General features: G+C 72.1%; 91 protein-coding genes and 3 pseudogenes (1 of these 94 running past the window's edge). 59 read left to right on the plus strand and 35 right to left on the minus strand.

Translation table 11 applies throughout. From position 1 onward, the window contains the following. Positions 1-1247: 1247 nt before the first annotated feature. On the minus strand, positions 1248-3098 hold the full coding sequence (locus ACZ6B8_RS24390) for a M15 family metallopeptidase (RefSeq protein ID WP_471608612.1): 1851 nt from the start codon (positions 3096-3098) through the stop codon (positions 1248-1250). 89 nt (positions 3099-3187) lie between these two features. Here ACZ6B8_RS24390 and ACZ6B8_RS24395 point away from each other — a divergent pair. From ACZ6B8_RS24395 to ACZ6B8_RS24415, 5 genes and pseudogenes are all read left to right on the plus strand, one after another. Then, positions 3188-3433: pseudogene (locus tag ACZ6B8_RS24395) on the plus strand (aspartate 1-decarboxylase); the annotation flags it as partial. 73 nt (positions 3434-3506) lie between these two features. Beyond that, positions 3507-3851, plus strand: a complete 345-nt coding sequence (locus ACZ6B8_RS24400) for a GNAT family N-acetyltransferase (RefSeq protein ID WP_471608613.1) — start codon at positions 3507-3509, stop codon at positions 3849-3851. 107 nt (positions 3852-3958) lie between these two features. After that, a complete protein-coding gene (locus ACZ6B8_RS24405; protein WP_471608908.1) occupies positions 3959-4618 on the plus strand; it encodes an aspartate/glutamate racemase family protein in 660 nt (219 codons plus the stop codon). Between the two features lie 684 nt (positions 4619-5302). Continuing rightward, positions 5303-6283, plus strand: a complete 981-nt coding sequence (locus ACZ6B8_RS24410; protein ID WP_471608614.1) for an acetylxylan esterase — start codon at positions 5303-5305, stop codon at positions 6281-6283. 155 nt (positions 6284-6438) lie between these two features. Beyond that, on the plus strand, positions 6439-7695 hold the full coding sequence (locus ACZ6B8_RS24415) for a transglycosylase family protein (RefSeq protein ID WP_471608615.1): 1257 nt from the start codon (positions 6439-6441) through the stop codon (positions 7693-7695). 63 nt (positions 7696-7758) lie between these two features. On the opposite strand, the gene ACZ6B8_RS24420 is transcribed toward ACZ6B8_RS24415, so the two are convergent. Beyond that, positions 7759-8829: a DMT family transporter gene (locus ACZ6B8_RS24420; RefSeq protein WP_471608616.1), complete on the minus strand. Its 1071-nt coding sequence runs from the start codon at positions 8827-8829 to the stop codon at positions 7759-7761. A gap of 247 nt (positions 8830-9076) precedes the next feature. Here ACZ6B8_RS24420 and ACZ6B8_RS24425 point away from each other — a divergent pair, with 247 nt between their 5' ends. The 3 genes from ACZ6B8_RS24425 to glgC are packed head-to-tail and all read left to right on the plus strand — an operon-like array spanning position 9077 to position 12296. After that, positions 9077-9841: an IucA/IucC family C-terminal-domain containing protein gene (locus ACZ6B8_RS24425; RefSeq protein ID WP_471608617.1), complete on the plus strand. Its 765-nt coding sequence runs from the start codon at positions 9077-9079 to the stop codon at positions 9839-9841. A gap of 47 nt (positions 9842-9888) precedes the next feature. Further along, positions 9889-11055, plus strand: coding sequence for a glycogen synthase (gene glgA / locus ACZ6B8_RS24430; RefSeq protein WP_471071944.1), 1167 nt, complete (start codon positions 9889-9891; stop codon positions 11053-11055). A 20-nt stretch (positions 11056-11075) separates the two neighbouring features. Continuing rightward, the gene (gene glgC / locus ACZ6B8_RS24435) at positions 11076-12296 is read left to right on the plus strand and encodes a glucose-1-phosphate adenylyltransferase (RefSeq protein ID WP_471608618.1); all 1221 of its coding nucleotides are present in this window, start codon (positions 11076-11078) and stop codon (positions 12294-12296) included. 10 nt (positions 12297-12306) lie between these two features. On the opposite strand, the gene ACZ6B8_RS24440 is transcribed toward glgC, so the two are convergent. The 5 genes from ACZ6B8_RS24440 to ACZ6B8_RS24460 form a co-directional block, all read right to left on the minus strand. Beyond that, positions 12307-13272, minus strand: a complete 966-nt coding sequence (locus ACZ6B8_RS24440; RefSeq protein ID WP_471073479.1) for an ABC transporter permease — start codon at positions 13270-13272, stop codon at positions 12307-12309. A 59-nt stretch (positions 13273-13331) separates the two neighbouring features. Beyond that, positions 13332-14249: an ABC transporter permease gene (locus ACZ6B8_RS24445; RefSeq protein ID WP_471608909.1), complete on the minus strand. Its 918-nt coding sequence runs from the start codon at positions 14247-14249 to the stop codon at positions 13332-13334. A 76-nt stretch (positions 14250-14325) separates the two neighbouring features. Then, positions 14326-15849 (minus strand): sugar ABC transporter ATP-binding protein, encoded by a 1524-nt coding sequence (locus ACZ6B8_RS24450; RefSeq protein WP_471608619.1) that lies wholly within the window; start codon positions 15847-15849, stop codon positions 14326-14328. 1 nt (position 15850) lies between these two features. Then, positions 15851-16951 (minus strand): ABC transporter substrate-binding protein, encoded by a 1101-nt coding sequence (locus ACZ6B8_RS24455; protein ID WP_471608620.1) that lies wholly within the window; start codon positions 16949-16951, stop codon positions 15851-15853. Between the two features lie 168 nt (positions 16952-17119). Continuing rightward, complete coding sequence (locus tag ACZ6B8_RS24460; RefSeq protein WP_471608621.1) at positions 17120-18133, minus strand: LacI family DNA-binding transcriptional regulator; 1014 nt, start codon at positions 18131-18133, stop codon at positions 17120-17122. A gap of 171 nt (positions 18134-18304) precedes the next feature. Between ACZ6B8_RS24460 and ACZ6B8_RS24465 the strand changes: the two genes are divergently transcribed. The 8 genes from ACZ6B8_RS24465 to ACZ6B8_RS24500 all read left to right on the plus strand — a co-directional run bounded on the left by ACZ6B8_RS24465 (position 18305) and on the right by ACZ6B8_RS24500 (position 31932). After that, entirely contained in the window at positions 18305-20938 is a 2634-nt protein-coding gene (locus ACZ6B8_RS24465; RefSeq protein ID WP_471608622.1) for a PA14 domain-containing protein, read from the plus strand. A 177-nt stretch (positions 20939-21115) separates the two neighbouring features. Next, positions 21116-23467 carry a GH92 family glycosyl hydrolase gene (locus ACZ6B8_RS24470; RefSeq protein WP_471608623.1) on the plus strand — a complete coding sequence of 784 codons (2352 nt, stop codon included), beginning with the start codon at positions 21116-21118 and terminating at the stop codon, positions 23465-23467. Between the two features lie 203 nt (positions 23468-23670). Next, complete coding sequence (locus tag ACZ6B8_RS24475) at positions 23671-25041, plus strand: WS/DGAT/MGAT family O-acyltransferase (RefSeq protein WP_471608624.1); 1371 nt, start codon at positions 23671-23673, stop codon at positions 25039-25041. Between the two features lie 70 nt (positions 25042-25111). Next, positions 25112-26608 (plus strand): SDR family NAD(P)-dependent oxidoreductase, encoded by a 1497-nt coding sequence (locus tag ACZ6B8_RS24480; RefSeq protein ID WP_471608625.1) that lies wholly within the window; start codon positions 25112-25114, stop codon positions 26606-26608. Positions 26609-27190: 582 nt separating this feature from the next. Beyond that, on the plus strand, positions 27191-27364 hold the full coding sequence (locus ACZ6B8_RS24485) for a hypothetical protein (protein ID WP_167355632.1): 174 nt from the start codon (positions 27191-27193) through the stop codon (positions 27362-27364). Between the two features lie 337 nt (positions 27365-27701). Further along, complete coding sequence (locus ACZ6B8_RS24490; RefSeq protein WP_471608626.1) at positions 27702-29555, plus strand: family 20 glycosylhydrolase; 1854 nt, start codon at positions 27702-27704, stop codon at positions 29553-29555. 30 nt (positions 29556-29585) lie between these two features. Further along, positions 29586-31148 (plus strand): alpha-L-fucosidase, encoded by a 1563-nt coding sequence (locus ACZ6B8_RS24495; RefSeq protein ID WP_471608627.1) that lies wholly within the window; start codon positions 29586-29588, stop codon positions 31146-31148. Between the two features lie 142 nt (positions 31149-31290). Beyond that, positions 31291-31932, plus strand: a complete 642-nt coding sequence (locus tag ACZ6B8_RS24500; RefSeq protein WP_471608628.1) for a LysE family translocator — start codon at positions 31291-31293, stop codon at positions 31930-31932. On the opposite strand, the gene ACZ6B8_RS24505 is transcribed toward ACZ6B8_RS24500, so the two are convergent. Then, complete coding sequence (locus ACZ6B8_RS24505; protein WP_471608910.1) at positions 31855-32949, minus strand: LacI family DNA-binding transcriptional regulator; 1095 nt, start codon at positions 32947-32949, stop codon at positions 31855-31857. The genes ACZ6B8_RS24500 and ACZ6B8_RS24505 overlap by 78 nt on opposite strands. Before the next feature lie 305 nt (positions 32950-33254). On the opposite strand from ACZ6B8_RS24505, the gene ACZ6B8_RS24510 reads away from it, so the two are divergent. The 5 genes from ACZ6B8_RS24510 (at position 33255) to ACZ6B8_RS24530 (ending at position 40837) form a co-directional block, all read left to right on the plus strand. Next, on the plus strand, positions 33255-34550 hold the full coding sequence (locus ACZ6B8_RS24510; RefSeq protein WP_471071910.1) for an extracellular solute-binding protein: 1296 nt from the start codon (positions 33255-33257) through the stop codon (positions 34548-34550). 41 nt (positions 34551-34591) lie between these two features. After that, entirely contained in the window at positions 34592-35488 is an 897-nt protein-coding gene (locus ACZ6B8_RS24515; RefSeq protein WP_471071907.1) for a carbohydrate ABC transporter permease, read from the plus strand. Beyond that, positions 35485-36408: a carbohydrate ABC transporter permease gene (locus ACZ6B8_RS24520; RefSeq protein ID WP_471608629.1), complete on the plus strand. Its 924-nt coding sequence runs from the start codon at positions 35485-35487 to the stop codon at positions 36406-36408. Before ACZ6B8_RS24515 ends, ACZ6B8_RS24520 begins: the two co-directional genes overlap by 4 nt. A gap of 42 nt (positions 36409-36450) precedes the next feature. Beyond that, entirely contained in the window at positions 36451-37716 is a 1266-nt protein-coding gene (locus ACZ6B8_RS24525; protein WP_471608630.1) for a glycoside hydrolase 5 family protein, read from the plus strand. Positions 37717-37822: 106 nt separating this feature from the next. Beyond that, on the plus strand, positions 37823-40837 hold the full coding sequence (locus ACZ6B8_RS24530; RefSeq protein ID WP_471608631.1) for an alpha-mannosidase: 3015 nt from the start codon (positions 37823-37825) through the stop codon (positions 40835-40837). A gap of 12 nt (positions 40838-40849) precedes the next feature. On the opposite strand, the gene ACZ6B8_RS24535 is transcribed toward ACZ6B8_RS24530, so the two are convergent. Then, positions 40850-41593 carry a hypothetical protein gene (locus ACZ6B8_RS24535; RefSeq protein WP_471608632.1) on the minus strand — a complete coding sequence of 248 codons (744 nt, stop codon included), beginning with the start codon at positions 41591-41593 and terminating at the stop codon, positions 40850-40852. A gap of 145 nt (positions 41594-41738) precedes the next feature. On the opposite strand from ACZ6B8_RS24535, the gene ACZ6B8_RS24540 reads away from it, so the two are divergent. Beyond that, complete coding sequence (locus ACZ6B8_RS24540) at positions 41739-42818, plus strand: hypothetical protein (RefSeq protein WP_471608633.1); 1080 nt, start codon at positions 41739-41741, stop codon at positions 42816-42818. A 19-nt stretch (positions 42819-42837) separates the two neighbouring features. Here ACZ6B8_RS24540 and ACZ6B8_RS24545 read toward each other — a convergent pair whose 3' ends face one another. After that, entirely contained in the window at positions 42838-43548 is a 711-nt protein-coding gene (locus ACZ6B8_RS24545) for a FadR/GntR family transcriptional regulator (protein WP_471071886.1), read from the minus strand. A gap of 233 nt (positions 43549-43781) precedes the next feature. Between ACZ6B8_RS24545 and ACZ6B8_RS24550 the strand changes: the two genes are divergently transcribed. From ACZ6B8_RS24550 to ACZ6B8_RS24585, 8 genes are read left to right on the plus strand one after another with little or no spacing between them, the layout of a single operon-like run. Continuing rightward, positions 43782-44876, plus strand: coding sequence for a sugar ABC transporter substrate-binding protein (locus tag ACZ6B8_RS24550; RefSeq protein ID WP_471608634.1), 1095 nt, complete (start codon positions 43782-43784; stop codon positions 44874-44876). Next, positions 44873-46489 (plus strand): sugar ABC transporter ATP-binding protein, encoded by a 1617-nt coding sequence (locus ACZ6B8_RS24555; RefSeq protein ID WP_471608635.1) that lies wholly within the window; start codon positions 44873-44875, stop codon positions 46487-46489. The genes ACZ6B8_RS24550 and ACZ6B8_RS24555 overlap by 4 nt, the downstream gene beginning before the upstream one ends. Next, positions 46482-47528 (plus strand): ABC transporter permease, encoded by a 1047-nt coding sequence (locus tag ACZ6B8_RS24560; protein WP_471608636.1) that lies wholly within the window; start codon positions 46482-46484, stop codon positions 47526-47528. Before ACZ6B8_RS24555 ends, ACZ6B8_RS24560 begins: the two co-directional genes overlap by 8 nt. Before the next feature lie 47 nt (positions 47529-47575). Beyond that, a complete protein-coding gene (locus ACZ6B8_RS24565; RefSeq protein ID WP_471608637.1) occupies positions 47576-48916 on the plus strand; it encodes an L-fuconate dehydratase in 1341 nt (446 codons plus the stop codon). Then, entirely contained in the window at positions 48913-49668 is a 756-nt protein-coding gene (locus tag ACZ6B8_RS24570) for an SDR family NAD(P)-dependent oxidoreductase (protein ID WP_471071872.1), read from the plus strand. The genes ACZ6B8_RS24565 and ACZ6B8_RS24570 overlap by 4 nt, the downstream gene beginning before the upstream one ends. Continuing rightward, positions 49665-50732 (plus strand): aldo/keto reductase, encoded by a 1068-nt coding sequence (locus tag ACZ6B8_RS24575; RefSeq protein ID WP_471608638.1) that lies wholly within the window; start codon positions 49665-49667, stop codon positions 50730-50732. The genes ACZ6B8_RS24570 and ACZ6B8_RS24575 overlap by 4 nt, the downstream gene beginning before the upstream one ends. Beyond that, entirely contained in the window at positions 50729-51043 is a 315-nt protein-coding gene (locus tag ACZ6B8_RS24580) for an L-rhamnose mutarotase (RefSeq protein WP_471608639.1), read from the plus strand. The genes ACZ6B8_RS24575 and ACZ6B8_RS24580 overlap by 4 nt, the downstream gene beginning before the upstream one ends. Next, a complete protein-coding gene (locus ACZ6B8_RS24585) occupies positions 51040-51921 on the plus strand; it encodes an amidohydrolase family protein (protein WP_471608640.1) in 882 nt (293 codons plus the stop codon). Before ACZ6B8_RS24580 ends, ACZ6B8_RS24585 begins: the two co-directional genes overlap by 4 nt. Positions 51922-51949: 28 nt before the next feature. Here the strand turns inward: ACZ6B8_RS24585 and ACZ6B8_RS24590 are convergent, their stop codons facing one another. Continuing rightward, positions 51950-52408, minus strand: coding sequence for a carboxymuconolactone decarboxylase family protein (locus ACZ6B8_RS24590; RefSeq protein WP_471608911.1), 459 nt, complete (start codon positions 52406-52408; stop codon positions 51950-51952). Between the two features lie 107 nt (positions 52409-52515). Between ACZ6B8_RS24590 and ACZ6B8_RS24595 the strand changes: the two genes are divergently transcribed. Then, on the plus strand, positions 52516-53403 hold the full coding sequence (locus tag ACZ6B8_RS24595) for a sigma-70 family RNA polymerase sigma factor (protein ID WP_471608641.1): 888 nt from the start codon (positions 52516-52518) through the stop codon (positions 53401-53403). Positions 53404-53417: 14 nt separating this feature from the next. Here ACZ6B8_RS24595 and ACZ6B8_RS24600 read toward each other — a convergent pair whose 3' ends face one another. Beyond that, positions 53418-54845: a lipase maturation factor family protein gene (locus tag ACZ6B8_RS24600; RefSeq protein WP_471608642.1), complete on the minus strand. Its 1428-nt coding sequence runs from the start codon at positions 54843-54845 to the stop codon at positions 53418-53420. Between the two features lie 216 nt (positions 54846-55061). On the opposite strand from ACZ6B8_RS24600, the gene ACZ6B8_RS24605 reads away from it, so the two are divergent. The 3 genes from ACZ6B8_RS24605 to ACZ6B8_RS24615 are packed head-to-tail and all read left to right on the plus strand — an operon-like array spanning position 55062 to position 59295. After that, positions 55062-56264 carry a DUF6777 domain-containing protein gene (locus ACZ6B8_RS24605; protein ID WP_471608643.1) on the plus strand — a complete coding sequence of 401 codons (1203 nt, stop codon included), beginning with the start codon at positions 55062-55064 and terminating at the stop codon, positions 56262-56264. Positions 56265-56309: 45 nt separating this feature from the next. After that, positions 56310-58442, plus strand: coding sequence for a SpoIIE family protein phosphatase (locus ACZ6B8_RS24610; protein ID WP_471608644.1), 2133 nt, complete (start codon positions 56310-56312; stop codon positions 58440-58442). Next, positions 58435-59295, plus strand: a complete 861-nt coding sequence (locus ACZ6B8_RS24615) for an Fpg/Nei family DNA glycosylase (RefSeq protein ID WP_471608645.1) — start codon at positions 58435-58437, stop codon at positions 59293-59295. The genes ACZ6B8_RS24610 and ACZ6B8_RS24615 overlap by 8 nt, the downstream gene beginning before the upstream one ends. Positions 59296-59345: 50 nt before the next feature. On the opposite strand, the gene ACZ6B8_RS24620 is transcribed toward ACZ6B8_RS24615, so the two are convergent. Then, positions 59346-59990 (minus strand): zf-HC2 domain-containing protein, encoded by a 645-nt coding sequence (locus ACZ6B8_RS24620; RefSeq protein ID WP_471608646.1) that lies wholly within the window; start codon positions 59988-59990, stop codon positions 59346-59348. A gap of 89 nt (positions 59991-60079) precedes the next feature. After that, positions 60080-60592, minus strand: coding sequence for a hypothetical protein (locus ACZ6B8_RS24625; RefSeq protein WP_471608912.1), 513 nt, complete (start codon positions 60590-60592; stop codon positions 60080-60082). Positions 60593-60879: 287 nt separating this feature from the next. Here ACZ6B8_RS24625 and ACZ6B8_RS24630 point away from each other — a divergent pair, with 287 nt between their 5' ends. Next, on the plus strand, positions 60880-62112 hold the full coding sequence (locus tag ACZ6B8_RS24630) for a CapA family protein (protein WP_471608647.1): 1233 nt from the start codon (positions 60880-60882) through the stop codon (positions 62110-62112). On the opposite strand, the gene ACZ6B8_RS24635 is transcribed toward ACZ6B8_RS24630, so the two are convergent. Next, the gene (locus tag ACZ6B8_RS24635; protein ID WP_471608648.1) at positions 62099-65086 is read right to left on the minus strand and encodes a glycoside hydrolase domain-containing protein; all 2988 of its coding nucleotides are present in this window, start codon (positions 65084-65086) and stop codon (positions 62099-62101) included. The genes ACZ6B8_RS24630 and ACZ6B8_RS24635 overlap by 14 nt on opposite strands. Positions 65087-65181: 95 nt before the next feature. Between ACZ6B8_RS24635 and ACZ6B8_RS24640 the strand changes: the two genes are divergently transcribed. The 4 genes from ACZ6B8_RS24640 to ACZ6B8_RS24655 all read left to right on the plus strand — a co-directional run bounded on the left by ACZ6B8_RS24640 (position 65182) and on the right by ACZ6B8_RS24655 (position 70135). Then, positions 65182-66342 carry an ROK family protein gene (locus tag ACZ6B8_RS24640; protein ID WP_471608649.1) on the plus strand — a complete coding sequence of 387 codons (1161 nt, stop codon included), beginning with the start codon at positions 65182-65184 and terminating at the stop codon, positions 66340-66342. A gap of 152 nt (positions 66343-66494) precedes the next feature. Next, positions 66495-67511 carry an ABC transporter permease gene (locus ACZ6B8_RS24645; protein ID WP_471608650.1) on the plus strand — a complete coding sequence of 339 codons (1017 nt, stop codon included), beginning with the start codon at positions 66495-66497 and terminating at the stop codon, positions 67509-67511. Next, positions 67508-68437, plus strand: a complete 930-nt coding sequence (locus ACZ6B8_RS24650) for a carbohydrate ABC transporter permease (RefSeq protein ID WP_471071832.1) — start codon at positions 67508-67510, stop codon at positions 68435-68437. The genes ACZ6B8_RS24645 and ACZ6B8_RS24650 overlap by 4 nt, the downstream gene beginning before the upstream one ends. Before the next feature lie 66 nt (positions 68438-68503). Further along, positions 68504-70135, plus strand: a complete 1632-nt coding sequence (locus tag ACZ6B8_RS24655) for an extracellular solute-binding protein (protein WP_471608651.1) — start codon at positions 68504-68506, stop codon at positions 70133-70135. Between the two features lie 6 nt (positions 70136-70141). On the opposite strand, the gene ACZ6B8_RS24660 is transcribed toward ACZ6B8_RS24655, so the two are convergent. Further along, complete coding sequence (locus ACZ6B8_RS24660; protein ID WP_471071826.1) at positions 70142-71584, minus strand: amino acid permease; 1443 nt, start codon at positions 71582-71584, stop codon at positions 70142-70144. Between the two features lie 147 nt (positions 71585-71731). Further along, complete coding sequence (locus ACZ6B8_RS24665; protein ID WP_471071823.1) at positions 71732-72193, minus strand: universal stress protein; 462 nt, start codon at positions 72191-72193, stop codon at positions 71732-71734. Between the two features lie 156 nt (positions 72194-72349). On the opposite strand from ACZ6B8_RS24665, the gene lysX reads away from it, so the two are divergent. Both lysX and ACZ6B8_RS24675 read left to right on the plus strand, forming a co-directional pair. Further along, positions 72350-75649 (plus strand): bifunctional lysylphosphatidylglycerol synthetase/lysine--tRNA ligase LysX, encoded by a 3300-nt coding sequence (lysX, locus tag ACZ6B8_RS24670; RefSeq protein ID WP_471608652.1) that lies wholly within the window; start codon positions 72350-72352, stop codon positions 75647-75649. 70 nt (positions 75650-75719) lie between these two features. Further along, on the plus strand, positions 75720-76568 hold the full coding sequence (locus ACZ6B8_RS24675) for a polysaccharide deacetylase family protein (protein ID WP_471608653.1): 849 nt from the start codon (positions 75720-75722) through the stop codon (positions 76566-76568). Positions 76569-76619: 51 nt separating this feature from the next. Here the strand turns inward: ACZ6B8_RS24675 and ACZ6B8_RS24680 are convergent, their stop codons facing one another. Then, positions 76620-77300, minus strand: coding sequence for a class F sortase (locus ACZ6B8_RS24680; RefSeq protein ID WP_471071815.1), 681 nt, complete (start codon positions 77298-77300; stop codon positions 76620-76622). Positions 77301-77648: 348 nt separating this feature from the next. Between ACZ6B8_RS24680 and ACZ6B8_RS24685 the strand changes: the two genes are divergently transcribed. Further along, positions 77649-78140 (plus strand): hypothetical protein, encoded by a 492-nt coding sequence (locus tag ACZ6B8_RS24685; RefSeq protein ID WP_471073464.1) that lies wholly within the window; start codon positions 77649-77651, stop codon positions 78138-78140. A 123-nt stretch (positions 78141-78263) separates the two neighbouring features. On the opposite strand, the gene ACZ6B8_RS24690 is transcribed toward ACZ6B8_RS24685, so the two are convergent. The 4 genes from ACZ6B8_RS24690 to ACZ6B8_RS24705 form a co-directional block, all read right to left on the minus strand. Continuing rightward, positions 78264-78812 carry a hypothetical protein gene (locus ACZ6B8_RS24690; RefSeq protein WP_471071812.1) on the minus strand — a complete coding sequence of 183 codons (549 nt, stop codon included), beginning with the start codon at positions 78810-78812 and terminating at the stop codon, positions 78264-78266. A gap of 238 nt (positions 78813-79050) precedes the next feature. Next, entirely contained in the window at positions 79051-80355 is a 1305-nt protein-coding gene (locus tag ACZ6B8_RS24695; protein WP_471608654.1) for an alpha/beta hydrolase, read from the minus strand. Positions 80356-80597: 242 nt separating this feature from the next. Next, positions 80598-81362: a bestrophin-like domain gene (locus tag ACZ6B8_RS24700; protein WP_471071806.1), complete on the minus strand. Its 765-nt coding sequence runs from the start codon at positions 81360-81362 to the stop codon at positions 80598-80600. Between the two features lie 15 nt (positions 81363-81377). After that, entirely contained in the window at positions 81378-81506 is a 129-nt protein-coding gene (locus tag ACZ6B8_RS24705; RefSeq protein ID WP_355806658.1) for a hypothetical protein, read from the minus strand. A gap of 707 nt (positions 81507-82213) precedes the next feature. Between ACZ6B8_RS24705 and ACZ6B8_RS24710 the strand changes: the two genes are divergently transcribed. The 4 genes from ACZ6B8_RS24710 to ACZ6B8_RS24725 all read left to right on the plus strand — a co-directional run bounded on the left by ACZ6B8_RS24710 (position 82214) and on the right by ACZ6B8_RS24725 (position 86731). Then, positions 82214-83206: an SCO0930 family lipoprotein gene (locus ACZ6B8_RS24710; RefSeq protein ID WP_471608655.1), complete on the plus strand. Its 993-nt coding sequence runs from the start codon at positions 82214-82216 to the stop codon at positions 83204-83206. 213 nt (positions 83207-83419) lie between these two features. Further along, positions 83420-84232: an SAM-dependent methyltransferase gene (locus ACZ6B8_RS24715; protein WP_471608656.1), complete on the plus strand. Its 813-nt coding sequence runs from the start codon at positions 83420-83422 to the stop codon at positions 84230-84232. Then, positions 84229-86364, plus strand: a complete 2136-nt coding sequence (locus tag ACZ6B8_RS24720) for a putative bifunctional diguanylate cyclase/phosphodiesterase (RefSeq protein WP_471608657.1) — start codon at positions 84229-84231, stop codon at positions 86362-86364. Before ACZ6B8_RS24715 ends, ACZ6B8_RS24720 begins: the two co-directional genes overlap by 4 nt. An 82-nt stretch (positions 86365-86446) precedes the next feature. Next, complete coding sequence (locus ACZ6B8_RS24725) at positions 86447-86731, plus strand: DUF3303 family protein (protein ID WP_471071793.1); 285 nt, start codon at positions 86447-86449, stop codon at positions 86729-86731. A gap of 23 nt (positions 86732-86754) precedes the next feature. On the opposite strand, the gene ACZ6B8_RS24730 is transcribed toward ACZ6B8_RS24725, so the two are convergent. Beyond that, on the minus strand, positions 86755-87630 hold the full coding sequence (locus ACZ6B8_RS24730) for a LysR family transcriptional regulator (protein ID WP_471071790.1): 876 nt from the start codon (positions 87628-87630) through the stop codon (positions 86755-86757). A 95-nt stretch (positions 87631-87725) separates the two neighbouring features. Between ACZ6B8_RS24730 and ACZ6B8_RS24735 the strand changes: the two genes are divergently transcribed. The 4 genes and pseudogenes from ACZ6B8_RS24735 to ACZ6B8_RS24750 form a co-directional block, all read left to right on the plus strand. Continuing rightward, a complete protein-coding gene (locus ACZ6B8_RS24735) occupies positions 87726-88433 on the plus strand; it encodes a succinate dehydrogenase (RefSeq protein ID WP_471608658.1) in 708 nt (235 codons plus the stop codon). Positions 88434-88436: 3 nt separating this feature from the next. Beyond that, on the plus strand, positions 88437-90395 hold the full coding sequence (locus tag ACZ6B8_RS24740; protein ID WP_471608659.1) for a fumarate reductase/succinate dehydrogenase flavoprotein subunit: 1959 nt from the start codon (positions 88437-88439) through the stop codon (positions 90393-90395). Next, the gene (locus tag ACZ6B8_RS24745; RefSeq protein WP_471071781.1) at positions 90392-91138 is read left to right on the plus strand and encodes a succinate dehydrogenase/fumarate reductase iron-sulfur subunit; all 747 of its coding nucleotides are present in this window, start codon (positions 90392-90394) and stop codon (positions 91136-91138) included. The genes ACZ6B8_RS24740 and ACZ6B8_RS24745 overlap by 4 nt, the downstream gene beginning before the upstream one ends. A gap of 79 nt (positions 91139-91217) precedes the next feature. Next, positions 91218-91559 (plus strand): annotated as a pseudogene (locus ACZ6B8_RS24750) (AMP-binding protein); the annotation flags it as partial. A 269-nt stretch (positions 91560-91828) separates the two neighbouring features. Here ACZ6B8_RS24750 and ACZ6B8_RS24755 read toward each other — a convergent pair. After that, positions 91829-94186, minus strand: coding sequence for an ATP-binding cassette domain-containing protein (locus ACZ6B8_RS24755; protein WP_471608660.1), 2358 nt, complete (start codon positions 94184-94186; stop codon positions 91829-91831). A 265-nt stretch (positions 94187-94451) separates the two neighbouring features. Between ACZ6B8_RS24755 and ACZ6B8_RS24760 the strand changes: the two genes are divergently transcribed. Further along, complete coding sequence (locus ACZ6B8_RS24760) at positions 94452-94769, plus strand: hypothetical protein (RefSeq protein ID WP_471608934.1); 318 nt, start codon at positions 94452-94454, stop codon at positions 94767-94769. 26 nt (positions 94770-94795) lie between these two features. On the opposite strand, the pseudogene ACZ6B8_RS24765 reads toward ACZ6B8_RS24760, so the two are convergent. After that, a pseudogene (locus ACZ6B8_RS24765) lies at positions 94796-94982 on the minus strand (IMP dehydrogenase); the annotation flags it as partial. Between the two features lie 224 nt (positions 94983-95206). Continuing rightward, positions 95207-96292 (minus strand): LLM class flavin-dependent oxidoreductase, encoded by a 1086-nt coding sequence (locus tag ACZ6B8_RS24770; RefSeq protein ID WP_471608661.1) that lies wholly within the window; start codon positions 96290-96292, stop codon positions 95207-95209. A 42-nt stretch (positions 96293-96334) separates the two neighbouring features. Between ACZ6B8_RS24770 and ACZ6B8_RS24775 the strand changes: the two genes are divergently transcribed. Next, positions 96335-96823 carry a phosphatase domain-containing protein gene (locus ACZ6B8_RS24775; protein ID WP_471608662.1) on the plus strand — a complete coding sequence of 163 codons (489 nt, stop codon included), beginning with the start codon at positions 96335-96337 and terminating at the stop codon, positions 96821-96823. A 67-nt stretch (positions 96824-96890) separates the two neighbouring features. Here ACZ6B8_RS24775 and ACZ6B8_RS24780 read toward each other — a convergent pair whose 3' ends face one another. Then, entirely contained in the window at positions 96891-97109 is a 219-nt protein-coding gene (locus ACZ6B8_RS24780) for a dodecin (RefSeq protein WP_471071763.1), read from the minus strand. Between the two features lie 244 nt (positions 97110-97353). On the opposite strand from ACZ6B8_RS24780, the gene ACZ6B8_RS24785 reads away from it, so the two are divergent. Then, positions 97354-98634, plus strand: coding sequence for an extracellular solute-binding protein (locus tag ACZ6B8_RS24785; RefSeq protein WP_471071760.1), 1281 nt, complete (start codon positions 97354-97356; stop codon positions 98632-98634). 92 nt (positions 98635-98726) lie between these two features. Here the strand turns inward: ACZ6B8_RS24785 and egtD are convergent, their stop codons facing one another. From egtD to ACZ6B8_RS24810, 5 genes are all read right to left on the minus strand, one after another. Next, positions 98727-99689: an L-histidine N(alpha)-methyltransferase gene (egtD, locus tag ACZ6B8_RS24790; RefSeq protein ID WP_471071757.1), complete on the minus strand. Its 963-nt coding sequence runs from the start codon at positions 99687-99689 to the stop codon at positions 98727-98729. Beyond that, positions 99686-100441, minus strand: a complete 756-nt coding sequence (egtC, locus tag ACZ6B8_RS24795; RefSeq protein WP_471608663.1) for an ergothioneine biosynthesis protein EgtC — start codon at positions 100439-100441, stop codon at positions 99686-99688. Before egtC ends, egtD begins: the two co-directional genes overlap by 4 nt. After that, on the minus strand, positions 100441-101784 hold the full coding sequence (gene egtB, locus ACZ6B8_RS24800; RefSeq protein WP_471608664.1) for an ergothioneine biosynthesis protein EgtB: 1344 nt from the start codon (positions 101782-101784) through the stop codon (positions 100441-100443). The genes egtC and egtB overlap by 1 nt, the downstream gene beginning before the upstream one ends. Next, positions 101781-103157 (minus strand): ergothioneine biosynthesis glutamate--cysteine ligase EgtA, encoded by a 1377-nt coding sequence (gene egtA, locus ACZ6B8_RS24805; protein ID WP_471608665.1) that lies wholly within the window; start codon positions 103155-103157, stop codon positions 101781-101783. The genes egtB and egtA overlap by 4 nt, the downstream gene beginning before the upstream one ends. A 133-nt stretch (positions 103158-103290) precedes the next feature. After that, a complete protein-coding gene (locus ACZ6B8_RS24810; protein ID WP_471071745.1) occupies positions 103291-103749 on the minus strand; it encodes a type II toxin-antitoxin system PemK/MazF family toxin in 459 nt (152 codons plus the stop codon). 70 nt (positions 103750-103819) lie between these two features. Between ACZ6B8_RS24810 and ACZ6B8_RS24815 the strand changes: the two genes are divergently transcribed. Continuing rightward, positions 103820-104902 (plus strand): glycosyl hydrolase family 18 protein, encoded by a 1083-nt coding sequence (locus ACZ6B8_RS24815; protein ID WP_471608666.1) that lies wholly within the window; start codon positions 103820-103822, stop codon positions 104900-104902. A gap of 34 nt (positions 104903-104936) precedes the next feature. Here the strand turns inward: ACZ6B8_RS24815 and ACZ6B8_RS24820 are convergent, their stop codons facing one another. Then, the gene (locus ACZ6B8_RS24820) at positions 104937-106367 is read right to left on the minus strand and encodes an amidase (RefSeq protein ID WP_471608667.1); all 1431 of its coding nucleotides are present in this window, start codon (positions 106365-106367) and stop codon (positions 104937-104939) included. Between the two features lie 136 nt (positions 106368-106503). On the opposite strand from ACZ6B8_RS24820, the gene ACZ6B8_RS24825 reads away from it, so the two are divergent. Continuing rightward, positions 106504-107538 (plus strand): LacI family DNA-binding transcriptional regulator, encoded by a 1035-nt coding sequence (locus tag ACZ6B8_RS24825; protein ID WP_471071736.1) that lies wholly within the window; start codon positions 106504-106506, stop codon positions 107536-107538. A 22-nt stretch (positions 107539-107560) separates the two neighbouring features. On the opposite strand, the gene trxA is transcribed toward ACZ6B8_RS24825, so the two are convergent. Beyond that, a complete protein-coding gene (gene trxA, locus ACZ6B8_RS24830; RefSeq protein ID WP_471608668.1) occupies positions 107561-107950 on the minus strand; it encodes a thioredoxin in 390 nt (129 codons plus the stop codon). 167 nt (positions 107951-108117) lie between these two features. On the opposite strand from trxA, the gene ACZ6B8_RS24835 reads away from it, so the two are divergent. Continuing rightward, positions 108118-109542, plus strand: coding sequence for a dihydrolipoyl dehydrogenase family protein (locus tag ACZ6B8_RS24835; RefSeq protein ID WP_471608669.1), 1425 nt, complete (start codon positions 108118-108120; stop codon positions 109540-109542). Positions 109543-109560: 18 nt separating this feature from the next. On the opposite strand, the gene ACZ6B8_RS24840 is transcribed toward ACZ6B8_RS24835, so the two are convergent. Then, complete coding sequence (locus ACZ6B8_RS24840; protein ID WP_471608670.1) at positions 109561-112821, minus strand: bifunctional cytochrome P450/NADPH--P450 reductase; 3261 nt, start codon at positions 112819-112821, stop codon at positions 109561-109563. Positions 112822-113067: 246 nt separating this feature from the next. Here ACZ6B8_RS24840 and ACZ6B8_RS24845 point away from each other — a divergent pair, with 246 nt between their 5' ends. From ACZ6B8_RS24845 to crcB, 3 genes are all read left to right on the plus strand, one after another. Continuing rightward, the gene (locus ACZ6B8_RS24845) at positions 113068-113802 is read left to right on the plus strand and encodes a PAS domain-containing protein (RefSeq protein WP_471608671.1); all 735 of its coding nucleotides are present in this window, start codon (positions 113068-113070) and stop codon (positions 113800-113802) included. 135 nt (positions 113803-113937) lie between these two features. After that, positions 113938-115032 carry a M20 family metallopeptidase gene (locus ACZ6B8_RS24850; protein WP_471608913.1) on the plus strand — a complete coding sequence of 365 codons (1095 nt, stop codon included), beginning with the start codon at positions 113938-113940 and terminating at the stop codon, positions 115030-115032. Between the two features lie 9 nt (positions 115033-115041). Further along, a protein-coding gene (crcB, locus tag ACZ6B8_RS24855; protein WP_471608672.1) for a fluoride efflux transporter CrcB crosses the window boundary here: on the plus strand, positions 115042-115343 show its 5' portion. The gene runs 184 nt beyond the window's last position; only the first 302 of its 486 coding nucleotides appear in the window; its start codon is at positions 115042-115044; the stop codon falls past the right edge of the window.

Consider the following 115343-nt stretch of genomic DNA (forward strand, 5'->3'; position numbering starts at 1 on the left):
TCGCCACCCAGGCCCACCCCGAGCTGCGCTCCCGTCCGACCCGCCCGCACCCGCTCTTCGCCGGCCTGGTGAAGGCCGCCGTCGAGCGCCAGCAGACAGCGCAGGTGAAGAGCTGATCGCGCATCTGCACGCCCCGCCTGAGGTGCGTCGCTACCGGCCAGCATGAACATGGCCTCAGGTGCAGTCCTCTGGTGTCGGCCTGCGACAGTCTTGTACGCGCTGGTGAGCGGCGCGCAGAGTCCGGGACACTGAGGTCGAGTTGAAGCTCGAGGGGCAGGTCGACGGCGAACCTCCCCACTTGGACGTGGCTGGACAGAGCGAACCCCGAGGACGTCAAGGGCCGTGCTGCTCTGCCAGGCACCGGTCCGTATGCGGTGACCACAGCCAAGCCGGTCGCCACGCATCTTGATCCGTTGGCTGCGGATGGCTCCATTGGTGCCATGACCTGTCCCTGGGCGACGTCTCGGACGACGCTGCTCGTCCTCTGCTGCGTGACGGATCGCGTTTTAGGTGCCGTCGGAAGGGGTGCTGGGGGGCACGAGGCTGCTTCTTCGCCGTCAGTGGGCTGAGCGCCGGGTGGTCGGTGGTCTACTGGTTGCTCATTCCGCGGGCTACCAGGGTGAGGGTCTGTCGCTCGCGTGCGGAGAGGCTCGTCAGCTCGGGTGGGACCGGGCCTGGTCTCTGGACGCTGAGCACCTGGGATTTGAGCCGGCCGGTGGGCGCCTGGCGAAAGAAGGGCCTCACCGGCGGAGATGGTGTGCATCTCGGCGAGGAGGTCCACGGGCAGCACGTCTTTGACGACGAACCCGGAGGCTCCGTCCCGCAGTGCCGTGACGATGCTCTCGTGGGGGTCGGGCCAGGTCCACGGCTGTCTGGCCGGTCGATGCCTGGCCGACGACATCCATGTCGGAGGCGGCCTTGGTGAGCATGGCGCAGGCGCCTCGCACGAGGTGTTGGTCGTCGGCCAGCAGAATGCGGATCAGGCAGGGGGGGAGCGGACGGTGTGAGCGGGAGAAGAGCGGTTACGGTGAATCCGCCCTCGAGGTCCGGGCCCGGGGTGAGGGTGCCGCCGACGCTGCGGGCGCGTTCCGTCATCCCGATACGTCCGCACTGCGAGCCGCTGGTCCGTTGCTGGGGGTGCCGTGGTCGGTGACGGTGAGGTGCAGTGTGTCGGCGTGGGTTTCGCCCGGATCACCGCATGGGCTTGTGGGCCGGCGTGGCCTCCAACGGACGAAGGTGCCGGCGGGCTAAGGCAGTTCGACCGGTCCGTAGCGCGCGTACGGCTCCTGCCGCGTCAGCGCGTCGTAGCGGTCCGCGGCCGAGAAGTGCCAGAACTCGGTGCCGTAGTTCGTGAAGCCGGCGGCCTCCATGGCGTTGAGCAGCAGCGCGCGGTGGTGGTGTGCGCGGTCGCTGAGGTTCGGGGCGTGCGTGAAGCAGGCACCGTCGCTCTCCTCGGGGGAGGCATTGACGCGGGCGCCGAGGTCGAGTTCGTGGCCGTCCTGGTCGACGAGGGTGACGTCCACGGCCGCGCCCGCGGAATGGGGCGCGATCTCCGGCGGTGACACGTAACGGCTGGCGGCCCGGTGCAGCTCTTCAGCCGTCCAGCCGGGGTGAGCGGCAGCCAGCTCGTCCCGGTATTCGGTGAAGTAGCGCTGTTGGAGGGAGAGTGGTCGGTAGCCCTCGATGAACAGCAGGTCGGTGCCGGCGGGCAGGAGCGAGCGGGCATGTTTGAGCATGGCCAGGACGCCCTCGCGGAGGTGGGCGAACGCACCTCGCGGATCCTGCTCACGGGGATCGACGCGGAAGCCGTGGTCCCGCACGTCGACGAGCTCCTCCCCGCACTCGCGCACCGGGATCGCGGCGACCCGTGGATCGGACATCAACACCAGCGTGTTCATCCTGTCTCCCTGTGACGGCATGTACGGATGCGCCGGGCTGGGGGGAACAGCGGCCAGACCTGTCTCGCGCAGGATGCGCGCGACGGTGTCCTGCAGCGTGCTGTCGGCCGGGACCACGGTCTCCAGACCTTGCGGCAGCAGATCCAACTCGCGGTACCAGGTGGCGAGGTGGCCGTCGGTGACCTGCTTCAGGTAAGCGGCGTCAGCCTTCGACGCGTGCCGGGTGAACGTCGTCTCCAGCGGTACGTCCAGGTAGTAGCAGCTGGAGACGCCGCGGTGGTCCCGTACCAGAGACGTGATCATGTGGCCGTAGCGGTCGGCGTACAGAATCCCTTCGAGCACGACGTGGAAGCCGGCGTTCAGTGCTTCGCGCGCGATGCCGCCCAGCAGGGCGATGTTGGCGCCGCGCGCGGAGTCGTGTTCCCTCAGCACGTTGCGGCGGATCACGTCCTGGCCCACGATCGCGATACCGCGACCGTAGTGATCGCGAAGGCCCTGCGCCACGCTTGACTTGCCGGACGCCGAGTTGCCGCGGATCACCACGAGGCGGGTGTCCGCGCGGCCGGTCGCGGTTGCCGTGAACGCACGGCGGTCCGCACCGCTCGGTGAGCCGGTCCCCGGTTGGACCTGGAGCGGCAGGTTGAGGAGTTTCTCGCGCAGGGAAGGGGAAGCGGCGGCCTTCTCCACGGGCCGCCACTCGATGCCACCGACCTCCTCTTCCCGCTCTTCCCGCAGTACCACCGGCGTCTCGTTCGTGGCCCGCAGGCGGAAGAGGAAGCGGAGGTCCAAGTGCTGGTGGCCCGGTACGCCTTGGCCGGGGTGGGCGTCGCTCTCGTGGATGCCGATGTCGAACGGCACTTCCTCGTAGCCGGGCCACGGTGTGACCGCCCGGGGCGGGATCCCGGTCTTCCCGTGCAGTTCCCGCAGCGCCGCCTCCGCCAGGGACTCATCAGAGGGCTCGGCGCGCCCACCGGGGGTGAGGACCTTCCCGGTCGCGAGGTGCGGCACGTGCAGGACGCGGCCGAGCGGGTCGAGGACGATCGCCCCGCAGGTGACATGGCCGGTGAGGCTGGATCGGCCGGCGATGTCGGCGGAACGTTCGAGGGCATCCAAAAGGGCGCTGAGGGGCGCGCGCTCGTGAGGGCGGCGGGCGAGGTAGGTCTCGACAGTGGTGCGGATGTGGTCTGGCGTCAGCGGCATGGGATTACCTCAGCAGGACGTGGCGCCGGAGCGGAGCGATTTGGGGAGGGACGTCACGCGGGTCGGCCCAGCCGCGTCACCTCTGCCGGGAGCTCGAAGGCGGACCGGACCTCCCCGGGTTGGGCGCGGCCGCGCACCTCGTGCACCCGGGCGATAAGGTGATCATCATCAGCTACGCCCAGGTGGACGACGCCGAGGCGCGAGTGTTGCGGCCGCGGGTCGTGCACGTCGACGAGGGCAACCGCGTGGTGGCCCTCGGGGAGGACGCGGCGGAGCCGGAGCCGGGCGCCCCCGACATGGTGCGCAATCCGGCGAGCCGTCCGGTCTCCGTCTGACCGGGCGCCCGTCCGGCCGGACGCCCGTCGGCCCGCCTCCTCGCGCCGGGGCGACTCGCGCGTGAGGAGAGCAATGAGCGGTATCGACCTTCGTGACGACCGGGCGCGGGGCGTGCTCGAAGCCGTCGAGGGCGGCGAAGTCCTCGGGCACGTCGTGTACTTCGTCCTGGATGCCCCGGATCCCGCCCTCGTCCCGGTGCACACCGAAGTCGCGTCCGCCCACGAGGGCAAGGGCGTCGCCGGCGCGCTCGCGGGGGAGCTGTACGCCGTCGCGGCGCGCGAGGGCCTCGCCGTCGTGCCGCTCTGCCCGTACGTCGTGAAGTGGGCCGAGCGCCACCCCGAACAGGCCCCGCCCGCCTCCGACGAGCTGCGGCGCGCAGCGCGCGACAAGGCCCGGACGGACCCCTCGGCATGGTGACCGGCACCCCGGATCCCCGGCGCCCGGCGAGGCAGGAACGGGTGTCATCGAGACACTCAAGTCTCCGGCAGGACGCGTTCAACCATCAGGCGCAACCGTCGGCCACCCTGGCCCTTCTGCACACCTCACCCGTCCACGTCCCCGTCTTCGACGGCCTGCGCGATGCCGGGCACCCCGACCTGGAGCTCCGCCACCACGTGGCGGAGGAGCTGCTGACACGCGCGCGTCAGGAGGGTCCGGACGCGGTCGCCCTCGACGTGCGGGACGCCCTCGTGCGGGCGGCCGGGGACGGGGCCGGTGCCGTGCTGTGTACCTGTTCGACCATCGGCGCCGTCGCCGAGGCCGTGGGGGAGGACATGGCGGTCCCCGTGATCAGGGTCGACCGGCCGATGGCCGCCCGCGCCGTCGCGGCCGGCTCCCGCATCGTCGTCCTCGGGGCCGTCGCGTCCACGCTCGGGCCCACCTCGGCTCTGGTCGAGGAGGAGGCCCGGCGGGCCGGCCGCGCCGTATCGGTGCGTGCCGAGCTGGTCGACGGGGTGTGGGAGCTGTTCGAGTCGGGCGACTCCGACGGATATGCGCGGGGCGTCGCCCGGGCGGTACGTGCCGTGCGGGACGCCGACGTGATCGTGCTGGCGCAGGCCTCCATGGCGGGAGCGGAGCCGCTCGTCCCGGAGGTACGGGTCCCGGTTCTCTCCAGTCCCCGGCCGGGCCTCGCGGCGGCGGCCGCGCTGGTCGCCGGCAGCGCCTCCGAGGTCCGGACCTCGTAGGTCCCGGTGGCGTCTCGTCGGTCTGGGCGAGTGTCACGGGCGGGGTGCGCGCAACCGTGGAAGGCTTGGGCGCGGGGGTGTCGGGTACGCGGGGGAGAAGCCGCTGGCGTACCACTGGTTGGACCGGCGTACCAATGGCTGGAGGAGTGCAATGACCCATCCGTACCCTGATCCCGTGCCGACTCCGGGCCCGGCCCGGCCGTTCCCGGACCCCGACCCCGTACCGCCGGAGCCGGGTCGGCCCTTCCCCGCCCCGGATCCCGTGCCGAATCCCGAGCCCCGGCCCAGCCCGGACCCGCCGCCCGCGCCGATTCCCCAGCCGGGCCCCGACCCGGAGCCCGAGCCGCAGCCCGGGCCGTTGAGGTAGCCGGAAGCTGCCTCCGGAGGCCGCTGGAGGTGCATAGGCAGCTGGCAGTGCGAAGGCTGCCGGAGGTGTAGGTCGACCCTCGAAAGGCGGGGGCATGGCCCCGCGGGCCCATGCCCCCGCTTTCGCCTGTCCATGGCCGGCAGCGCCACCCTCACCCGCGCCGGCGCCTTCACGACAGGCACCTTCACCGGCACAGGGTCGAGCGCACCCGGCGCCCGGAAACGCCCCCTCGGGCTGTCCGGCGCGAACCCGCTGCCCTACCGTGAGCCACTCCCCGCCCGTCCGCCCGCCCGCCCGTCCGCGACGAGGAGCCGCCCATGCCCCACTTCGACCTGCCCCTCGACGACCTGCGCCGGTACCGGCCCGATCTCCCCGAGCCCGAGGACTTCGACGCCTTCTGGGAGAAGACGTTGCAGGAGGCGCGGGAGCACGCGCTGGGCGCGCGGTTCGAGCCGGTGGCGCTGCCGCTGACCGGCGTCCGCGTCTTCGACGTCACCTACGCCGGGTTCGGCGGGCACCCCGTCAGGGGGTGGCTCGTGCTGCCCGCCGGTGCCGGGGACGGGGAGCCGTTGCCGGCCGTGGTGGAGTACATCGGGTACGGCGGCGGGCGCGGGCTGCCGCACATGCATCTGCTGTGGGCCGCGGCCGGCTACGCGCACCTCGTGATGGACACCCGGGGGCAGGGCAGCGCCGGCTGGGCGCAGGGCGACACCCCGGATCCGGTGGGCAGCGGGCCCGCGTACCCGGGGTTCCTGACCCGCGGGATCGAGGACCCGCACGACTACTACTACCGACGGCTGTACGTCGACGCCGTCCGGGCCGTCGAGGCCGTCCGTGCCCATCCGCGCGTGGACCCCTCGCGGGTCGCCGTGCTCGGGACCAGCCAGGGCGGCGGTCTCACCCTCGCGGTCGGCGGGCTCGTCCCGGATCTGGCCGCCATCGCGCCCGATGTGCCGTTCCTCTGCGACTTCCCGCGGGCGACGACCCTGACGGGCCTTCCCCCGTACAGCGAGATCGGGCTCTATCTGAAGGCGCGCCGGGACGGTCGGGAGCGCGTCTTCCGGACCCTGTCCTACTTCGACGGCGTGCACTTCGCCGCCCGCGGCCGGGCACCCGCCCTCTTCTCCACGGCCCTGCAGGATCAGATCTGCCCGCCCTCGACGGTGTTCGCCGCCTTCAACGCCTATGCGGGCAGCGAATGTTCGATCGAGGTGTACGCCTTCAACGAGCACGAGGGAGGCGGCCCCTACCAGCAGGGGGTCCAACTCCGGTGGCTCGGGCAGTACTTGCGGGATTGAGGGCGGCTCGGTCAGCTGCGTGGTCGGTCGTCGGGCTTTCAACTCCCCCTCGGTGTCGGCCTCTTGTCATGGATCGGTGAGACCGGCTAGCTTTCGGGCTGGTCGTGTGTCCGCTGTGTGCAATCCGTGACGACGTGTGTCTGAGGGGGCCTCCCATGGCCGTACGGGGCCGGCACCGCCGGTATCAGCCGAACCGCATCAACCGCGCGTCACTGACCGTCACGGCGGGCGGCGCGGGCATGGCGCTCCCGCTCACCGTCGCCGGCACGGCGGGCGCGGCCGACGTCGACACCTGGAACAAGGTCGCGGCCTGCGAGTCCGGGAACAACTGGAGCGTCAACACCGGCAACGGCTTCTACGGCGGGCTCCAGTTCAGGCAGTCCACCTGGGAGGCGTACGGCGGCACGGCCTACGCCCCGCGCGCCGACCGTGCCACCAAGGGCCAGCAGATCTCCGTCGCCGAGAAGGTCCTGGGCGCCCAGGGCCCGGGTGCCTGGCCGGTGTGCTCCGCCAAGGCCGGGCTCACCCGCGGCGGCGGCGCCCCTGACGTCACCCCCGCCCGCGCGCCGAGCAAGCCGGAGCGCCCCGGACGTCACGTCAAGGACGTCAAGCCCGAGGTGACCCCGCAGTCCACCGCGGGCACCGCCGAGATGTACACCGTGGTCCACGGCGACACGCTCTCCGGGATCGCCGACGAGCGCCGGGTCCGCGGCGGCTGGCACCAGCTGTACGACGCCAACCGCCGGGTCATCGGCGACGACCCCGACTTGATCACGCCGGGGCAGCGGCTCTCGGTCCACGGCCGGGGGACCGGCAAGGGAACCAAGGAGCGTGCCGCCGAGCCCGGCGCCGACCGGTCCGAGGCGCACGCCCGACAGCAGGCCGCGGAGCGCAGGGCGGCGGAGAAGAAGGCGGCCGAGCGCAAGGCCGCCGAGAGGGCAGCGGCCGAGAAGCGGGAGAAGTCGCGGCCCTCGCCGGACTCCGCGTCCCGCGGGCACAAGCCCGCCGCCGGCGCCTTCGCCCCCGTCTCCGCCTCGCCCAGCACGCCCTACCGCGCGGCGGGCGGCTCCTGGTCGAAGGGGTACCACACGGGCGTCGACTTCCCCGTGCCCACCGGGACGTCCGTGAAGTCCGTCGCCGCGGGCCGGGTCGTCTCCGCGGGCTGGGGCGGCAGCTACGGCTACCAGGTGGTCATCCGGCACGCCGACGGGAAGTACAGCCAGTACGGTCACCTGTCGGCGCTCTCCGTGAAGGCCGGCCAGCAGGTCGGCGCCGGACAGCGCATCGCCCGGTCGGGATCCACCGGGAACAGCACGGGCCCGCATCTGCACTTCGAGGTGCGGACGGGGCCCGGCTTCGGCTCCGACGTCGACCCGCTGGCGTACCTGCGGGCGCGTGGCGTACGGATCTGAGCGGTCCTGAGCGGCGGCGTGAGCCGTGGACCCGGCAGGACCGGGTGGTCAGGAACCGGGTGGTCAGGACGGGATGTGCTCGCGTCGGCGCGGGTGCCGTGACCGGCTCCTGCGGTGGGCCGACGACGGCGGCTGCGACGGGACCCCGGGCAGCACGGACGTGGCGGCGGGCGGGGTGGAGGAGCCTTCTCCCGTCCCCGTCCCCGTCCCCGTCGTGGCGGAGTCGTGGGCCCGAAGCCGCTTCGTCGCGGGAGCGGGCGGCTTCGCCGGGCCGCCCTGCGCCACGGTCACCGTCGAGGTCTCCCGGGCGATCCGCTCGGTCGTCAGCAGGACCAGGCCGCCGGCCGCGACGACAGCGCAGGCCAGCGCCAGCACCGTCCCCGCGACACCATGACGGAAGGATTCTCCGAACAGGGTCAGACCGACCGCGGCCGCGACCACGGGGTTCACGACCGTCACCGTGGACAGCGGCGCCGCCAGGCCCGCGCCCCGGTACGAGGCCTGCGAGAGCAGCACGCCGGCCGCCGCGAGGACCGCGATGGCCCCGAGCGTCGGCACCTGCTCGAGCAGGGCGACGTCCCGGTCCCAGTCCACCGCCACCGTCTTCGTGAAGACCGAGGCGATGCCGAAGGCCGCACCGGCGGCGCAGGCGAGCAGCACGCTGCGCACCACCGGGTGCCGGTGCACGGCGTGCGCCGCCACCATCAGCGCGAGCACGCCGCCGCCCGTGGCGAGGCCGAGGAACACGCGCTCCGCGTCGGCCAGGCTCTGCGAGTCCGACGAGGACGTGAGGGAGAGCAGGCCGGCCAGGCCCACCGTCGCCATGAGGGCACCGCGCCACGCGGCCGCCCCGGCCCGCCGCCGCACGAACACGGCGGCCATCGGCAGGGCGAACACGATGGTCAGCGCCCCGAGCGGCTGGACCAGGCTGAGCGGGCCGTAGGCGAGCGCCACCACGTGGAGCAGCGCGCCCAGGCCGTTGAGGGCGATCGCCGTCCACCAGGCGCCCCGGCGCAGCGGTGCGTAGCCCTGCCCCGGTGTCGTGGCCGCCACGCGCTCCTGGAGGATCGCCCCGCCGGCGTACGCCACGGCGGAGACGAGGGAGAGCAGCACGGACAGCGCCAGAGCACTCATGAGGTGCTCCGCGGGGCGCGGTGCGTCCGGTGATCCCGGTCTGGCGAACGGTCTGCTTCCATACTTACAACGATGACTCCGGATCGCCCATAAGTCGTCGTACCTGAGCAGTCAATTGGTCCTACTGCCGATGGAGTACGACCTTCATCAACTCCTCCCCAAGAGGGGTTACCTCCTGGGCGCGGAGAGTGACCCGCATCGCCACCCCGCGCGCGCCCGGCGCGGCGGCGCTTGCTGTACTGCTGTCGTGACCACCCTCATCGACCTGGCAGAACTCGGCTCCGTCGGCGGATTCTTCGCCCTGCGCGAGGCTCCGGCGCACAACGGCTCCGACCTCGGACACGTACACCGGGCCCGACCGCTGGCGGAGGCGTACGCGGCCCCCTCCGTCCCGTACACCCCGGCCGATCCGCTCACGTTCCGTGTCGAGAAGGTCGCACGGCGGCTCGGTGCCCCCGAGGAGCGCGTCGCGGTGTCCGTGGCGCAGCTGGGCCTCGCCGCCCGGCTCTGGTCCGTGGCGCTCGGCTCCGCCGCGCTGTTCGGCCGGGTGCCCGACCTCGATCCGGCGCGGCTGGCCTGGGACGCCGACGCCTCCTCGCCCGACGACCTGTGGCTGACCGGCGTACGCCCGCTGCCGGGAGACGCCGCGAGCGTGCGGGACGTCGTGCAGTTCGGGCATCTGGCGCCGCTGGCCGAGGCGTTGCGGGCGCGGTACCGGGTCTCCGCCCGGCTGCTGTGGGGCAACGCGGGCTCCGCGCTCGCGGGCGCCGCACGCGAACTCTCCGGCTGGGCGGCGCGATCCGGGCGTCCCGATGTCGGCGAGCGCGCCGTTGCCCTGGCCACCGAACTCTTCACCCACCCGGACCTGCGCACGACCGGAACCCTGCGCGGCACCGCCTTCCGCCGGCGCAGCTGCTGCCTCTACTACCGGTGCCCGAGTGGCGGGTTGTGCGGTGACTGCTGTTTCGACCGGCCGCCGCAGCGGTCTTCCCCCGAGGCCCCGTCTGGGTGACCATGAGGTGGCGCGGCCGACATCGGGCGGACGACAGGGGCTCATGCGTGAAGGTGGGACTGCTCACCCGGGAGTATCCCCCGGACGTCTACGGCGGAGCGGGCGTCCATGTCGAGTTCCTGGCAAGGGAGTTGCGCTCCCTCACCGATCTCGCCGTGCACTGCTGGGGAGAGGGCGCCTCCGACGGCCTGCGGCGGCACGGCGCGTGGCCGGCGCTCCACGGCGCCAACGACGCGCTGCGCACCTTCTCCGTCGACCTCTCCATGGCGGCGGCCCTCGCGGACCGTGAGCTGATCCACTCGCACACCTGGTACGCGAGCCTCGCCGGGCACATCGGCAAACTGCTGCACGGCATCCCGCACGTGATGACAGCGCACTCGCTGGAACCGCTGCGCCCCTGGAAGGCCGAGCAACTGGGCGGCGGATACGCCCTGTCGAGCTGGGCCGAGCGCACCGCGGCCGAGGCCGCCGACGCGCTGATCGCGGTGTCCGGCGCGATGCGCGAGGACATCCTCACCTGCTACCCGACCGTCGACCCGGCCAAGGTGCACGTCGTCCACAACGGCATCGACACCGGTCTCTACCGGCCCGACCCCGCGACCGACGTCGTGGAGCGGTTCGGCATCGACCGCGACCGGCCGTACGTCCTCTTCGTCGGCCGCATCACCCGGCAGAAGGGTGTGCCGCATCTGCTGCGGGCCGTACGGGAGTTGGACCGGGACGTCCAGGTCGTGCTGTGTGCGGGAGCGCCCGACACCCCTGAGATCGACGCGGAGTTCCGCACGCTCTTCGAGCAGCTGAGCCGCGCCCGCGCCGGCGTGCAGTGGATCCCCGAGATGCTGCCGCGCCCCGAGGTCGTCCAACTGCTCACCCACGCGGCGGTGTTCGTCTGCCCGTCGGTGTACGAGCCGCTGGGCATCGTCAACCTGGAGGCGATGGCGTGCGGCACCGCCGTCGTCGCCTCGCGCGTGGGAGGTATCCCGGAAGTCGTGCAGGACGGCACGACGGGGGTACTCGTTCCGTACGAGGAGAAAGAACCGGATGTGTTCGAGCGCGACCTCGGGCGGCGGCTGAACGAACTGGCCACCGACCCCGGCCGGGCCGCAGCGATGGGCGCCGCCGGACGCCGCCGGGCGCTCGGCGAATTCGGCTGGGACGCCGTGGCCCGGCGCACGGTCGAGGTGTACGAGGAGATCCTGCACGCCGACAGATAGCCGACAAGTAGGAGGCCGGGATGCGCGGTGGACCTTCGGTGCTCGGAATCGTGCTCGCCGGCGGCGAGGGGAAGCGGCTGATGCCGCTCACCGCCGACCGCGCCAAACCGGCCGTCACGTTCGGCGGGACCTACCGTCTCGTCGACTTCGTCCTCTCCAACCTCGTCAACGCCGACATCCTGCGCATCTGCGTCCTGACGCAGTACAAGTCGCACTCCCTGGACCGGCACGTCTCGACCACCTGGCGCATGTCGTCGCTGCTCGGCAACTACGTCACCCCCGTCCCCGCGCAGCAGCGCCTCGGCCCGCGCTGGTACCTGGGCAGCGCCGACGCCATCCTGCAGTCCCTGAACCTCGTCCATGACGAACAGCCGGACTACATCGCGGTGTTCGGCGCCGACCACGTCTACCGCATGGACGCGCGCCACATGCTCAAGCAGCACGTCGAGAACGGGGCGGCGGTGACCGTCGCCGGGATCAAGGTGCCGCGCGCGCAGGCGTCCTCGTTCGGCATCATCACGCCCGCGCGCGACGGCGTGAAGGTCGACCGCTTCCTGGAGAAGCCGGCCGATCCGCCCGGCCTGCCCGGCGCCCCCGACCAGGTGTACGCCTCGATGGGCAACTACCTCTTCACCACCAAGACCCTGGTCGACGCGTTGCAGCAGGACGCGGAGGACGACGAGTCGGCGCACGACATGGGCGGCTCCATCCTGCCCCTGCTCACCGAGCGCGGCCTGGCCCAGGTGTACGACTTCGACTCCAACCACGTCCCCGGCGAGAGCCCCCGCGACCACGGCTACTGGCGCGACGTCGGTACCCTCGACTCGTACTACGAAGCCCACATGGATCTGATCTCCGACCAGCCCGTCTTCAACCTGGACAACCGGCGCTGGCCCATCTACACGCACTCCGACGGGCTGCCGCCCGCCAAGTTCTGTGCGGGCGGCATCGCGGGCGAGTCGATCGTCAGCCCCGGCTGCGTCATCCGCGGCCAGGTCACCCGGTCCGTCCTCTCGCCCGGAGTCACCGTCGAGGAGGGCGCGGTGGTGCAGGGCTCCGTCCTGCACGACAACGTGACGATCGGGCGGGGCGCGGTGGTGCGCTGTGCCGTCCTCGACAAGAACGTCGACGTGCCGCCCGGCGCCACGATCGGGGTCAACCCGGAGCGTGACGAGGAGCTGTACACCGTCTCGCAGGGCGGAGTGATAGCGCTCGGGAAGGGCCAGATCGTCCCGATGTGAGTCCCGAGGGTCACAGCACCCTGCGGCGGCGCCCCAGCCACGTCTGCGCGATCACCACCACCGCCAGGAAGGCGCCGCTGACCACCTGTTGGTAGGCCGAGTCGAGCGAGCCGATCTGGTTGATGACGTTCTGGATGACCTTCAGGAGCAGCACACCCACCAACGACCCGCTGATGAAGCCGAATCCGCCGGTGAGCAGGGTGCCGCCGATGACGACCGCGGAGATCGCCTCCAGCTCCATCCCGGAGCCGAGGATCGTCACCCCGGAGACCAGCCACGCCGCGTTGAGCGCCCCGGCGAGGCCGGCGCAGAGCCCCGACAGCGTGTAGACGGCGATCTTCGTACGGGCGACCGGGGCGCCCATCAGCGCCGCCGCGTCCTCGTTGCCGCCCACCGCGTACACGTACTGGCCGAACCGGGTGCGGCGCAGCACCACCGCGCCCGCCGCGAAGAGGCCGACCGTGATCCACACCGGGGCGCCGACCCCGAGCACCTTGCCCTGCCCGAGCGTCGCGAAGAACGAGTCCTTGTCGACGAGGTAGGTCCTGGAGCCCTCGTCGGTGACCGACAGGAGGATGCCGCGCGCGCCCAGCATCGCCGCGAGCGTCACGATGAACGGCGCGAGCCGGGAGCGGGCGATCAGCAGGCCGTTGACCAGTCCGATCAGCCCGCACACGGCGAGCGGCAGGAGCAGCGCGAGAGCCGTCCCGTGGCGCGAGCCCCAGGCGGCGAGCACCCCGCCGAGGGCGAACAGCGAGCCGACCGACAGATCGATGCCGCCGGTGACGATGACGAAGGTCATGCCGAGCGCGACCACCGCGAGGAACGCGGAGGACACCGCCATGTTCTCCAGGTTGTCGCCGGTCAGGAACGTGTCGAAGCCGATCGACGCGGCAAGCGCCGCGACGACCAGGGTGACCAACGCGCCGTGCTGCTGGGCCAGCGCGCTCAGCCGCTCGGAGCGGGAGGGCCCCATCGCCTGCTCTTCCTGGACGGGTCGGTTCACGGGATCCGCCGGGCTCTTCGTGTCGATGGTCATTGCTTGCCCCTCTCGCGTGCCGCGTAGACCGCGAGGACGATCACCACGGCCTGGGCGATCTGCGTCCATGACGGCGGCAGGTCGTGCTTGATGAGCGTGGCCGTGAGCAGCTGGATCAGGACGGCTCCCGCCACGGTGCCGCCGATGCGGACGCGACCGCCGCTCAGCGGAGTGCCGCCGACCACCACCGCGGTGATCGCGGAGAGTTCCATGAGATTGCCCAGCGAGGTCGGGTCGCTGGCGTTCAGCCGGGCGGTCGCGAGGACACCGGCGAGTGCGGCCAGGGCGCCGGAGGCCACGTACACGACGATGAGCACGCGGCGCACCGGCAGCCCCGCGAGGAGCGCCGCGGGGCGGCTGTCGCCGATGGCGAGCAGCTGCCGGCCGAAGGTGGTGCGGCGCACGACGAACGCGACGAGCACCGCGAGGGCAGCGGCGATCAGCACCACGTACGGGACGCCGGCCAGATCACCGGATCCGAGCGAGGCCATGGTCGGGTCGCGTACGTCCTTGAGCTGCGGGAGCAGCACCAGGGCGAGGCCGCGGCCCGCGACCATCAGGGCCAGCGTCGCCACGATGGGCTGGACGCCGACGAAAGCGACGAGCGAGCCGTTGGCGGCGCCGACCGCCATGCCGCCCAGCACCGCCACGACGAGGGCGATCCACATCCCGTACCCGAGGTAGAGCGAGATCAAGGAGGTGGAGAGCGCCATCACCGAGCCGACGGACAGGTCGACGCCCTCGGTGCCGATGGCCAGCGCCATGCCGAGCGCGACCACCAGGACGGGAGCGACCTGGACGGCTTGGGTGCGGAAGTTCTCGCCGGAGACGAAGTGCGGGGTGAAGAGGATGTTGACGAGGAGGAGGACGGCGACGCCCAGATAGACGCCGTAGTCCTGGAGGAGGCGCAGCACGCGTTCCTTGTCGCGGGGGAGCGCGGCGCCGCCCGGGCCGGATCCCGCCGGGGCGGCGAGCACGGTGGGGGAGGGGTCACTCACCGCGGCCTCCGGTGCTGGTCAGGGGGGTGGCGATGGCGCGGAGCAGGCGGTCCTCGGTGACGTCGGTGCCGGTGAGTTCCTCGACCACGGCGCCGTCCTTGAGGACGACGACGCGGTCCGAGCCCTCGATCAGCTCCTCCATGTCGGAGGAGATCAGGAGCACGCCGAGGCCGTCCGACGCCAACTCGTCGATGAGTCCCTGCACTTCGGCCTTGGCCCCGACGTCGATGCCGCGGGTCGGCTCGTCGAGCAGGAGCACCTTCGGGTGCATCGCGAGCCAGCGGGCGAGCAGCACCTTCTGCTGATTGCCGCCGGAGAGCTCGCCGACCTTCTGGTGCGGGCTCGACGCCTTGATGCGCAGCCGCTTCATGAAGGTGTCCACGATCGTGTCGATGCGGTCCTCGTGGACCAGGCCGAAGCGGGACAGGCGGGGGAGCGCGGCCAGGGCGATGTTCTCGCGGACGGAGAGGCCGGGGACGATGCCCTCCGCCTTGCGGTCCTCCGGGAGGAGGCTGATGCCGGCCCGGATGGCGGCCGGCGTGGAACCGGTGCGGATCCGCGCGCCCGCGATCACGACGCGTCCGGAGTCGGGCGGCAGTGCGCCCGCGATGGCCTTCGCGGTCTCGCTGCGGCCCGAACCGAGCAGCCCGCCGAGCCCGACCACCTCGCCGGGCCGGATGGTGACCGACACCGCGTCCAACCGGTGCCGCACGGTCAGCTCCTCGGCCCGCAACACCGGTTCGGACAAGGCCTCGTGGTCTCCGGTGAACCGGGTGAGCCCCTCGTCCTGCACCGTCTCGATCTCCCGGCCCAGCATGAGGGCGACCAGACGCAGCCGGTCGAGGTCGGCGAGCGGCCCGGTGTGCACCACCCTGCCGTCGCGCAGCACGGTGACGGCGTCGCACACCTCGTACAGCTCGTCGAGGCGGTGGCTGACGTAGATCACCGCGATGCCGCGTTCGCGAAGCATCCGGATCACGCCGAACAGGGTGCGCACCTCGCGCGGTTCGAGCGACGACGTCGGCTCGTCCATCACGACGACGCGCGCGTCGACCGCCACCGCGCGGGCCAGCGCCACCATCTGCTGCGCGCCGACGCCGAGTTCGCGCAGCGGACGGCGCACGTCGACGCGGACGCCGAGACCGCGCAGCGCCTCCTCGGCCTCCCGGTGCATCCGCCGGAAGTCGATCAGACCGAGCCGGCCGCGCGGTTCCCTGCCCAGGAAGAGGTTGCGGGCCACGCTCATCAGGGGGACGAGGTTGACCTCCTGGTAGATGGTGGAGATGCCCGCGTGCTGCGCTTCGAGCGGGGTGGCGAACTGCACCGGGGCGCCGTCGCAGGTGAGTTCACCGGCATCCGGCCGGTACACCCCGGTCAGAACCTTGATGAGCGTGGACTTGCCCGCGCCGTTCTCGCCGATCAGTGCGTGCACCTCGCCGGCGCGGGCGGTGAAGTCGACCGCGTCCAGGGCGCGCACGCCGGGGAACGTCTTGGTCAGGCCGGTCACCGACAGCATGTCAGTAGGCCTTGCCGAGGTCCGACGCGGCGTTCTTCTTGGTGTACGCGTTGTCCTTGATGACGATGTCCTGCGCGACCTTGCCGCCCTTGGTGAAGGTCTCCAGGGTCTGGAGGGCGAGCGGGCCGAAGCGCGGGTTGGACTCGACGACGCCGTCGATCCAGCCGTCGACGATGCCCCGCACGGCGCCCTTCGTGCCGTCGATGGTCACGATCTTCACGTCGCCGGCCTTCTTGCCCGCGCCCTTCAGGGCGTTGACCGCGCCGAGGCCCATCTCGTCGTTCTCGGCGTAGATCCCGGTGATGTCGGGCTTGGACTGGATGAGCTGCTCGGTGACCTGCTGGCCCTTCTCGCGGGCGAACTCGCCGGTCTGCTTGAAGACGACCTTCAGCTCCGGGGCCTTCTCCTTGATGCGCTCCTCGAAGCCCTTGGTGCGCTCGGTGGTGACGTTGTTGCCGGCCGCGCCGAGCAGGATCGCGATCTTGCCCTTGCCGCCGGTCGTCTCGATCATCCGGTCCGCGGCCCGCTTGCCCTGCTCGACGAAGTCGGAGCCGATGAAGCTCACGTAGTCCTTGCAGGCGGTCGCGTTGATCTTGCGGTCGATGGTGACGATCGGGATGTGCTTGGCGCCGGCGGCGCGCAGCACCGGCTCCCAGCCGTCGGAGTTGAGCGGCGCTATGACGAGGACGTCGGCGCCCTTGGCGATGAGGTCCTGCACGTCGCTGATCTGCTTGGAGAACTGCGACTGGGCGTTGGCGGTGAGGAGTTTCACGCCCCGCTTCTTCGCCTCGGCGCGGAGGGAGGCCGTCTCCGCGATGCGGAAGGGATTGGCCTCCTTCTCCGACTGGGAGAAGCCGACGGTGGCGTTCCTCAGGTCCAGCTTCTTCCCGCCGTACGCGTCGATCGCGCAGGTCTTGCCGCTGCCCTTGCCCGAGGACGAGACCTCCTGTCCGGCGTCCTGGTCCTGCGACGAGCCGCCGGAGCCGTCGGACCCGTCGTCCTCGGACTTGGCGCAGCCGGCGGCGAAGAACAGGCCCGCGGTGAGGCCGGCGGCGACAAGGGTCCTGGCAGAGGTACGGCTGAGGAGTGTGGTCGGCTTCATCGAAGTCCCCAAACGGCACGGCCCCGGCACTGAGAGCGCTCACGGGAAAGACGGCACTTGCGGTCAACTCGGCGGTACGGGGAGCTTTTTACATCGTTGAAAGAAGCCTGTAAACCCTCCGCGCACTCATCGTCGACCTGCGGCGCCCGGGCGGGAGACGGGGTGTGCTCAGCGTCGGCCCAGTGTGCTCTCCCGCTCCACCAGCCGGAAGTCCGCGGTGAGTTCGCGTCCGGCAGGCTCCTGCGGATGCGCCAGGCTGTGCAGCAGCGACTCGACCGCGAGCCGGGCGATGGCCTGCTTGTCCGGCGCCACCGTGGTGAGGGTGACGGCCCCGAACTGGCCCTCCGCGATGTCGTCGAAGCCCACCACCGCCACGTCCCACGGCACCCGCAGTCCCCGCTCGTGCAGCACCCGCATCGCGCCGATCGCCACCAGGTCGTTGTACGCGAACACCGCGTCGGGCCGCACCCCCGCGTCCAGCATCCGCGCCATGGCCTTGGCCCCGTCCCAGCGGTCCCAGCCGCCGACGGGGCCCACCAGGCTCTCGGACGCGGTGATCCCGGCCGCCGTCAACTCCGCGCGCCAGCCCGCGAGTCGCAGGTGGGCGGGGCGGTTGGCGGAGTCCGTGCGGGCGCCGAGGAACGCGATGGTGGTGCGGCCGCGCCCGATGAGGTGGCGCACCGCGGCACGGCTCGCGGCCACGTTGTCGATCGCGATGTGGTCGTACGGCAGGTCGTACTCGCGCTCGCCGAGCAGCACCAGCGGCACGTCGTCCTCGCGGCCGCGCAGGTCCTCCGACTCAAGCTCCAGCGGGCTGAGGATCAGGCCGTCGATCACCCGGGCCCGGAACCCCTGGCTGACCAGGACCTCCTGCTCACGCTCGCCGCGGGTGTGGTCCAGGAGCACGGTGAAATCGTGCTCGGCGGCCGCGTCGATGACGGCGCCGGCGAGCTCGGCGAAGTAGGGGTTGCCGAGCTCGGGGACGGCGAGCGCGATGATGCCGGTGCGGCCCTTCCTCAAGTGACGTGCCGTCAAGTTGGGTCGGTAGCCCAGCTCGTCGATGGCTTCCTGCACACGGGCCCGCATCGCCGGGGTGACGTGCTGGTACTTGTTCACCACGTTCGAGACGGTCTTGATCGAGACGCCCGCGTGCTCCGCGACGTCCTTGAGGCTTACCCGCACTGCGTCTCCTTGCGTCGGTGGGCGCCCCGGTCCTCGGGGCGATTGTCGGGACCCTGGACAGCGCGCCGGAGAGCGTGCTGTCATGCCAACTGCCGTTCCTTCCAACGTTGTACAGATTCGTTGTACAGACTGCAGCGACGAGCCGCCACCCTTCCTCACCAAGGAGGATCCGTGCGCATCAGACGACATCCCGGACGCCCCGCACGTCTCGGCCGACACCTCGCCCTGCTGCTCGCAGGGGCCCTCGGTGTCGCGGGACTCACCTCCGTTCCCGCCGCGAACGCCGACGACGACCCCGTCGAGATCCACGGCCTCAAGGGCGAGTACTTCACCCAGTCCGCCCCCGGCGCCTTCGACTTCGACGAACTCAAGGCCACCGGCCTCGACCCGAACATCGACTTCGGGAACCTGGAGTCCCGCCTCAAGGCCACCACCGGCCAGGCCGACGACGTCAACGTCCGCTGGACCGGCCGCCTCGTGCCGGAGAAGAGCGGCGCCACCACCTTCTCGATGATCGGCGACAACGGCTTCCGCCTCTGGATCGACGGCAAGCTCGCCATCGACCACTGGCAGGACGACTGGGACAGGGAACAGACCTCCCAGGGAATCGAGTTGCGGGCCGGCCAGGCCTACGACATCAAGGTCGAGTACTTCGAGCACTACGGCGGCTCCAACCTGCGCCTGAGGTGGACGCCGCCCGGCGGCGAGAAGAAGGCCGTCCCGCGCTCCGCCCTGCGCATCCCCGCCGACTTCGACTACGACGGCGCCATCGACGCCACGGTGCTGAAGGACGGCCGCAGCCTGAAGCTGGACTTCGCCCGGCCGCTCGCCGCCCCGCCCGCCGGCCTCACCGGCCACCTGAACGCCGTCATCGGCGGCGCCACTTGGCCGCTCGGCACCGCCACGACCGACCCCGCCGACCGGCGTAGCCTCCTCGTGAAACTCAAGGAGCCCGTCGTCGGCAAGAAGGGCGGCGACGCTCCGGGCCTCGCCGACATCCGCTACGACGGCAAGGGCGGCCTCACCGGCACGGACGGCAAGGCCGTCGGTCCGTTCTGGACCAGCGGCCAGAACCACTCCGAGTACGAGCTGCGCACCAAGTGGGCCGACGATGTCACGCCCGGCAACGCCCACCGTGAGTACCCCCGGCCGCAGTTGAAGCGCTCCGACTGGCAGAACCTCAACGGCTCCTGGCAGTTCGCCGCGGCCAAGGCGGGCGAGAAACCCCCCGTCGGCAAGAAGCTCGGCGAGAAGATCCTCGTCCCCTACCCCGTGGAGTCCCAGCTCTCCGGCCTCGAACGGCACGAGGACCGCATGTGGTACCGCCGCACCTTCACGGTCCCGAAGAACTGGCGGATCGGTGCGGGCAAGCGGCTCAACCTCAACTTCGGCGCCGTCGACTGGCAGTCCGAGGTGTACGTCAACGGCAAGAAGGTCACCGAACACCAGGGCGGCTACGACAAGTTCAGCGCCGACGTCACCGACGCGCTGAAGCCCGGCCGCACCCAGGAGCTCATCGTCGGCGTGTACGACCCGACCGACTCCGCGGACGGCGCCAACCCGCCCGTCGGCAAGCAGCGCCTCGACCCCAGCGGCATCTGGTACACCCCCTCCTCCGGCATCTGGCAGACCGTGTGGATGGAGCCGGTCGCGGTCGACCACGCGGACTCCCTGAAGATCACACCGGACGTGCCGGGCAAGCAGGTCTCGGTCGAGACACGGGGAGTCCGGGACGGAGTGCCGGTCACGGCCGCCGCGTACCAGGGACACAAGAAGGTCGCGGAGGTCAGCGGGCGCACCGGGCAGCCGCTGAAGCTCAGGATCGCCGATCCGCGGCTGTGGTCCCCCGACGACCCGTTCCTCTACGACCTGAAGGTGCGCATCGGCAAGGGCGACCGCGTCAGCAGCTACTTCGGGATGCGGTCGATCGCCGTCGAGAAGGTCAACGGCACCCCGCGCACCGTCCTCAACGGCAAGCCCGTCTTCCTGATGGCCACCCTCGACCAGGGATTCTGGCCGGACGGCCTGCACACCGCGCCGAGCGACGAGGCGCTCGCGTACGACCTGAAGATGCACAAGGAGATGGGCTTCAACTCGGTCCGCAAGCACATCAAGGTCGAGCCGGACCGCTGGTTCTACTGGGCGGACAGGCTGGGCCTGCTCGTCTGGCAGGACATGCCGGCCATGGAGGCGGGCCGCAGCCCCGACACGGCCGCCCGCGCGCAGTACGAGCGCGAGATGAAGCAGATGATCGACGAGCACGCGAGCAGCCCGTCGGTGGTCATGTGGGTCACCTTCAACGAGGGCTGGGGCCAGTACGACATCGGCCGCGTCGCGGAACAGGCGAAGTCCTGGGACCCGACGCGCCTGGTCAACAACATGTCGGGCCTCAACCTCGGCGCCGACGGCAACGCCGGCGACATCATGGACGAGCACGGCTACCCGAGCCCGGCGCTGCCGCCGCACCCCGACGGCAAGCGGGCCCTGGTGAGCGGCGAGTACGGCGGGCTCGGCCTCGCGGTGCCCGGCCACGCCTGGGCCGTGCAGCAGAGCTATGTCGACGTGGATCCGGCCACCTACACGGACGACTACCTCGCCAAGCTCGACGAGGTGCGGGCGCTCGCCTGCAAGGGCAGCAACGGCGCCGTCTACACCCAGATCACCGATGTGGAGGGCGAGTTGAACGGTCTGCTCACCTACGACCGCAAGGTCGTCAAGCCGGACGTGAAGCGGGTGAAGGCGGCGCACGAGGCGCTGATCCGCGACGCGTCGCAGGCCACGGTGGGTGGCTGCACGCGCTCCTGAACCCCCTCGGTCCCCGGTCCGCCGTTTCGGGCGGGCCGGGGACCGGGCCCGTGCGCCGCAGACCTCTTGACGGGTACACGCGGACGGCCGAAGAATGATCGCCCAGTAGGTGTTGACAACGTTGTCCGACACGCTCGCCGCAGGCCTTCGAGGAGGCGTTCCCCCATGAGTCCCACCATGAGACGGACCCAACGGCTGCGCGGCGCGGGGACGGTGGCGGCGCTGGCCGCCCTGCTCGGCGGCGCACTCGCCATGCCGTCGGCCGAGGCGGACGTGCCCCGCCCGCCGGCCGGGAGCCGGCTGACCGACCTGGTCAACCCGTTCATCGGCACCGAGAACGAGGGCAACACCTACCCGGGCGCCGCCGTCCCCTTCGGGATGGTCCAGCTCTCGCCCGACACCGGCCACAACACCGGCTACGACCACTCCGACACCCATATCCGCGGCTTCTCCGCGGTCCACCTCTCGGGTGTGGGATGCGGACTCGGCGGCGATCTGCCGACGCTGCCCACCACGGGCGACGTGACGGAGACCGACTACGCGAAGTACGCCGCCGAGTTCAGCCACGACGAGGAGAGCGCGCGTCCGGGCCGCTACCGTGTCGGCCTCAAGGGTGGCATCGAGGCGGAGCTGACCGCGACCGCCCGCACCGGCGTGCAGCGCTACACCTTCCCCGCCACGGCCAAGGCCAACGTGCTGCTGAACGCGGGGCAGTCGCTGCACAGGACGGTGCGCACCGAGGTCGAGATCCTCGACAGCCGCACCGTGCGCACCTCGATCACCGGCAGCGGCTTCTGCCAGGACACCCGGCCGTACACGCTGCACACCCTCACCCGCTTCGACCGCCCCTTCACGACGTCGGGCACCTGGAAGGGCGGCACGGTCACCGAGGGGGCGAAGGAGACGTCGGCGGGGGAGGAGCGCACCGGCGCCTTCCTCCGCTTCGACACCACCAAGGACCGCACGGTCGAGGCGACGACCGCGCTCTCGTACGTGGACGCGGCGGGCGCGGCCCGCAACCTCCGTGCCGAGGGCGGCCGTTCGTACGAACAGGTCGCGGGCGCGGCGCGCGCCGCGTGGGAGGAGCGGCTGGGCGACGTACGGGCGCGGGGCGGCAGCGAGACCCTGCGCCGCACCTTCTACTCGTCGCTGTACCGCTCGTTCCTCGCGCCGAACATCGGCAGCGACGTCGACGGACGCTACACGGGCTGGGACCAGCGGACCCACCGCGCCAAGGGGTTCACGTACTACCAGAACTGGTCCCTGTGGGACACCTACCGCACACAGGCCCAGCTCCTCGCGCTGCTCGCGCCGCGCGAGTCCCGTGACATGGCGCTCTCCGTACTGAAGATCGACGAGGAAAGCGGCTGGCTGCCCAAGTGGGGCTACGGCACGGTCGAGACGAACATCATGACCGGCGACCCGGTCACGCCGTTCCTCACCAACGCCTACCAGCAGGGCCTGCTGAAGGGGTACGAGGAGAAGGCGTACCGCGCGCTGAAGAAGAACGCCGACGGGGTGCCGCCCGCCGACTCCGCGCCGGTCGGGCGCGAGGCCAACAGGGAGTACCTGGCCGAGGGCTTCGCCCCGTACGTCAAGGGCCGCCCGCACGCCAAGCCCGGGGACTCCGACTACGACCACGGCGCCTCCGCCACGCTGGAGTACGCCCTCTCCGACGCGATGCTGGGCACGATGGCACGCGAGCTCGGCCACGACGCGGACGCCCGCCGCTATGCCGCGCGCGCCCAGAACTACCGGAAGATCTTCGACGCCTCGACCGGTTTCTTCCGCGCGCGGGACGCCTCGGGTGCCTTCACCGGGCCCGCGGACCCGGCCAAGAGCGAGGGGTTCCACGAGGGGACGTCCTGGCAGTACCAGTGGCTCGTCCCGCAGGACATCCCCGGCATGGTCGACCTGATCGGCGGCAAGCGGACCGCCACCGAACGCCTCGACTCCTTCTTCGCCTACGAACAGTTGCTGAAGGACCCGGCCAAGACCACGCGTGAGGTGTGGGTCAACGGCCCCTACGACTACTACAACGCCGACAAGTACAACCCCCAGAACGAGCCCGACCTCATCGCCCCGTACACCTACCTCTCGACCGGCCAGCCGTGGAAGACGACCGACGTGGTGCACGCCGCGCTCACCCTCTTCACGGACGCCCCGACCGGCATGACCGGCAACGACGACCTCGGCACCATGTCGGCGTGGAACGTGCTCTCCTCGATCGGCGTCTTCCCGGTCCAGCCGGGCATGGACACCTGGGGCCTGTCGACGCCCGTCTTCGACCGGGTGGACCTGCGCCTGGACCGCCGCTACTACCCGCGGGGCGCGCTGACGGTGAAGGCGCCGGGCACCTCGGAGAGCAGGCGGTACATCCGGTCGGCGCGGGTCGACGGGGCCGCTCACGAGGCGACGTACCTGACCACGGACGACATCCGGGACGCCAGGGAGCTCTCCTTCACGGTGGGGGAGAAGCCCTCGGAGTGGGGGACGGCGCAAGGGGACGCCCCGCCCGTCGTGAGGTGAGGCCATGCCGGGTCCCGGGAGCGTGCCGCCAAGACTGATCGCGGTCGGGCGCGGGCGCGGCCAAGGGCGCGGACAAGACGGCATCGACGGTTGTTAACTCAACGTATACAGGCCGTACTTGACCGTAGTCATGAGGGGCGGTTGACTGCACGTCCGCCCCTCCCCGCACCTGCCCGCATCGTCCTCGACGCGAGAGCGAGTCCGTGACTTCATCGCCTGCCCAGCGCTCCGACCTGCTCGTCCCGCTCGATCTGGCCTTCTGGAACATGGAGACCGCCGAGCACCCCATGCATGTGGGCGCCCTCGGCGTCTTCGAGGCCGACGGCCCCGGCGCGGCGGACCGGGCCGCCGGCCTCCTCGCGGACCGCGCGGCGGCCGTGCCGGGACTCCGCATGCGCATACGCCCCGTCTGGCTGCCCGTCGGCGGGGCGATACGCGTGCCGGCGCCCGCCTTCGACCCGCTGGAGCACATACGGACCGCGGCGCCGACGGCCGACTTCCACGCCGCGGCGGGTGACCTCATGCGGCGGCCGGTGGAGCGGGGCAGGCCGCCGTGGGAGGCGCACGTGCTGCCGGGCGCCGACGGCACCTCCTTCGCCGTGCTCTTCAAGTTCCATCACGCTCTCGCGGACGGGCTGCGTGCCCTGACGCTCGGCGCGGCCCTCCTCGACCCGGGCGGCCTGCCGGTGCCCCGTCCGCGGCCGTCGACCCCCGCGATCGCGCCGTGGGCCGCCCCGGACCTGCGCACCGTGGCGGGGCGCGTCCGGGGCACGGTCGCCGAGGTGGGCCGGGTGGTCGGCATCGGCGGCTCCGTCGCCCGCGCCACCCTGGGCGTACGCTCCTGCGCCGCGCTCACCTCGTCCCCCACCGGCACCCGCCGCACCGCGGGGGTCGTCCTCGACCTGGACGACGTGCACCAGGTGCGCAAGGCGGTGGGCGGCACCGTCAACGACGTACTGATCGCCCTGGTCGCCGGAGCCCTGCGACGCTGGCTCGACGAGCGCGGCGACTGCAGCGAGGGTGTCGAGCCGCGCGCCCTGATCCCCGTCTCGCGGCGCCGCCCGCGCACCGCGCAGCCGCCGGGCAACCGGCTCTCCGGCTATCTGGTCAAGCTCCCCGTCGGCCACGAGGACCCACTGGCCAGACTGCGCCGCGTACGCGCCGCCATGGACCGCAACAAAGAGGCGGGCCCCGAGCGGGGCGCGGGCGCCGTGGCGCTGCTCGCCGAACACGTGCCGCCCCTCGGGCACCGGGTGGGCGGACCCGCCGTGGCGCAGGCCGCCCGGCTGCTCTTCGACATCCTGGTCACCAGCGTTCCGCTGCCCGGCGCCGGGCTGCGGCTCGGGGGCTGCCTGCTCACCGAGGTCTACCCCCTCGCGCCGCTCGCGCGGGGCCAGTCGCTCGCCGTCGCCGTCTCCACCTACCGGGGCAGGGTGCACTACGGGCTGGTCGCGGACGCCGCCGCCGTGCCCGATCTGGACCTGCTCGCACAGGGCCTGCGGGACGAGCTGGACGGCCTGGTGACGGTGTGCGCACAGGGCGTGGGTTTGGAGAGCGGGGCCACCGCTACGTAAACTTCCGCCTTTGGAGCTTCCGCGGACGACCAGATGCGCCGTGGCACGGAATGACACGAGGACAGCGGCGATGACGGTGACAGACGAAGGCCAGGAGGGGACCGTCGGGGACGAGGCGTACGGCCCCGGCATCGACCCCGACCGTCTCGCCGTCTGTCTCGGCGTGCTCGACGAGCTGGACCGGCTCGACGTCGACCACCCCGACGCGATCGCCGTGCGCCGGGCCACCGCCGGGATCTACCGGACGGTGAAGCAGCGCCGCCGCCAGGAGCGCCGGGCCGCCAAGACCGCCCACGACAAGGCCGTCACCGAGGCCACCGCGACCGGCTCCGCCCAGCGCATCGACGACGAGACCGAGGGCCTGCTGCCCTCGTCGCGGACCGAGCAGGGGCGGATCGCGGGGATACTCCAGCGCCCGCGCTCCTGCTACACCTGCAAGACCCGGTACGTGGAAGTCGACTACTTCTACCACCAGCTCTGTCCGGACTGCGCGCTGCTGAACCGGAGCCGCCGCGAGGCCCGCGCCGACCTCACCGGCAAGCGCGCCCTGCTCACCGGCGGCCGTGCCAAGATCGGCATGTACATCGCGCTGCGGCTGCTGCGGGACGGCGCCCACACGACCGTCACCACGCGGTTCCCCAAGGACGCCATCCGGCGATTCAAGGCGATGGACGACTCCGCGGAGTGGCTGCACCGGCTGGAGGTCGTCGGCATCGACCTGCGCGACCCCGCGCAGTCCGTGGCCCTCGCCGAGCGGGTCGCCGAAGCGGGCCCGCTGGACATCCTGATCAACAACGCGACGCAGACCGTGCGCCGGCTGCCGTCCGCCTACGCCGCCCTGGTCGACGGCGAGAGCGCGCCGCTGCCCGCCGGTGAGCTGCCCGCGCACTCCGTGATCGGCGCCTTCAACTCCGGTGCGGTGGACGGCCTGGCCGCCCTGCCCGTCGGCACCAGCGGCCTGGACGCGCAGCAGGTCGCCGACCTCGCGCTCGTCGCGGGCAACGCCAGTGTCGCCCGGCACCTCGACGGCACCGCCATCGACGCGGGCGGACTGGTGCCGGACGTCGTCGACAGCAACACCTGGGTGCAGACCATCGAGCAGATCTCCCCGGTGGAGCTCCTCGAAACCCAACTGTGCAACTACACCTCGCCGTTCATCCTGATCAGCGCGCTGCGCCGAGCGATGGCCGACGCGGCGAAGAAGGCGGAGAGCGGCCGCGCGTACATCGTGAACGTCTCGGCGATGGAGGGCGTCTTCGGCCGCGGCTACAAGGGAGCGGGCCATCCGAACACCAACGCGGCGAAGGCCGCGATGAACATGGTGACGCGGACCAGCGCCCAGGAGATGTTCGAGACCGACGGCATCCTGATGACCTCGGTCGACACCGGCTGGATCACCGACGAGCGCCCGCACTACGACAAGCTGCGCCTCGCCGAGGAGGGCTTCCACGCCCCGCTCGACCTGATCGACGGCGCCGCCCGCGTGTACGACCCGGTCGTCCGCGGTGAGGCGGGCGAGGATCTGTACGGCGTCTTCCTGAAGGACTACGCGCCCGGGAAGTGGTAGGCCGTCCCGGAGACGGGGCCGGGCCTGGGCCTGGCCCGGAGCTGGGTGACTCGGTCTGGGGCCTGGGGTCTGGGGCCTGGGGTCGGTGTGTGGCGCAGGGTGCTCAGCGCGGCGCGTGGTGACGAGTGGTGCGCGGCGGCGAGTGTGGCGTCCGTCACTGCGGCCGGTCCGTGTGTGCCCCTTTCCCGCCAGTCGTACGGCCCGTGAGCGGCGGCGTGCCTGATCGTTCGGGTGTGACGCGCGGTGGCGATGAACCCGTCGGCCCGCTCCGGTGAGTTCGCCGCACTGGCGGAACCTTCCCCTCCGGTCGCCCTCGGTCACCGGTGTTACTTCTGACCTGCCGATTCCGTGCGCCGTCCGGTCCGACCTTGTCCGGAATTCACCCCCCTCTTTGGGGCCCCATCGAGCGCGGCTTCGCTCATTTGGTTAACCTAAGGCGAGCGGGCAGCCACCAGGGAGCCACAAGCCTCCCTCGGCCGCCCCGGGACAGGCTGGTACCACGGCCGCGGTCCCGCCAGAATCCGGCGCCACCGCGACCGAACTGCCTCTGTCCTTCCGTTACGCGACACAAAGGAGTGCGCGGTGACACCAGATCTGACGAAGCACGAAAAGCGACCGGCGGAACGCGGCGGTGAACGGGCCGGACGGCCCCAGAAGCTCCGCAATCTGGAGGCGTGGGCCAAGGCGGCCCCGATCCGTCTGGCCGGCTACGAGGACGACCTCGCCGAGCCGCACATCCTCCCCGGTATCGACTGATCCGGAGCTGCTCCGGGAAGCCCCCGGTGTCAGTCCGCTGCGCTTCGCCACGTGCCCCCGGCCCCCGAAGGCCGGGGGCACCGGCGTGTCCGGGCGCCGTCCGCCGCGTCCTCCGTCGGGCGGGACTTCGGCCTGACCGAGGCGGGACTTCGGTCGGACTACGGTGGGATTTGAGGGCGAATTCATCCGATGGATCGGTGGGTGCGCGGCGAGCCGTGACGTGCTGGACCGGAGCGGGGCGCGCCCGAGTCACCTGCCGAAGCCCGCGCAAATGTCCAACTCCTCGCAGTGAGCGATGCATTGACACTCTGGTGAGGCGCTTGAATCATCGGACCTCATGACCGCACTGCGCTCGCTCCTCGCCGCCGCACTGCTTGTCCTGGCGGCCCCGCTCCCGGCTGCCGGAGCCACGGCATCCGCCGCCCCGGACCCGCCGCGCACCGTGCCCGCCCTGACCGACTGGACCCCGGCCGAGGGGAGTTACCGCTACGGGCCCGGCACCCGCCTCGTGGCGCGTGACTCCGTCTCGCGCCGCGTGGCCGCCACGCTCGCCGACGATCTGAGCGCCGCGGGCGAGGGCCATCCAGCCCTGGCGAGCGGCAAGACCCGCCCCGGCGACATCGTGATCGACGTCGACCGGGCGCGGAAGCCGCTGGGCGCCGAGGGATACGAACTCCGGGCGGGCGGACGCCTGGAGATCACCGGCGCCACCGAGACCGGCGCCTTCTACGGCACCCGGACCCTGCTCCAGCTCCTGGCGAAGGACGACCGCGTCCCCGCGGGCCGCACGGTCGACGTGCCCCGCTACACGGAGCGCGGCGTCGGCGTCTGCGCCTGCTACCTCCACATCTCCACGCCCTGGCTGGAGAACCTCGTCCGCGAGATGGCGTACCGCAAGCAGAACCAACTGCTCCTCGAACTCAAGGTCAGGAGCGACACACACCCCGAGGCCAACTCCTGGGGCTACTACACCAAGAGCGAGCTGCGCCGCCTGGTGGCGCTCGGCGAGAAGTACCACGTGACGATAGTCCCGGAGATCAACTCCCCGGGCCATCTGGACCCGTGGCTGGAACACCGTCCCGACCTGCAGCTCACCGACGCCGACGGCGTCCGGCAGCCGGCCCGTCTGGACATCACCAAGGACGCGGCCTTCGCGTACTACAAGAGCCTCGTCGACGAGTACGCCGACGTCTTCCCCGCGACCTCCTGGCACATGGGCGCCGACGAGTACATGCTCGGCTCCGACTTCGCCAAGTACCCACAGATCCTGGAGTACGCGAGGAAGAAGTACGGTGCGCACGCCACCCCGCAGGACGCCTTCATCGACTTCGTGAACCGCGTGCACGCGTACGTGACGAGCAAGGGCAGGCACCTGCGGATCTGGAACGACGGCCTCACCGGAGAGAACACCGTCCCCGTCACGCCCGGCACCACCGTCGAGCACTGGCTCGACGTGAAGACGAAGCCCAGCCGACTCATCGGCCAGGGCTATGCGCTGATGAACGCCGCCTACTCCCTCTACCTCGTGCGCGGCGGATTCCACACCGACACCCGGGGGCTGTACGACCGGCAGTGGGACCCGCGCAGCTTCGAGGGCGAGAAGCTCGCCACCGGCGACGGCATCACCGGCGCGAAGATCAGCCTGTGGCCCGACAACGGCCGCGGCGAGACCGAGAACGAGGTCGCGGCCGCCATGGACCTGCCGCTCGCCCATATCGCGCAGGTCACCTGGGGGGCCGCGCACCCCGATCCGACGTACGCGGAGTTCACCGAGCGGGCCCGATCGGCGGGCCACGCGCCGGGCCTGCGTGACCTGACGAAGGTCCCGGTCGCCGACGGCACGTACGTCCTGCGCGACGCGAAGGGCCGCGCCGAACCCCGCGAGGTGGCGATCGAGCGCACCGCCGACGGCTATGCGACGGTGAGGTCCACGGCCAGCGGCAGGTGCCTGGAGACCCGCAGCGGCAAGCTCACCCTCAATGTGCCGCTGCAGCCCGGCACGGCCGTCACCGAGGAGTCCTGCGACGCGGCGAACACGCTCCAGCGGTGGCAGATCGCGCAGGTGCGGGGCGGATACCGCCTCACCAACGCGATCACCCGCATGGCCGCGCACGTCACGGCCGACGGCCGGGTCCTGCAGTATCCGATCGACCAACAGACCCCTGCGGTATGGACGTTGACCGAAGTCTGAACGCCTCCCCCGAAGGAGATCGGCACCCCCATGACCGTCAGCAGACGCCTCTTCATGGCCGCCGCCGTCACCACGGCCGTCGCCGCGTCCGGCACCCCGCTCGCCGTTGCCGCGACCGGCAGGGCCGAGGCAGCCGGGCCGCCCCACCGCATCCCGGTCGGACCCGGCGACACACCCGCCTCGTTGGTCGCCAAGGCCTCCCGGGTCCGCCCCACCGCACGCCAGATCGCCTGGCAGAAACTGGAGCAGACCGCCTTCCTGCACTTCGGCGTGAACACCTTCACGGGCCTCGAATGGGGCACCGGCGACGAGGACCCGGACGTCTTCCGGCCCGAGGAACTCGACACCGACCAATGGGCCCGCGCCCTGCGGGACGGCGGCTTCCGGCTCGCCATCCTCACCGTCAAGCACCACGACGGCTTCGTGCTCTACCCCTCCCGCTACACCGAGCACACGGTGGCGAGCAGCAGTTGGCGCGGCGGCGAGGGTGATGTGCTGCGTTCGTTCGCCGACTCGCTGCGCCGGTACGGCATCAAGGTCGGCGTCTACATCTCGCCCGCCGACGAGAACCAGTACCTCGACGGCGTCTACGCCAACGGCAGCGAACGGTCCGCGCGCACCATCCCCACCCTCGTCCCGGGCGACGACCGAGCGGGCGAGGAGACGCGCACTTTCACCCTGGACGCCACCGACTACGGCGCCCACATGCTCAACCAGCTCTACGAGGTGCTCACCGAGTACGGCCCCGTGGACGAGGTGTGGTTCGACGGGGCGCAGGGGCGCATCCCGCCGGACAAGGTGGAGACGTACGACTGGGACAGCTGGTACGCGCTGATCCGTGCCCTCGCCCCGGACGCCACCATGGCGGTGCGCGGCCCCGACGTCCGCTGGGTCGGCAACGAGGGCGGGCTCGCGCGGGAGAACGAGTGGAGCGTCCTGCCCGTCAAGGACTCCGGCAACGGCAGCATCGACTACGCCCTCCCGTACGACGCGCCCGACCAGGGCAGCCGCGCGGCGCTCGCCGAGGCGCGCTCCGTCGCCCAGTACCTGCAGTGGTGGCCGGCCGAGTGCGATGTCTCCATCCGGCCCGGCTGGTTCTACCACGACGACCAACAGCCCAAGAGCGTCGATGAGTTGACGGACATCTGGTTCCGGTCGGTGGGACGCAACTCCGTGCTGCTGCTCAACATCCCCCCGGACCGGCGCGGGCTGCTTCCCGACGCCGACGTGGCGCGGCTGCGCGAGTTCCGCCGACGGCTCCGACGCGAGCTGCCCGAGGACCTCGCCGGCGGCGTACGGCTGCGGCACGATCACAAGAGGGGGACCGTCACGGCGGACCTCGGTGCCGTGCGCGAGGTGGACCGCATCCGCGTCGCCGAGGACATCCGGCACGGGCAACAGCTGGAGCACGCGGTCATCGAGGCGTACGGGGACGACGGTTGGCGGGCCGTGACGGAGGTGGACACGGTGGGCGCCAGTCGTGTGCTGAGGCTGGATGCCCCGGTGACGGCGCGGCGGTGGCGGCTGCGGGTGACGCGGTCGAGGGCGGGGGTGCGGATCGCGGAGTTCGGTCTGTACCGGTCGGAGGTCTGACGGCGGCTTGAGCGCACCGGACTGTGCAACGGCGTGGCGCCGTCGTCGGGCCTGCGGCGGCCGCGTGCGGTATGGGCCGGGCCGTGGCCTAGGTCAAAAGTCGCTCTGGTGAGGTGAGCATGCGTGGAGGAAGATCCCGTGCATGATCGACCCTCACCGGCTCTTGGCTTTCTGCACCATGTCCGTTCTCTTGTCCGCCGTCCCGGGGCCGAGCGTCCTGTTCGTCATCGGCCGGGCCCTGGCGCATGGCCGCCGTGCGGCGCTCGCCTCGGTACTGGGCAATGCGCTCGGCGGATACGCGCTGGTCATCGCGGTCGCCCTGGGGATCGGCACCTTGGTCGAGACCTCGGTCATCGTCTTCAACGCGATCAAGCTGGCCGGCGCCGCCTACCTCATCCACCTCGGCGTGAAGGCCCTACGGGCCAGCTGGAAGAACTGGGCAGCAGCGGCCAGCATCCCGCCGGTGACCTCCAGCGGTCGGGGCTCGGTGCGGGCAGGTTTCGTGGTCGGTGTGACGAATCCGAAGAGCGTCGTGTTCCTCACCGCCGTACTGCCTCAGTTCGTCGACCGGGAAGCAGGGCACGTCAGCGTCCAGATGCTGGTCCTCGGCTTGGCCGGCGCCCTGCTGGCGCTGGTCTCCGATGGCCTGTGGGGTCTGACGGCCTCAGCGGCACGTACGTGGTTCGGTCGCTCCCCCCGGCGGATTTCACTGATCGGCGGCTCCGGCGGGCTGGCCATGATCGGACTGGGCGCGGCGGTGGCCGTCACGGGCCGCGCCGACTAGACGCCCGCCCCGTACCCTCCCCGTGCTCTCCCGCTCGATGAGCCGGGGCAGCGGGACCTGGACCGTGGCCGCCGGGCCGTCGTCGAGCAGGGCGAGGAGTTCGCGGGCCGCAGTGCGGCCGAAGGCCACCGTGTCCCGGGACAGGGCCGTCAGCCACGGGTGGACCATGCGGCAGAGTGCCGAGTCCTCCCAGGCGACCACCGAGAGGTCGTCCGGAACCGCGAAGCCCAGCGAGGTCGCGGCGGCCACGCCGGCGACGGCCATCACGTCGTTGTCGTACACCAGCGCCGTCGGCGGCTCGGCGGACTCCAGGACCCGCCGGGTCGCCGCGGCGCCCTCCGCGTCCGAGTAGTCCGTCGTCACCGAACGCACCCCCGACATGCCCCGGCCCGCCGCCTCGACGCGCAGCGTGCGGATGCGGCGCTCGGTGTGCGCGAGCCCCTCCATGCCCGCGATGTGCACGATGCGGCGGTGCCCCAGGGTGTGCAGGTGGCCGACGACCGACGCCATCGCGCCGGCGTCGTCCGCCCACACCGTGGACAGGCCCGGGTGTCCGGCGTCCGGGTCGGGCACCCCGCCCGTCACCACCGCGGGCAGCCCGAGCTCGTCGAGCAGGGCGGGCCGCGGGTCGTCCGTGCGCGGGTCGACCACCAGCACGCCGTCCACCCGGTGTTCGGCCCACCAGCGGCGGTAGACCGCGCACTCCGCGGCCACGTCCTCCACCACCTGGAAGAGCAGGCCCAGGTGCCGCTCCGCGAGGACCTCCTGGATCCCCGAGATCAGCTGCAGGAAGAACGAGTCGACGCCCAGGGTCGCCGCGGGCCGCGCCACCACCAGGCCCACCGTCGCCGACCCCTCGCCGGACAAAGCGCGCGCCGCCGTGCTGGGCCGCCAGCCCAGCTGCTCCGCGACCCTGCGCACCCGGTCGCGGGTGATGTCGGAGACACCGGGCCGGTCGTTGAGCGCGAAGGAGACGGCGCTCTCGGACACCCCGGCGCGGCGCGCGATGTCCTTCATGGTCGGCCGGCGCGCCGGTGACCGCTTGCCTTGCACCCGTTGCCCCTTTCCTGGCTCCCGGATACTAATGCGCTTGAGTGGCTGGACTCTAAAGCGCATTAGTCGCCAGCCGCAAGGTCTTCAACACACCTTTCTGACCTGTGGTGTTGCCCGGAAGATCGTGCCGTCATCGAATTCCGTGGCCCGAATCCATTGACTTTGCGCCGCCGCTGCGTGCAGGGTCTGCCTCGGCGCGGATTGCACGGTCGGGACGGTTGCAGTCACCGCCTCTCTCACGCTGGGCCGAGCAAAGGAGCCGTTTCACCGTGCGTATCTCCCGCATCCCTCGCAGAGCGGTCGCCGCAGGCGCCGTCCTCGCCGTCCTGCTGCCGCTGAGCGCCTGTGGCGGCGACGACGACGGCGGTTCCCAGGACGCCTCCGGGAAGATCGAAGGCAAGATCACCTTCCAGACCTGGAACCTGAAGGCCAACTTCAAGCCCTACTTCGAGGGCCTGGTCGCCGAGTTCGAGAAGAAGTACCCCGGCACCGACGTCCGCTGGGTCGACCAGCCCGGCGAGGGCTACGCCGACAAGATCAGCGCCGACGCCGCGGCGGACACCCTGCCCGACGTCGTCAACGTCTCGCCCGACCTCGTCGCCCCGCTCGCCAAGGCGGGCATCGCCCTGGACCTCGGCAAGGCGGCCGGCAAGTACGAGAAGGAGTACCTCCCCGGCGCCTGGAAGAGCCACCAGATACCGGGCATGGACGGCACGTACGCCTTCCCCTGGTACCTGAACACCGGCCCGCTCTTCTACAACAAGCGGCTCTTCAAGGACGCCGGTCTCGACGCGGACAAGCCCCCGAAGACCTACGACCAACTCTTCGACGACGCCCTGGAGCTGGCCAAGAAGAGCGACGGCAAGGTCGCCACGCTCGCCAACGTCCCCACCATCGAGGACTTCGGCCGCTACGGCGTCCCGCTGATGAACAAGGAAGGCACCGGCTTCACCTTCAACGACGCCAAGGGCGTCGAACTCCTCACCGAGTACAAGAAGTTGTACGACGCCAAGGCGCTCGACGGGCAGGCCCTGACCGCCACCCCGGAGTCGACCGGCAAGAAGTTCCTCACCGAGGCCGTCGCCATGAACCCCGGCAGCGCGCTCGACCTGGAGAAGTTCAAGAAGGACGCGCCGAAGCTCTACAAGAACATCGGCATCACCCCGCAGATCAGCAGCACCGGCAAGGACAACATGTACGTGATGGGCGTGATGGTGAACGCCCGCACCAAGCAGACCCCGGCCGCCGTCGCCTTCGCGCACTTCGTCACCGACGCCCGGCACCAGATGGAGTTCGCCAAGAAGGTCGCGATCTTCCCCAGCACCGAGGGCTCCCTGGACGACCCGTACTTCACGGAGCAGGACGGCAAGGAGGAGACCCGGGTCAGGGTCGCCGCCGCGAAGTCCATCAAGACCGCGGTGAACTACACGCCCGTGCTGTTCAGCGAGCAGATGAAGGTCGAGCTGCGCAACGCCGTCGCCAAGGCGCTGCAGGGCAAGGAGAGCCCGAAGGAAGCACTCGACAACGCTGTCAAGAACTGTGACCGGCTGCTGAGCCAGAGCTGACCGCTGCCGCTGTGCCGATCCATGACCAGGGAACGTCAGCCATGAAGACCCGCACCGCCCCCGCCAAGATCAGGCGTCAACTGCCCACCAGCCCCTGGCTGTTCGCCGCTCCCGGGCTCGTGATCGTCGCCGTGTTCATCCTCTATCCGTTCCTCAGCACGCTCAACAACTCCTTCACCGACAAACGGACGTTGCTGCCGGGCGAATACGTGGGGTTCGCCAATTTCCAGGAGCTGCTGCACGACGACATGTTCTGGATCGGGCTGCGCAACAGCACGATCTACGTCCTCGTCGTCGTCCCCGCGCTCGTGCTGCTGCCCCTGCTACTCGCGATGCTCGTGCAGAAGCACATCCCCGGCATCACCTTCTTCCGGTCCGCCTTCTACACCCCGGTGGTCGCCTCGATCGTCGTGGTGGGCCTGATCTGGGTGTGGATGCTCGACGAGCGCGGCCTGGTCAACGCCCTCCTGGAGGCGGTGGGCGTCGGGAAGGTCGGCTTCCTCAGCGACCAGTGGCTGCTGCTGTTCAGCGCCATGGCCGTCACGGTCTGGAAGGGCCTCGGCTACTACATGATCATCTATCTCGCGGCGCTCGCCAACGTGCCGCGCGAGCTCCATGAGGCGGCGGCGGTCGACGGGGCGGGGGCGGTGCGCCGCTTCCTCACTGTCACCGTGCCCGCCGTGCGCTCCACCATGGTCCTGGTGGGCGCCCTCTCCTCGGTCGCCGCCTTCAAGGTGTTCTCCGAGGTCTACCTGATGGCGGGCCCCACCGGCGGCCCGGCCGGCGAGGACACCACCCTGGTGATGCTGGTGCAGCGCGTCGGCACCGGCCTGACCGGACGCGTCGGCTACGCCTCGGCGATCTCGGTCGTCGTGTTCGTCGTCACCGTCGCACTGATGCTGCTCGTGCTGCGGGCGGACCGGAAGGAGGACGCGTGAGCACCGTCGAGAAGACACCGGCGACCGCCGCCCGGCGGCCCGCGCCCGACGCGCCCCGCACGCCCCGGCGCCGCGTCACCGACGAGAACGGCCGCCGGATGCCGGTGTGGGAGATCGTCCTGCGCTACGTACTCCTGGTCGCCGTACTGGCGTTGATGATCGGCCCGTTCCTCTGGCAGCTCTCCACGTCCCTGAAGGGGCCGCACGAGGACATCTTCAGCTCACCGCCGAAGTTCCTGCCCTCCGACCCGACCCTGCACAACTACGAGCGGGTCGCCGACACCATCCCCGTCTGGGACTACGCGCTCAACTCCCTGAAGGTGGCCGCCGCCAACGTGGTCACCAACTGCGTGGGCGCCACTCTCGCCGGCTACGCCCTGGCCCGGCTGCGCTACCGCGGACGCAAGGCGGCCACGGTCGTCTTCATCCTGGCCATGCTGGTGCCCGTCGAGGGCATCATCATCGCCCAGTTCACGACGATGCGTGAGCTCGGCCTGAACAACACGCTCGTCGGCGTCCTGCTGCCGGGCTGCGTCTCCGCGCTCAACGTGCTCCTGATGCGCAACGCCTTCCTCAACGTGCCCTACGAGATCGAGGAAGCCGCCTTCGTCGACGGCGCCAACGTCTGGCAGCGGTTCCTGCGGATCGCGCTGCCCGCCGTCAAGGGCACCCTCGCGGTCGTCGCGATCTTCGCGTTCATGGGCGCCTGGGACGACTTCCTCTGGCCGCTGATCGTGCTCAGCGACCCGGACCGGTTCACGCTCACCATCGGCCTCAACTACCTGCACGGCACCTTCGCCAACGACGAGCGCCTCGTCGCCGCGGGCACGGTCATCGCCGTGCTCCCGCTGATCGTCCTCTTCGCCTGTCTGCAGCGGTACTTCTTCCGCGGCGTGGGCGAGGGCGCGGTCAAGGGCTGAGCCGCCGCGCCACCCGAACCCCGTCAGAACCAGGATCCGCACTTGTCTTCCGCATCGCCTTCCGTGCCGCCCCCGGGCACCCCGCGCTTCGGCGCCAACTACACGCCCGGCCAAGGGTGGTTCCACCACTGGCTCGACTTCGACCTCGACGCCGTACGCGCCGACCTCGACGCGATCGCCGCGCTCGGCCTCGACCACATCCGGGTCTTCCCGATCTGGCCGTACTTCCAGCCCAACCGCACCCTGATCCGCCCGCGCGCCGTGGAGCAGCTGGTCCGGCTGGCCGACGCCGCCGCCGAACGCGGCCTCGACGTCAACGTCGACGGCCTCCAGGGACATCTGTCCAGCTTCGACTTCCTGCCCGCCTGGACGCAGACCTGGCACCGGCGGAACCTCTTCACCGATCCCGACGTGGTCTCCGGACAGGCCGCCTACCTGCGCACCCTCGCCGGAGCGCTCGCCGACCGGCCGAACTTCATCGGCATGACCATCGGCAACGAGATCAACCAGTTCTCGGCCGGCCCGCACCCCGACCCCGACCGTGTCACCGCGGAGCAGGCGGAGACCTGGCTGCGCACCGTCATCGCCGCCTGCGAGGAGGGCGCCCCCGGCAAGCTGCATCTGCACGCCGAGTACGACGCCGCCTGGTACCAGGACGACCAGCCGTTCACCCCGGCGCAGGCCGCCCGGCTCGGCGCGGTGACCGCCGTGCACTCCTGGGTGTTCAACGGCACCGCGCAGCGGCACGGGCGGACCGGCACGGCCACCCGTACCCACGCCGCGTACATGATCGAGCTCTCCAAGGCCTGGGCGGACGACCCGCACCGCCCCGTCTGGCTGCAGGAGGTCGGCGCGCCCGCGCCGCTGATCCCCGCCGAGCACGCGGCGGCCTTCACCGAGGACACCGTCGCGGCGGCGCTCGACTGCCAGGACGTGTGGGGCGTCACGTGGTGGTGCTCCCACGACGTCTCGCGCGACCTGGCGGACTTCCCCGAACTGGAGTACAGCCTTGGCCTGTTGACCAACGACGGCAAGGTGAAGCCGGCGGGCGCCGCGATCGCCCGGATCGCCGAGGAGTGGCGTGGGCGTACGTACGCGCCCGCGCCCCGGACCACCGCGGTGGTCGTCGACGACGCCGTGGACCGGCGCTCCGCGTGCGCCCCCGGCGGCGCGGTCTTCGAGGCGTTCGCCCGCCTCACCGAGGACGGCGCCCGCCCGACGGCCGTCCTCGCGAGCCGGGCCACCGACACGGTGCACCTCGCTGCCCGGGGCATCCGTGACGTACTGCTGCCGGAGGACGTCGGGTAGGCGGCCCGACGGCCGCCCGCCATGCGGCTCCCGCCCGGACCCCCGCTCCTCAAACGCCGGAGGGGCTGAACCCTCGGCCCACCACCCACCTCCCAGGAGACCCCTCATGCATGACGACCGCACCTTGGTCGAAGCCCGTCTCAAGCGCGTTCTCGACGAGCGCATCAGGCCCGCCGTGTATCCCGCGTCCGTGCCGCTCGACGTGGCGGTCTGGAACGCGCCCGGCGAGCCCGTTCCGGTGAGCGAAGGGCTCGCCGCCGAGCCGTCGCCCACCGCCGTCGGCGAGCGGTGGGGCGCGCCCTGGGGGACGAGCTGGTTCCGGGTGACCGGGACCGTGCCGAAGGAGTGGGCGGGGAGGACCGTCGAGGCGATCCTCGACCTCGGCTTCGACGAGAACATGCCGGGCTTCCAGTGCGAGGGCCTGGTCTACCGCCCCGACGGCACCCCGGTGAAGGGCCTCAACCCGCGCAACCAGTGGGTGCGCGTCGCCGCGCCCGCCGAGGGCGGCGAAGAGGTGCGGCTGCACATCGAGGCCGCCTCCAACCCGGTCATCCTCGACTACCACCCCTTCCTGCCCACCCAGCTGGGCGACAAGGAGACCGCGGGCAGCGAGCCCCAGTACAAGCTGGCGCGCATGGACCTCGCCGTCTTCGACGAGACGGTCTGGCAGCTCGTCATCGACCTCGAAGTCCTCGGCGAGCTGATGCAGGAACTGCCCGAGGACTCCGGGCGCCGCTACGCCGTCGTGCGGGCCGTGGGCCGTGCGCTGGACGCCGTCGACCTCCAGGACGTGGGCGGCTCCGCCGCCGCGGCCCGCGCCGAGCTGGCGGAGGTGCTCGCCACGCCCGCCGAGCCGTCCGCGCACCGCATCAGCGCCGTCGGCCACGCCCACATCGACTCCGCCTGGCTGTGGCCGCTGCGCGAGACGGTCCGCAAGGTCGCGCGCACCACGTCCAACATGACCGCGCTCATCGAGGACGAGCCGGACTTCGTCTTCGCCATGTCGCAGGCCCAGCAGTGGGCATGGATCAAGGAGCACCGCCCCGAGGTGTGGGCGAAGGTCAAGAAGGCGGTCGCCGACGGGCGGTTCGTGCCGGCGGGCGGCATGTGGGTCGAGTCGGACACGAACATGCCGGGATCGGAGGCGATGGCCCGTCAGTTCGTGCACGGCAAGCGGTTCTTCCTCGACGAGTTCGGGGTGGAGAACGACGAGGCGTGGCTCCCCGACACCTTCGGTTTCGCCGCGGGCCTGCCGCAGATCATCAAGGCGGCCGGCTCCAAGTGGCTGCTCACGCAGAAGATCTCCTGGTCCCAGACGAACCGCTTCCCGCACCACACCTTCGACTGGGAAGGCATCGACGGCACCCGCATCTTCACGCACTTCCCGCCGGTCGACACCTACAACTGCTCGATGAAGGGCAGCGAGATCGCCCACGCGGCGAAGAACTTCAAGGACAAGGGCGTAGCCCGGCACTCCCTCGCGCCCACCGGCTGGGGCGACGGCGGCGGGGGCACCACCCGCGAGATGATCGCCAAGGCGGCCCGCCTGCGTGACCTGGAGGGCTCGGCGACCGTCCGGTGGGAGACGCCGGAGCAGTTCTTCGAGAAGGCGGAGGCCGAGTACCCGAACCCGCCCGTCTGGGTCGGCGAGCTCTACCTCGAACTGCACCGCGCGACGCTCACCAGCCAGGCCGGCACCAAGCAGGGCAACCGGCGCAGCGAACACCTGCTGCGCGAGGCCGAGCTGTGGGCCGCGACGGCGGCGGTCCGGGGCGACTTCGCCTACCCCTACGAGCAGTTGGACCGCATCTGGAAGACGGTGCTGCTCCACCAGTTCCACGACATCCTGCCCGGCTCGTCCATCGCCTGGGTGCACCGCGAGGCCCGCGCGACCTACGCGGCGCTCGCGCAGGAGCTGAACGGCATCATCGACAAGGCACAGCGCTCGCTCGCCGGCGACGGCACCGGCGAGCTGGTCTTCAACTCCACGCCGCACACCCGCGAGGGCGTCCCCGCGGGCGGCGCCCGGCCCGCGGCGGTCGAGGGACAGTCGGCGATCGCCACGCGCGCGGACGGCGGTTTCGTCCTCGACAACGGTCTGCTGCGGGTCGAGATCGACGGGCGGGGCCTGGTCGTGTCCGCGTACGACATCGAGGCCGGCCGGGAGACCGTCGCGCCGGGCCGCGCGGCCAACCTGCCCCAACTGCACGCCGACTTCCCCAACATGTGGGACGCGTGGGACGTCGACGAGTTCTACCGCAACACCGTCACGGACCTGGCCGATGCCGACGTGGTCGAGCCCGGCGAGGGCGCGTCGGTCCGCGTCGTGCGCGGCTTCGGCGACTCGCGCCTCACCCAGGTGCTCTCGCTCGCCCCCGGCGTCCGGCGCCTGGACATCGACACCGAGGTCGACTGGCACGAGACGGAGAAGTTCCTCAAGCTCGCCTTCCCGCTGGACATCCACGCGGAGCGGTACGCCTCGGAGACCCAGTTCGGGCACTTCTACCGCGCCACGCACACCAACACGAGCTGGGAGGCCGCCAAGTTCGAGGCGTGCAACCACCGTTTCGTGCACATCGAGGAGCCGGGCTGGGGCGTCGCGCTGGTCAACGACTCGACGTACGGGCACGACGTGACCCGCACGGTCCGTGCCGAGGACTCCGGCACGACCACGACGGTCCGCGTCTCGCTGCTGCGCGCCCCGCGCTTCCCCGACCCGGAGACGGACCAGGGTGTGCACCGCTTCCGGCACGCCCTGGTGCCGGGCGCGGCGATCGGCGACGCGGTGCGCGAGGGCTACCGCGTCAACCTGCCCGAGCGCACGATCACCGGCGGCGCCGAGGTGGCGCCGCTGGTCACGGTCGACGACGACGCGGTGGTCGTCACCGCGGTCAAGCTCGCCGACGACGGCAGCGGTGACGTGGTCGTCCGCTTCCACGAGGCCCACGGCGGACGGGCGAAGGCCACGCTCACCACGGGGTTCACCGCCGGTTCGGTCACCGTGACCGACCTCCTCGAACGCCCCCTCGACGGGGTGCCGGCGCCGCGGCTCGCTGCGGACGCGGTGGCGGTGACGCTACGGCCGTTCGAGCTGGTGACGCTGCGGTTCACCCGGGGCTGACGCCCGGGCCCCTCACCCGTCGGTCCGCAGCCATACGCGCAGCGGGCCGACGGGTTCGAACCCGTGGCGGAGCGCGGCGGCGAGGTCGTCGCCGTGCTCGTACCCGACGACGGGCACGCCCGGCCACAGCCGGTCGGTGGCCGCCAGGCAGGAGCGCCAGGCACCGTCCAGGTCGTCGTCGGCGGCGAAGAGGTTGGAGATGCCCATGACGTCGGCGCCGGGGTAGGCGACGGCGCCCGCGGTGATCCGTCCGGCGGTTCGGCCGGCGAGGAAGACCGCGCCGTCGTCGAGCAGCGAGGGCCGGAAGAGCCCCTCGCTCTCCTCGTCGCCGCTCCACGCGCACTCCCAGGCGGCCAGCTGCCCGGGCCCCTCGACGGGCCGCCAGCCGTCCGTGTCGGCTGTGCCGGCCCGGTCCGTCGTGTCCGCCGCCGCGGCACGATGGATCCACCGCGCCGCGAACAGCACCTCGAACCCGGCCGCGGAGAGGTCCAGCGTGCCGAAGCTGTCCTTGACGGAGGCGCCGGGGGAGGAGAGGTCGATGCGGGGGAGTACGTCGTCGGCGGTCGCCGCGGGCGAGAGCGTCACGGCGTCGGGGTAGAGCGGGGGAGTACGCAGAGGGCTTGCCCACACGCCTCCCGCGCCGCCTTCGACGGTGCCCCGCACTCCATGGGACCGGCACACGGCGTCGCACCAGTCGGCGTTGTTGCGTACGGCCGCGGACAGTGGGGGCGGGGTGGCGCGCGAGTCGGTGATCACGCGGGGATGCTGTCAGAACCGTCCTGTGCCCGTCGCCCGTATTTCTTTCGGCTTTCTTTCGGCCGCCCTGCGGGGAGGGGGATGCCTCCGGTGGCCCGGTGCAACATGATGAGCTCCTGGGACGGTCGCGCGACGGGGGTGTGGCATGGAGTCGACGGAGCTCGCGATGCTGGCGGTGGGTGTCGTCAGCGCGGTGGCCACCGGGGCGGCGACCGGCGTGGGCGAGGGCGCGGGAGCCGCTGTCACCGAACTGGTCCGGTCGCGTCTGGCCCGTACGGAGCGGGGGCGGGCGGCGCTGGAGGGGATCGACGGGGACGGGGCGGGCGAGTCCGCGCAGACGGAGGCGCAGGCGCAGGCGCAGCACATCCTGCGCGAGGAGATCGAGGCGGATCCGGAGCTGGGGCGCCGACTGGCCTTACACCTCAACGCCCCCACGACGTACCACCGCGGCGCGCTGGTCATCGACCGCAGCACGATCTCGCGCAGCCACATCTCGCTCGGGCCGATCACGGTCAACAAGTCCCCGGGCGCGCTCGCCGGCCTGGCGCTGATCGGCGTACTGCTGCTGGCCCTGGTGGCACTCGGTGTGTACGGAGGCACCCGGCTCATCGCCGACGACGGCCCCCGGGACGCCTCGGCGCAGAGGAGCGGAGAAGGCGGCGCGCTTCGTGACGAGGCCGTGCCGGAAGAGGGGACGGCCGCCGGCGCCGGCAGCGACACCGGGGGACGCGCGGCAGACCGCACGCGCGCGCTGACCGTGGCGCAGGCGCGCGACGCGCTGCCCAGATCCGGGGACATGCCGCGCGGCTGGGCTCAGGAGAGTCCGGCCGGCGCCGTCGCGGCGGAGCAGTCGGGCGGCTGCCACATGGGCGGCACGCGGTACGCGAAGAGGGCATCGGGGTACGTCAGGGCCGAGTTCCGGATCCACGCCTGCACCACCCCCGCTCAGGCGGAGCGCGTGCACGAGGAGCTGGTCCGTGAGCAGTCCGGTTACGACAGGACCACACCGCTCTCGCTGCCGGCCCTCGGCGACAAGAGCTCGACCTTCACGTACTACAAGGAGGCGGAGGACAGCCTGAACGCCATGGCCGTCGTCCGGGTGGGCAGCACCGTGGCCTGGCTGCGCTTCGGCGAGGTGAGCGACCTGCCGGACCACGAGGCGCAGCTGGAGGGGCTGGCCCGCGCCTTCGTCGACCGGATCGAGCGGACCCTGGCCGACGGCTGACCGGGCCGGTGGGCGGGGTTCACCCCTCCACCTGCGCCCGCAGCCACTCCTCGACCTCGCCGACGTGCGCCGCCGCGGCGGCGCGGGCCGCCTCGGGGTCCCGTGCGACGAGGGCCCGGTGGATGCGGGCGTGCTCGCGGCGGGTGCGTTCGAAGGCGCCCTCCTCCTGGTAGCCGCGCCAGACCCGGGCGCGGAACGTGCGGGAGGAGAGGCCCTCCAGGATCGCGGCCATCGTGTCGTTGCCGGCCGCGAAGGCGATCGTGCGGTGGAACGCCAGGTCGTGGGAGAGGATCTCCTCCGGGTCGTCGGTGGCGTTCATCGCCTCCAAGTGCTTCTCGACGTCCGCCAGTTGGTCCGCCGATATCCGCGCGGCGGCCAGCGCGGTCGCGGTGGACTCCAGGACCCGGCGCACCTCCAGGAGCTCGACCAGGCGTGGCCCGCGGGAGAGGTCCGCGACCACCCCGAAGGTCTCGAGCAGATCCCCGGCCTCCAGCCGGGTCACGTAGATGCCCGACCCGTGCCGGGCCTCGAGCACTCCGAGCACCGTCATCGCACGGATCGCCTCGCGCATCGAGGAGCGCGAGATGCCGAGCTGAGCCGCCAAGTCCCGCTCGGTGGGCAGGCGTTGCCCCGGTTCGAGGCGGCCCTCGCCGATCATCGCCTTGATCTGTTCGATGGCCCGCTGCGTCACGGTGCCCTTCTGCGGGGCGGACTGGTCCGGCTGGTCCACGTAACGCTCCTCCACTGGACGGGTGCGCGGCAGTCTAGCCAGAGATGTGGTCCGACCACTACGGCCGGAAAGCGGGAAAAGTTGCCGACGAGGGGTGTTGTGGGCGCCAAGTGGTCTGATAAATATTCGCGTCATCGGGTCCCGGCGACCGCTCGAAGCGGGCCGGGGCGCGCTGGATCACGCTGGATCACGCTCGATCCCCTTTCGTTTCCCCCTCGATGAGGAGCCGTCAGATGGCCGGCAGGAAAGTGCGCGACAGGCCCAGCAACAGGCCCGGCGGGACGGGGACGTCGCGGGTGGTGCGCGCCGCCGCCGCGGCCGTCTGCGCCTCCCTGGCACTCACGGCGTGCGGCAGCACGAAGGACACCGCGGCGCCCGGCGACGGGGGCGGCGGCGAGGGCCGGGTCGGCGTGGTCCTGCCCCTGCTGACCTCCCCGTTCTGGCAGTCGTACAACGACTACGTGCCGAAGATGGCGAAATCCGAGGGCGTCGACGCGATGAAGACCGTCAACTCCAACAGTGACCCCTCGCAGCAGATCACGGACATCAACAACCAGCTCAACCAGGGCGTCAGGGGACTCGTCGTCGCGCCGCTCGACAGCGCCGCGATCTCCGCCGGCCTCGACCAGGCCGAGCGCAAGGGCGTGCCCGTGGTCGCCGTGGACGTCGCGCCCGAGAAGGGCAAGGTCGCCATGGTGGTGCGGGCCGACAACGTGGCGTACGGCGAGAAGGCCTGCGACTACCTCGGCAAGCAGGTCGAGACCGGCAAGGTCGTCCAGGTCATGGGCGACCTCGCGTCCGTCAACGGCCGTGAGCGCTCCAAGGCCTTCCGGGACTGCGTGAAGAGGAAATACCCGAAGCTCAAGGCGCTTGAGATCCCCGCCAAGTGGGAGTCCGACACCGCCGCCGCCAAGCTGGACACGCTGCTCAACTCCCACCCCGACATCAAGGGGATCTACCTGCAGGCCGGGGGCGTCTACCTCGCCCCCACCCTCCAGACGCTGAAGTCGAAGGGGATGCTGAAGAAGGCGGGCGAGAAGGGCCACATCGCCGTCGTGTCCAACGACGGCATCCCCCAGGAGTTCGACGCCATCCGCAAGGGCCAGATCGACGCCACCGTCTCGCAACCCGCCGACGCCTACGCCAAGTACGGCATGTACTACATCAAGGCCGCGATGAACGGGAAGAAGTTCGAGCCCGGGCCGACCGACCACGGCTCCGAGATCGTCGAGCTGCCCGGCGGCGTCCTGGAGGACCAGCTGCCCGCGCCGCTGGTCACCGAAGAGAACGTCGACGACGCCGAGCTGTGGGGCAACACGGTCACATGAGCATCCCGACGACCAAGCCCCCCACCGGCCGGGCCGACGTGCCCCCGCTCGTCGAGGCGTCCGGCATCGTCAAGCGGTACGGACCCACCGTCGCGCTGCGGGACGGCCGGCTGACCGTCCAGCCCGGCGAGTCGCACGCCCTCGTCGGCCGCAACGGCGCGGGCAAGTCCACCCTCGTCACCGTCCTCACCGGACTCCAGGCACCCGACGCGGGCACCGTCCGCTTCGACGGCGAGCCCGCGCCGCCCCTCGCCGACCGCGACGCCTGGCGCCGCAAGGTGGCCTGCGTCTACCAGAAGCCCACCGTCGTACCCGAGTTGACCGTCGCCGAGAACCTCTTCATCAACCGGCAGCCCGCAGGCCGCGGCGGACTCATCAGCTGGCGCGGACTGCGGACCGAGGCGGCGCGGCTCCTCGACACCTGGGACGTGCGCGTCGACCCCGAGGCACGCACCGCCGACCTCAAGGTCGAGGACCGCCAAATGGTGGAGATCGCCCGCGCGTTGAGCTTCGGAGCCCGCTTCATCGTGCTCGACGAGCCGACCGCGCAGCTCGACAACCGCGAGATCGAGCGCCTCTTCACCCGCATGCGCGTCCTGCAGGAATCCGGCGTCACCTTCCTGTTCATCTCGCACCACCTCCAAGAGGTGTACGAGGTGTGCCAGACCGTCACCGTGCTGCGCGACGCCCGCTGGATCACCAGCGCACCCGTCGCCGAACTGCCGCGCGCCGCCCTGGTCGAGGCCATGGCGGGCGAGGTCATCGCCGCACAGGCCGAGGCCGAGCGGGCCGTGGCCCGCACCGTGGTCCCCGCCGACGCCCCGGTCCTGCTCGACGTCGAGGGCCTGAGCGGCGCGTCGTACGCCGGCATCGACCTGACCGTCCGCAAGGGGGAGGTCGTCGGCCTCGCCGGCTCCAGCGGCAGCGGCAAGATCAACCTCGCGGAGAGCTTCGCCGGACTGCACACGCCGACCGCGGGCACCGCCAGGATCGACGGCCGCCCCCTGCCGTTCGGCGACGTGCGGGCCGCCCTGCGCGCCGGGGTGGGCTGCGTCCCGCGCGACCGCCACGGCCAGGGCCTCGTCTTCGGCATGACCATCGGCGACAACGCCACGATGAGCGTCCTCGACCGGCTCGGCCGTCACGGATTCGTCGGCACCGGCGCCCGGCGCCGCTTCGCCCGCGACCTCATCGACCGGCTGGACATCCACGCCGAGGGCCCCGACCAGCCCGTCTCCGACCTCTCCGGCGGCAACGCCCAGAAGGTCGTCATGGCCCGCGCCCTCGCCCGTGACCCCCGCCTGCTGATCCTCATCAACCCGACCGCGGGCGTCGACGTGAAGTCCAAGGAGTCGCTGCTCGCCCGCGTGGACAACGCCCGCGACGACGGCACCGCCGTCCTCGTCGTCTCCGACGAACTGGACGACCTGCGCCGCTGCGACCGCGTCCTCGTCCTCTTCCACGGCCGGATCGTCGCGGAGCACGCGGCGGGCTTCGCCGACCGGGACCTCATCGCGTCGATCGAGGGCGTGGGACCCGCAAGGGGCGCGGGGAACTGCGCGACAAGCCCCCACCGTCCCGCAGCGAAGGAACAAGGAGACCACCGTGGCTGACATCAAGGCCCCGTCGGCCCAGCCGGCGTCCGCAACCGCCGTGCCGAAGAGCCCTGTCCAAGCCCGCGCAGCGAAGAGCATCGCCCTGCGTCGGGCCCGCGAACTCGCCCTCGTACCCGCACTGTTGCTGCTGATGCTGTTCGGCGCGCTCGTCAACGACTCCTTCCTGACCGAGCGGAACCTCATCTCCATCCTCGGTGCGTCCGCCGCGCTCGCGATGGTCGTCCTCGCCGAGTCGCTCGTCCTCATCACCGGCAAGTTCGACCTCTCCCTGGAGTCGGTCGTCGGCATCGCGCCCGCCGTCGGCGCGCTCCTGGTGCTGCCCGCCGCACAGGCCGGGTTCGGCACCGACCTGCCGGCCGCCGTCGGCATCCTCGCCATCCTGCTCGTCGGCGCGGTCATCGGTGCCTTCAACGGCATCCTCGTCGTGAAGCTCAAGCTCAACGCGTTCATCGTGACGCTCGCCATGCTCATCGTGTTGCGCGGCCTGCTCGTCGGTGCCACCGAGGGCAAGACCCTCTTCGGCATGTCCGACGCCTTCTACACCCTCGCCACCACCACCTTCCTGAGCATCCCCCTGTCGGTGTGGCTGGCCGCGGCCGCCTTCGGCGCCGCGGGCTTCGTCCTCAAGTACCACCGGGTGGGCCGCGCCCTGTACGCCATCGGCGGCAACCCGGACGCGGCGCGCGCCGCAGGCATCCGCGTCGAGCGCGTCATGCTCGGCGTGTTCGTCGTCGCCGGCGTCCTCGCCTCGGCCGGCGGCCTCATGCAGACCGGCTACGTGGGCGCCATCAACGCCAACCAGGGCCAGAACATGATCTTCACCGTGTTCGCCGCCGCGGTCATCGGAGGCATCAGCCTCGACGGCGGCAAGGGCACCATGGTCGGCGCCCTCACCGGCGTCCTGCTGCTCGGCGTCGTACAGAACCTGCTCACCCTCGCCCAGGTGCCGTCCTTCTGGATCCAGGCCATCTACGGCGGAATCATCCTGGTCGCCCTGATGATCGCCCGCGTCACCACGGGCCGCGCACAGGACTGACCGACCACCGGTTCCGCGCGCCCCGCCCCTTTCCGGAAAGGCCTCCTGTGTCCCCGACCCCCGCCCGCATCACCGCGGTCGACACCTACGACATACGGTTCCCGACCTCACGGGAGCTGGACGGCTCCGACGCGATGAACCCGGACCCCGACTACTCCGCGGCCTATGTGGTGCTGCGCACCGACGCCGCCGACGGCCTGGAGGGGCACGGCTTCACCTTCACCATCGGACGCGGCAACGACGTCCAGGTCGCGGCGATCCAGTCCTTGCGCCACCACGTCGTCGGCCGGCCCGTCGACGAGCTCTGCGCCGACCCCGGCACCGTCAACCGCGCCCTGATCGGCGACAGCCAGCTGCGCTGGCTCGGCCCCGAGAAGGGCGTGATGCACATGGCGATCGGCGCGGTCGTCAACGCCGCCTGGGACCTCGCGGCCAAACACGCGGGCAAGCCGCTGTGGCAGCTGCTCGCCGACGCCACCCCCGAATGGCTCGTCTCCCAGGTCGACTTCCGCTACATCGCCGACGCGCTCACCCCGGAGGAGGCCCTCGGCCTGCTGCGCACCGGACGGGTGGGCGCCGCGGAGCGCACGGCGCTGCTCCGGGAGCGGGGCTTCCCCGGATACACCACCTCGCCCGGCTGGCTCGGCTACAGCGACGAGAAGCTCACCCGGCTCGCCCGGCAGGCCGTCGCCGACGGCTTCACCCAGATCAAGCTGAAGGTCGGCGCGGACCTCGACGACGACATCCGCCGCTGCCGCACCGCCCGCGAGGCCATCGGCCCGGACATCCGCATGGCCGTCGACGCCAACCAGCGCTGGGACGTCGACGAGGCGGTCCGCTGGACGCGCGCGCTCGCCGCGTTCGATCCCTACTGGGTCGAGGAACCCACCAGCCCCGACGACGTCCTCGGGCACGCCGCCATCCGCTCCGCCGTCGCCCCGGTCAAGGTCGCCACCGGTGAACACGTGCAGAACCGCATCGTGTTCAAGCAGCTCCTCCAGGCCGGTGCCATCGACATCCTGCAGATCGACGCGGCCCGGGTCGGCGGGGTCAACGAGAACCTCGCGATCCTGCTGCTGGCCGCCAAGTTCGGCGTGCCGGTCTGCCCGCACGCGGGCGGCGTCGGCCTGTGCGAACTCGTCCAACACCTGTCGATGTTCGACTACGTGGCGCTCGCCGGCACCACGCGGGACCGCGTCATCGAGTACGTCGACCACCTCCACGAACACTTCACCGACCCGGTCGTGCTGCGCGCGGGCCACTACACGGCCCCGACCGCGCCGGGCTTCTCGGCGACGATGCGGGCCGGCTCCGTCGCCGCGTACACCTACCCGGGCGGCACGTTCTGGGCCGCCGACCTCGCACCGGACAAGGGAGCAGCCGCATGAGCGACTTCCAGGGGCTCAACGCCCTCGTCACCGGCGGCGCCTCCGGCATCGGCCGGGCCACCGCCGAACTCCTCGCCGCACACGGCGCCCAGGTCGCCGTGGTCGACCGCGACCCGGCCGGCGTGGCCAAGCCCCTCCACCCGTACTCCGCCGACGTCACCGACGACGCGTCCGTACGGGAGGCCGTCGCGGCGGCCGCCGCCGACCTCGGCGGGCTCGACATCCTGGTCAACAACGCGGGCATCGGCGCGCAGGGCACCGTCGAGGACAACGACGACGCCCAGTGGCACGCCGTCCTGGACGTCAACGTCCTCGGGATCGTCCGCACCACCCGCGCCGCCCTGCCCCACCTGCGGGCATCCCCGCACGCGGCGATCGTGAACACCTGCTCCATCGCCGCCACCGCGGGCCTCCCGCAGCGCGCCCTGTACGCGGCGTCCAAGGGCGCGGTGCTCTCCCTCACCCTCGCGATGGCGGCCGATCACGTACGGGAAGGGATACGCGTCAACTGCGTCAACCCCGGCACCGTCGACACCCCGTGGATCGGCCGCCTCCTGGACGCCGCACCCGACCCGGCCGCCGAACGGGCCGCCCTGGCGGCCCGACAGCCCACCGGCCGGCTCGTCACCGCGGACGAAGTCGCGGGCGCCATCGCCTACTTGGCGGGCCCGCTCTCGGGCGCCACCACGGGCACCGCCCTCGCCGTCGACGGCGGCATGCAGGGACTGCGGCTCCGCCCCGCCGCCTCGTGAGCGCCGTCCTGGCCCGGCGCCCGCTCGGCCCCGGCGGCGTCGAGGTGACCGAGCTGTCCTTCGGCGGCGCCGGCATCGGCAACCTCTACGCACCGGTCACCGACGAGCGGGCCGCCACCGCACTCGACCGCGCCTGGGACGCGGGCATCCGCTACTTCGACACCGCGCCGCACTACGGCCTCGGCCTGTCCGAGCGCAGACTCGGCGCGGCGCTGCGCGGCCGGGACCGCTCCTCGTACGTCCTGTCCACGAAGGTCGGCAGACTCCTGGAGCCGGCCGACGAGGTGCGCGGTGACGACCTCGCCGACGGCGGTTTCGCGGTGCCGCGGACGCACCGCAGGGTCTGGGACTTCAGCGCGGACGGCGTGCGCCGCTCCATCGAGTCGAGCCTCGCCCGCCTCGGCGTCGACCGGATCGACGTCGTCCTCCTGCACGACCCCGACCACCACGCCGAGGAAGCCTTCCGCGAGGGCTACCCGGCCCTGGAGAGGCTGCGCTCCGAGGGCGTCGTCGGCGCCATAGGAGCGGGCATGAACCAGGCCGGGATGCTGGCCCGGTTCGTCCGCGACACGGACGTCGACGCCGTGCTCTGCGCCGGCCGGTACACCCTCCTGGACCACACCGCCCTCGCCGAGCTGCTCCCGGCGGCGAGCGAGCGGGGCGTGTCGGTCGTCATCGGCGGCGTCTTCAACTCGGGACTGCTCGCCGATCCCCGCCCGGGGGCGCGCTTCGACTACACCGAGGCACCGCCCGAACTCTTCGCACGCGCCCGCGCGTTGGGTGCCCTCGCCGAACGGCACGGCACCACCCTGCGGGCCGCCGCGCTGGCCTTCCCCTTCGGCCACCCCGCCGTCGCCAGCGTGCTGGTCGGCATCCACGCCCCGGACCAGGTGACGGACGCGGCGCGGCAGTTCGGGACGCCGGTGCCGGACGCGTTCTGGCAGGAGGCGCGCGTGACGGGGCTGCTGCCGTCGCAGGTGCCCGTGCCCGGTGACGTACGGGCGTCCACACCCGGTGACGTACGACGTGTGCCCGCTGACGTACGAGGAGAGGACCGCCCATGAGGGTCGCGCTGCACACCGAGGTCCGGGCCGACCGTGTCGAGGAGTACGACGACGCCCACCGCGCGGTCCCCGCCGAGCTCACGGCCGCGATCCGCGCCGCGGGCGTGTCCTCCTGGACCATCTGGCGCGGCGGCACCGACCTGTTCCACGTCCTGGAGTGCGAGGACTACGGCAGGATGCTCGCCGAGCTGGAGAAGCTGCCGGTCAACATCGCCTGGCAGGCCCGCATGGCGGAACTGCTCGACGTGGTGCACGACTACTCCGCCGAGGGCGCGGCGGCCGGCCTGCCCGTCGTGTGGGAGCTGCCGTGACCGGGGGCGCGGGAGCCGACGGCGCGGCGGCCGGGCCGTCCCTCGTCGACGCCCACCACCACGTGTGGGACCTGTCCGTGCGCGAGCAGGACTGGATCACCGGCGAGGCCCTCGCGCCGATCCGCCGGAACTTCTCCCTGGCCGATCTCGCGCCGGAGGCCCGGGCGGCGGGAGTCACCGCGACCGTCCTCGTGCAGACGGTCACGGCACCCGAGGAGACCCCGGAGATGCTGGCCCTGGCGGCCGGGAGCGAGCTGGTCGCGGGAGTCGTCGGCTGGGTCGACCTGACGCGCCCCGACGTGGCGGACACGCTGGCCGCCCTCCGCGAACTCCCCGGCGGACGCCACCTGGTGGGCATCCGCCACGAGGTGCAGGGCGAGCCGGACCCCGAGTGGCTGCTGCGCCCCGACGTCCACGCCGGGCTCGCCGCGGTGGCCGCCGCGGACCTCGCCTACGACCTCGTCGTCCTGCCCCACCACCTGCCCGCCTGCGCGAAGGCGGCGACGGAACACCCCGGACTCACCTTCGTCCTGGACCACTTGGGCAAGCCGCCCATCGCCTCCGGCGCCCTCGAACCCTGGGCATCGGCCGTCCGGTCACTCGCGGCCCGCCCCAACACGGTGTGCAAGCTCTCCGGGATGGTGACCGAGGCGGACCACCGGACGTGGACGGTGGACGACCTGCGGCCCTACGCGGACACCGTCCTCGCCGCCTTCGGTCCCGAACGGCTGATGTTCGGCTCCGACTGGCCCGTCAGCACGCTGGCGGCGCGGTACGTCGAAGTCCTGGACACGGCAAGGCTGTTGACCCAGCACCTCGACGCCGACGAGAGGGGAGCGGTGTTCGGCGGGACGGCCCGCAGCGTGTACGGCATCTGACTCCCGCACGTAGTCCCTGGGACAGCCCTCAGCCCCACGTCCGGCCCGCCGGTTCCTTGATGGTGCGGTTGACGCGGTTGAAGAAGTTGGTCAGCGCGATCTCCAGGTTGATGGCGCCGATCTGCTCCTCCGTGAAGTGGGCGTCGGCCTCGTCCCAGATCGCATCGGTGACGCCTTCCGCTCCGTCCTGCAGCCGGGTGGCGGCCTCGGCCAGCGCCAGCGCCGCACGCTCCGCGTCGGTGTAGAACGGCGTCTCGCGCCACGCTGCCACGGCGTGCAGCCGCTCGTCGGTCTCACCGGCCTTCTTGCCGGCGGCGACGCTCGCGTGGACGCACGCCGAGCAGCCGTTGATCTGGCTGGCGCGCAGGTGGACCAGCGCGAGCAGCCCGGGGTCGACGCCCCCGGCCGCGATCGCCTTGTGCAGGTGCTGGATCGCGGTCCGCAGGTCGGGGTTACCGGTGTCCTTGTTCTTGAGGCGGTTCTCCATCTTGAGGCGGTTCTCCATGGGAAGTGCTCTCCTTGATCGTCGGGGTTACGTTCCGGGGTCGGCGCCCGTCACCCCTCTGACGGAGCAGCTTCGAGGAAGGTAACCACATGCCCCACACCCCTCCCACGGACTCGGTCGCCGAGGCCTTCGAGAGTCACCGCGACCGGCTCAGGGCCGTCGCCCACCGCGTGCTCGGCTCGCACGCCGACGCGGAGGACGTGGTCCAGGAGGCGTGGCTGCGGCTCTCCCGCCAGGACGCCGGCACCATCGACAACCTCGGCGGCTGGCTGACCACCGTGGTCGGCAGGCTCAGCCTCGACGCGCTGCGGTCGGGCCGAACCCGGCCGCAGCTCACCCTCGACGACCGGCTCGACGAGTTCACCGTGACGCTCGACGACGCCCCGGCTCCGGACGAACTCGTGGCGCTCGGGGACTCCGTCGGCCTCGCGCTCCTCACCGTCCTCGACTCGCTGCGCCCGGACGAACGGCTGGCGTTCGTGCTGCACGACGTGTTCGCCGTGCCGCACGCCGAGATCGCCGCGATACTCGGCAAGTCCACCGACGCGACCAAGATGCTGACGAGCCGGGCCCGCAGGAAGGCCGGCACGGGGCGGACCACCCGGCCGGCGGCGGACGACGGGCCGCAGCAACGCGCGGTGGTCCGGGCCTTCCTGGCCGCGGCGGGCGACGGACGCTTCGAGGAACTGCTGAAGGTCCTCCACCCCGAAGTGGAGTTGACCGTCCACACCCCGGGCAACGGCACGTACGTCACGCTCGGGGCCACGGAGGTCGCAGCCCGGGCATGGGTCGCCGGCAGCGCGGCGCGGGGAGCCGCGGTGACCGTCAACGGCCGCCCCGGCGTGCTCTCCTGGAACGAGGACGGCACCCCACGCGCCCTGCTCGTCCTCACCGTCACGGACGGCCTCGTCACCGGGATCACCGCCATGACCGACCCGGAGAGGCTGGGCCTCATGAACCTCCCCGCCCCGGCGTGAGGGCGACGCCCGCCCTACTGCCCCCGGGCCGGTGCGGCGAGCCGGGTCGGGGACAGGAACTCACGCACGTACGTACGCTCCCAGCAGGCCCCTGTCTCGCGCCGCTCGCGCCACGTCGTGTACCGGTAGCGGTAGAGCCGGGCGCGGATGTACGTGGGCGGGGCGTCGGGCGGGAACGGTGAGCGGCGCAGCAGCCGCAGCGTGTCGCGGTCGCCGTCCAAGAGGCGCTCCACCAGCGGCCCGAACCACGACCCGGCGTACGCGGGGGAGAGCCCGGCGAACCACATCATCCAGTCGAGGCGCAGATGGTAGGGCGCGAACTGGCGCGGCCACCGCCGCACGTCACCCGGCTTCCCCCTGAACTCGTAGGCCCGCCAGTCGGAGTCCTCGCGCGCCACCGGATCCGCCGTGCCCTCGATGACGACTTCCTGGCGGACCCGGCTGACGCTGCCGAACGCGCCGTAGGAGTTGACCAGGTGCAGCGGGTCGAACGAGGTGTTCATGACCTGCCGCCGGGACAGCAGGTTGCGCACGGGGCGGTAACTCAGCGCCAGGAGGCCCGCGGCGACGACGGTGACCACCACCGCGTACCAGAGGGGCGGGTCCGCCACTGCGGGGGCCGTGTGCCAGGGGGACAGATCGAGGGCGGACGCCGCGAGGACGATCGTGAGCCAGTTCAGCCAGGCGAAGTTGCCCGAGAGGACCAGCCACAGCTGGGTCACGATCATCAGGCAGGCCGCGCCCGTCGCCACCGGCTGGGGGGTGAACAGCAGGAAGGGAACCGCGAGTTGGGTAACGTGGTTGGCCGCCACCTCCACCCGGTGCGCGGAGCGCGGCAGATGGTGGAAGTACCAGCTGAGCGGACCCGGCATCGGCTGTGTCTCGTGGTGGAAGTCCAGGCAGGTGAGCTCGCGCCAGCACGCGTCGCCGCGCATCTTGATGAGCCCGGCACCGAACTCCACGCGGAAGAGCACCCACCGCAGCAGGAACAGGACCAGGACGGGCGGTGCCACCCGGTCGTTGCCGAGGAGGACGGCGAGGAAGCCGACCTCGAGGAGCAGTGACTCCCAGCCGAAGCCGTACCAGGTCTGCCCCACGTTCACGATGGACAGGTACAGCGCCCACGGAACCAGCCACAGCGCCATCGCGCCCCACAGCGGCAGGTGCCCGTCGAGCCCGGCGAGCAGCGCCACCGCCACCGCAGAGCCCAGCCAGGCGCACGACGCGAAGAACCGGTCCGAATAGTGCAGCTGGAACAGGCTCGGCGCCCGGCGGAACGGCACCCGCTCCACATGGCGCGGCACCGGCAACATCCCGCGCTCCCCGATGAGGGCCCGGAACTGCAGGGCGGCGCCGAGAAAGGCCACGAGGTAGACCGCGGCCAGGGCCCGCTGGAAGACCAGCCGGCTCAGCCAGTACGTGTCAGCCGTGAACCACTCCACGGCTCCATTGTGCCGTCGGCCAGGCCCTTCGGCAGTGAGGGACCGGGGAGGGCACAGGGTCGCCGGGGGAGCCGTAGCCCTAGCCCTGGGCCGTGGCCCGGGGCCCGCGTGCGGGGCGACCCCGTTCGGCTTGCGGGTCCGTCCGGACCCCGGCAGACAATGACGCAAGGTCTCCCCGGACCAGGGGCGGACAGCACGGCAACGGCGGGAGAACCGGTGCGTACACCCCCCAGGACCCACGCGTTCGTCCTCGCGATATCCGCGGCCCTCGCGGTCGCGGGCTGCTCCGGCGGGAGCGACCGGAAGGCGGCCGGCGGCGATGGCGAGCTGTTCCTGCAGCCGGTCGCCGCGCAGGGCCCCGACCCGTTCACCGACTCCACTGCGAAGGACGCCGGGTCCCCGCCGCCCGTCACCCGTTCGCCGCAGCCCTCGCCGACGGGATCGGCCACACCGCAGGGCACCCGCACCGTGTCGGGCGCGACGCCGGGGCTCTACGGCGGCACGCACGCCGTCGGCAGCTGCGACGTCGACCGGCAGGTGCGCTTCCTCGACGCCGACCGCGCCAGGGCCCGCGCCTTCGCGCAGGCGTCAGGTATCGAACGGGCCGCCGTCCCGGAGTATCTGCGGGGTCTGACCCCCGTCGTCCTGCGGGCCGACACACGCGTCACCAACCACGGCTACCGCGACGGCTCCGCGCGAGCCTTCCAGGCCGTCCTGCAGTCCGGCACGGCCGTCCTGGTCGACGACCGTGGACTGCCGCGCGTGCGCTGCGCGTGCGGGAACCCGCTGAAGCCGCCCGCCGCCCGCCGGCACACGCCCCGCCCGAACGGCCGTGCGTGGAGCGGTTACGAGGCCTCGCGCGTCGTCGTCGTGACCCCCGCGCCCCGGCCGGTCACGAGCCTCGTCATCGTCAACATCGTCGACCACACCTGGATCGAGCGGAAGACAGGGGACGAGCACGCCGGCCACGACCGCGCGACCAAGCCGCCGACGGCCCCCACGCCCACCCCGACCTCGCCGGCCCCGACCACCCCACCGCCCTCGACCCCGCCCACGGACCCCGACCCGACGGACCCCGGCCCCACGGACCCGGACGCCACCGAACCCGGCGAGCAGGACCGCAGCGGCAGCCCGGAGGACCCCACCGAGCCCTTCCAGGACCCGGACCCCGGCGACTCCTCGACCGACTGCCCCACGCAGACCGGCATGCCGTCCGACACTCCCTTCGGCACGCCGTCCGACCCCTCCCCGTCGCTGCCGCCCGGCTGCCCCACGCCCGAGACGCCGTCGGACACGCCCCCGGCCCCGGAGGACCTCACCGAGCCGCCCACCCCGGAGGAGGACGGGCTCGTGCCCGACGACCCGTTCCTCTCCCCGAACCCCTTCTCCGACAGCGACCCCGGAACCTTCGACACCTGACCCTCCCCGCGTGCGGGCGCCCGGGCCTCCGCCTAGCGTGGGCCCATGGAGCACGACCCGGCGGGGCACTGCCGCTGCGGGCAGCCGGCCGGGGAGTCGGACGGCTGCTTCCTCTCGCTGTACGGGAAAGTGCTGCGCATGGGCCGCTTCGACTGGGACCTGGTCACGGGCCACATGACGATGGACGCCACCGCCCACGAGGTCTTCGACGTCCACCCCGACGAGTACGACGGCCGGCCCGAGACCCTCGCCTTCCGCGTCCCCACCGTCGAGGCGCACCGCCTGGACCAGACCGTCTCGCACGCCCTGAAGGACGGCAGCGACACCTACGGCGCGTACTTCCGGATCCGCTGTCGCTCCGGCTCGCTGCGCTGGACCCACACCCAGGGCTGCATCCAGCGCGACGAGACGGGCAGGCCCCACCGCATCCTGGGCATCGTCCGGGACGCCACCCGCGAACTCGGCGACAGCCCGGCCGCGCTGTCCGAGCGCGCCGACGAGGAGGCCGAGCGGCGCCGCACCACGACCCTCGTGCAGGGCACCACGGCGGCGCTGGCGCACGCCCGCACGGTACGGGACGTCATCGACGTGCTCCGGGACACCCACGGCCTCGCCCACCTCGGGGCGTCCAACCTCGTCATGGGCCTCGTCGAGGCCGGCCGCGTCCGGCTCGTGGCCGAGGGACCCGCCGGCAGCTATGTCCAGGGCACCCGCATCACCGGCGTCGACGAGGACTACCCCATGAGCGAGGTCGTCCGCACCCTCGCCCCGCGCTACATCGACACGGCCGACGACTTCGCCGAGTCGTACCCGCTGCTGTGGCCGCACATCGACGAACTCGGCATCACCGCGGCCGCGTATCTGCCGCTGATCGCGCAAGGCCGGGCCGTCGGCGTCCTCGGCCTGCTCTACCAGGACAAGACCGGCTTCACCACGGAGGAGCGCAACGTCCTGGTCGCGCTGAGCAGCAGCATCGCGCAGAGCCTGCAGCGCGCCATGTTCTACGAACAGGAGAAGGACCTCGCCCAAGGCCTCCAGCAGGCCATGCTGCCGCGCAGCATCCCGGGCGTCCCCGGCGCGGAGATCGCCGTACGCTACCGCTCGGCGGCGCTCGGCCGGGACATCGGCGGCGACTGGTACGACGTCATCCCGCTGCCCGGCGGCACCCCCGCCGGGGGCGGCAGGGTCGGCGCCGTCATCGGCGACGTCCAGGGCCACGACACGCACGCCGCCGCCGTCATGGGCCAGCTCCGCATCGTGCTGCGCGCCTACGCCGCCGAGGGCCACACGCCCGCCACCGTCATGGCCCGCGCCTCCACCTTCCTGCACGAACTGGACACCGACCGCTTCGCGACCTGTCTGTACGCCGAGGCGGACCTGTCCACCGGCGTGGTGCAGTTCGTCCGGGCCGGCCACCTCGATCCGCTGGTGCAGCTGGCCGACGGCTCCTGCCGCCGGGTGCAGGTGGCGGGCGGACTGCCGCTCGGCCTGTCCGCCGAGTTCGGGCGGCTCGACTACCCCGTCACCACCCTCGAACTCGACGCGGGACAGACACTGTTGCTCTGCACCGACGGACTCGTGGAGGAGCCGGGCGCCGACCTGGACGACGGCATGCAGGCCCTCGCGGAGCTCGCCGCCGTCGGCCCCCGCGATCTGCAGCGCCTCGCCGACCGGCTCTGCGGCATCGTCGACGGACGCGGGGGCGACGACGACGCCGCGTTGCTCCTGATGCGCCGGCACGCCGTCGACGCCCCGCGCTCCGGCGGCCGCCTCCAGCAGCACGTGGCGCCCAGCGACCCCGAGGCGCTCGCCGACGCCCGGCACATGATCAGGGCGGCCGTCCGGGCCTGGGGCGCGGGCGAGCGGGCCGACGAGATCGAACTGGTCGCCGACGAGGTGATCACCAACGCGCTGATGCACACCGACGGCGCCGCGGTGGTGACCCTGCGGGTGCTGAGCGGCAGCGAGCGGCGGCTGCGCGTCGACGTCGAGGACTCCTCCAGCGCCCTGCCGCGCCGACGCGACGCGGGCGACGACGGGGTCTCCGGCCGCGGCCTGCTCCTGGTGGACCGGCTCGCGGACGGGTGGGGCGTGGAGGCGCGGGGCGGCGGCAAGTGTGTGTGGTGCGAGTTCGTCGTGCCGGCCGATCAGCCGGAGTTGAGGGAGAACCATGCCTGAACTGCCAGAAGTCGAGGCCCTGAAGGAGTTTCTGCGGGACCATCTGGTCGGCCGGGAGATCGAGCGGGTGCTGCCCGCCGCGATCAGCGTCCTGAAGACGTACGACCCGCCGCTCTCCGCCCTGGAGGGCCGCACCGTCACCGCGGTGGAGCGGCACGGCAAGTTCCTCGACATCGCCACCGGCGGCCCGCACCTGGTCACCCACCTCGCCAGGGCCGGCTGGCTGCGGTGGTACGACCGGCTGCCCGACGGCGTACCGCGCCCCGGCAAGGGCCCGCTGGCGCTGCGCGTCGCCCTGGAGTCGTCTGAGGGCTTCGACCTCACGGAGGCGGGCACCCAGAAGCGGCTCGCGGTGTACGTCACCGAGGCGCCCGAGGAGATCCCGGGCATCGCACGGCTGGGGCCGGATCCGCTGGTCCCGGACTTCGACGAGAAGCGGTTCGCGGACCTCCTGTCGGGTGAACGGCGGCAGATCAAGGGGGCGTTGCGCGATCAGAGCCTGATCGCGGGCATCGGGAACGCCTACAGCGACGAGATCCTGCACGCGGCCCGCATGTCGCCGTTCCGGCTCACGTCGAGCCTCACGAAGGAGGAGATCCATGGGTTGCATGTGGCGTTGCTGGATACGCTGAACCAGGCCGTGGAGCGCTCGCACGGTGTCGCGGCGGGCCGGCTCAAGGCCGAGAAGAAGAGCGGCCTGCGAGTGCACGGCCGTACCGGGGAGCCGTGTCCGGTGTGCGGCGACACGATCCGCGAGGTCTCCTTCGCCGACTCCTCGCTGCAGTACTGCCCGACGTGCCAGACGGGCGGGAAGCTGCTCGCGGACCGGCGGATGTCGCGGCTGCTGAAGTAGTCAGCGGAACGCGGGACAGACCGTCCGCCAGGTCGGCGCGGGTGTACCGCTCAGGGGCGCCGCAGCGTCAGCAGCGCCTTGCCGTCGGCCGTGCGCACCTCGTACCGCACGGTCCGGCCGGTGCGCAGCGCCGAGGTGCCCCGGGTCCGCACCGCGCGCTCGGGCGTCCGCCACGTGGTGACGGTCTGCTCGGAGCCGTCGGCGGCGACGGCCACCAGCTCGCAGACCCGCCCGCGGGCCGCCGCGTCCCGCACCGTGAGCCCGATCTCCGACCCCCACACACGGTCCCGGGCGGTCAGGGTGGCCACGGCCCCGCCGTGCGGGTCCCGGGCAGTGATCCGCACCGGTTCCGGCGCCGTCGTCGTCAGCGCTGCCAGGGCCGGGGCGGCGGCCACCAGGACGGTACAGACGACGGCGGCGCCGAGGCGGCGTCCGCGGCGCGCGCCGCAGTGCCGCGCGGTCTCCCGCAGCGCACCGTCGAGAAGGCTCGCGGAGGGCGCGGCGGAGGGCGGCACGGCGGCCGGTGTCACCCGGCAGTAGAGCCGCAACTGGCGTGTCGTGGCGGAGAGTTCGTCGAGCGCGTGGAGGCAGGCGGGGCAGGCCGCGAGGTGGTCCTCGAAGCGGAAGGCGTCCGCGTCGTCGAGGAGGCCGAGCGCGTAGGCGCCCGCGTCACGATGCGGCTCCAGGGACCTCATGGTGTTCCTTGCCGTTCCGTGTCGGTGGGGTGCTGCTCGCCCTCCGGTACGCACGGGGCCGCGGAATCACTCAAGGGCCGCGCCGGGGCTCAGAACAGATGGATCGCCAGATGCCCGAGCGGCAGCCCGAGGCGCCAGGCCGGGGTCCACACCTTCGGTCCGTCCTCTTCGCCCGGCACGGCCCGGCCGGGCACCGCGTCCAGGTCCGGGGCGAGCAGCTCGGTCTCCTGCAGCCAGCGCCACGCCCGGTCGGCGAGCTCCAGATCGGGCCGGGGGCCGCCGGCGGCGACGGCGTCCACGGTGCGCTGCGCCAGCCGCTCCCGGACCCAGTCCTGCCACGGCTGGCCGTACGCGGTCAGAGTCAGCCAGGTCTCCAGCTGCGACACCACGCGGATGCCGGACAGCTCGCCCTTGCTGTCCGAGAGGAAGATCGTCAGCGCGAGGGCGTAGCGCCCCGCCCGGTACTCGAAGGAGGTGGGCGGCATCAGATCGCCGGTGCGCAGCAACTCGTCGGCGATGTACTCGGCGTACAACCACGCCATGGGGACGGCCAGTTCGCCGCCCTGGGGGTCGTCCGTGTTCCCTCTGCTCTCGTGCCGCATCCGCTCCGCCTTCCTCCGGTCCGTGCGCGTCACCGGCCTCTGGCCCCCCAATCCGGCACACGGTGAGGACAGCCGATTCCCTGCGAGGGGTGCGGAGCAAGGCGCTTTACCGACCCTTGACCCGGCCTGCCGTTTCACCGCAGGTGGGGCCCCTCGTGTTGTTCGCGTCACAGGGTCGGCCTTTTGACTCCGTTTCAGGGACTATGACGGCAATGGTTGTTGATTTGATGTGATTTCCGTATGTGGATTCATCTGGCCGGATAACGCCCCAGCCACGGAGTCCACCCATGACGCACCGCCCACGGATCTCACGGCCCACAAGAACCCCTCCGACATCGGCCATCACACGCCGCGTCCGGCGGCGGCGCCCCGCGACCGCCGCCGCGGCGGCCCTCCTGGCCGCGGGCGTGGCCGGGGCCGCCGCCTGCTCCGCCCAGCCGTGGACGACCACCTCGGCGCAGTCCCCGGTCGGCGGCTCCGCTGCCCAGCGGCGCGGCTTCACCCTGGTCGCCTCCGGGGACGTCCTGCCGCACGCCTCCATCATCCGCCAGGCCAACGCCGACGCGGACGGCGACGGCTACGACTTCGCGCCCATGCTGGCCGGCGCCAAGCCGGTGGTGTCCGAGGCCGACCTGGCGATCTGCCACATGGAGACGGTCTACGGGACCGACGGCGACTACTCCGGCTACCCGGCCTTCAAGTCCCCGCCCCAGGTCGCCCGCGGCCTCAAGGCGACCGGGTACGACTCGTGCTCGACCGCCTCCAACCACACCCTGGACGACGGCGCGGACGGCATCCGGCGCACGCTGGACGCGCTCGACAAGGCGGGCGTCAAGCACGCGGGATCGGCCCGCACGGCCGCGGAGGGCAAGAGCCCGGCCTGGCTGCGGGCCGGCGACGCCAAGATCGCCCAACTCGCGTACACCTACGGCACGAACGGCTATCCGCTGCCCAAGGGCAAGCCCTGGTCGGTCGACCTCATCGACCGCGCCAAGATCGTCGCGGACGCCCGGGCGGCACGCAAGGCGGGCGCCGACGTCGTGGTGGTCAGCCTGCACTGGGGCACGGAGTGGCAGGACGCGCCCGACCGGCAGCAGCTGAGCCTGGGCAGACGGCTGACGGCGTCCCGCACGGACGGGCGCCCCGACATCGATCTGCTGCTCGGCACGCACGCCCACGTGCCGCAGGCCTACGAGAAGGTCAACGGCACCTGGGTCATCTACGGCATGGGTGACCAGATCGCCGGCGCGATGATCAACCACGAGGACGAGCCCGACCCGCGCGGCAACCAGGGCACCATCGGCCGCTTCACCTTCGAGCCGCCGGCGAAGGACGGGGAGCGCTGGCAGGTGAAGAAGGCCGAGTTCCTGCCGATGCTGTTCGACACGGACTCCCATCGCGTCGTCAACCTCAACCGGGCGCTCGACCGTGGCGCCGAGGTGGGCGACGTACGCGACCGGATCCGCCGCGTCGTCCTGAGCCGGGGAGCGGGCAAGGACGGCCTGGTCATGGGGAAGTAGCCGGAGCGGTTCCCTCCGCGGGCGGCGCGATCCGCAGCAGCCAGCCGCGCCCCGGGGCCACCGGGACCGGCGCGCCCGCGGCGAACGACCGCTCGGGCTGGAACCCCTCGATGGCCGGGGCGTACGCGGCCACCGGACCGGAGTCCGTGGTCAGCACGGCCTCGGTGGGCCCCGCCGCCCAGGACGCGAGCGCCGTGACGGTCCCGCCGGGGCCCCGCCACGTCGTCGCGAGGACGTCGTCCCGGCCGGTCCGCACCGGCGGCTCGCCCGCCCACCAGCCGGTCATCTCCGCCTCCGGCAGCCGCAGCCGGTCGAAGGCCCGCCACAGCGGCCGCACATCGGTCATCGGGGCCCGCGCCGTCATGCCGAAGACGAGGCCGCGCCACGGATTGCCGCCGCCCTCCAGCATCTCGCCCATCAGTCCGAAGGGGATGCCCGAGATCTCGACCAGCCAGTAGGCGGGGTCGGCGCCGTCCCCGTCGTCGTAGTCGAAGAGCTCGCCGAGCCAGAGCCGGTCGACGTAGGGCAGCAGCTCCGCGTAGAGGTTGGCGCTGGAGGAGAACCCGTCCGGCTCCCGGAACTGGTTGCACGAGTGCAGGTCGACCAGGGGCGCGGAACCCCCGGACCGGGCGAGCGCCTTGCGGACCCGCTTCATGGTGGTCCGGTCGTACGCCACGTCGTCCAGATACAGCCCGTCCACGCCGACCACCCGGCGCAGCCGCTCGATGCCGCACACATAGGAGTTGTGCCAGCGCGAGTCTCCGGAGGTGACGACCGCGACGTCGCCGACGTCGGGGGCCACCCACCCCGGCACGTGACGCCGGCCCAGGTGCTCCTGCAGCCAGGCGTGTCCGCCGCCCGGACCGGGCGCGAAGATCTCGTCGCCGAACGCGGCGAGCACCGGCAACTCCGGCGTGTGCCGGGTGAGTTCGCGCACCGTGTCGTACACCTTCACGCGCACGCCGAGGCGGTGCGCCTCGTCGGTGTAGGCGCGCAGGGTCTCCGCGGCGAGCAGCGGGTCGTTGATGTACGGGTTGGGCGGTGTGGCGTGGTGCAGATTGACGACGTTCGCGCCGTACGCCGCGACCTCCTCGGGCGCGGCGTACGCGTGGTAGTAGCGCTCGCCGAGCTGGCGCGCCGGGTCGAGCGGTTTGAACGGGGTGAGCAGCAGCCGGAACTCGAAGCGGCGGCTCTCGCCCGCGCGCAGCCGCAGCGGCCCGCTGTACGCGGTGAGGCGGCGCACCCCGTCATCCGTCCGCAGCCGCACCCCGCCGTCCCCGTCACCCGCCCAGGAGCGGGGTGTGACCAGGGGCTTCTCCCGGTAGTAGTTGGTGTTCAGCGGGCGGGCGTAGTGCTCGTCGCGGAGCGAGAGCTGGAGCCCGGCGGAGGGGTCGCCGAGCCAGAGGGCGTCCTGATTGCGGGTGGGGGTCCGCCAGCTCCAGTCGTACGTCGCCGGGCAGGCGCGGCCCGTCAGGCCGAGCCCCATCGCGTACCGCGCGACGTCCTCCCGCAGCGGCACGTCCAGGCGCACGTCGAGCTCGGTGTCGGCGGTCGCCTCGACGGTGGCGCGCACCACGAGGAAGCCGTCGGCCTCCAACTCGCCCTCGGTGCGCAGGAGAACGTCGGAGCCGGTGGCTGTGGTCGTCCAGCGCACGCGCGCCGGGCCCGGCTGGTCGAGGGCGAGCGGCGCGTACTCCAGGGGCCGGCCGAGGTCGAGCGCGACCGGGGCGGCGAGCAGCGCGCGGCCGGGGCCGTCGGCGCGGGTCACGGAGGGGGTGAACGTGGAGGTGAGGCGCCGGGGGAGGCCCTCGGGGCCCAGTTCGACGGTGCGGCCGAGGAGCGCGAGCCGGTCGCCGTCGACCCGCACGGGGGTGAACGGCGGAACCACCTCGTCGTCCTGGGCCAGCGTCGAGTCGAGCCAGCGCAGCCGGGCGAGCCGGGCGGGTTCGCCCGCGCCGTGGTCGGCGACCACCGTCTCGCCGACGGTGAGCAGCAGGGGCAGGGTGCGTTCGGGTGCGCCGTGCGCGCGGACGGCGATCTCCCCCTCGTACCGGCCCGGCCTGGCCTGCTCGGGAACGTCGACGCCGAGCCACAGCGCGGTCACCCCGCCCGCGGGGACCGCGACCTCGCGCCGGAAGGCGGTGCCGCGCGCGTCGGTGCCGTCCGTGCTGAGGCACCGCACGGGAAAGGGCAGCCCCCGCACCTCGGCGCGTACGTCCGCGAGGTCGGTGAGCGCGAACACACCGGCCTGCAGCGTGTAGAACTCGCCGCGGTCGGCCGTGCCGGCGAGAGGGGCGCCCGGCGTGGCCCGCGCCCAGCGCGCCGGCAGGCTGCCGTACCGGCCGAGGGGATACGCCCGGTCCTCGCCGTAGAGGACGAACGCCTCACCCTCGTGGGCGCGTCGGACCGCCAGGCGTTCGGCCTCGGTCGCCGCGAAGCCCATCGGGGCGAAGGAGTCGACGGCGCTCGCCGCCTCGTAGCGGAAGGCCTCGGCGCGGGGGAGCAGCGCCCAGCCGGCGGCCGGTCCGCCGGGTCCGGTGCCGTCCAGGCCGCAGCGGTGCGCCCAGCCGGGGTCCGCGGTGCGGGTGGGCGGACGGTAGGCGGCCTGCGGGTAGTACGGCTTGCCGGTGTGCGCGTACGGCAGATAGTGCACCGCGTAGGCCCCGGGGCCCTCCACCGGTTCGAAGGCGATCCGGCCGCGCTCCTCGGTCACCTCCACGGCCACGGTGTTGTGCACCCGCAGCCCGGACGGGCCGAGCACGATCACGTCCACGTCGCCCAGCACGGAGCGTACGCTCATCTCCTGGCGGCGCCACGGGAGTTCGGCGGCGACGGCGGGGGCCGCGGCCGCCACGTCCACCAGCAGGCGATGGTTGCCGTGGACGTCCTGATCCCAGAGGCCGATGCCGCACTCCAGCTCGGGATGGCCGCGCTCCGGCTCGGGATGGCCGGGCCGCGGCTGTGTCTCACCCATCTGTGCTCCCCAGGGCGCGGTTTGTTAGGTAAGTTTCTCAATCGCTCCGGGTCACCCTGAGAGCAACCGATCTTGCTGTCAAGGGGGAGGGACCCATGAGCGGCGACCCGTTGAGTGGCGATCCGTCGTTGCTGCGGCGGCTGAACGCGGCGGCCGCGCTGCGTGTGCTGCGCGAGCGCGACGAGATCACCGTGCCGGAGCTGGCCGCCCTGATCGGCGTGTCGCGGCCGACGGCCCAGGACCTGACGGCCCAACTCCTGCGCCAGGGCAGGCTGGTGGAACTGAGCCCCGGAAGCGGCGGCGTCGGCCGCCCGGCCCGCAGGTTCCGCTTCCGCGCCGAGGCGGGGCACGTCCTCGGCGTGGACATCGGGGCGCACAAGATCCTGGTGATCGCCGCCGACCTGCTGGGCCGCACGGTCGCCGCCCAGCGCGTGGCCGTCACGCCCGAACTCCGCGCACGCGACCGGCTCGACGCCGTGCGCACCGCCATCGCCGGCTGTCTGGCCGGGCCGGGGGCGGCCGACGTCCGCCCGCTCGCCACCGGCGTCGGCACCAGCGGCATGGTCGACACCGAAGGCCGGGTCGCGGTGAGCGACTCACTGCCCGGGTGGACCGGCATGAACCTGGCCGCGGAGCTCGCCGGGACCGTCGGCGGTCCGGTGGTCGTCGGCAACGACATCCAGCTGGCCACCCTCGCCGAGTGCACCGGCGGGGTCAGCGTCGCGGTGCGCGACTGCGTCTACCTGTATGTCGGCAACCGCCTCGGCATCGGTCTGTGGCTGCGCGGTGAACTGCACCGCGGCCGGCACGGCGCGGCCGGCGAAATGGTCGCAGGCGACGGCTGGGAACGTTCCTACCAGCGGCTTCTCGACTGGTTCGCCGGACATCAGGGCGCGGAGAGGCCCACCAGGGAGAACGCCGCGCGCGCCGTCGTGACGGCCGCGGCGGCGGGCGACGGCGGCGCCCGCTACACCCTGCGCGCCTTCGCCGAGTGCCTGGCCGACAGCCTCACCCGGCACGTCGCGGTGCTCGATCCGCGCGCCGTCGTGCTCGGCGGCGGCATTTCCCGCGCGGGCACCCTGCTGAGCGAGCCGTTCGCGCGACGGCTCGCCGAGAACTGCCCGTACGCCCCCGAGGTGCTCACCTCCGTCCTCGGTGAGGAATCGACCGCAATCGGGGCAGCCCGCCTCGCTCTGGACCACCTGGAACACATGGAGCAGACCGAACGCGTCGTGCAGAAAAGTCCAACCTCTTAAATCCCGCGGGTGGTTGACGGGCGCGAGAAGCCCTTCCATGATGTGGCTCACTTTCGGCAAGTTGGCTTCTTAATTCAATCCGTCCGAGGGCGGACGAGAAGCCGTTGCCGCTGCCACCCCATGCCGTCACGCCGTCAGGCCAGGGAGAACGTGTGACATCCCCTGCAACGCAACGCAGGCCACAGGCCGCGTCACCACCCGCGTCCGCGTCGAGACCGTCCAAGTCGCCCGCCGGGAAACCGGATCCGAAGCTGCGGCTGCGCGCCCCGCTCCGGGTCAGACTGCGCGACAACTGGGTGATGCTCGCCCTGATGGCCCCGGGCGTGCTGTTCTTCATCGGGTTCTTCTACGTGCCGATGCTGGGCAACGTCATCGCCTTCCAGGACTACCAGCCCTTCATCGGCTTCAAGGACAGCCCGCTGGTCGGTCTTGCCAACTTCCAGGAGCTGTTCGCCGACCCGGCGTTCTGGGAGTCGGTCCGCAACACCCTGGCCTTCGCCGCGCTCCAGCTGATCTTCTTCTTCCCGGCGCCGCTCGCCCTGGCCCTGCTGATCAACAGCCTGGTCAGCCCGCGCGTCAAGAAGTTCGTGCAGTCCATCGTGTATCTGCCGCACTTCATCTCGTGGGTACTGGTCGTCGCGCTCTTCCAGCAAGTCCTCGGCGGCGCGGGACTGTTCAGCAACTACCTGCGCGACCACGGCATGTCGCCGCTGGACGTGATGAGCGACCCCAGCACCTTCCCGCTCCTCATCACCGGCCAGGTGATCTGGAAGGACATCGGCTGGGGAATGATCATTTATCTGGCGGCGCTCGCCAGTGTCGACCAGAGCCTGTACGAGTCGGCCGCCGTCGACGGCGCCGGACGCTGGCGCCGGATGTGGCACGTCACGCTGCCCGCCGTCCGCGGCGTGACGATCATGCTGCTGGTGCTCCGCCTCGGCGATGTGCTCTCCGTCGGCTTCGAGCAGTTCCTGCTCCAGCGCGACGCGGTCGGCGCCCGCGCCGCGGAGGTCCTCGACACATATGTCTACTACCACGGCGTCGTCTACGGCGACTGGGGCGTCGGCGCCGCGGCGGGCCTGGTCAAGGGCGTCATCGGGGCCCTGATGATCTGGGGCGCCAACAAGGTCGCCCACGCCTTCGGAGAGCACGGGGTGTACAGCAAATGAGCAGCTTCGGATTTCCCCTGCGCACCCAGGGCCGGCGGATACGCGAGGAGCGCCCGGCCTGGGAGGAGCCACCGACGAAGATCGGCTCGGCCGCCAAGGCCGTGGTCATCACGGTCATCTGCGCGGTGATGGTGCTGCCGTTCCTCACGGTCCTCTCCACCAGCCTCGCCTCCCGCAAGGAGATCACCGAGTCCGGCGGCTTCGTCCTCTTCCCCACCGAGCCCACCCTGGAGGCGTACCGCACGATCCTGTCCGGCGGCATCGTGAGCCGCGCCGTCGTCGTGAGCGTCCTGATCACCGTGGTCGGCACGGCGCTCTCGCTGCTGACGACGATCGGGCTCGCGTACGCCCTGAGCAAGCGCGGCGTCCCGGGCAGCAAGCCGATCCTGCTGATGGTCCTCTTCACGCTGCTCTTCGCGCCCGGCATGGTCCCGATGTATGTCGTCGTCAAGGAGCTCGGACTCCTCGACTCCTACTGGTCGTTGATCCTCCCCGTGCTGATCAACGCGTTCAACCTCGTCGTCCTGCGGGCGTTCTTCATGAACATCCCCGAGGAGCTCTACCAGGCGGCCCGCATCGACGGCGCGGGCGACTGGCGGATCCTCACCCGCATCGTGCTGCCGCTGTCCAAGGGTGTCGTCGCCGTCGTCGGCCTCTTCTACGCGGTGACGTACTGGAACGCCTTCTTCAACGCGATGCTGTACCTCAACGACTCCGGCAAGTGGCCCATCCAGCTGGTCCTGCGCACCTACGTCGTGCAGAACAAGTCGATGACGAGCGACCAGCTCGGCATCGCCCACATGCCGCCGCAGCAGTCGCTGTCCATGGCCGTCGTCATGCTCGCGCTGCTGCCGATCCTCGCGCTCTTCCCGTTCCTGCAGAAGTACTTCACCAAGGGCGTGCTCACCGGCGCCATCAAGGGCTGACGACCCGCCCGCGCCGCCGCCCCTTCCCCACACGAGACCTCATCCGCGGAGATTCCCATGCCAGGCATGTCCCGACGCACCTTCCTGAGCCTGTCCACCGCCGTCGCCGCGGGCGCGGCCGCCACCTCCCTGACCGGGTGCGGCTCGTCCGCGAAGAAGACGGGCGAGGCGGCGTCGTCCAAGGTGAAGCTGCCGACGCACGTCCCCTTCGGCAAGATCGAGCCGGACCTCGCCCCGAACGCGCGCGGCCTCTCCGCGGGTTTCCTCTCCTACCCCAAGGAGCTGGTCCGCAGCGTCGCCAAGACGCCCGGCGACGGCTCGAAGATCACCCTGCTCACGGAGATCTGGACCCAGCCGCCCACCCCCAAGGGCTCGAACGGGTACTGGAAGAGGCTCAACAAGGAACTCGGCGTCGACCTGACCGCCATCCTCGGCACCGACCCCGGCTACGAGGAGAAGTTCTCCGCGACCATCGCGGGCGGCGACCTGCCCGACCTGCTCTGGATACCGCCCAACCAGGGCATCCAGCACGTCGCCGAGCTCCTCGAGGCCAAGTGCGCGGACATCACCGAGTACGTCTCGGGCGACGCGGTGAAGACGTACCCGAACCTCGCCGCGATGACCCCGGCGCACTGGAAGACAGCCGTCGTCAACGGCAAGATCTGGGGCGCCCCCGTGCCCTACCCGGCGTTCGGCCAGGTCTACGCCGGAAACCCGAAGGTCTGGGCGAAGGCCGACGGGCTCCAGGCGAGCGGCCCCGAGGAGTTCCTCGCCAAGTGCAAGGAGGTCACCGGCGGCAAGACCTGGGCCCTCGAACCGATCTACGTCAACGCCGCGAGTGTGCTGAGCCAGTGTTTCGGCGCCCCGAACAAGTGGCGGCAGAACAAGGACGGCTCCCTGACCTGGTTCCAGGACACCGAGGAGTACGAGGCGACGCTCGACTTCGTCCTGAAGCTGAAGAAGGCGGGCGTCTTCTACCCGGGCAACCCCAAGATGGCCGACGCGTACATCAAGATGGCGCAGGGCACCATCGGCGCCACGGTGCACGCCAACCCGTACAACGCGCGGCAGGAGATCCGCGTCCAGGACCCGGGGCTCGCCACTGAGATCATGATCCCGTTCGCCGCGGGCGGCAACAAGCCCAACCACCACTACCACCTGGGCACCATCGGCTACACCGCCATCAGGAAGGGCGACGAGAAGCGGGTGCGGATGCTGCTCCGCGTCCTCGACTACCTGGCGGCGCCGTTCGGCAGCAAGGAGCGGGAGTTCCTGGAGTACGGCGCGCAGGGCGACGACTTCACGTACGACAAGCACGGCTTCCCCGACCGCACCAAGCGGGGCAAGCAGCAGGTCGAGGGGCTCTACAGCGGCCTCGCGACGGCGACGACCTCGCCGTTCGCCATCATCGCGTCCAGCTTCCCCGGCACCGAGCGGGCCCGGGACGTCAAGGACGTGTACGCGGCCGAGCAGAAGCTGGTGGAGACCGCCGTGCGCAATCCGACGGTCGGCCACTACTCGGACGCGTACACCCAGCACTACGGACGCATGTCGACCGAGGCGACCGACCTCGTCAACGACATCGTCAGCGGACGGAAGAAGCTCAGCGAGTGGAAGCCGTTCTGGGCCGAGTGGAAGAACAAGGGGCTGGAGCAGATGGCCCGGGAGTTCCAGAAGTCGATCGAGCAGAGCGCCTGAGGGGCGTCACCCGACGCTCTTCCCGTCCGTGGTCCGGTCCGCCTTCGCCAGCTCGGAGTTGCGGTAGGAGTAGCCGAAGTACACGACGAGGCCGATCACGAACCACACGGCGAACCGCACCCAGGTCTGCCACTCCAGGAAGGTGATCAGCCAGATGGAGAAGATGACCCCGAGCGCCGGCACCACGGGCATCCCGGGGCAGCGGAAGGTGCGCGGCAGCTCGGGCTGCTTGTAGCGCAGCACGATCACCGCGACGCACACCACGACGAACGCCAGCAGAATCCCGATGTTGGTCAGCTCGGCCGCCTCGCCGATCGGCAGGAACCCGGCGATGGCGGCCGACGCGAACCCGACGATCCACGTCACGCGCGTCGGCACGTGCCGCGTCGGGTGCGTCTTCGCGAACCACTTGGGCAGCAGCCCGTCGCGGCTCATGGAGAACCACACACGCGTGACGCCCAGCATGAAGGTGAACATCACGGTGAGGATGCCGATGATCGCCCCGACCGCGATGACGTCGGCGAGCCCGCCGAGCCCCACCGACTTGAAGGCGGTGGAGAACCCGCTCTCCGGGTCGATGTCCTTGTAGCCCTGCATGCCGGTGAGCACCAGACAGGCCAGGACGTAGAGCACCATCGAGATGGCGAGGGAGTAGAGGATCGCCTTCGGCATGTGGCGCTGGGCGTCCTTGGACTCCTCGGCGGCGGTGCTCATCGCGTCGTACCCGAAGACGGCGAAGAAGACGGTCGCCGCACCCGTGAACGCGCCGCTGACGCCGAACGGGAAGAACGGCTCGTAGTTGCCGGTGTTGACGTGGAAGAACCCGACGCCGATCACGACGATGACGACGAGGACCTTCAGGACCACGACGACCATCTCGAAGCGCGCCGCGTTCTTGATGCCCAGCGTGAGCAGGTAGGCGATGAGCAGGCAGAGCAGCGCGGCGAAGAGGTCGACCTTGTGGCCGTCGCCCGTGCCGGGCGCGCCCAGCATCCACTTCGGCAGCTCGGCGCCCATCTCGTTGAGCAGGAAGTTGAAGTAGCCGGAGATGCCGATCGCGACCACCGCCACGATCGCCGTGTACTCCAGGAGCAGGTCCCAGCCGATGAACCAGCCGGTGAGCTCGCCGAGCACCACATAGCCGTACGTGTACGCCGACCCGGCCTTCGGGATGAGCCCCGCGAACTCGGCATAGGAGAACGCCGCCGCCGCGCTGGCCACACCCGCGATGAGGAACGAGATCAGGACCGCGGGTCCCGCCTTCTCGTTGGCGACGGTGCCCGCGAGTGTGAAGATGCCGGCGCCGATGATGCCGCCGACCCCGATCGCGGTGAGCTGCCAGAGACCGAGGGACCGGGTGAGCCCGCCGCCCGCCCCGGCCTCGGTCTCGTCGATGTGTCCGATGGGCTTGCGGCGCAGTACGCCCTGTCCCATCCGGAGTCCCGGCATGAGCTCCACCTCTTCGCTGACGGCAGTCGGCTGATGGCGGATCATGATGGCCCAGCCCGGGCCGGGACGGAAGACGCCACACCTCGGGCGTCCGAGAGGTTCTCGCGGGCGGGGCCATTCAGCGCAGAGCGGCCGCGCACCGTCCCCCTACGGCACCACCGTCACCGGCCACCGCCCCGCCTTCACCAGGCGTACGGCGACGGAGCCGACGATGCGATGGCCCGCCTGCTCGGAGGCGCCGACGACGACGGCGTCCGCCTTCAGGTCGTCGGCGGCGGTGACCAGACCCGTGTAGGGATCGCCGCGCAGGGTGTGGAACTCCCACCGGACGTCGAATATGCCCTTCACCCGCTCGGTGGCGCTCCGGATCTCCGCGATCAGCCCCTCGGCGATCTCGTCCGTCGTCTCCGCGACCGGGGCGCCGAACGCGGCACCCGCCGCGAGCACCGGCTGGATGTACACGACGGCGAGCAGGGCCCGCTGCCGCCGGGCCAGGCCTCCGGCGTACGCCGCCGCCCGCAGAGACGTATCGGAGCCGTCGACTCCGACGACGATCACTTTGGGGCCGTCGGTACCGCGTTCGAACTGCTGGGACTCATCTGCGCTCACGCCGAGAGGTTAGCGGAGGCGGTCATACCGCCCGCTCGCCGGGCCACCCACCCGGCCCGCCCCCTGCACCCTCACCGGTCCCGCCCGGCTCGCCCTGCGCCCCGTACCGCCCCGCTCGACGCGCGCGGCGGCCCACCTCTTCCTAGAGTCGTGCCCATGACGGTCAGCACGGAGGAACCCGAGGCCACCGGGCGGATCCGGGCACGCAGCGGTCTCCTCGGCCGGGTCCCGGAGGGGTTCGCCACCTTCTTCGGTGTCCTCGGCATCTTCTGCGCGGTCCTCGCGGTGATCTCCCCGCTGCGCCGGCTGCTCCTCCCGGTCGTCCGCGTCCTCGACCTCGTCACGGTGCCGGTCAGCGCCAACCTCGCGTACGCCGTCTTCCTCTTCCTGCTCGCCGCCGCGACCGCCGCCCGCAAGAAGGTCGCCTGGTGGCTCGTCGTGATCTACCTGGCCCTGCTCCTCGCCTTCGACGTGCTCGGCGCCGCGCTCGGCTTCTGGGCCGAGTCGCTGCCGTCCTTCGTCGTCTGCTCCCTCGCCTTCGTGCTGCTGGTCCTGGCCCGCAAGGAGTTCTCCGCGGACTCCCGGCGGGGCGCGGTGCGGCGGGCCGTCGCGGTGCTCGCCGCCGGACTGGTTCTCGCGATCCTGCTGGGCTGGGGCCTCGTCGAGCTGTTCCCGGGCACGCTGGTGCGCGGGGAGCGGCTGCTCTGGGCGGCGAACCGCGTCTGCGGCGGGCTGATCCACGGCGGCGACTACTTCGACGGCGCGCCGCCGCGCGGCCTGTACTTCTGGCTCGGCCTGTTCGGCGCCCTCGCCCTGCTGAACGCCGCCGCCACGCTCTTCCGCTCCCAGCGCATGGAAGCGGCCCTGCACGGCGACGAGGAGCCGCGGATCCGGGCGCTCCTCGGGACGTACGGGGCGCAGGACTCGCTCGGCTACTTCGCCACCCGGCGCGACAAGGCCGTCGTCTTCTCGCCCAGCGGCAAGGCCGCCGTCACCTACCGGGTCGAGGCCGGCGTCTGCCTGGCCAGCGGCGACCCGGTGGGCGACCGCGAGGCCTGGCCGCACGCGATCGGCGCCTGGCTGGACGTGGCCCGGCGCTACGCCTGGCAGCCCGCCGTGATGGGCGCGTCCGAGGACGGCGCCACGGCGTACGCCCGCGCCGGGCTCGGCGCGCTGCAGCTCGGCGACGAGGCGATCCTGCACGTCGGCGCCTTCGACCTGGACGGCCGCGACATGCGCGTCACCCGCCAGGCCGTGAACCGGGTGCGCCGCTCCGGGGCGAGCGCCCGGGTCCGCCGCCACTCCACCCTCTCCGACGCGGAGATGGAGGAGATCATCGACAAGGCCGACGCCTGGCGGGACACCGAGACCGAGCGCGGCTTCTCCATGGCCCTGGACCGGCTCGGCGACCCCGAGGACGGCGGCTGCCTCCTCGTCGAGGCCCTCGGCGCCGACGGCAAGCTGCTCGCGCTGCTCTCCCTCGTCCCGTGGGGCAGGGACGGCGTCTCCCTGGACCTGATGCGCCGCGACCGCACCGCGCCGAACGGCGTCATGGAGTTCATGGTCGCCGAACTGTGCGCCGCCGCGCCCAAGTTCGGCGTGCGCCGCATCTCGCTGAACTTCGCGGTCTTCCGCTCGGTCTTCGAGGAGGGCGGGCGCATCGGCGCGGGTCCCATCCTGCGGCTGTGGCGCAAGCTGCTCCTGTTCTTCTCCAAGTGGTGGCAGTTGGAGGCGCTCTACCGCTCGAACGCCAAGTACCACCCCGAGTGGTACCCGCGGTTCATCTGCTACGGCGACAGCGGTGCCCTCGCCCGCATCAGCCTGGCCTCGGGCATCGCCGAGGGCTTCGTCTCCGTGCCCTCCCTGCGCAAGCTGTGGGGCAAGGGCCACAAGCCCCGGGGCGTCAACCGGCCCACGACCACCGAGGGCCTGCCGTCCATCGCCGCGCTCGGCCTGGCCGGCCAGGCCGAGGCCGGCGACGCCGACCCCGCCTCGAAGCTCCCCGAGCAGATCCGTATCCGCCACCGCAAACTCGACCGGCTGCGGACCGAAGGGGTCGACCCCTACCCGGTGGGCCTGCCCCCGCGCAGCCATGAACTGGCCCACATCACCCGGGAGCTGACGGGTCACCAGGTGACGGTGGCGGGGCGCGTCATGCTCGTACGGGACTTCGGCGGCATCGTCTTCGTGGTGCTGCGCGACTGGTCCGGCGACCTCCAGCTGGCCCTGGCCCGCGACGCCTCGGGCGCCGACGTCCTGGACCGCTTCACCGACGCCACCGACATCGGCGACCACATCACCGCGACCGGCACGGTCGGCACCAGCGACCGCGGCGAGCTGACCGTCTTCGTCACCGACTGGCGGCTCACCGGCAAGTGCCTGCGCCCGCTCCCCGACAAGCGCCGCGGTCTGACCGACCCCGAGGCCAAGGTCCGCCGCCGCTACCTCGACCTGGTCGCGAGCCCCGGCGCCCGGGACGTGGTGCGGGCCCGCTCCACCGCGGTCCAGGCCCTGCGCCAGGGGCTGCTGGACCGCGGCTACCTGGAGGTCGAGACGCCGATGCTCCAGCAGATCCACGGCGGCGCCAACGCGCGGCCCTTCACCACCCACATCAACGCCTACGACCTCGACCTGTATCTGCGCATCGCCCCCGAGCTCTATCTGAAGCGGCTCTGCGTCGGCGGCATGGAGAAGGTCTTCGAGATGGGCCGCACCTTCCGCAACGAGGGCGTCTCCTACAAGCACAACCCCGAGTTCACCATGTTGGAGGCCTACCAGGCCTTCGCCGACTACGACGTGATGCTCGACCTCACCCGCGAGCTCATCCAGGGCGCGGCGACCGCCGCGTTCGGCTCGCCCGTCGCCCGCAAGGCCGACGCCGCGGGGCGGCTCGTCGAACACGACATCTCCGGTCCCTGGCCGGTCAAGACCGTGTACGGCGCGATCTCCGAGGCGCTCGGCGACGAGATCGACGCGGACACCCCGCTGGAGGCCCTGCAGCGGCACTGCGACCGCGCCGCCGTCCCGTACACGCCCGACGACGGCCGCGGCGACGTCGTCCTGGAGATGTACGAGCGGCTCGTCGAGGAGAAGACGAAGCTGCCCACCTTCTACAAGGACTTCCCGACCGACGTCTCGCCGCTCACCCGCCAGCACCGCACCGACCCCCGGCTGGCCGAACGCTGGGACCTGGTCGCCTTCGGCACGGAACTGGGCACCGCCTACTCCGAGTTGACCGACCCCGTGGAGCAGCGCCGGCGCCTCACCGCGCAGTCGCTCCTGGCCGCCGGGGGAGACCCCGAGGCCATGGAGCTCGACGAGGACTTCCTGGACGCCCTGGAGTACGCGATGCCGCCCACCGGCGGACTCGGCATCGGCGTCGACCGGCTCGTCATGTTCCTCACCGGTCTGACCATCCGGGAGACCCTGCCCTTCCCCCTGGTCCGCCGCGTCTGAACGGGTGCTTTCGGGGGCCGCCCCGGTGTTGATGTGCGGTGCGGCCCGTCTGTCGTGCCACGGATTAGTCATGAAAGACGATCAGCTGACACCAGGGCGTCGGATTCTGCTCCGCGCCGCCGCGGTCCTCGGGCTCGGCGCGGCCGCCGCGGGATGCGCAGGCTCTGACCGGCCACCCGCCCCGGGCCCCTCCGCCTCCGAAGGCGGCCCGGCCGGAGGCCCGCAGGCCGCGCGCCCGCGCAAGCCCTCCACGTACCGTCTGCAGCCCATGGCGGGGTACGGCCCGGCGCGCTCCCGGCGGGCCCTGCCGCATGTGCGCAAGGCCCCCATCCTGCGGATGCCGGGACGGGACCGGTCGATGGTGCTGACCTTCGACGACGGACCTGACCCGCGCTACACCCCGCGCATCCTGCGGACGCTGCGCAAACACGACGTCCGCGCGGTCTTCTTCGTCTGCGGCGAGATGGCCGCCGACAACAAGGACCTGCTGCGCGAGATGGCCGACGACGGGCATCTGATCGGCAACCACACCTGGACCCACCCCCTGCTGACCCGGATGAGCCGGGCGGCGATGCGCCACGAGATCGAGCGCACCAGTGATGTCATCGAGGACGTGACCGGCGACAGCCCCACCTGGTTCCGGGCACCCTACGGGGCGTGGAACCGCAACGCCTTCCAGATCGGGGCCGCCCTCGGCATGGAGCCGCTGGCCTGGACCGTGGACACCCTCGACTGGACCGAGCCCGGCGCCAAGACCATCGTGCGGCGCGTGCACGCGGGCGCGGGACCGGGGGTCGTCGTCCTCTCGCACGACGCGGGCGGCGACCGCTCGGGCAGCGTGGAGGCCCTGCGCAGCTATCTCCCGGAGCTCCTCGACTCCGGCTACCGCATCACGCTCCCGCACCCCCACTTCACCTGACACGCCGCCCGGACACCGGGGGCGGGGCCGCTCGCCCTCCTGGTGCCCGTGTCAGCGCACGGCGACCAGACGGGCGAAGACCACGACGTTCCCGTCGTACCCGGCCTGCTTGGAGAAGCCGCCGCCGCAGGTGATGACGCGCAGTTCGGGGGTGCCGCTGTTGCCGTAGACGCGCTTGCCGGGGAAGTCGGCCTTGTCGAACACCTCGACGCCGTAGACCTTGAAGATGGCCGTCTTCTTGTCCTGCCGCCTGACCTCGACGTGGTTGCCCTTCTTCAGCGAACCCAGGCCGTAGAAGACGGCGGGGCCGCGCTGGTTGTCGACGTGGCCGACGACCACGGCCGTGCCCTTCTCGCCGGGGGAGACGGCGCCGGTGAACCAGCCCGCGAGGTTGGAGTCGTCCGGCGGCGGCGCGTCCACCCAGCCCTCGGAGTCGAGGCCCACCTGCATGACCGGCGCGTCCACCTGGATGCCCTTGATGCGCACGCGCTCGGCCGGCGAGTACGTCAGGGGCGCCGGAGCACCCGGGACCGCGTCGGGCGTATGGTCGGCGGCGGCCGCGGAGGCCGGCTGCGGCGGGCCCACGTCGAACTCCCCGGAGCCGTTGCGGATCAGCGCGAGGCCGGTCAGCAGGACGAGCGCCATGGCGCCCCACGGGGCGCGCTTCCTCGGCTTTTCGTCCTCCTGGGCATCCTGGAACTCGAAATCGTCGGCCGGATGGGACGAAGGCATTCTCTATCCCCTCTCAACGCGGCAGGCGTGCCGCGTCCGTTGCGCGTACCAGCACGCTAAGCGCGGGGCGCGCGGCGTGCGAAAGGGCGGGAGCGAACGGGTGGCGCGGGGACCGGGGTGCGCCATCCGAGTCGCGCCCGGCAGGAAATTTCTGACGGTCCGTGACCTGCGGTGATGTCGGGTTGCGCGGACGCGCCCCGGCGTGTCGTCTCACCAGGACGGCCGAGTGCCGACATGCGGCCCCGCGCACCGCGTCCGAGGGTCAGTCTGGGAGGCGCTCTCGCCGATCGACCGGGGACGGTATCCCCGGGGCGTCTTCCGCGGAGGATTGCCATGCGTACATCCCGTATGCGGACCACTCGTGCCCTCGCGGTCGCCGCCGCGGCCGTCGGGGTCGTCGGGCTCGCCGCCCCGACCGCGTCCGCCTGGGCCGACCCGACCAACATCGTGGCGATGCCCAGTGTGATCCCCAGAGGGGGGCACCTGACGGTCACCGTCGACGGGTCCTCCTGCCAGTCCGGCGGCAGGGTCACCTCACCCGCCTTCCCGGACGCCGAACTGCACTCCATCCCGGGCGGCACCTCGGCCAGCGCCACCGCGACCGTCCACTCGCACGCCCGCCCCGGCGCGTACGACATCACGGCCCACTGCGGCGGCAAGACCCTGGTGCGCCCGGCCGCCTTCACCGTCATCCACGGCGGGGTGCGCGGTGGCATCGGCGGCAGCACGCACACCGGAGCGACCGGCACCGACATGGTCATCGGCGGTGCGCTGGTCACCGCCGCGGTGGTCGGCGGTGGCGTCTTCTGGATGCGCCGCCGCTCCGAGAACAGGATCTGAGGTCCGGCCGGGCCGGCGCGTCCCCCTTCCGCTCCGATCCCGGCGTGCCCGCACCGCGGGCGAGAGTGCGGCGCCCCCGGGATCTGGAGACGTCCCGGGGGCGAAGCGCTGCCCGGTGACGGTTCAGGAGTGGTCCCCGCCGGTGCGCCGGCGCATCTTGTAGTACGCGGTGCCGAAGGTGCCCGCGATCAGGGCGCCACCGAGGGCGATCTCGTGCAGGTCGAAGCCGCCGAAGCTGCCGCCGGTGCCGGCCTTGACGCCCTTGTGGGCGTGGTGGTCGGGGCGGTCGGGGTGGTGGCTGTTGTGGTCGGGGCGGCCGGTGGCGATGGTGAGGTCGGTCTTGTCGCTGCCGGGGTTGCTGCCGTTGCAGGTGAACGTCACCTCGTACATGGCGCCCGGCTTGGCGTCCCAGAACACCTGGGCGGTGGCGGACTTCTGCCCCTTGTGGATCGTGGTGTCCTCGAAGACTCCGGAGGTCACCTTGGTCTCGCCGTCGCAGCCGTCGACGTTGAGGGTGACCTGGCCGCCCGCGGCGACCGTGCTGGGGGAGACGCTGAAGCCGAACGCGGTCACGTTCTCCTCGCCGAGGGCGGCCGCGGACGCGGTCGGGGCCGTCACGGCGAGTGCGGAAGCGGTGAGCAGAGCGGCCGAAGCGACGCGTATCGCGCGCATGGTGGATCCTCCGGGTCCCCGAGGAGCAGCTGCGGACTCTTCTTCCGCTGATGTCTTGAATGCACCTCGATGCCCGAAACGCTAAATTCGGTCCTCTGCCACCGCGATCCGTGTCGGGCAAACGGGGCATGCGTGTGGGCCGGTCGGGCGAACGCGGCGGCGCGGCTCCGCGGGCGGGGCCCCGGGTCGTGCGACAGCGCCGGGCCGTCGAGGGCGCGGAGTCGGGGAGCCGGGCATGTCAGGGCGTCAGGCCCAGCCGCGACGCCAGCCACGGGAGCTGCTTCTCCAGCCCCGGCCGCCACACCTGCCAGCTGTGCCCGCCCGGCAGCTGGACCAGCTCGACCTTCATGCCGGCCTTCTTCGCCGCGGCGTAGACCTTGAGCGCCTGCGGCCGGTACGTGGAGTCGTCGGTCCCCGCGACGATCGCCCCGGAGGTGTCGGGGAACGTCCGCCGCGCCATCACGTCCAGCGGGTTGACCTTCTCGAACGCCGCCTCGTCCCCGCCGAACGCCGCGTCGACGGTCTTCCTGCGGCTGCCGAGCGTCGGCTCGTCCTGGCCGGAGATGTCGAGGAAGGTGCCGTAGCGCCGGGGTGCGTTGACGGCGAGCTGCAGGGCGCAGGTGCCGCCGTTGGAGAGCCCGGCGACCGCCCGGTGGGAGCGGTCCGTGGCCGTCTGCAGATGGCCGGCCGCCCAGTCGGGCACGTCCTCGGCGAGATACGTCTGCACCTTGCCGAGCCGGGAGTCCATGCACAGCGGATTGTCGAAGGGGGAGCCCAGCGGGTCGACCACCAGGACGACGGGCGCGAGGCCGGCGTGCCGGGCGGCGAAGTCGTCCATCGTGTCCGGCAGTTGACCCGAGGTGATCCAGTCCCCGGGGGAGCCCGGCTGGCCGGCCATCAGCACCAGGACGGGCAGCAGCGGGCGGGGCGTGGTGTGGTACGCCGGGGGCAGATAGACGTACGCGTCGCGCGCCTCGAAGCCCGACTTCGTGCCCGGCACGGAGGCGGTGGACAGGGTGCCCTTGGTGGGCATCCGGGCCGGAGCGCGCCACACCTCGGACAGCGCCTTGCCCGGCGGCACGTCGACCGTCGGCCTCTTGCCGCCCGTGGCGTCCTTGAGGCTGACGGTGTCCTGCGGGCCGAGCACGGTCCGCGGCGTCGGGTAGTTGTCGTAGTGGATGTTCACCTCGGAGAGCCCGAGCACCACCACCAGAGCGCCCGCCACCAGGGCGCCCGCGCGGCCGCGCAGCCGCAGGGTCGGCAGCCGGAAGAGGGCCAGACACACCCCGAGGATCGCGACGCCGAGCCACACCACCACGTCCCCCGGGAGCTCGTCGGGGAAGGGCTGCCACCAGTCGTCCACGGTCAGTTTGACCAGAACGGTCAGGAGCGCCGCCGTGACGACGGCGAGCGGGAGCAGCCGGGTCCACCAGCGGCGCTCACGGGAGAGGAGGAGGACGGCGAGCGCCAAGGCGCCGAGGATCTGCACGACGAGCGGTACCGCCCCGTCGACCAGCGACCAGTCCAGCGGCCCGGCGGCCATCGGCACCCGCTCCACGCCCGTCCCCGTTCCGTTCGGTTCCGTGTGACACGGCCCCGGGGGCCGGCCAGCAGGCCGGCCCCCCGGGGGAGGTGTCGGGTGAGCGGGCCGCTCCGCCTTGAGCTACAGCCCCGCGCGGTGGAGCTGGGTGGCCTTGAACGCACCATCTGCCCGTTCACAGAAAAACCATAACAATCCGGTGGAATCCGGCAACAGCGCCGGACGGTGCCGGTCTCCCGGCGAGGTCAGCCACCCAGCCCCGGGAACAGTGCGTGGAAGGGCTGGGCCGTCGCGGCGATCCCGCGGCTGTAGGGCGCGTCGAAGTCCCAGATGAGGAAGAGCAGGAAGGCGAAGAGGGCGGAGAAGAGACCCGCGAGGATCAGTTCGCGGGTGGTGCGGCGGATCTGCAGGGCGAAGATCATGCCGATGGTGACGAGCCCGCCGATGATGAGGCCGAACCAGACCACCCCGGGCATGGTCGCCCCCGTACTGTCCGCGCGGGCGCTGCGCGCGTCGTCCGCGGCCGCCACCGCGTCGACGAGTGGCTGATACGCCTGCGCCTCGTAGTCCGACTTCGGCTTGTAGTCGGTCACGTCGTGGCGTACGCGGGTCAGCAGCTCCTGGCCGGCGGCGGTAAGTTCACCCTTGTTCCTCATGGTGTCCCACTCGGTGGTGACCACATGGCTGACATAGGTGCGTACGTCGGCGCGGATCCGGTCCCTGACGTCCTCCGGATAGACCCGTGCGCGCTCCGAGACCTCGTGCAGTGCCTGGGCCTCGAGCCGTACGTGTTCCTGGGCCGCGCCCCGCGCCTCCCACACGCCCGCGATGGCCAGGCCAAGGACGATGGCGTACACGACGCCGATCATCATCGTCATGTACTCGATGACGTCCGGGGTCTCCGACGCGTCGTAGTCCGCGCCGGTCCTGCGGTGCCGCAGCAGCGTCACGACGAGCACGACCACACAGGCGGCGGCCATCGCGAGGGTGAGAACAAGCCATTCCGACATGGGGACCTCCGGCGGTCAGCGCGGGCGCAGCGCGGCGACGGCGAGCACCGCGGGCGCCGTGATGAGCAGGGTGAGAGTGACGATGGACGGGCCGCTGCGCGGGGGGTGCCTGCGCGGCGGGGCGTGGTACGCCGGATATGACACGGACGAGGGAGACGGCGTGGGCCGGGGGGTGACGGAGGGCTTGGGTCGCGGCGTCGGCTTGACGGCCGGAGCGGGCGGCGGCGGAGGTGGCGGCGCGGCGGGCCGGACGGTCGGCTTCGCAGGCGCCGGGGCCGGTGGCGGAGGCGGCTGCGGAGGGCGCGGCTTCGGCGGCGGCGGAGGCGGGGGAGGTGGCGGCGGTGGGGGAGGCGGCGGTGGTGGCGGGGGCGCCGGAGGGGGTGGTGGGGGTGGCGGTTTCGGGTGATGGGTGTGTCCGGCGTGGCAATGGGCGCCGTCGCCCGAGACGGCCACCGTGCCGCCGGACGAGCCGCCGCCCTGGTTGATCGACGCGTAGGCGCAGTTGTCGGCGGAGGCGGTGCCGACGGCCGACGAGGCACCGAGCAGCAACGCCAGTGCGACGAGCGCCAACACGCGTGTGACGAGGGGCGACAGGGCCCGCTGAGTTCGGTGCACGACGGGGAGCATGGGCCGCGGATCGGTCCGCCACGCCGGAGAAGCCCCCGAATGACCCGAAGGAAGTATGCGCGAACGTAAGGGGTTTGACGCCGCGTGACCCGTCCTGGTGGCGGTCCTCCGGGCCAAAGAATCTTGTGACGCGGTTGAACGCGGCGACCGCCCGCTCCCGTACCTAGGGCCATGTGTGACGCATTCGGGCGCCACAACACCTCTGTGGACAGTGGGAGTCAACGATGCTGCATCCAAGTGGGGGTTCCCCCCGAGCCTGGCGGGGCGCCTCGCTCGTGGCGACAGCCGCGGCCCTGCTGGCGCTGACTACGGCGTGCGGCCAGGACAAGGGCGAGCAGTCCCCGAACGGGCAGAACGTGGGCAACCAGGCGCCCGCGAAGGACAACGGCTACGGTTCGGACGACGGGTACGGGTCGGGCGACGGGTACGGGTCGGACTCCGGAGCCGCCGACAAGGGGGCCAAGGCGAAGTCCGCGGGGCAACTCGCGGTGTGGGACAGCAAGAAGCTGGGCAAGGTCGTCACCGACAGCGCCGGATTCACCCTCTACCGCTTCGACAAGGACACCGCCCAGCCGCCCAAGTCCAACTGCGCGGCCGCCTGCCTCAAGGCGTGGCCCGCCGTCCCCGCCGACGGCGCCGAGGTCGCGCCCGGTGTCGACGCGTCCCTGCTCGGCGAGGTCACCACCGCCGACGGCACCAAGCAGCTGACCATCGACGGCTGGCCGATGTACCGGTACGCGCAGGACGCCAAGCCCGGCGACGCCAAGGGGCAGGGCGTGGGCGGTACTTGGTACGCCGCGGCCCCCGACGGCAAGAAGGCGGCGCCTTCGGCGGCCGGTGCGGCGCCCGTCGACCCGGCCGGGCTCTCCACCCGCAAGGACCCCGAGCTCGGTGAGATCGTCGTCGACAGGAACGGCATGACCGTCTACCGCTTCACCAAGGACTCCGCCTGGCCGATGAAGTCCGCGTGCACCGGCGCGTGCCTGAAGAAGTGGCCCGTCGTGGCGCCCGTGGCCAAGAACGACACTCGAGGAATCCTCGAGAAAGGCTTTATCGTCTTCAACCGGCCCGACGGAGGGAAGCAGCAGACGATCAACTGCTGGCCGCTGTACACCTTCGCGGGCGACAAGAAGCCCGGAGACGTCAACGGCCAGGGCGTGGGCGGCACTTGGTACGCCGCGAGCCCGCAGGGGAAGCCGGTGGGCGCGGCCAAGTAGTCCGCACGGCGTACGGACAGACCGGCCCGTCTCCTCCCATATCACAGGGAGGGGGCGGGCCGGTCCGTGGTGTGGCGCACGGCACTTGCCAAAGGCAGTGACCGAGAACGGACGGCGAATTTCCGTTTTGACTCGCCCCCTTGGCGGACGATCAGTAGCCTCACCCTCGAACATCGGAACGCCTGCGCCACCCCCCTACGCCTTGGAGTCTTGATGGAGCGTCCCGCCTGGGCACCGCTCGGCATCGACATCTCGATGCCCAGCGTGTCCCGCATCTACGACTATTACCTGGGCGGTTCGCACAACTTCGAGGTGGATCGGGAGGCGGCCCGCAAGGCGATGGAGTTCATGCCGGGGCTGCCGAAGGTCATGCAGGCCAACCGGGCCTTCATGCGGCGCGCGGTGCGGTACGCCGTCGGCCGGGGCGTCACCCAGTTCCTCGACATCGGTTCCGGCATCCCGACCTTCGGCAACGTGCACGAGGTGGCGCAGGAGGCGAGCCCCGAGGCCCGGGTCGTGTACGTGGACCACGACCCGGTCGCCGTGGCGCACGGCCAGGCGGTGCTCGAGGGCACCGAGCGGACCGCGGCCGTCGCCGGCGACCTGCGCAAGCCCCGGGACATTCTGGGCAGTTCGGAGGTGACGGACGTCCTCGACCTGGACCGCCCGGTGGCGGTGCTCCTCGTCGCCGTCCTGCACTTCCTGGAGGACGCGTACGATCCTCGTGCGGCGGTCGCCGAGCTCCGGGAGGCGACGGCGCCCGGCAGCCTCCTGGTCGTCAGCCACGCCTCGTACGAAGGGATCCCCGTCCCCCCCGAGCAGGCCGGCCGGACGGTCGGTGTATACAAGGACATCCGCAATCCACTGATCATGCGCTCGCGCGACGAGATCGCGCGGTTCTTCGAGGGATACGACATGGTGGAACCCGGCCTGGTGCCGATGCCGCACTGGCGGCCCGACACGGCGCCCGAGGAGGAGGATCCCTACTCCTTCTCGGGATTCGCGGGCGTGGGACGGAAGCGTTGAGCGGCGAACAGGACGGACCGGAGGGGAGAATCCGCAGGTTCGCCACCATCTGGAGCCGTGCGATCTTCCCCGTGACCGCCACCTCGCTCACCCGTCCCGAGTTCGAACAGCAACTCGTGCCGCTCGCCCGGCGGTTGTGCGACGCGCTGCGCGAGCGCGTCTTCGATGCGGCGGAGAGCCAGGCCGTCGGCGCCGCGCTCGTCGGCACGCACTGCACCGACCCCGATGCGCTCAGCCGCACGCTCGACTGCGTCGACGCCTACCTGGTCCTGTACTGCGGCGGCGACGGCCCGCGCGAGGAGCTGCGGGCCCGCTCCGCGCGGATCCAGCACGCCATGGCCGCCGGGTTCGCCCAGGCGCTGCGCGAGCGCACCCTCGTCGAGCAGGAGGCGATCTCGCGGGCCGCGCTGAGCGCGCGCAGCGCCGTCGCCGAGGCCCTGCACGCCAGCGAGGCGCGGTTCCGTGCCGTCTTCCACGGTGCCGCGATCGGCATCGGGATCGCCGACCTCGATGGCACGGTCCTGGAGGTCAACGACGCGCTGATCCGCATGTTCGGCGGCCTGGAGCACCAGCTGCGCGGGCGCAACGTGGGGGAGTGGACGCACCCCGACGACTCGCCCCACGTCTGGAAGCTCTACGAGGAACTGGTCCGCGGCGAGCGCGAGCACTACCGGGTGGAAAAGGCCTTCTACCGCCCCGACGGCACCGTCCTGTGGACCAACCTCACCGTCTCCCTGCTGCGCGACGCGGACGGCCTGCCGCAGTACCAGCTGGCGCTGATGGAGGACACCACCGAGCGCCGGCTGCTCAATCTCCGTCTGCGGTACGAGGCCACGCACGACGCGCTCACCGGGCTGCCCAACCGCACCCTGTTCTTCGAGCGCCTGGAGAAGGCCCTCTCGGCGGGCGGCAGCGCCCGGTTCGGGCTCTGCTACCTCGACCTCGACGGGTTCAAGACCGTCAACGACAGCCTCGGCCACGCGGCCGGCGACCGGCTGCTCGTCGAGGTCGCCGACCGGCTGCAGTCCTGCGCGACGGCCCCCGGAGAGATGGTGGCCCGGCTCGGCGGCGACGAGTTCGTGGCGCTCACCACGGGCCCCGACACCGAGACCGAGGTGGACGAGCTCGCGGGCCGCATCATGAACGCGCTCGCCACCCCGATCCGCGTCGACGGCCGCGAACTGACCGTGCGCGGCAGCATCGGCATCGTGGAGGGCCCGGCGGGCGAGCGCGGCGCCGCGGAGGTCCTGCGCAGCGCCGACATCACGATGTACCGCGCCAAGTCCGCGGGCGGCAACCGCTACGAACTCGCCGACCCCGAGGCCGACGCCCGCGCCATCACCCGGCACGGTCTGACCACCGCGCTGCCCGCAGCCCTGGAGCGCGGCGAGTTCTTCATCGAGTACCAGCCGCTCGTGCACCTGGGCGACGGCAGCGTGCGCGGCGCGGAGGCGCTGGTGCGCTGGCTGCACCCGCAGCACGGCATCATCGGCCCGGACCGCTTCATCCCGCTCGCCGAGCACACCGGCCTCATCGTGCCGCTCGGCCGCTGGGTCCTCGAGGAGTCCGTCCGTCAGGCGCGGCGCTGGGAGGCCCGGCACAGCGCCGCCGGGCCGCTGCGGGTCAACGTCAACCTCTCGCCCATGCAGCTCGCCCACCCGGGCCTGGTCTCCGACACGGTCGACATCCTGGAGCGCGAGGGGCTGGAGCCGGGCGCCCTCTGCCTGGAGGTCACCGAGTCCGCGCTGATAGGAGCCGACGACGACCTGCTCAAGCCGTTGCGCAGGCTCGCGGAGATGGGCGTGGACATCGCGCTCGACGACTTCGGCACCGGCTACTCCAACCTCGCCAACCTCCGGCGGCTGCCGGTGAGCGTGCTCAAACTGGACCGCTCGTTCACCCAGGGCATGCAGCACTTCCCCGCCGACCCGGTCGACCTGAAGATCGTCGAGGGGATCGTGGCGCTCGCCCACAGCCTCGACCTCGCGGTCACCGTCGAGGGCGTCGAGACGGGCGCCCAGGCGGACCAGCTGCGGGAGCTGGGCTGCGACACGGCGCAGGGCTGGTACTACGCGCGGCCGGGACCGCCGGACCAGCTGCACGAACTGGCCCTCGCGGACGCGATCAGCTGACCACGCCGTCCGCCCGGCCTGAGGTGCGGGGGCGGGCGGACGGCGGGACTCTGGAGGGGAGGAAGTGAGTCCCATGAGGGTCATGTTGAGAGCACGTCTGGACACCCAGGCCGCGAACGAGGCGATCAAGAGCGGAGCCCTGCCGAAGATGATGGGCGCGCTGACGGAGCGGCTGAAGCCGGAGGCGGCCTACTTCGGGCCGGGCGACGGCGGCCGCTGCTGCACCTTCGTCTTCGACATGCAGGACACGTCGGACATGCCGTCCATCACCGAGCCGCTCTTCGGCGAGGTCGGCGCGGAGATAGAGATCTACCCCGTGATGAACGCGGAGGACCTGCGCAAGGGCCTCGAAGCCCTGGGCCACTGACGCCGCGGCAGCGCGGGAGCGCGTCAGCGCGCCAGCAGCATCCGCTGGAGTTCACGAGCCGCCCGCGGCGGTGCCACGTCGCTGCGGTGGGCGAGCGCGATCGTGCGGTGCAGACTCGGCCTGGCCAGCGGCGTCATCCGCAGGTCGGGCCCCGCGCGCTCGGCGACCATGCGCGGCACGACCGCGACGCCGAGACCGGCCCGTACGAAACCGAGCACCGCGTCCATCTCGCCGCCCTCCACCGCGAACTCCGGCTCGAAACCCTCGGCGCGGCACGCGGTGACGGTGAGCTCCCGCAGGTCGTAGCCGTGCCGGAACATCACGAGCCGCTCGCCCTGCAGATCCGCGATCCGCACCGAGCGGCCGAGGCTCCGTGACTGCGGCGACGACACCACGACGAGGTCCTCGCGCAGCAGCTCGATCGTGGTGAGCGCCGGTGAGGGGGTGGGCAGGGGCAGGACCACCAGGGCCAGGTCGAGGGCGCCGCGCGCGAGTTCCCGTACGAGATCGTGCGAGCCGCTCTCCTCGATGAGGAGCTGGATGCCCGGGTGCCGGTCGTGGAAGGCGCGCAGCACGTCCGGGAGCAGGCCCGTGCACACGCTCGGGGTCGCGCCGAGACGGATGCGGCCGCGGCGCAGCTGCGCCAGCTCCTGTACCTCGATCCGCGCGGTGTCGGCGTCGGCGAGGATCCGGCGGGCCAGCGGAAGCAGCGCCTCGCCCGCGTCGGTCAGTGCGATGTTGCCGCGCGCCCGGCTGAAGAGCTCCGCGCCCAGCTCCTTCTCCAGGGCCCTGATCTGCTGGGAGAGCGAGGGCTGGGAGACGTGCACCTCCTCCGCGGCGCGGGTGAAGTGCCGGGTCTCGGCGACCGCCACGAAGTAGTGCAGCTGCTGGAATTGCATACGGCCACGATACGACGCTCGATAGGCGCGGGCTATCGAGATGAGCCGAACCATCTCTTGGACCGATCGGGACCTTCGGCCGTAGCGTCTCTGACATGGCTCTGGCAACGCGGACGGACAAACGGCCGTCCATGACCCGCACGCTGTGGGACTCCACCATCGGCAAGAAGACGGTGATGGCGGTGAGCGGCTTGATCATGCTGCTCTACCTCTTCGTGCACATGATCGGGAACCTGAAGATCTTCTTCGGCCCGGCGGAGATCAACCACTACGCGCACTGGCTCCGCACGGTCGGCGAGCCCTTCATGCACTACGAGTGGACGCTCTGGCTGGTCCGCGTGGTGCTCGTCGCCGCGGTCGTCGCCCACGCCGTCTCCGCGTACCAGCTGAGCCGCCGCGACATCCGGGCGCGCCCCACCCCGTACGTGCACAAGCGGCGCGAGGCGAGCTTCGCCACCCGCACCATGCGCTGGGGCGGCATCATCATCGCGCTGTTCATCGTCTGGCACGTCCTCGACCTGACGACCGGCACCGTGCACCCGGCCGGCTACGAGCACCTGAAGCCCTACCAGAACGTCATCGACACCTTCTCCACCTGGTACGGCAACGTCATCTACATCGTCGCCGTGACCGCCGTCGGCTTCCACGTCCGGCACGGCCTGTGGAGCGCCGCGCAGACCCTGGGCGTCGGCACCGCGACCCGCAACCGCGTCCTCAGGCCCCTCGCGAACGTCCTCGCCGTGGTGCTGACCCTCGGCTTCGTCTCCGTACCCGTCGCCGTCATGACCGGACTGGTGAGCTGACCCATGAACCACTCCAGTGAGTACTCCGCGTACACGACCGGCGAGCCGCTCGCCGACACCAAGGCGCCCTCCGGGCCGATCGCCGAGCGCTGGGACACCCGGCGCTTCCAGGCGAAGCTGGTCAACCCGGCCAACCGCCGCAAGCACACCGTGATCGTCGTCGGCACCGGACTGGCCGGCGGCTCCGCGGGCGCCACCCTCGCCGAACAGGGCTACCACGTCGTGCAGTTCTGCTACCAGGACTCGCCGCGCCGCGCTCACTCCATCGCCGCGCAGGGCGGCATCAACGCCGCGAAGAACTACCGCAACGACGGCGACTCGGTCCACCGGCTCTTCTACGACACCGTCAAGGGCGGCGACTTCCGCGCCCGCGAGTCCAACGTGCACCGGCTCGCGCAGATCTCCGTCGAGATCATCGACCAGTGCGTGGCGCAGGGCGTGCCGTTCGCCCGCGAGTACGGCGGCCTCCTCGACACCCGCTCCTTCGGCGGTGTCCAGGTGTCCCGCACCTTCTACGCGCGCGGGCAGACCGGACAGCAGCTGCTGCTCGGCGCCTACCAGGCGCTCAGCCGGCAGATCGCCGCGGGGAACGTGGAGATGCACCCCCGCACCGAGATGCTCGACGTGATCGTCGTCGACGGGCGGGCGCGCGGCATCGTCGCCCGCGACCTCATCACCGGCAAGATCGACACCTACTTCGCGGACGCCGTGGTCCTCGCCTCCGGCGGCTACGGCAACGTCTTCTATCTGTCGACCAACGCCATGAACTCCAACGCCACGGCCGTCTGGCGGGCCCACCGGCGCGGCGCCTACTTCGCCAATCCCTGCTTCACCCAGATCCACCCCACCTGCATCCCGCGCACCGGCGACCACCAGTCCAAGCTGACCCTGATGAGCGAGTCGCTGCGCAACGACGGCCGGATCTGGGTCCCGAAGGCCAAGGGCGACGACCGCCCGGCGCACCGGATCCCCGAGGACGAGCGCGACTACTACCTGGAGCGCATCTACCCGTCCTTCGGCAACCTCGTGCCCCGCGACATCGCCTCCCGCGCCGCCAAGAACGTGTGCGACGAGGGCAGGGGAGTGGGCCCCGGCGGCCAGGGCGTCTACCTGGACTTCGCCGACGCCATCCAGCGGATGGGCAGGAAGAAGGTCGAGGAGAAGTACGGCAACCTCTTCGACATGTACGAGCGGATCACCGCGGAGAACCCGCACGAGGTGCCGATGCGGATCTACCCTGCCGTGCACTACACGATGGGCGGGCTCTGGGTCGATTACGACCTGCAGACCACGGTGCCGGGCCTCTTCGCGGTCGGCGAGGCCAACTTCTCCGACCACGGCGCCAACCGGCTCGGCGCGAGCGCCCTCATGCAGGGCCTCGCCGACGGCTACTTCGTGCTGCCCTCCACCATCAACGACTACCTCGCCCGCCATCCGCACCAGGACGAAGTCGGCGCCGAACACCCCGTCGTACAGGAGGCGATGGCCGAGACCGAGGACCGGCTGAACCTGCTCCTGTCCGTCGACGGCGACCGCACCCCCGACTCCTTCCACCGCGAACTCGGCGAAGTCATGTGGGAGTTCTGCGGCATGGCCCGCACCGAGTCCGGACTGCGCAAGGCGCTGGAGCGCATCCCGCAGATCCGCGAGGAGTTCTGGCGCCGCATCAAGGTCCCCGGCACCGGCGAGGAGTTCAACCAGTCCCTGGAGAAGGCGAACCGCGTCGTCGACTACCTCGAACTCGCCGAGCTGATGTGCCTCGACGCCCTGCACCGCGCCGAGTCCTGCGGCGGGCACTTCCGCGAGGAGTCGCAGACGCCCGACGGCGAGGCCGCCCGCGACGACGAGGCGTTCTCCTACGCCGCCGCCTGGGAGTTCACCGAGACCGGCGCCGCCCCCGTCCTGCACAAGGAAGACCTCGTCTTCGAGTACGTCCACCCCACTCAGCGGAGCTACGCATGAAGCTCACCCTGCGCGTCTGGCGCCAGAAGAACGCCGACGCCGACGGCGCGATGTCCACGTACGAAGTGGACGGCATCTCCACCGACATGTCGTTCCTGGAGATGCTCGACACCCTCAACGAAGAGCTCATCGTCAAGGGCGAGGACCCCGTCGCCTTCGACCACGACTGCCGGGAGGGCATCTGCGGCGCCTGCTCGCTCGTCATCAACGGCGACGCGCACGGCCCCGAGCGCACCACCACCTGCCAGCTCCACATGCGGTCCTTCGAGGACGGCGACACGATCGACATCGAGCCGTGGCGCGCCGCGGCCTTCCCCGTCGTCAAGGACCTGGTGGTCGACCGCTCCGCCTTCGACCGGATCATCCAGTCCGGCGGCTACATCAGCGCGCCCACCGGCTCCGCGCCCGAGGCGCATGCCGCGCCCGTGCCCAAGCCGGACGCCGACTTCGCCTTCGAGCACGCCGAGTGCATCGGCTGCGGGGCGTGCGTGGCGGCCTGTCCCAACGGCTCGGCGATGCTCTTCACCTCCGCCAAGGTCAACCACCTCAACGTCCTGCCGCAAGGCGCCCCCGAACGGGAGACCCGCGTCCTGGACATGGTCGCGCAGATGGACGAGGAGGGGTTCGGCGGCTGCACGCTGGCCGGTGAGTGCGCGACCGCCTGCCCGAAGGGCATTCCGCTGCCGTCCATCGCGGCGATGAACAAGGAGTGGCTGAGGGCCACTCGGAAGGTGAGCCGGTAGTTCCCGATGCCGGGCGCGGGTCGTTTGTGGCTGGTCGCGCAGTTCCCCGCGCCCCTTGCGGGCGCGTACCTTCGCCCGCATGTATCCGGGAGCGTACGACCCCGCCAGGACGGCCGTCGTCACCGCCGACGGCACCCGGACCCTCAGCTACGGACAGCTCGAAGACCGCTCCCTGCGGCTCGCGGATCATCTGCGGGCCGCGGGGCTGCGCCGGGGCGGGCACGTCGCCCTGCTCTGCGACAACGACCCGCGCTCCCTGGAGGTCTACTGGGCGACCATGCGCTCGGGGCTGTACCTCACCGCCGTCAACCACCACTTGCGGGCCGACGACGTGGCCCACATCGTGCGGGACTGCGGGGCGGCCGTCCTGATCCACTCCGGCTCGCTCGCTGAACTCGCTTCGGAGGCACGGGAAGTCCGATACCCCCATCAGCGGCGGGCCGTTGGTGAGCACGCCGAGCAGGCAGGCGCCGAGCAGCGTGCCGATCATGGAGCCGTTGCCGCCGGAGAGCGAGGCGCCGCCGATCACGACGGCCGCGGGGACGCTCAGTTCGCAGTCCGGCCCAAACCGCCGTCCTCCGAGGCCCCTGCGTCCTGCCCCGCCGGAGCGAGCGGCACGCATCCCGGAGGTGAGGCCGGGACCCGCCCCCCCCCCACGTCGGCCGGGTCGCGCCCCGTGCGGGCAACCGGTCAGCCCCGGCCGTCGGCCTCGCCCCGCGCGCGGGCCAGATACGGTGCGGTGCGGCTGCCCTCGGCGCGCGCCACGTCGGCCGGGGTGCCGGCCGCCACGACCAGACCGCCGCGGTCGCCGCCGCCCGGGCCCAGGTCGACGACCCAGTCCGCGCCCGCCACGACCGCCATGTCGTGCTCGACGACGACCACGGAGTTGCCGCCGTCGACCAGTTCGTGCAGGCGCCGGGTGAGCACCTCGACGTCGGCCGGGTGCAGGCCGGCCGTCGGCTCGTCGAGCAGATAGAGCGTGTGCCCCCGCCCGACCCGCTGCAACTCACTTGCCAGCTTGATGCGTTGGGCCTCGCCGCCCGACAGCTCGGTGGCCGGCTGGCCGAGCCGCAGATAGCCGAGACCGACGTCGAGGAGCGTGCGCAGGCTGCGCACGGCCGACGGGGTGTCCGCGAAGAACTCCGCGGCCGCCTCGACGGTCAGGTCGAGCACCTCCGCGATGTTCCGGTCCCGGTACGTCACTTCGAGCGTCGCGGGGTTGTAGCGCGCGCCCGCGCAGTCCGGGCAGGGCGCGTAGGTGCTGGGCAGGAAGAGCAGCTCGACGCTGACGAATCCCTCGCCCTGGCAGGTCTCGCAGCGACCGCCCGCCACGTTGAAGGAGAAGCGGCCCACGCCGTAGCCGCGCTCCTTCGCCGTGTCCGTGGCGGCGAAGACCTTGCGCACGACGTCGAAGAGGCCGGTGTACGTGGCCAGGTTGGAGCGGGGAGTGCGGCCGATCGGCTTCTGGTCGACGCGGACCAGCCGGCCCACGCCCGGGAGCTCCTCGGTGATCTCGCCGACGAGCGTGGACTTCCCCGAGCCGGAGACGCCGGTGACGGCGGTGAAGGCGCCGAGCGGGATCTCCGCCGTCACCTCGCGCAGGTTGTGGCGGGTGACCGGCCCGACCTTCAACCACCCCTTGGGATGCCGCACTTCACGTACCGGAGAGGTGTTCCGGCCGAACAGGAAACGAGCCGTCTCCGATGCGCGGACGCCCTCGACCTCCGCCACCGGGCCGCTGTGCAGCACCCGTCCGCCGTGCTCGCCGGCCTGCGGGCCGACGTCGACGAGCCAGTCCGCGTGGCGCATGACGTCGAGGTGGTGCTCCACGACGAAGACGGAGTTGCCGGCCGCCTTGAGCCGGTCGAGGACCGTCAACAGGGCTTCGGTGTCGGCCGGGTGCAGGCCCGCGGACGGCTCGTCCAGGACGTACACCACTCCGAAGAGCCCCGAGCGCAGCTGGGTCGCCAGGCGCAGCCGCTGCAGTTCGCCCGCAGACAAGGTGGGCGTCGCGCGGTCCGGGCTGAGGTAGCCGAGGCCGAGCTCGGTGACGGTCGCGATGCGTGCGAGCAGATCCTCGGTCAGCACCCGGGCGGTCTCCGAAGTGTCCGCGCCGCTCGCGAGGACGTCGGCGAGGTCGGACAGCGGCAGCGCGGCGAGCTCGGCGATCGTCCGGCCGGCGAACGTGACCGCCATCGCCTCCGGGCGCAGCTTGCTCCCGCCGCACGCCGGACACGGCTCGCTCGCCAGGAACCGCTCGGCCTTGGCGCGCAGCGTCTGGCTCTTGGAGTCCGCGAAGGTCTTCAGCACATAGCGGCGGGCACTCATGTAGGTGCCCTGGTAGGGGCGGTGGATCCGGCCCGCCTCGCGGACCGGGTGCACGGTCACCACCGGCTGCTCGTCCGTGAACAGGATCCAGTCCCGGTCCTGCCGCGCCAGCTCGCGCCACGGCCGGTCCACGTCGTACCCGAGGGCGTCCAGGACGTCGCGCAGGTTCTTGCCCTGCCAGGCGCCGGGCCAGGCGGCGATGGCGCCCTCGCGGATGGAGAGCGACGGGTCGGGCACGAGGAGCTCCTCCGTCGTGCGGTGGACCCGGCCCAGGCCGTGGCACGCGGGGCAGGCGCCGGCCGCCGTGTTCGACGAGAACGCGTCCGAGTCGAGCCGCTCCGCACCCGCCGGGTAGCTGCCCGCGCGGGAGAAGAGCATCCGCAGGGAGTTGGAGAGCGTGGTGACGGTCCCGACGGAGGAGCGGGAGGTCGGCGCCGAGCGGCGCTGCTGGAGCGAGACGGCGGGCGGCAGCCCGGTGATCTCGCCGACCTTCGGCGCTCCCACCTGGTGGATCAGCCGCCGGGCGTACGGCGCGACGGACTCGAAGTAGCGGCGCTGCGCCTCGGCGTAGATGGTCCCGAATGCGAGCGAGGACTTCCCCGAGCCGGAGACGCCGGTGAAGACGGCGAGCACGTCGCGCGGGATGTCCACGTCGACGCCCCGGAGGTTGTGCTCCCGGGCGCCCCGGACACGTACGAACGGATCGTGGGGGCTGTGCATGGAGGGCTCCGTACGCGGCTCGGGGACACCCACGATACAACGCCCCCGCCGGGCGCCCACGGCTCTCACCTGCGCTTTCCCAGGGGCGGGCAGCCGGCCCGCGGGAGGCGGCCGACGGGCCCGGCGGTCGAGACCTCTGCCCGTGCGCAGGGGTCTTTTGCCCTCTACCCGCCGCTTCCCGGGGCTTTTACGTTGAAGGTACGAACGTGAGCGGCGTCACCTTCGGGCCCGCCGCACCGTCCCCTCCCGAAAGGCTCCTCTGCGCATGACCGTGCACCCGACCCACCCCAGCCCCGACCAGGCCGCTGCGCTGGAGACCGAGCTGAAGGAGCAGGGCGTGCTCTACACCGTGCAGCAGCGGCCCACGCTGGAGTACGCGGCGCAGGACCCCGAGGGCCGCGTCTGGATCATCCGTGCCGTCAAGGAGACGAACTCGATCATCGCGCCGCCCTCCCGGACCTGGCGTGCGGCCTGCGACGAGCTGCGCGTCAGCACGCCCGTGACGGGCCCGTCCGGGGTGGTCCGGGCCATAGCGTCGGCGATCGGCCGCCGCCCGTCGGCGGAGGTGTCGGCACCGGCGTGACCTGCCCGCGGCACCGCGGCGTCGTTGTCCAGGGCCGGGCGGATGCCGACGGCCTCGATGACCTTCACCACGCCACCGGTCAGCTCGTGGATCCGGGCGGCGCCCTCCGCGCCGCGCTCGGCGACGACGCCCGTGGCGCCGAAGTGCCGCCCCAGGTCGGTACGGGACGCGTGGCGGCCACGCGAGCACGATCCGCTCGGTCCCGAGCCGACGCCGGCGGTGACCGCACCTGACGAGGGTGCCGTCGGCGTACGGGCACCCCGGGCAGGCGCATCGGCACCGGCTCTCCTGAGACGAGGTGGCCGGGGCGACTCTTCAGGTTGCGGACCACGACAGGGTTGAGGAGCAAACTCGCGCCCATGCTCCGTGAGGAGCTGGTCTACGCTCACTGTCAACATCCTCGCGGCGATACGGAGTGGTGAGGGCAGGCGTCGCGGTCACCCGTGATCTTCGCGCTCTAGGTCGTGCGCGTCGGCGGCGCTCCCGCGCGTACGCGGGGTGCCGGGCCCGGCGTCTGCGCCCGGTGTCAGGTCCGCCAACCGTGCCAGGCGGCGGAAGGAGTCCAGGAGGGCCGTGCGGTCGTATGTGCTGGTCGTGACCAGGACCTCCTGCGCGCCGCTCTCCTTGAGCACCTCCTCCAGCTCATCCGCGACCCGCTCCTGCGTGCCGTAGAGCTGACCCCGCAGCCCCGCCTCGTAGAAGCCGCGCTCCTTCTCCGTCATGGTCAGCGACGCCACGCGTTCGGCCGGCGCGAGCGGAGGGAACGTGCCGTGCGTACGGGAGTACGCCATCGACCAGGCTTCCGGCAGGAGCAGCCGCCGGGCCGCCTCCTCCGTCTCGGCCACCGCCACGTTGCCCGAGATCACGACGTACGGCTCGGACAGCCAGGGGGAGGGGCGGAAGGCGGCGCGGTACCGGTCGATGCCGTGCAGCATCTTGTCGCGGGACCGGAGATCGCCGATGACCATCGGCAGGCCCGCCTCGGCGGCGATCGTCGCGCCCTCGCCCATGGCGAGCACGAACGGCGGCACGGTCAGGCCTTCGGAGGGGCGGGCCCGTACGCCCGTGCCGGACGTGCCGCGGAACCACGCGAGCAGTTCCGCGAGCCGGTCCGCGAAGTCCTCGGCGTCGTGCTTGCCGCGGCCCAGCGCCTTGCGCACCCCGTCCGTGAAGCCGACGGAACGGCCGAGACCCATGTCGATCCGGCCGGGGAACAGCGATTCGAGCACCCCGAACTGCTCCGCCACGACCAGCGACTGATGGTTCGGCAGCATCACGCCGCCGGTGCCGACCCGGATGGTGCGGGTCGCCGCCGCGACGGCCGCCGCCAGGACCGTGGGCGCCGACCCCGCGACCCCGGGGACGCCGTGATGCTCCGAGACCCAGAAGCGGTGGTAGCCGAGCGCCTCGACGTCCTGCGCCAGCCGCACGGTGTCGCGCAGCGCCTCGGGGTCGTCGTGCCCTTCACGGGTGCGGGACCGGTCGAGGACGGAGAACCGGGTTTCTGCGATCACTGAGCTCACTTGCACTTCAACACCGCGGCGCCGTCATGATTCCCTGTCGGTGTGACCGACGACAGCAGACCTCTGGCCGTGTTCGACCTGGACGGCACCCTCGCGGACACCGCGCACCGGCAGCGGTACCTGGAGGGCGAGCGGCGCGACTGGAACGCGTTCTTCGCGGCGGCGCCCCAGGACCCGCCGCTGGCGCGCGGCGTCGAGCTGGCCCTCGCCGCCACCGAGGAGTGCGAGGTCGTGTACCTCACGGGCCGCCCGGAGCGGTGCCGGGCGGACCCGGTGGAGTGGCTGTCCCGCCAGGGCCTCCCGGACGGCCGCGTCTGGATGCGGCCCGACCGTGACCGTCGCCCGGCCCGTCTCACCAAGCTGGAGATCCTCCGCTCCATGGCCCGCACGCGCGAGATCCGCATGCTGGTGGACGACGACGAACTGGTCTGCGCGGAGGCGCGGCGCGCCGGCTTCAAGGTGATCCACGCCCATTGGGCGAACACGTCCCCCGAGCTGAAGAAGGCGCAGGAACAAGAGGGCAGAACCTGACCCCCGCCCGAAACCCACAGCCCAAGGGGCGCGGGGAACCGCGCAGAGACCGCGCCCCGCGCAGCGCCTACACGTCGCCGTCCTCCAGCCGGAACCCGACCTTGAGGCCCACCTGGTAGTGCTTGATCTGGCCGTCCTCGATGTGGCCGCGCACCTGCGTGACCTCGAACCAGTCCAGTGAACGGAGCGTCTGCGAGGCCCGCTCGACGCCGTTGCGGATCGCCTGGTCGATTCCCTCGTGGGACGTGCCGACGATCTCGGTGACGCGGTACGTGTGGTTCGACATGAAGATATTCCTCCGGACCCGTCGGGGTGGTGCCGTCACTCCACGGTGCACCAGCGCGCCCCCGCGCGCGAGACGGCGTACCCCTTGACGGAATCAAAGTCCAACCCCTTGACGGGATCACCGGCCTACCCCTTGACCGGATCATTGGTACATACCAAAATCCAGCCAGTAACCCGTTCGAGCCGAGAGCTCATCCCCCCGCGTCGGGCTGACCTTCCCTGTCCACAGGTAGAAAGTGACCCACGTGAACCCGCACCGCCGCGCCGCCGTGTCCCTGGCCCTCGCGCTCTCCTCCACCGTTCTGCTCGCCGGCTGCGGGGTGCTCCCAGGCGGCGACGACACCAAGACCGTCACGGTCTGGCTGATGCGGGGCAGCGCGTCGCCCGAGTTCGTCGAGCGGTTCACCGCGGACTTCGAGAAAGAGCACGGCGACATCGACCTGGACATCCGCGTTCAGGAGTGGACCGGCATCGGCAGCAAGGTGAAGAAGGCGCTCAAGGACGAGGGCGGGGACGGCCCCGACGTCATCGAGGTGGGCAACACCCAGGTCGCCCAGTACGTCGACGAGGGCGGCCTGTACGACCTCACCCTGGAGTCCGCCCGCGACCTCGGCATGGACGACTGGCTGCCGGGCCTCGCCGAGCCGGGGCGCTACCGCGGCGCCCAGTACGGGATCCCCTGGTACGCCGCCAACCGCGTCGTCATCTACAACAAGGACCTGTTCGCCCGGGCGGGCGTCACGCGTCCGCCGCGCACCCGCGAGGAGTGGATCACGGCCACCGAGAAGCTCAACTCCGGCGGAAAGCAGGGCATTTACCTCGCGGGCCAGGACTGGTACACGCTCGCCGGATTCATCTGGGACGAGGGCGGTGACCTCGCCAAGGAGACGAAGGAGTCGTCCGGCGACTGGCGCGGCACCCTGCACACGCCGGCGGCCCTGCGCGGCATGGAGTTCTACCAGCGGCTGCAGGCGCTCGGCGACGGCCCGCGCGACTCCGACGAGGAGCATCCGTCGCAGGCGAAGGTGTTCGCGAAGGGCGACGTCGCCCAGCTCGTCGCGGTGCCCGGCGTGGCCCGCGCCATCGAGGAGCAGAACCCCGAACTGAAGGGCAAGCTCGGCTACTTCCCCGTGCCGGGCAAGAAGGCGGGCAAGCCGGGCGCGGTCTTCACCGGTGGCTCCGACCTCGTCGTGCCGGAGCGCAGCGACGACCACAAGGGCGCGGTCGAGGTGATCGAGGCGCTGGCGGGCAAGAAGTGGCAGACCGACCTCGCGCGGACCATGAACTACGTCCCGAACAAGGCGAAGCTGGCCTCCGCGGTCGCCGACGAGGACGGCGTCGCCGCGATGGCCGTCGGCGCGGCGAACGGCCGGGCGACCCCCAACTCGCCCCGCTGGGCGGCCGTCGAGGCGGACAACCCGATCAAGGGGTACATGACGAAGGTCCTCACCGGCGGTGACCCGGCGGCCGAGGCGCGCGAGGCGTCGGACCGCATCACGGGGGCGTTGAACCTCGGAGGGCTGTGACGAGCGGCCCGCCGCGAGGTCCGGCCCCGCACATCGGTGCGCGAGGCCGGACCGGGGGAGCGCATGGAAGGGTCCCCGAGCCGGAGATGTCGCTACGCCACCGTGCTCAGCGACAGCGCGAAGCGGCCCCGCTCGTCCGTCCACCAGTGCGTCAACTTCAGGCCACTTGCGGACAGTTCGGCGCGCACACTGTCCTCTCGGAACTTCGCGGAGATCTCCGTGCGGAGCTCCTCGCCGGCGGCGAAGTCGACCGCCAGATCCAGTGCGTGGATCTTGACGGTCTGCGCGGTGGTGGAGCGCAGCCGCATCTCCATCCACTCGTGCTCGCGGTCCCAGACGGCGACGTGCTCGAACGCGGCGGGGTCGAAGTCCCCGCCCAGCTCGCGATTGATCACCGAGAGGACGTTCTTGTTGAACGCGGCCGTCACGCCCGACGCGTCGTCGTACGCGGAGACGAGCACCGACTCGTCCTTGACCAGGTCCGTGCCGAGCAACAGCGCGTCGCCCGGCTCCAGGAGGTCGCGGACCGAGGAGAGGAACGCGGCACGTTCGGCGGGATGCAGATTGCCGATCGTGCCGCCGAGGAACGCCACGAGGCGCGGGCCCGGCGTCCCCGGCAGCGCGAGGCCGCGGGTGAAGTCGGCGATCAGGGCGTGCACGTCGAGCGCCGGCCGCTGGGCGACCAGGGCGTTCGCCGCGCCGGTCAGCGCGGTCTCGCTCACGTCCACCGGCACGTAGGTGTGCAGGGCCGGCAGGGCGTCGATCAGGTGGCGGGTCTTCTCCGAGGAGCCCGAACCCAGCTCGATGAGCGTGCGCGCACCCGTGATCTCGGCGATGCGGGCGGAGCGGGCCACCAGGATCTCCCGCTCGGCGCGGGTGGGGTAGTACTCGGGCAGGGTGGTGATTTCCTCGAAGAGTGCGCTGCCGCGCGCGTCGTAGAACCACTTGGGCGGCAGCGTCTTCGGGGAGCGGGTCAGGCCGTGCAGGACGTCCTCGCGCAGCGCGGACTCGGTGGCGTCCTCGGGCAGGGTTCGGGTCAGCAGGAACGGGCTCACGCAGCAGGCTCCTTGAGCGGGGTCAGAATCACGTCGGTGCGGTCGGCGGCGAGCAGGGTGCGGTCGGGCACCTCGCGCCAGCGCGGGTCGTCGTCGTAGGGCTCGGAGGCCACGACGGTGCGGTGGGAGGGCTCCGCGAGATACCAGAGGGTGTCGCCCCAGGTGGTCGCGGTGATCGTGGTGCCGTCGGTGAGCAGCAGATTGAGGCGCGAATCGGGCGCCGCCCGGGCGACGTCGAGGACGGTGTCCGCGAGGGCCTGTCCCGCCTCGTCGCCGCGCCGCAGCCGGTGCAGCAGAAGCGCCCACAAGAGCGCCGAGTCGCAGCGCGCCGCCATGGCGAGCAGTTCTTCGGGCGGCAGGTCACGGACGAGCGGGGCGAGCGATCCAGGCCAGCCGGTGACCGCGCCGTTGTGGCTGAACAGCCACGGCCCGGAGGCGAACGGCGCCGCGGCGGCCTCCCCGTCCGCCCCTGCCTCGGTCGCGTCGCGCACGGCCGCGAGCACGGCCCCGGAGCGTACGACCCGGGCGAGGTCGGCGAACGACTGGTCGCCCCAGATCGGCACGGAGCGCCGGTAGCGGGCGGGCACCGGGTCCCCGTCCGCGTACCAGCCCACCCCGAACCCGTCGGCGTTGACGGTGCCGTGCCGCTGCATCCGGGGCGCCCACGACTGGTGGAACAGGCTGTGCTCGGGCACCACGAGAAGACGTCCCAGCGGCTCCGGCGAGCCGAGGAAGGCGAGATGGCGGCACATCAGGCGGTCTCCGGGGCCGCGGCCTCGGCCGGGCCCGCGTCGCGTGCCGTGCGGAAGCCGGAGAAGATCTGCCGCCGCACCGGGTGGTCCCAGTTGCGGAATGTGCCCCGACAGGCCACCGCGTCCACGGAGAAGGCGCCGCCGCGCAGCACCTTGTAGTCGCCGCCGAAGAAGACGTCCGAGTACTCCCGGTAGGGGAAGGCGGAGAAGCCCGGATAGGGCAGGAACCCGCTGGACGTCCACTCCCACACGTCACCGATCAACTGCCGGACGCCGAGCGGCGACTCGCCCGCCGGGTAGCTCCCCGCGGGGGCGGGCCGCAGATGGCGCTGCCCCAGGTTGGCCCGCTCCGGTGTGGGGTCCGCGTCGCCCCACGGGTAGCGCGTGGAGCGGTCGGTCACCGGATCGTGCCGGGCGGCCTTCTCCCACTCCTCCTCGCTGGGCAGGCGCCGGCCCGCCCAGCGCGCGTAGGCATCGGCCTCGTACCAACTGACGTGCAGGACCGGCTCGTCGGCCGGCACCGGCTCGACCGTGCCGAACCGTCGCCGCAGCCAGCGGCCGCCTTCCTCGTGCCAGAACAGCGGCGCCCGCAGCCCGTGTTCGCGGACCATCGCCCAGCCGGCCGGGTCCCACCAGCGCATCCGGGCGTAGCCGCCGTCCTCGATGAACTCCTGGTACGCGCCGTTCGTCACCGGAGTCGTGTCGATGAAGAACGGCGGGACGAGGCACCGGTGCGCCGGGCGCTCGTTGTCCAGGGCCCATGGCTCGGTGGACGTGCCCATCGTGAACGGGCCGCCGGGGACGAGGACTTCGGCGGGTCCGGTGATCGGTTCGCACGACGGCGGATCGGGCGCGGTCAGGGCCGTCGGCCCGGTCCGCAGCTGATGCGTGATCAGCATCGTCTCGTCGTGCTGCTGCTCGTGCTGGGCGATCATGCCGAACGCGAAGCCGGCGTCGGTGAGCGGCGTGCCGTGGAAGGGTGTCTTCTCCAGTACGTCGAGCGCGCGCCCCCGCACCTCGGCCGCGTAGCCGCGCGCCTCCTTCGGTGCGAGCAGCGGAAGGCTCGGCCGCTCGGCGCGGGGATGCTCGAAGGCGTCGTACAGCGGGTCGATCTCGGGCCGCATGGCGTCGCGGCCCGCGACCGCGCGCAGCAGCCACTGCTCCTCCTGGTTGCCGATGTGCGCGAGGTCCCAGACCAGCGGCGACATCAACGGGGAGTGCTGAGCGGTGAGTTCGGTCTCCTCCACACAGGAGGTGAGGAGGGTGGTGCGGTCCCGGGCGGCCAGGAGCGCGGCGAGCGCGCGCTCCCGCAGGGCTTCCGGGTCGGTGGTGGAGCCTGTCATCGGCGGGAGTCCTTCCCAGGTGTCTCGGGGCGTCCGGACCTCGTGTGGAGCCCGGGTGCGCCAGAGGGGTGGCGGCCGTCGCGCACGGCGTCGAGCAGATCGTCCGCCGGGCAGCGGCCCCGCGCGACGTACCGCTCGGCGAAGGCCGCGACGGCACCCTGCACGGACAGGGGCGCGCCCAGGCGGGGCAGCGCGTCCACGGCGGCGGCGAAGCAGCTCACAGCGGCCTCGCGCAGTTCGGCGTCGGCCATGCCGTGCCGCGCCGCGTCCAGCCAGAGCGGGTTGTGCGGCGCGGCGGGGGAGCCCGGCGGCCCTTGCCGCTCGGCCAGCGGCTTGACGGCGCGGTAGGCGGTCTCGGCCGCCTCCGCGTCGTCGAACAGCGCGCTCGTCACGGCCAGTGGCACGATCCAGCCGTCGTCGCCGGGCTGGGCGTCCACCATCCGCAGCTCCAGATGACCGCGCGGCCGGACCGGCGGGAACAGCGTGGTCAGGTGGTACGCGAGATCCTCGCGGGTGGGTCTGCGCGGCGCGTTCTTACGGGCCCACGCCCGGAAGCTCAGCCCGTCCGGCACACTCCAGGGGCCCTCGCCGGGCTCTCTCTTGACGCACATGACCGGTGCGTCGAGCGCGTGCCGGGTCCACACCTCGCGCGGCTCCCCGTCGAGCGGCGGGGCGCCCGATCTGCCGGGCTCGATGCCCGCCCACACGGCCTGCCGGGTCGAGCGCCAGCCGGTGGGACGGCCGTCCTGCAGCGGCGAGTTGGCGAACGCCGCGACGAGGACGGGGCCGAGCAGATGCGCGAGACGCCAGCGCCGCGCGTAGCCGAGCGGGCCCGGCTCCTCGTACCCGGCGTCGAGGCAGATCTGCACGGACGCCGTCGAGCACATCATCCGGCGCCCGGCCGGGCCGCCCCGGTCCAGGCACGACTCCAGCGCGTCGTAGCGCGGCTCGCGCAGGATCCGTGCCGGCGGGCGCCATGGGTCGGCGCCGAAGCCGCTGAGGGTGAGGCGATGGGGACGTAAGGCGTCGCGCACGACGCCGAGATCGGCCTGCATGGCCGAGATGCACTCCGCCAACGAGGTGGCGGGAAGCGAGCTGAGCTCCAGCTGGCCGCCGGGTTCGACGGTGACGGTGGAGTGCAGGGGCAGGGCCCGCAGTGCGGCGTAGGCCGCTTCGAGGCGGGCGGCGGACACGGGCAGGTGGGGCAGGTCCGGCTCGTGGACGAGCCATTCCAGTTCGACGCCGGTGACGCGGGGCGGGCCGGTCTTGAAGCAGATGCCGTGGACCAGCGCCTCCACCTCTGCCTCCGACACCGTGTCCCGCGCCCTTGTGGGGCGCGTGGTGCGGTGTTTCCTACAGTCTCCCTCAGGCATGCGGGGATCCTTCCATCCGGTGCAGCTCGTCACACCCAAAACCCTTGAGGGCCTTCGCACAAGAGTGCCCCTCAGGCCGATCTCACACCGGGATTTTCTGCCGCGCCGCCCGCCGCGGACGTCTCACCCGGACTCAACGCCAGCCGTAGCGCTCCTTCAGACGGAGTACGACGAGGTCGAACCGCATGCGGTCGAGCGCACACGCCTCCCGCCGCATCCCGCGCTCGTGCACCCGCAGCACCCGGTCGACGTCCACCCACGACTCCCGGCCCTCCCGGTCCCACGGCCCGCTGCCGATCGGCACCCAGTCCCGGTCACCGGCGTGCCGCTTGCTCGACAACTGCACGGCGAGCAGCGTCCCGGACGCCTCGCGGGCGACCACGAGCACCGGCCGGTCCTTGCCGCGTCCGTCGTTCTCCTCGTACGGCACCCACGTCCAGACGACCTCGCCCGGGTCGGGGTCGCCGTCGCGGTCCGGCGCGTACTCCGTGCGCACCCGGCCCACCTCGCGCGGATCGGCCTCGGTGGTCGCGGTGGGGCCGGAGCGGCCGGGCGGGTCGGACAGGTGCGGGTCATCGATGAAAGCAGTCACAGGGTCACGGTAGAACCTGTCCGGCCCAGTCCGCAGCGCGGGACCGGCGGACGGGCCGCAGGCTCACCCCATGGTGTTCCGCCCCCTCCGCAGCGCCCGGTTCCTCGCCGCCCTCGCCGTTGCGGGCTCCGTCCTCGCGCCGCTGCCGGCCGCGTCCGACCCCGCGAGCCCCGCCCCGGGCCCCGTGCCCGGCGCGGCCGCACCGCCGCGCACCGTCTCCGCCTGGCTGCCGTACTGGGGTCGGGCGGCCGCGTACCGGAGCGCCCTGGACCACGCCGCCCAGCTGCACACCGTCAGCCCCTTCTGGTACCAGGCCAAGGCGGCCGGCGAGGTCGGACCGCACTCCGGCGCGGCGGACGCGAAGGTCATCGACGGACTGCACCGGGCCGGCATCAAGGTGGTGCCGACCGTCATGGAGACCCTGCCGCGCGGCGCGCTGGCCGCCGTGGTCACCGACCCCGGCCGCCGCGCCACCCACATCGAGACCCTCCTGGGCATCGTGCGCGGGCACGCCTACGACGGTCTCGACCTCGACTACGAGTCCATCGCGACCACCGGCGACGCGGAGTACGCGAAGGTCAGGGACGGTTACGCCACGCTGGTCACCGACCTGTGCCGCCGCCTGCACGACCTGCGCAAGAGCTGCGTCGTCACCGTCTCACCGAAGACCGCGGGCACCGGCCGCGTCTGGGACTACCGGCGGCTCGGCGCCGCCGCCGACCGGCTCCGCGTCATGGCGTACAACCTGCACTCGGCCGAAGGCACCCCAGGGCCCCTGTCCACCCCGGCCTGGTACGAAGAGATTCTGCGCAACGCCACCGCCGAAGTGCCGCGCGACAAGCTGGAGATGGCGCTGCCCGCCTACGGCTGGGACTGGGCCGTCGGCTCGCGCGAGCGCGCCCGGCACGTGACCTCCCGGGAGGCGGAGGCCCTGCGCGCCGCGGTGGCTGCCCCCTACCGCATCGACCCCGCCTCCAGCACCCCGCACTTCACGTACCGGGACGGCGGGAGCGAGCGCACGGTCTGGTACCAGGACGCGCGCGGCACCGCGGCCCACCTGCCCGTGCTGCGCCGGCACGGCGTGCGCAACACCGCGCTGTGGGCCCTCGGCTTCGAGGACCCGGCCCTGTGGGCGGAGTTGGCGAAGCCGTGAGGTGGGCCGGCGCGACGGCGCTCCGTGACGGCGGTTACGGGGCCTGCGCCGCGTCCGGCAGCGGCGCGGGCCACCGCTCGTACCACCGCTGGTCCGCCTCCAACTGCGCGGCCAGGGAGACCAGCAGCGGCTCGCTGCCCGCCGGACCCAGCAGCTGGGCGCCGAGCGGGAGGCCGCCCGGGGTGCGCCCCGCGGGCACGTTGACGCCCGGCCAGCCCAGCACGTTCCACGGCCACGCGTAGGGGCACGCGGCGATCATCGCCTGGTCGGTCCGCCAGCCGTTCATCGCGGCGAACGTGCCGACCCGCGGCGGGGGAGCGGCCGTCGTCGGCGCGAGCACCACGTCGTACGTCGAGAAGACGGCGCCGACCTGCCGGTGCAGGGCGGCCTCCGAGCGGCGCGCCAGCCGCAGCGGGGCGCCGCCCAACAGCCGTCCCATCCGGGCCGCTTCCCGGGTGCGCCGGTCCAGGCGGGAGACGTCCGGCACGTGCCGGCACCACTCCGCGATGCCCGCCGTGGCCCGCGGCACGAACGCCAGGCCGATCTGGCCGTAGCGCGGGTCGGCCTCCGTCACGTCGTGCCCGAGCGCCGCGAGCCGGTCCGCGAGCGAAACCACCCGGTCCCGCACCACCGGGTGCAGCCGCTTCGCCGTCGCCGTGAACGGCATCCGCAGCGACAGGGCGATGCGCAGCCGCCCCGGATCGCGGGTCGCGGCCTCGGCGGCCCGCACGGCGGGCGGCCGGTGCAGATCGCCCGGGTGGCTGCCGCTCGCCGCGTCCAGGAGCAGCGCGGCGTCCGCGACGGTCCTGGCGAGCGGGCCGTTGACGGTGATGCCCTGGAACGCCTCGGGCCACGGCCATGTCGATATCCGGCCGCGCTGCGGTTTGATCCCGACCAGATGCGTCCAGGCCGCCGGGATCCGCACCGAGCCCGCGCCGTCCGAGCCCAGCGCCGCGGGGACCAGGCCGGCGGCGACCGCCGCGGCCGAGCCGCCCGACGAGCCGCCGGGAGTATGACCGGTGTGCCACGGGTTGCGGGTGTCGCCGAAGCCCGGCCCCTCCGTGAACGGCCACTGCCCCAGCTCGCACGTGTTGGTCTTGCCGACGATCACCGCTCCGGCCGCCCGGAGCCTGCGCACCGCCTCCGCGTCCGCCGTCTTCGGCGGGAAGTCGCCCCCGCAGCCGAACGCGGTCGGCTCGCCCGCCACGTCCATGTCGTCCTTCACGGCCAGCGGAACGCCCAGCAGCGGCTGCCCCGGCCCGGCGCCCCCGGCCGCCAACTCCCGGTCGGCGGCGTCCGCCTCGGCGAGCGCGGCCTCGGCCCGCACCAGCTTGAAGGCGTTGAGCACGGGCTGCGACGCCTCGATCCTGGCCAGCGTCCGCTCGGTCAGCGCACGCGCGGACACCTCTCCCTCGGCCAGCGCGCGGGCGGTGCGCGCCAGGCCTTCGGCACGGTCGGCAGTCATGTGGGGGACACCTTCGCTCGACGACGGGTGCCCGAACGTTAACCGGCGAGTAGCACAACGCGGAACGCGCGCAGGGAAGTTCGCGCTGCCGCCCGGCCGTGGACACGACGCCTGCGTCTGCGAGGATGACGGGGCCATGGTGCAGATACCGAAGCAGCAGTCCACGCAGCGCTCCGTGCCGACGAGCGCCGACGTCGCCCGCCTGGCGGGGGTCTCCCGCGCCACCGTCTCGTACGTGCTGAACAACACCAGCGCCGTCCGCATCAGCGAACCCACGCGGCGCCGCGTGCACGAGGCGGCCAGGGAACTCGGCTACGTCCCGCACGCCGCGGCCCGCAGCCTGCGCGCCGGACACAGCCGCATGGTCCTGATGCCCACCGCGGAGATCCCGGTCGGCCCGCTCTTCAGCGCCTTCTTCAACGAACTGCAGTGGGCGCTCGGCCGGCTCGACTACACCGTCGTGCAGTACGCGAGCCTCGGCCTGACCGGTGAGGACGCGGCCCGCGCCTGGGCCGAGCTGCGGCCCGTGGCCGTCCTGGCCCCCGACGTCTCCGCGGTCGGCCCGCGCGGCGTGACCGTCCTGAAGCGGTCCGGCGCCCGCGCCGTCTTCACCCTCGGGCCGCACCGCGTGGAGGGCGCGCACGCGCTGCTCATGGACGGACGCAGGGTCGGCGAGGCTGCCGCCCTGCACTTCCTGGCCCGCGGGCGCCGCCGGATAGGCGTCGTCGTCCCCGAGGAACCGGGCCTGGAACACTTCTCGGGCCCCCGCCTCGAAGGGGTGCGCCAGGCGGTGGGCAGGACGCGGACCACCGGCGCCTCGGTCACCGAGCTGCCGCTCGCCTACGACGAGGAGTCCGCGGCCCGGCTCGCCGCGCGCTGGCCCGCTCTCGGCGTCGACGCCGTCTTCGCGTACAACGACGAGTACGCGATGCTCCTGATGCGCGCCCTTCAGGACGAGGGCGTCGCCATACCGGAGGAGACGGCCGTGATCGGCTCGGACGACCTGATGCTGGGACGGCTCCTCAGACCCCGGCTCAGCACCGTCCGGATCGAGCTGCCGTCCGGCCGCGGCCTGGCCGAGCTCGTCGACCGCGTGGTGCGCGACCCGGGCGCCGAACCCGAGGTGCACGACGTGCTCGGAGCGGACGTCGTGCACCGCGAGTCCAGCTGACCGCTACGGCCCGTGCGGCGGCCTACTGCTCCGGCTGGCCCTGCTGGGCCTGCTCCTCGGCGACCTGACGGCGCACCTCGTCCATGTCCAGGTTCCTGGCCTGGCCGATGACGTCCGTGAGCGCGGCCTCGGGCAGCGCGCCCGGCTGGGCGAACACCGCCACCTGGTCGCGGACGATCATCAGCGTCGGGATCGACTGGATGTTGAAGGCCTGGGCGAGCTCGGGCTGCGCCTCGGTGTCGACCTTGGCGAAGACCAGGTCGGGGTTGGCCTCGGCGGCCTTCTCGTACACGGGAGCGAACTGCTTGCACGGCCCGCACCAGTCGGCCCAGAAATCGATCAGGACGAAGCCGTTGTCCGTGACCGTCTGGTCGAAGTTCTCCTTGGTGAGCTCCACGGTCGTGCTGGTCATGGTGTTTCCCTACTTTCCTGCTGTCGGGCGTAGCCGTTGTGCACAACGGCCGATGATGCGGACGTATTCCGCCTTGTCGTGCGCGCGGAAGGTGCCGCATGTGCACCGGCGCATTTCGCGCGCGTACCCGTGTGGCCACGGCGCACACCTGCCGACACACTGTCCTCATGACGGATGCCATCACATACGACGTAGTAGTCATCGGAGCAGGTCCCGTGGGCGAGAACGTGGCGGACCGGGCCCGCGCCGCCGGGCTCAGCGCCGCCATCGTGGAGAGCGAACTGGTCGGCGGCGAGTGCTCCTACTGGGCCTGCATGCCCAGCAAGGCCCTGCTGCGCCCCGTCATCGCCCGCGCGGACGCCCGTCGCGTACCGGGCCTGCGCCAGTCCGTGCAGGGCCCCCTCGACACCGCCGCGGTCCTCGCGCACCGTGACGAGTACACCTCGCACTGGAAGGACGACGGGCAGGTCGGCTGGCTGGAGGGCGTCGGCGTCGACCTGCATCGGGGCCACGGCCGCCTCGCGGGCCCCCGCACGGTCACGGTCACCGGCAAGGACGACACGGAGCGCACCCTGCGGGCCCGGCACGCGGTGGCCGTGTGCACCGGCACCCGTGCCGCCCTGCCCGACCTGCCGGGGCTCGCCGACGTCAAGCCGTGGACCAGCCGCGAGGCCACCAGCGCCGACCGGGTCCCCGGCCGCCTCCTGGTGGTCGGCGGCGGCGTCGTCGCGGTGGAGATGGCCACCGCGTGGCAGGCCCTCGGCTCGCGGGTGACCGTGCTGGTGCGCGGCGGCGGCCTGCTGCCCCGCATGGAGCCCTTCGCGGGCGAGCTGGTGCAGGAGGCACTCACCGAGGCGGGCGCCGAGGTCCGCTCCGGCGTCTCCGTCACCGCGGTCACCCGCGAGAACGGCACCGTCACCGCCACCCTGGACGACAGCTCGACGCTCCAGGCCGACGAGATCCTCTTCGCCACCGGACGCGCCCCCCGCACCGACGACATCGGCCTGGAGACCGTCGGCCTGGAGCCGGGCTCCTGGCTGCCCGTCGACGAGAGCCTGCGCGTCGAGGGCAGCGACTGGCTGTACGCGGTGGGCGACGCGAACCACCGCGCGCTCCTCACCCACCAGGGCAAGTACCAGGCCCGTATCGCGGGCGCCGCCATCGCCGCCCGCGCCCAGGGCGTCCCGCTCCTGGAGACCGACCGCTGGGGCGCCCACTCCGCGACGGCCGACCACGCGGCCGTCCCGCAGGTCGTCTTCACCGATCCCGAGGCGGCCTCCGCGGGCCTCACCCTCGCCGAGGCGGAGGACGCCGGTCACCGCGTCCGGGCCGTGGACTACGACATGTCCGGCGTCGCGGGCGCCGGCCTGTTCGCCGACGGCTACCGGGGCCGCGCCCGCATGATCGTCGACCTGGACCGCGAGGTCCTGCTCGGCGTCACGTTCGTCGGCCCCGGCGTCGGCGAACTCATCCACTCGGCGACCATGGCCGTCGCCGGCGAGATCCCGCTGGACCGCCTGTGGCACGCGGTCCCCGCCTACCCCACGATCAGCGAGGTGTGGCTGCGGCTCCTGGAGACCTACCGGGGCTGACGGCGCCGGCGGGAGCGGTCAGCCGCCGGCGTACACGTCCTCGACGTAGCGCCCCTCGGCGACCAGCTCCCGCCACCACGCCTCGGCCGCGCCCGCGCCACCGCCGGTGAACTTCGCGTGCAGCCCCTTGAACGCCTCGCGGACTCCGGGCGCCATCCGCGCGCCGTCACCGCACACGTACACCCGGCCGCCCGACTCAAGGAGCTCCCAGACCTCCTCGGCCTCGGCCGCGATCCGGTCCTGTACGAAGAGCAGGTCGTCTTCGGGAGCGCGGGAGAACACGGGGCGCATCGACACCGCGCCCCCGCGGTCCGCCTCCGCCAGCTCCGCGCGGTGCAGATAGTCCACGTCGGGATGGTCGCAGCCGAAGTAGCAGAGCGCGGTGGCGAGTTGCCCGCCTCGACGCAGGAGTTCCACCCGGTCGGCGATGGCCCCGCGGAACGGCGCGAGGCCCGTGCCCGCACCGACCATGATGAGCGGAGTCGGTGCGTCGGCCGCGATCCGGAAGTCGTCCCGGCAGGGCTGCACGCGCGCGTGCAGGACGTCGCCGGGCCGCAGACCGTGCAGGTACGAGGAGCCGGTGCCGCGGAACGTGCCGCGCCCGGAGCGGTCCGGCGCCGAGAGGAGCGAGACCATCAGCTCGGCGTGGCCCGGCGCGACGGCGGGCGACGACGAGATCGAGTAGTGCCGCGGCCGGACCGGCGGCAGCAGGTCGAGCAGCACCGGCCACCCCAACTGGCCGCGCAGCGCCGGATGGTCCTCGATCAGATCGAGGAGGTTGCCCTGCCGCGCCGCCAACGCCTCTGGGGCTCCGGCCAGTTGTCGCAGCGCGTCCTGTTCGGGCGGGCACGGGTTGTGGTCGGCGAGGAGCGCGGCCTGCGCGGCGCTCGGGGCGTCCCGCAACTCCACGTACCGGCCGAGGAGTTCACGGACGGCGACCGGGCGGTCGAGGGGCAGGGTGGTGCGGCTGGGTCGGTGTGCCCGGATGTTGAGGACCGCGTCCAGGCCGACCCCGAAGGCGGCCGCCGCGCGCTCGACCGTCGCGGGGTCGTTGACGGGCAGGACGGCGAGGTGGTCGGCGGTGCGGTAGGCGGTGCCGTCGGGCAGCGCCACCCGCAGGAACCGCTTCGCGCGGCCGAGCGGATGGCTCATGTCGACGAGGTCGGCGCTCTCCGTGACCGTCATGGGCAGGGTGCCGTGCCGGGCGTCCAGCGCGTCCAGCGGACCGCCGCACACCTCCACGACGTCGTACGTCCTGGCCGGGGGAGCGGTGGCGGTCGCCCCGACGCTGTCCGGGTCCCCGTACCGCCGCAGCAGCGTGTCACGGAGCGCCGCGGTGAAGCGGTCCACCGACCCGGCGAGGTCCCCGGAGGCGTCGGCCTCGGCGCGCTCCAGGAGGCGGCTCGCGCCCGCGGCCGCGAGCTTGTCGTCGATGAGGGTCGGCACCCGCTGATAGGTCGCGGACCAGTTGCGGTCCCCGACGCCGAGGACCGCGTACGGCACACCGGCGGCGGCGTCCGGCGCGGCCCCCTCCAGCCAGGACACGAACGCGCCCGCGTCGTCGGTGGGCCTGCCGTTGTAGGAGGCGGCGACGATCACGACGGGGGAGTCGGCAGGCAAGGCGCCCGCGGCCTCGTCGAGCGGCGTGACGCGCACGTCGAAGCCCAGGTCGGCGGCGAGCTCACCGAGTTGCTCGGCGTAGCCGCGGCACGTCCCGAAGTTCGAGCCGTGCAGCAGCGTCAGGCCGGTGCCGGGCAGGGCCCGCGTCGGCAGACCTTCCTCCGGCGCCGCGGTCTTCGGCTCCGCGCCGGCGCCACCGGAGAGCGCGGCGGTCCGGCCGGCGGCGGCGAGGCTCCGCGCGCGGTCCTCCGGAGTGCGCGCCGCGAGGGTCATGGTGAAGCCCTCGGGCTTGAGGGTGAGGGTCTCCTTGACCTTCAGGCGGTAGTCGGCGCGGTCGAGGAACCGGTAACGGTGGATCAGCATGCCGAGCAGCATGGTGGCCTCGTGCAGGGCGAACTGCCGCCCGATGCAGGCGCGTTCACCGGTGCCGAACGGCTTGTACGCGTGCGGGGAGCGGGCCGCCTCGGCCTCCGGCGCGAAGCGGTCGGGGTCGAACTCCTCCACGTTGTCGCCCCAGACCGGGTCGCGGTGCAGCATCGGCGTGAGCACCACGACGCTCTGGCCCGCCCTGACCGGGTGGCGTCCGCCGAGGGTCGTGTCGGCGCGGGCCCGGCGCTGGAACGCGGGGGCGGTGGGCCACAGCCGCAGCGCCTCGTTGAGCACCTGGCGGACGTAGCGCAGCCGGCCCACGTCCTCGTAGGTCGGCTCGGGGTCCGGGTCGTCGCCCCACACCGCGTCCACCTCGGCCTGCGCGAGGTGCAGCACGGCGGGGTTCTTCACCAGGTGGTGCAGGGCGAAGGAGAGGGCGCCCGAGGTCGTCTCGTGGCCGGCGATGAGGAACGTGATGACCTGGTTGCGGATGTTCGCCTCGTCCAGGGCCTCGCCGCTCCCGGGGTGCGGCGAGTTGAGCATCAGGCCGAGCAGGTCGTCGGTGGCGGCGTCGCCGGACGCCTTGCGGGTCCCGATCACCTCGTCGACGACCTGGGCGAGGAACGCCGCGTCGGCCTCGAACGCCGCGTCCTCTTCCGCGTACTCCCCGGCGGGGTCCCGCGCCAGCTTCGCCTGACTGTGCGCCAGACCTCGTACGAGCGCCTGCACGAAGGGGTGCGGGTCGGCGCGCCGGAACGACTCGAAGTCGTAGCCGAAGCCGGCGAGGCCGATGGTGTCCAGCGTCATCCTGGTCATGTCCTCCGAGACCTCCACCGGCCCCGACTCGGCGGCGCCGGGCGCGAACCGGCCGTCCCAGGAGGCGATGAGGCGCCGGGCCACGCGCAGCATGTGCGGGTGGTACGTCCGCATCGAGTTCATGGCGAAGGCGGGGAGCAGGATGTCGTGCGCCTTGGCCCAGTTGGGCTCGTCGTCGTACGCCGTGAACAGTCCATCGCCCGCGATGCCGCGCACGTTCTCCAGGGCGGGACCGATGCCCTTCGCGAACCGGGTCTCGTCGGCGAGCTCCTCGACCAGCTCCAGCGAGCTGACCCAGACGGTCTCGCGCCCGTGGTACCGGCGGACGTAGAAGGGCCCGTGCCGCCGCGCGAGTTCCACGGACTGCTGGATGGGGGTGGCGGTGGGCCCGGACGTCGTCACGTCGACGGTGGGCAGTACGAGGTCGGGGTGGTCCCGCAGACCGCGGATCTCGACGGGGTGTTCTTCGCTCATCGGCCAGTGCCTCTTCCCGTGGACGCAAGGGAGTTGAGCGCCCGGAAGCGGGGCGCCGCTCCTACCGTGGCCCGCCCCGGCGCGCGATCCGGCCCGAGAACTACATAATCTTGTAGGGCTCTTTTCCGGCCCGGCGCTTGCGCGCGTGACACCGGAGTGTGCGGCGGTGACGGTGGGGGTCGGCCGTGGTGTGAGAGATGTGCGAGGTGTGTGAGTTGTGCGTGATGTGTACGGGAAGGGGTGTGCGTGAGTGACGCGGGCGAGCCGGGCGAGTGCCGCGGCGACGGGGCGGAGAAGGCCGCCGACGCCGCTGTCTGGCGGGGCCGCTTCCTCAGTCTGCTCGACCGTTCCCCTACCCCGACCGCCATCGCCGGCGCGGACGGACTCGTCTCCGTCGCCAACCCGGCGTTCGCCGCCGCTCTGGGCCTCCAGCCGGGCCGCGTCGCGAACCGGCTGCTGCTCGAACTGCTCACGCCCACCAACAGTCGGCAGCTGCGCAAGCTCGACGAGGCGATGCGCTCCGGCCGCAGATCCCGTTACCCCGTCGAGGCCACGTGGCGGGTGCGGGGCGCGGCCCGGCACGGCCAGGTGACCGTCGAACCGGTCACCGACCCGCTGGAGGAGACCCCGCCCCTGCTGGTGACGCTGCGTCTGGCCGAGGAGCGGCCGGAGCCGACGGGGGAGAGCGCCGCGGACGGCGCGGGAGGTGAGCTCGCCCACCCCGCCCTGAGCGCGCAGGAGGCCCGCATCCTGCGCCTGGTGGCCGGCGGCGCCACGACGTCGGTCGTGGCGCGCACGGTCGGGATCGGCGTCGACGGCGTCAACTACCACCTCACGCGGCTCTGCCGACGGCTCCAGGCACCGAACCGTACGGCGCTGGTGGCGCGGGCCTACGTACTCGGGCTGCTCGACCCCGCGGCCTGGCCGCCGAAGGTGGCGGCTCCGGTCGCGCGGCGCGGGGGCGCGGAGGGCGGTTCCTGAGGCCGGCCGGGCGCTCCGTACCGAGCCTGATTGGGCACCGGCGCAACGGGTCCAGGTGGCTCCGGGCCGTGATCAACCCCGACGTATTCTTGCGGCGTGACGCACCACAAGGCAGCCGACGTGCACGTCGACGCGATGATCGATGACCTCAGGACACTCGTCGAGGTGGAGTCGCCCTCCCGCGACACCGACGCCCTGACTGCCTCGGCACACGCCGTCGCGGCCGTCGTCGAGAACCGGCTCGGCGGGCGGGCCGTGCTCGTGGGCAGCGAAGCCGGACCGCACGTGCACTGGTCCGGCGGCGGTGAGCCCCGGGTGCTCGTCCTCGGCCACCACGACACGGTGTTCCCGCTCGGCACCCTCGCGCGACGCCCCTTCAAGGTCGAGGACGGGCACGCGACCGGCCCCGGGGTCTTCGACATGCTGGGCGGTCTGGTGCAGGCCGTGCACGGCCTCGCGGCGCTCGACGACCTGACCGGCGTCGAGATCCTGGTGACCGCTGATGAGGAGGTCGGCTCGCACTCCTCCCGCGCCCTCATCGAGGAACGCGCCCTCGCCTGCGGTGCCGTCCTGGTCTTCGAGGGCGCGGCCGAGGGCGGCGGACTCAAGACCGGCCGGAAGGGGTGCGGGACGTTCGAGGTGACCGTCACGGGCCGGGCCGCGCACGCCGGACTCGAACCCGAGACGGGCGTCAACGCCCTGACCGAGGCGGCACGCCAGGTCCTCGACATCGCGGCGCTCGGGCGCCCCGAGATCGGCACCACCGTCACGCCGACCGTCGCGTCCGCGGGCACGCTGGACAACGTGGTGCCCGCCGAGGCGACGATCGTCGTCGACGTCCGCGTCGAGACGGGCGAGGAGAAGGAGCGTGTCGAGTCCGCGTTCGCGGCCCTGACGCCGCACCTCGACGGCGCGCACGTCACGGTCCGCGGATCCGTCGGGCGCCCTCCGATGCCGGAGTCCGCGTCGGCCGAACTCTTCGCCCTGGCGCGGCGACTGATGCCCGGCGTGGCAGGCCGGTCGGTCGGCGGCGGGAGCGACGGCAACTTCACGGCAGCTCTTGGAGTGCCGACGCTGGACGGTCTCGGCGCCGTCGGGGGAGGGGCCCACGCCGACCACGAGTACGTGGTCGTCGCGGCCATGGCGGAGCGGGCGGAGCTCGTCACCGGTCTCGTACGCGCCCTGCGGGACCGGCCCGGTGACGCGGTGTCCGGCCGGGCCGCCGGATAGCGTGGGCCCATGCGAGCTGAGCGGCCCGGGCCGGTGGACGAACCCACCGACCCGGACATCGATCTGTCCGTGGCGGCGCAGCGCCGCGACGTGACGCACGGCCAGGGGCAGATCCTCGCGGCGGTCTCCCTCGGGGGCGGCCTGGGCGCGGTCGCCCGCTACGCGGCCTCCGAGATCTGGCCGAGTGCCCCTCACGCGTTCCCCTGGACGACCCTCCTGGTGAACGCCGCGGGATGCGCGGCGATCGGCGTGCTCATGGTGCTGGTCACGGAGGCACGGACGGCCCACCGCCTGGTGCGGCCGTTCCTCGG

This window comes from Streptomyces sp. NPDC041122 (genome assembly GCF_055592445.1).

Coding starts and splice junctions, on each gene's coding strand:
- ACZ6B8_RS24595 (WP_471608641.1), top strand. CDS start 52,516: ATGCCCCACACCCCTCCCACGGACTCGGTCGCCGAGGCCTTCGAGAGT.
- egtC (WP_471608663.1), bottom strand. CDS start 100,441: ATGTGCCGCCATCTCGCCTTCCTCGGCTCGCCGGAGCCGCTGGGACGT.
- ACZ6B8_RS24840 (WP_471608670.1), bottom strand. CDS start 112,821: ATGAGCGAAGAACACCCCGTCGAGATCCGCGGTCTGCGGGACCACCCC.
- ACZ6B8_RS24540 (WP_471608633.1), top strand. CDS start 41,739: ATGGAGTCGACGGAGCTCGCGATGCTGGCGGTGGGTGTCGTCAGCGCG.
- ACZ6B8_RS24835 (WP_471608669.1), top strand. CDS start 108,118: ATGACGGATGCCATCACATACGACGTAGTAGTCATCGGAGCAGGTCCC.
- ACZ6B8_RS24450 (WP_471608619.1), bottom strand. CDS start 15,849: ATGCTGTCGGTGACCGGCCTGACCAAGACGTTCCCCGGCGTGCGCGCC.
- ACZ6B8_RS24680 (WP_471071815.1), bottom strand. CDS start 77,300: ATGCCTTCGTCCCATCCGGCCGACGATTTCGAGTTCCAGGATGCCCAG.
- ACZ6B8_RS24710 (WP_471608655.1), top strand. CDS start 82,214: ATGCTGCATCCAAGTGGGGGTTCCCCCCGAGCCTGGCGGGGCGCCTCG.
- ACZ6B8_RS24660 (WP_471071826.1), bottom strand. CDS start 71,584: ATGCCGGGACTCCGGATGGGACAGGGCGTACTGCGCCGCAAGCCCATC.
- ACZ6B8_RS24635 (WP_471608648.1), bottom strand. CDS start 65,086: ATGGGTGAGACACAGCCGCGGCCCGGCCATCCCGAGCCGGAGCGCGGC.
- ACZ6B8_RS24755 (WP_471608660.1), bottom strand. CDS start 94,186: ATGCACAGCCCCCACGATCCGTTCGTACGTGTCCGGGGCGCCCGGGAG.
- ACZ6B8_RS24685 (WP_471073464.1), top strand. CDS start 77,649: ATGCGGACCACTCGTGCCCTCGCGGTCGCCGCCGCGGCCGTCGGGGTC.
- ACZ6B8_RS24400 (WP_471608613.1), top strand. CDS start 3,507: ATGAGCGGTATCGACCTTCGTGACGACCGGGCGCGGGGCGTGCTCGAA.
- ACZ6B8_RS24745 (WP_471071781.1), top strand. CDS start 90,392: ATGAAGCTCACCCTGCGCGTCTGGCGCCAGAAGAACGCCGACGCCGAC.
- ACZ6B8_RS24390 (WP_471608612.1), bottom strand. CDS start 3,098: ATGCCGCTGACGCCAGACCACATCCGCACCACTGTCGAGACCTACCTC.
- ACZ6B8_RS24690 (WP_471071812.1), bottom strand. CDS start 78,812: ATGCGCGCGATACGCGTCGCTTCGGCCGCTCTGCTCACCGCTTCCGCA.
- ACZ6B8_RS24725 (WP_471071793.1), top strand. CDS start 86,447: ATGTTGAGAGCACGTCTGGACACCCAGGCCGCGAACGAGGCGATCAAG.
- ACZ6B8_RS24590 (WP_471608911.1), bottom strand. CDS start 52,408: ATGGAGAACCGCCTCAAGAACAAGGACACCGGTAACCCCGACCTGCGG.
- ACZ6B8_RS24760 (WP_471608934.1), top strand. CDS start 94,452: ATGACCGTGCACCCGACCCACCCCAGCCCCGACCAGGCCGCTGCGCTG.
- ACZ6B8_RS24715 (WP_471608656.1), top strand. CDS start 83,420: ATGGAGCGTCCCGCCTGGGCACCGCTCGGCATCGACATCTCGATGCCC.
- ACZ6B8_RS24455 (WP_471608620.1), bottom strand. CDS start 16,951: ATGAAGCCGACCACACTCCTCAGCCGTACCTCTGCCAGGACCCTTGTC.
- ACZ6B8_RS24700 (WP_471071806.1), bottom strand. CDS start 81,362: ATGTCGGAATGGCTTGTTCTCACCCTCGCGATGGCCGCCGCCTGTGTG.
- lysX (WP_471608652.1), top strand. CDS start 72,350: ATGACGGTCAGCACGGAGGAACCCGAGGCCACCGGGCGGATCCGGGCA.
- ACZ6B8_RS24500 (WP_471608628.1), top strand. CDS start 31,291: ATGATCGACCCTCACCGGCTCTTGGCTTTCTGCACCATGTCCGTTCTC.
- trxA (WP_471608668.1), bottom strand. CDS start 107,950: ATGACCAGCACGACCGTGGAGCTCACCAAGGAGAACTTCGACCAGACG.
- ACZ6B8_RS24410 (WP_471608614.1), top strand. CDS start 5,303: ATGCCCCACTTCGACCTGCCCCTCGACGACCTGCGCCGGTACCGGCCC.
- ACZ6B8_RS24620 (WP_471608646.1), bottom strand. CDS start 59,990: ATGAGGTCCCTGGAGCCGCATCGTGACGCGGGCGCCTACGCGCTCGGC.
- ACZ6B8_RS24570 (WP_471071872.1), top strand. CDS start 48,913: ATGAGCGACTTCCAGGGGCTCAACGCCCTCGTCACCGGCGGCGCCTCC.
- ACZ6B8_RS24735 (WP_471608658.1), top strand. CDS start 87,726: ATGGCTCTGGCAACGCGGACGGACAAACGGCCGTCCATGACCCGCACG.
- ACZ6B8_RS24740 (WP_471608659.1), top strand. CDS start 88,437: ATGAACCACTCCAGTGAGTACTCCGCGTACACGACCGGCGAGCCGCTC.
- ACZ6B8_RS24655 (WP_471608651.1), top strand. CDS start 68,504: ATGTCCCGACGCACCTTCCTGAGCCTGTCCACCGCCGTCGCCGCGGGC.
- ACZ6B8_RS24470 (WP_471608623.1), top strand. CDS start 21,116: ATGAGACGGACCCAACGGCTGCGCGGCGCGGGGACGGTGGCGGCGCTG.
- ACZ6B8_RS24640 (WP_471608649.1), top strand. CDS start 65,182: ATGAGCGGCGACCCGTTGAGTGGCGATCCGTCGTTGCTGCGGCGGCTG.
- ACZ6B8_RS24695 (WP_471608654.1), bottom strand. CDS start 80,355: ATGGCCGCCGGGCCGCTGGACTGGTCGCTGGTCGACGGGGCGGTACCG.
- ACZ6B8_RS24440 (WP_471073479.1), bottom strand. CDS start 13,272: ATGGGGCCCTCCCGCTCCGAGCGGCTGAGCGCGCTGGCCCAGCAGCAC.
- ACZ6B8_RS24515 (WP_471071907.1), top strand. CDS start 34,592: ATGAAGACCCGCACCGCCCCCGCCAAGATCAGGCGTCAACTGCCCACC.
- ACZ6B8_RS24630 (WP_471608647.1), top strand. CDS start 60,880: ATGACGCACCGCCCACGGATCTCACGGCCCACAAGAACCCCTCCGACA.
- ACZ6B8_RS24650 (WP_471071832.1), top strand. CDS start 67,508: ATGAGCAGCTTCGGATTTCCCCTGCGCACCCAGGGCCGGCGGATACGC.
- ACZ6B8_RS24480 (WP_471608625.1), top strand. CDS start 25,112: ATGACGGTGACAGACGAAGGCCAGGAGGGGACCGTCGGGGACGAGGCG.
- ACZ6B8_RS24825 (WP_471071736.1), top strand. CDS start 106,504: ATGGTGCAGATACCGAAGCAGCAGTCCACGCAGCGCTCCGTGCCGACG.
- ACZ6B8_RS24415 (WP_471608615.1), top strand. CDS start 6,439: ATGGCCGTACGGGGCCGGCACCGCCGGTATCAGCCGAACCGCATCAAC.
- ACZ6B8_RS24580 (WP_471608639.1), top strand. CDS start 50,729: ATGAGGGTCGCGCTGCACACCGAGGTCCGGGCCGACCGTGTCGAGGAG.
- ACZ6B8_RS24730 (WP_471071790.1), bottom strand. CDS start 87,630: ATGCAATTCCAGCAGCTGCACTACTTCGTGGCGGTCGCCGAGACCCGG.
- ACZ6B8_RS24530 (WP_471608631.1), top strand. CDS start 37,823: ATGCATGACGACCGCACCTTGGTCGAAGCCCGTCTCAAGCGCGTTCTC.
- ACZ6B8_RS24625 (WP_471608912.1), bottom strand. CDS start 60,592: ATGCGGCACGAGAGCAGAGGGAACACGGACGACCCCCAGGGCGGCGAA.
- ACZ6B8_RS24610 (WP_471608644.1), top strand. CDS start 56,310: ATGGAGCACGACCCGGCGGGGCACTGCCGCTGCGGGCAGCCGGCCGGG.
- ACZ6B8_RS24420 (WP_471608616.1), bottom strand. CDS start 8,829: ATGAGTGCTCTGGCGCTGTCCGTGCTGCTCTCCCTCGTCTCCGCCGTG.
- ACZ6B8_RS24820 (WP_471608667.1), bottom strand. CDS start 106,367: ATGACTGCCGACCGTGCCGAAGGCCTGGCGCGCACCGCCCGCGCGCTG.
- ACZ6B8_RS24505 (WP_471608910.1), bottom strand. CDS start 32,949: ATGAAGGACATCGCGCGCCGCGCCGGGGTGTCCGAGAGCGCCGTCTCC.
- ACZ6B8_RS24550 (WP_471608634.1), top strand. CDS start 43,782: ATGGCCGGCAGGAAAGTGCGCGACAGGCCCAGCAACAGGCCCGGCGGG.
- ACZ6B8_RS24850 (WP_471608913.1), top strand. CDS start 113,938: ATGATCGATGACCTCAGGACACTCGTCGAGGTGGAGTCGCCCTCCCGC.
- egtA (WP_471608665.1), bottom strand. CDS start 103,157: ATGCCTGAGGGAGACTGTAGGAAACACCGCACCACGCGCCCCACAAGG.
- ACZ6B8_RS24815 (WP_471608666.1), top strand. CDS start 103,820: ATGGTGTTCCGCCCCCTCCGCAGCGCCCGGTTCCTCGCCGCCCTCGCC.
- ACZ6B8_RS24490 (WP_471608626.1), top strand. CDS start 27,702: ATGACCGCACTGCGCTCGCTCCTCGCCGCCGCACTGCTTGTCCTGGCG.
- glgC (WP_471608618.1), top strand. CDS start 11,076: ATGCGCGGTGGACCTTCGGTGCTCGGAATCGTGCTCGCCGGCGGCGAG.
- ACZ6B8_RS24675 (WP_471608653.1), top strand. CDS start 75,720: ATGAAAGACGATCAGCTGACACCAGGGCGTCGGATTCTGCTCCGCGCC.
- ACZ6B8_RS24555 (WP_471608635.1), top strand. CDS start 44,873: ATGAGCATCCCGACGACCAAGCCCCCCACCGGCCGGGCCGACGTGCCC.
- ACZ6B8_RS24615 (WP_471608645.1), top strand. CDS start 58,435: ATGCCTGAACTGCCAGAAGTCGAGGCCCTGAAGGAGTTTCTGCGGGAC.
- egtB (WP_471608664.1), bottom strand. CDS start 101,784: ATGACAGGCTCCACCACCGACCCGGAAGCCCTGCGGGAGCGCGCGCTC.
- ACZ6B8_RS24780 (WP_471071763.1), bottom strand. CDS start 97,109: ATGTCGAACCACACGTACCGCGTCACCGAGATCGTCGGCACGTCCCAC.
- ACZ6B8_RS24495 (WP_471608627.1), top strand. CDS start 29,586: ATGACCGTCAGCAGACGCCTCTTCATGGCCGCCGCCGTCACCACGGCC.